At 52.9% G+C, this 84,386-nt stretch carries 85 protein-coding genes and 1 pseudogene (1 of these 86 cut by a window edge); 35 read left to right on the forward strand and 51 right to left on the reverse strand.

Annotated features, from left to right (window positions below; genetic code table 11):
* The 4 genes from P2G53_RS03490 to dinB all read right to left on the reverse strand — a co-directional run.
* A protein-coding gene (locus P2G53_RS03490; RefSeq protein ID WP_275813806.1) for a SulP family inorganic anion transporter crosses the window boundary here: on the reverse strand, positions 1 to 314 show its beginning. The gene continues 1,240 nt to the left of window position 1, outside the view; the window shows 314 of its 1,554 coding nt (coding positions 1-314); its start codon is at positions 312 to 314; its stop codon lies beyond the left edge, outside the window.
* 83 nt (positions 315 to 397) lie between these two features.
* Positions 398 to 976, reverse strand: a complete 579-nt coding sequence (locus P2G53_RS03495) for a deaminase (RefSeq protein WP_275813809.1) — start codon at positions 974 to 976, stop codon at positions 398 to 400.
* A gap of 13 nt (positions 977 to 989) precedes the next feature.
* The gene (locus P2G53_RS03500) at positions 990 to 1,703 is read right to left on the reverse strand and encodes an outer membrane protein OmpK (protein WP_275813812.1); all 714 of its coding nucleotides are present in this window, start codon (positions 1,701 to 1,703) and stop codon (positions 990 to 992) included.
* Between the two features lie 37 nt (positions 1,704 to 1,740).
* A complete protein-coding gene (dinB, locus tag P2G53_RS03505; RefSeq protein WP_275813815.1) occupies positions 1,741 to 2,826 on the reverse strand; it encodes a DNA polymerase IV in 1,086 nt (361 codons plus the stop codon).
* Positions 2,827 to 2,927: 101 nt separating this feature from the next.
* Here dinB and P2G53_RS03510 point away from each other — a divergent pair, with 101 nt between their 5' ends.
* From P2G53_RS03510 to P2G53_RS03525, 4 genes are all read left to right on the forward strand, one after another.
* Positions 2,928 to 3,098, forward strand: a complete 171-nt coding sequence (locus tag P2G53_RS03510) for a hypothetical protein (protein ID WP_275813818.1) — start codon at positions 2,928 to 2,930, stop codon at positions 3,096 to 3,098.
* 114 nt (positions 3,099 to 3,212) lie between these two features.
* Positions 3,213 to 4,970, forward strand: a complete 1,758-nt coding sequence (locus P2G53_RS03515) for a lysophospholipid acyltransferase family protein (RefSeq protein ID WP_275813821.1) — start codon at positions 3,213 to 3,215, stop codon at positions 4,968 to 4,970.
* Between the two features lie 78 nt (positions 4,971 to 5,048).
* The gene (locus P2G53_RS03520) at positions 5,049 to 5,750 is read left to right on the forward strand and encodes a VWA domain-containing protein (protein ID WP_275813824.1); all 702 of its coding nucleotides are present in this window, start codon (positions 5,049 to 5,051) and stop codon (positions 5,748 to 5,750) included.
* A 10-nt stretch (positions 5,751 to 5,760) separates the two neighbouring features.
* The gene (locus tag P2G53_RS03525) at positions 5,761 to 6,492 is read left to right on the forward strand and encodes a DnaJ domain-containing protein (protein ID WP_275813827.1); all 732 of its coding nucleotides are present in this window, start codon (positions 5,761 to 5,763) and stop codon (positions 6,490 to 6,492) included.
* Here the strand turns inward: P2G53_RS03525 and P2G53_RS03530 are convergent.
* The gene (locus P2G53_RS03530) at positions 6,478 to 7,503 is read right to left on the reverse strand and encodes a hypothetical protein (RefSeq protein ID WP_275813830.1); all 1,026 of its coding nucleotides are present in this window, start codon (positions 7,501 to 7,503) and stop codon (positions 6,478 to 6,480) included. The genes P2G53_RS03525 and P2G53_RS03530 overlap by 15 nt on opposite strands.
* A gap of 363 nt (positions 7,504 to 7,866) precedes the next feature.
* On the opposite strand from P2G53_RS03530, the gene P2G53_RS03535 reads away from it, so the two are divergent.
* The 4 genes from P2G53_RS03535 (at position 7,867) to P2G53_RS03550 (ending at position 11,673) form a co-directional block, all read left to right on the forward strand.
* Entirely contained in the window at positions 7,867 to 8,208 is a 342-nt protein-coding gene (locus P2G53_RS03535; protein WP_275813833.1) for a hypothetical protein, read from the forward strand.
* Positions 8,209 to 8,468: 260 nt separating this feature from the next.
* A complete protein-coding gene (locus P2G53_RS03540; protein ID WP_275813836.1) occupies positions 8,469 to 9,869 on the forward strand; it encodes a HAMP domain-containing sensor histidine kinase in 1,401 nt (466 codons plus the stop codon).
* Positions 9,869 to 10,357, forward strand: a complete 489-nt coding sequence (locus tag P2G53_RS03545) for a hypothetical protein (RefSeq protein WP_275813839.1) — start codon at positions 9,869 to 9,871, stop codon at positions 10,355 to 10,357. The genes P2G53_RS03540 and P2G53_RS03545 overlap by 1 nt, the downstream gene beginning before the upstream one ends.
* Positions 10,354 to 11,673, forward strand: a complete 1,320-nt coding sequence (locus P2G53_RS03550) for a sigma 54-interacting transcriptional regulator (RefSeq protein ID WP_275813842.1) — start codon at positions 10,354 to 10,356, stop codon at positions 11,671 to 11,673. Before P2G53_RS03545 ends, P2G53_RS03550 begins: the two co-directional genes overlap by 4 nt.
* Positions 11,674 to 11,706: 33 nt before the next feature.
* Here P2G53_RS03550 and ybaK read toward each other — a convergent pair whose 3' ends face one another.
* The 4 genes from ybaK to P2G53_RS03570 form a co-directional block, all read right to left on the reverse strand.
* Complete coding sequence (ybaK, locus tag P2G53_RS03555) at positions 11,707 to 12,183, reverse strand: Cys-tRNA(Pro) deacylase (protein ID WP_275813845.1); 477 nt, start codon at positions 12,181 to 12,183, stop codon at positions 11,707 to 11,709.
* On the reverse strand, positions 12,180 to 12,773 hold the full coding sequence (locus P2G53_RS03560) for a hypothetical protein (RefSeq protein WP_275813849.1): 594 nt from the start codon (positions 12,771 to 12,773) through the stop codon (positions 12,180 to 12,182). Before P2G53_RS03560 ends, ybaK begins: the two co-directional genes overlap by 4 nt.
* Positions 12,774 to 12,782: 9 nt before the next feature.
* A complete protein-coding gene (locus tag P2G53_RS03565) occupies positions 12,783 to 13,310 on the reverse strand; it encodes a YSC84-related protein (protein WP_345799195.1) in 528 nt (175 codons plus the stop codon).
* 79 nt (positions 13,311 to 13,389) lie between these two features.
* Positions 13,390 to 13,611 carry a DUF3820 family protein gene (locus P2G53_RS03570; protein WP_275813855.1) on the reverse strand — a complete coding sequence of 74 codons (222 nt, stop codon included), beginning with the start codon at positions 13,609 to 13,611 and terminating at the stop codon, positions 13,390 to 13,392.
* Positions 13,612 to 13,720: 109 nt separating this feature from the next.
* On the opposite strand from P2G53_RS03570, the gene P2G53_RS03575 reads away from it, so the two are divergent.
* The 3 genes from P2G53_RS03575 to P2G53_RS03585 are packed head-to-tail and all read left to right on the forward strand — an operon-like array spanning position 13,721 to position 17,250.
* Complete coding sequence (locus tag P2G53_RS03575; protein ID WP_275813858.1) at positions 13,721 to 15,097, forward strand: methyltransferase domain-containing protein; 1,377 nt, start codon at positions 13,721 to 13,723, stop codon at positions 15,095 to 15,097.
* Position 15,098: 1 nt separating this feature from the next.
* Complete coding sequence (locus tag P2G53_RS03580) at positions 15,099 to 15,341, forward strand: Rho-binding antiterminator (RefSeq protein ID WP_275813861.1); 243 nt, start codon at positions 15,099 to 15,101, stop codon at positions 15,339 to 15,341.
* Between the two features lie 16 nt (positions 15,342 to 15,357).
* Complete coding sequence (locus tag P2G53_RS03585; RefSeq protein WP_275813864.1) at positions 15,358 to 17,250, forward strand: hybrid-cluster NAD(P)-dependent oxidoreductase; 1,893 nt, start codon at positions 15,358 to 15,360, stop codon at positions 17,248 to 17,250.
* Positions 17,251 to 17,313: 63 nt separating this feature from the next.
* Here P2G53_RS03585 and P2G53_RS03590 read toward each other — a convergent pair whose 3' ends face one another.
* Positions 17,314 to 17,712: a phasin family protein gene (locus tag P2G53_RS03590; protein ID WP_275813867.1), complete on the reverse strand. Its 399-nt coding sequence runs from the start codon at positions 17,710 to 17,712 to the stop codon at positions 17,314 to 17,316.
* A 692-nt stretch (positions 17,713 to 18,404) separates the two neighbouring features.
* On the opposite strand from P2G53_RS03590, the gene P2G53_RS03595 reads away from it, so the two are divergent.
* The 4 genes from P2G53_RS03595 to P2G53_RS03610 all read left to right on the forward strand — a co-directional run bounded on the left by P2G53_RS03595 (position 18,405) and on the right by P2G53_RS03610 (position 21,471).
* Positions 18,405 to 19,562 (forward strand): methyl-accepting chemotaxis protein, encoded by a 1,158-nt coding sequence (locus tag P2G53_RS03595; protein WP_275813869.1) that lies wholly within the window; start codon positions 18,405 to 18,407, stop codon positions 19,560 to 19,562.
* Positions 19,559 to 20,305: a hypothetical protein gene (locus P2G53_RS03600; protein WP_275813872.1), complete on the forward strand. Its 747-nt coding sequence runs from the start codon at positions 19,559 to 19,561 to the stop codon at positions 20,303 to 20,305. The genes P2G53_RS03595 and P2G53_RS03600 overlap by 4 nt, the downstream gene beginning before the upstream one ends.
* Before the next feature lie 96 nt (positions 20,306 to 20,401).
* On the forward strand, positions 20,402 to 20,968 hold the full coding sequence (gene yeiP / locus P2G53_RS03605; protein WP_275813875.1) for an elongation factor P-like protein YeiP: 567 nt from the start codon (positions 20,402 to 20,404) through the stop codon (positions 20,966 to 20,968).
* A 2-nt stretch (positions 20,969 to 20,970) separates the two neighbouring features.
* Positions 20,971 to 21,471 carry a TIGR02281 family clan AA aspartic protease gene (locus P2G53_RS03610; protein WP_275813878.1) on the forward strand — a complete coding sequence of 167 codons (501 nt, stop codon included), beginning with the start codon at positions 20,971 to 20,973 and terminating at the stop codon, positions 21,469 to 21,471.
* On the opposite strand, the gene P2G53_RS03615 is transcribed toward P2G53_RS03610, so the two are convergent.
* From P2G53_RS03615 to P2G53_RS03640, 6 genes are all read right to left on the reverse strand, one after another.
* Positions 21,465 to 23,624: a GNAT family N-acetyltransferase gene (locus tag P2G53_RS03615; protein WP_275813881.1), complete on the reverse strand. Its 2,160-nt coding sequence runs from the start codon at positions 23,622 to 23,624 to the stop codon at positions 21,465 to 21,467. The two genes, P2G53_RS03610 and P2G53_RS03615, sit on opposite strands and share 7 nt — an antisense overlap.
* Positions 23,625 to 23,647: 23 nt before the next feature.
* Positions 23,648 to 25,048, reverse strand: a complete 1,401-nt coding sequence (locus tag P2G53_RS03620) for a diguanylate cyclase (RefSeq protein ID WP_275813884.1) — start codon at positions 25,046 to 25,048, stop codon at positions 23,648 to 23,650.
* Positions 25,049 to 25,123: 75 nt separating this feature from the next.
* The gene (locus P2G53_RS03625; RefSeq protein WP_275813887.1) at positions 25,124 to 26,401 is read right to left on the reverse strand and encodes an HD domain-containing phosphohydrolase; all 1,278 of its coding nucleotides are present in this window, start codon (positions 26,399 to 26,401) and stop codon (positions 25,124 to 25,126) included.
* Positions 26,388 to 28,055: an ATP-binding protein gene (locus P2G53_RS03630; protein WP_275813890.1), complete on the reverse strand. Its 1,668-nt coding sequence runs from the start codon at positions 28,053 to 28,055 to the stop codon at positions 26,388 to 26,390. The genes P2G53_RS03625 and P2G53_RS03630 overlap by 14 nt, the downstream gene beginning before the upstream one ends.
* Positions 28,055 to 29,233 carry an HDOD domain-containing protein gene (locus tag P2G53_RS03635; RefSeq protein WP_275813892.1) on the reverse strand — a complete coding sequence of 393 codons (1,179 nt, stop codon included), beginning with the start codon at positions 29,231 to 29,233 and terminating at the stop codon, positions 28,055 to 28,057. Before P2G53_RS03635 ends, P2G53_RS03630 begins: the two co-directional genes overlap by 1 nt.
* A gap of 15 nt (positions 29,234 to 29,248) precedes the next feature.
* Entirely contained in the window at positions 29,249 to 29,803 is a 555-nt protein-coding gene (locus P2G53_RS03640) for a response regulator (protein ID WP_275813895.1), read from the reverse strand.
* Between the two features lie 242 nt (positions 29,804 to 30,045).
* On the opposite strand from P2G53_RS03640, the gene folE reads away from it, so the two are divergent.
* Together folE and folX are read left to right on the forward strand one after the other, a co-directional pair.
* On the forward strand, positions 30,046 to 30,600 hold the full coding sequence (folE, locus tag P2G53_RS03645) for a GTP cyclohydrolase I FolE (protein WP_275813898.1): 555 nt from the start codon (positions 30,046 to 30,048) through the stop codon (positions 30,598 to 30,600).
* A gap of 17 nt (positions 30,601 to 30,617) precedes the next feature.
* Positions 30,618 to 30,986, forward strand: a complete 369-nt coding sequence (folX, locus tag P2G53_RS03650; RefSeq protein WP_275813901.1) for a dihydroneopterin triphosphate 2'-epimerase — start codon at positions 30,618 to 30,620, stop codon at positions 30,984 to 30,986.
* Here the strand turns inward: folX and P2G53_RS03655 are convergent.
* The 4 genes from P2G53_RS03655 to smrA are packed head-to-tail and all read right to left on the reverse strand — an operon-like array spanning position 30,983 to position 34,355.
* Complete coding sequence (locus P2G53_RS03655; protein WP_275813905.1) at positions 30,983 to 32,905, reverse strand: M48 family metallopeptidase; 1,923 nt, start codon at positions 32,903 to 32,905, stop codon at positions 30,983 to 30,985. The two genes, folX and P2G53_RS03655, sit on opposite strands and share 4 nt — an antisense overlap.
* Positions 32,906 to 32,916: 11 nt before the next feature.
* Complete coding sequence (locus P2G53_RS03660) at positions 32,917 to 33,510, reverse strand: LemA family protein (protein WP_275813908.1); 594 nt, start codon at positions 33,508 to 33,510, stop codon at positions 32,917 to 32,919.
* A 36-nt stretch (positions 33,511 to 33,546) separates the two neighbouring features.
* On the reverse strand, positions 33,547 to 33,750 hold the full coding sequence (locus P2G53_RS03665) for a 4-oxalocrotonate tautomerase family protein (RefSeq protein WP_275813910.1): 204 nt from the start codon (positions 33,748 to 33,750) through the stop codon (positions 33,547 to 33,549).
* 26 nt (positions 33,751 to 33,776) lie between these two features.
* Positions 33,777 to 34,355, reverse strand: a complete 579-nt coding sequence (gene smrA / locus P2G53_RS03670) for a DNA endonuclease SmrA (RefSeq protein WP_275813913.1) — start codon at positions 34,353 to 34,355, stop codon at positions 33,777 to 33,779.
* 140 nt (positions 34,356 to 34,495) lie between these two features.
* Between smrA and P2G53_RS03675 the strand changes: the two genes are divergently transcribed.
* From P2G53_RS03675 to P2G53_RS03695, 5 genes and pseudogenes are all read left to right on the forward strand, one after another.
* Positions 34,496 to 35,272 (forward strand): hypothetical protein, encoded by a 777-nt coding sequence (locus tag P2G53_RS03675; protein WP_275813916.1) that lies wholly within the window; start codon positions 34,496 to 34,498, stop codon positions 35,270 to 35,272.
* Positions 35,273 to 35,283: 11 nt separating this feature from the next.
* Positions 35,284 to 35,901: a glutathione binding-like protein gene (locus P2G53_RS03680; RefSeq protein ID WP_275813921.1), complete on the forward strand. Its 618-nt coding sequence runs from the start codon at positions 35,284 to 35,286 to the stop codon at positions 35,899 to 35,901.
* Positions 35,902 to 35,906: 5 nt separating this feature from the next.
* The gene (locus P2G53_RS03685; RefSeq protein ID WP_275813924.1) at positions 35,907 to 36,686 is read left to right on the forward strand and encodes a glycerophosphoryl diester phosphodiesterase; all 780 of its coding nucleotides are present in this window, start codon (positions 35,907 to 35,909) and stop codon (positions 36,684 to 36,686) included.
* Positions 36,687 to 36,862: 176 nt separating this feature from the next.
* Positions 36,863 to 37,057 (forward strand): annotated as a pseudogene (locus P2G53_RS03690) (transposase); the annotation flags it as partial.
* A gap of 84 nt (positions 37,058 to 37,141) precedes the next feature.
* Complete coding sequence (locus P2G53_RS03695; RefSeq protein ID WP_275814094.1) at positions 37,142 to 39,928, forward strand: GNAT family N-acetyltransferase; 2,787 nt, start codon at positions 37,142 to 37,144, stop codon at positions 39,926 to 39,928.
* 87 nt (positions 39,929 to 40,015) lie between these two features.
* Here P2G53_RS03695 and P2G53_RS03700 read toward each other — a convergent pair whose 3' ends face one another.
* Genes P2G53_RS03700 through P2G53_RS03710 form a run of 3 tightly spaced genes read right to left on the reverse strand, consistent with a single transcriptional unit; the run spans position 40,016 to position 42,200 of the window.
* Positions 40,016 to 40,435, reverse strand: coding sequence for a YqaA family protein (locus P2G53_RS03700; RefSeq protein ID WP_275813927.1), 420 nt, complete (start codon positions 40,433 to 40,435; stop codon positions 40,016 to 40,018).
* A 23-nt stretch (positions 40,436 to 40,458) separates the two neighbouring features.
* On the reverse strand, positions 40,459 to 41,181 hold the full coding sequence (locus P2G53_RS03705) for a type 1 glutamine amidotransferase (protein WP_275813930.1): 723 nt from the start codon (positions 41,179 to 41,181) through the stop codon (positions 40,459 to 40,461).
* Positions 41,181 to 42,200, reverse strand: a complete 1,020-nt coding sequence (locus P2G53_RS03710) for an amidoligase family protein (RefSeq protein ID WP_275813932.1) — start codon at positions 42,198 to 42,200, stop codon at positions 41,181 to 41,183. The genes P2G53_RS03705 and P2G53_RS03710 overlap by 1 nt, the downstream gene beginning before the upstream one ends.
* A gap of 570 nt (positions 42,201 to 42,770) precedes the next feature.
* On the opposite strand from P2G53_RS03710, the gene P2G53_RS03715 reads away from it, so the two are divergent.
* Positions 42,771 to 43,379, forward strand: a complete 609-nt coding sequence (locus P2G53_RS03715; RefSeq protein WP_275813933.1) for a hypothetical protein — start codon at positions 42,771 to 42,773, stop codon at positions 43,377 to 43,379.
* A gap of 567 nt (positions 43,380 to 43,946) precedes the next feature.
* Positions 43,947 to 45,005, forward strand: coding sequence for a hypothetical protein (locus P2G53_RS03720; RefSeq protein WP_275813935.1), 1,059 nt, complete (start codon positions 43,947 to 43,949; stop codon positions 45,003 to 45,005).
* Between the two features lie 159 nt (positions 45,006 to 45,164).
* On the opposite strand, the gene P2G53_RS03725 is transcribed toward P2G53_RS03720, so the two are convergent.
* From P2G53_RS03725 to P2G53_RS03740, 4 genes are all read right to left on the reverse strand, one after another.
* Positions 45,165 to 45,881, reverse strand: a complete 717-nt coding sequence (locus P2G53_RS03725; protein ID WP_275813937.1) for a DJ-1/PfpI family protein — start codon at positions 45,879 to 45,881, stop codon at positions 45,165 to 45,167.
* Positions 45,882 to 45,968: 87 nt separating this feature from the next.
* Positions 45,969 to 46,940, reverse strand: a complete 972-nt coding sequence (locus P2G53_RS03730; protein ID WP_275813939.1) for a GlxA family transcriptional regulator — start codon at positions 46,938 to 46,940, stop codon at positions 45,969 to 45,971.
* A gap of 114 nt (positions 46,941 to 47,054) precedes the next feature.
* On the reverse strand, positions 47,055 to 47,906 hold the full coding sequence (locus P2G53_RS03735) for a pirin family protein (RefSeq protein ID WP_275813942.1): 852 nt from the start codon (positions 47,904 to 47,906) through the stop codon (positions 47,055 to 47,057).
* A 33-nt stretch (positions 47,907 to 47,939) separates the two neighbouring features.
* Positions 47,940 to 48,533, reverse strand: a complete 594-nt coding sequence (locus P2G53_RS03740) for an NAD(P)H-dependent oxidoreductase (RefSeq protein ID WP_275813945.1) — start codon at positions 48,531 to 48,533, stop codon at positions 47,940 to 47,942.
* A gap of 107 nt (positions 48,534 to 48,640) precedes the next feature.
* Between P2G53_RS03740 and P2G53_RS03745 the strand changes: the two genes are divergently transcribed.
* Positions 48,641 to 49,537 carry a LysR family transcriptional regulator gene (locus tag P2G53_RS03745; protein WP_275813948.1) on the forward strand — a complete coding sequence of 299 codons (897 nt, stop codon included), beginning with the start codon at positions 48,641 to 48,643 and terminating at the stop codon, positions 49,535 to 49,537.
* 36 nt (positions 49,538 to 49,573) lie between these two features.
* The gene (locus P2G53_RS03750) at positions 49,574 to 52,759 is read left to right on the forward strand and encodes a mechanosensitive ion channel domain-containing protein (RefSeq protein WP_275813951.1); all 3,186 of its coding nucleotides are present in this window, start codon (positions 49,574 to 49,576) and stop codon (positions 52,757 to 52,759) included.
* A gap of 15 nt (positions 52,760 to 52,774) precedes the next feature.
* Here P2G53_RS03750 and P2G53_RS03755 read toward each other — a convergent pair whose 3' ends face one another.
* A complete protein-coding gene (locus tag P2G53_RS03755; RefSeq protein ID WP_275813954.1) occupies positions 52,775 to 53,611 on the reverse strand; it encodes a hypothetical protein in 837 nt (278 codons plus the stop codon).
* Positions 53,612 to 53,723: 112 nt separating this feature from the next.
* On the opposite strand from P2G53_RS03755, the gene P2G53_RS03760 reads away from it, so the two are divergent.
* Positions 53,724 to 55,268: a cryptochrome/photolyase family protein gene (locus P2G53_RS03760; protein ID WP_275813957.1), complete on the forward strand. Its 1,545-nt coding sequence runs from the start codon at positions 53,724 to 53,726 to the stop codon at positions 55,266 to 55,268.
* Here the strand turns inward: P2G53_RS03760 and P2G53_RS03765 are convergent.
* Both P2G53_RS03765 and P2G53_RS03770 read right to left on the reverse strand, forming a co-directional pair.
* Positions 55,263 to 55,664, reverse strand: coding sequence for a phnA protein (locus P2G53_RS03765; RefSeq protein WP_275813960.1), 402 nt, complete (start codon positions 55,662 to 55,664; stop codon positions 55,263 to 55,265). The two genes, P2G53_RS03760 and P2G53_RS03765, sit on opposite strands and share 6 nt — an antisense overlap.
* Before the next feature lie 194 nt (positions 55,665 to 55,858).
* Positions 55,859 to 56,383, reverse strand: a complete 525-nt coding sequence (locus tag P2G53_RS03770) for a hypothetical protein (RefSeq protein ID WP_275813963.1) — start codon at positions 56,381 to 56,383, stop codon at positions 55,859 to 55,861.
* Positions 56,384 to 56,501: 118 nt separating this feature from the next.
* Here P2G53_RS03770 and purT point away from each other — a divergent pair, with 118 nt between their 5' ends.
* Positions 56,502 to 57,683, forward strand: a complete 1,182-nt coding sequence (gene purT, locus P2G53_RS03775; protein WP_275813966.1) for a formate-dependent phosphoribosylglycinamide formyltransferase — start codon at positions 56,502 to 56,504, stop codon at positions 57,681 to 57,683.
* A gap of 66 nt (positions 57,684 to 57,749) precedes the next feature.
* Here purT and P2G53_RS03780 read toward each other — a convergent pair whose 3' ends face one another.
* From P2G53_RS03780 to nth, 6 genes are all read right to left on the reverse strand, one after another.
* Complete coding sequence (locus P2G53_RS03780; protein WP_275813968.1) at positions 57,750 to 58,712, reverse strand: glycosyltransferase family A protein; 963 nt, start codon at positions 58,710 to 58,712, stop codon at positions 57,750 to 57,752.
* Positions 58,713 to 58,823: 111 nt separating this feature from the next.
* Entirely contained in the window at positions 58,824 to 59,510 is a 687-nt protein-coding gene (locus P2G53_RS03785) for a YrbL family protein (protein WP_275813970.1), read from the reverse strand.
* Positions 59,510 to 60,532: a glycosyltransferase gene (locus P2G53_RS03790; RefSeq protein ID WP_275813973.1), complete on the reverse strand. Its 1,023-nt coding sequence runs from the start codon at positions 60,530 to 60,532 to the stop codon at positions 59,510 to 59,512. Before P2G53_RS03790 ends, P2G53_RS03785 begins: the two co-directional genes overlap by 1 nt.
* A gap of 206 nt (positions 60,533 to 60,738) precedes the next feature.
* The gene (locus tag P2G53_RS03795) at positions 60,739 to 61,677 is read right to left on the reverse strand and encodes a nucleoside recognition family protein (RefSeq protein WP_275813976.1); all 939 of its coding nucleotides are present in this window, start codon (positions 61,675 to 61,677) and stop codon (positions 60,739 to 60,741) included.
* A 99-nt stretch (positions 61,678 to 61,776) separates the two neighbouring features.
* Entirely contained in the window at positions 61,777 to 62,052 is a 276-nt protein-coding gene (locus tag P2G53_RS03800; RefSeq protein WP_275813979.1) for a GIY-YIG nuclease family protein, read from the reverse strand.
* Positions 62,053 to 62,343: 291 nt separating this feature from the next.
* Positions 62,344 to 62,979: an endonuclease III gene (gene nth / locus P2G53_RS03805; RefSeq protein ID WP_275813985.1), complete on the reverse strand. Its 636-nt coding sequence runs from the start codon at positions 62,977 to 62,979 to the stop codon at positions 62,344 to 62,346.
* Between the two features lie 173 nt (positions 62,980 to 63,152).
* On the opposite strand from nth, the gene P2G53_RS03810 reads away from it, so the two are divergent.
* Complete coding sequence (locus P2G53_RS03810) at positions 63,153 to 64,547, forward strand: DEAD/DEAH box helicase (RefSeq protein ID WP_275813988.1); 1,395 nt, start codon at positions 63,153 to 63,155, stop codon at positions 64,545 to 64,547.
* A 50-nt stretch (positions 64,548 to 64,597) separates the two neighbouring features.
* Here the strand turns inward: P2G53_RS03810 and P2G53_RS03815 are convergent, their stop codons facing one another.
* The 10 genes from P2G53_RS03815 to cysD all read right to left on the reverse strand — a co-directional run bounded on the left by P2G53_RS03815 (position 64,598) and on the right by cysD (position 74,792).
* Positions 64,598 to 64,786 carry a DUF2892 domain-containing protein gene (locus tag P2G53_RS03815; protein ID WP_275813991.1) on the reverse strand — a complete coding sequence of 63 codons (189 nt, stop codon included), beginning with the start codon at positions 64,784 to 64,786 and terminating at the stop codon, positions 64,598 to 64,600.
* 67 nt (positions 64,787 to 64,853) lie between these two features.
* Positions 64,854 to 65,519 carry a Crp/Fnr family transcriptional regulator gene (locus P2G53_RS03820; protein WP_275813994.1) on the reverse strand — a complete coding sequence of 222 codons (666 nt, stop codon included), beginning with the start codon at positions 65,517 to 65,519 and terminating at the stop codon, positions 64,854 to 64,856.
* A 71-nt stretch (positions 65,520 to 65,590) separates the two neighbouring features.
* Positions 65,591 to 66,292, reverse strand: coding sequence for an electron transport complex subunit E (locus P2G53_RS03825; protein ID WP_275814097.1), 702 nt, complete (start codon positions 66,290 to 66,292; stop codon positions 65,591 to 65,593).
* Complete coding sequence (gene rsxG / locus P2G53_RS03830; protein WP_275813997.1) at positions 66,289 to 66,945, reverse strand: electron transport complex subunit RsxG; 657 nt, start codon at positions 66,943 to 66,945, stop codon at positions 66,289 to 66,291. The genes P2G53_RS03825 and rsxG overlap by 4 nt, the downstream gene beginning before the upstream one ends.
* Positions 66,945 to 68,006: an electron transport complex subunit RsxD gene (gene rsxD / locus P2G53_RS03835; RefSeq protein WP_275814000.1), complete on the reverse strand. Its 1,062-nt coding sequence runs from the start codon at positions 68,004 to 68,006 to the stop codon at positions 66,945 to 66,947. Before rsxD ends, rsxG begins: the two co-directional genes overlap by 1 nt.
* A 12-nt stretch (positions 68,007 to 68,018) precedes the next feature.
* Positions 68,019 to 70,739: an electron transport complex subunit RsxC gene (rsxC, locus tag P2G53_RS03840; protein ID WP_275814003.1), complete on the reverse strand. Its 2,721-nt coding sequence runs from the start codon at positions 70,737 to 70,739 to the stop codon at positions 68,019 to 68,021.
* On the reverse strand, positions 70,739 to 71,335 hold the full coding sequence (rsxB, locus tag P2G53_RS03845; RefSeq protein WP_275814006.1) for an electron transport complex subunit RsxB: 597 nt from the start codon (positions 71,333 to 71,335) through the stop codon (positions 70,739 to 70,741). The genes rsxC and rsxB overlap by 1 nt, the downstream gene beginning before the upstream one ends.
* A 10-nt stretch (positions 71,336 to 71,345) precedes the next feature.
* Complete coding sequence (rsxA, locus tag P2G53_RS03850) at positions 71,346 to 71,927, reverse strand: electron transport complex subunit RsxA (RefSeq protein WP_275814009.1); 582 nt, start codon at positions 71,925 to 71,927, stop codon at positions 71,346 to 71,348.
* Between the two features lie 124 nt (positions 71,928 to 72,051).
* Positions 72,052 to 73,767, reverse strand: coding sequence for a sulfate adenylyltransferase subunit CysN (cysN, locus tag P2G53_RS03855; protein ID WP_275814012.1), 1,716 nt, complete (start codon positions 73,765 to 73,767; stop codon positions 72,052 to 72,054).
* Positions 73,768 to 73,874: 107 nt separating this feature from the next.
* Positions 73,875 to 74,792: a sulfate adenylyltransferase subunit CysD gene (cysD, locus tag P2G53_RS03860; RefSeq protein ID WP_275814015.1), complete on the reverse strand. Its 918-nt coding sequence runs from the start codon at positions 74,790 to 74,792 to the stop codon at positions 73,875 to 73,877.
* Positions 74,793 to 75,080: 288 nt separating this feature from the next.
* On the opposite strand from cysD, the gene P2G53_RS03865 reads away from it, so the two are divergent.
* The 4 genes from P2G53_RS03865 to P2G53_RS03880 are packed head-to-tail and all read left to right on the forward strand — an operon-like array spanning position 75,081 to position 78,772.
* Positions 75,081 to 75,866 (forward strand): sulfite exporter TauE/SafE family protein, encoded by a 786-nt coding sequence (locus P2G53_RS03865; protein WP_275814018.1) that lies wholly within the window; start codon positions 75,081 to 75,083, stop codon positions 75,864 to 75,866.
* A gap of 56 nt (positions 75,867 to 75,922) precedes the next feature.
* A complete protein-coding gene (locus tag P2G53_RS03870; protein ID WP_275814021.1) occupies positions 75,923 to 77,581 on the forward strand; it encodes a nitrite/sulfite reductase in 1,659 nt (552 codons plus the stop codon).
* Positions 77,565 to 78,038, forward strand: a complete 474-nt coding sequence (locus P2G53_RS03875; RefSeq protein ID WP_275814024.1) for a DUF934 domain-containing protein — start codon at positions 77,565 to 77,567, stop codon at positions 78,036 to 78,038. Before P2G53_RS03870 ends, P2G53_RS03875 begins: the two co-directional genes overlap by 17 nt.
* Positions 78,039 to 78,052: 14 nt before the next feature.
* Positions 78,053 to 78,772, forward strand: coding sequence for a phosphoadenylyl-sulfate reductase (locus tag P2G53_RS03880; RefSeq protein WP_275814027.1), 720 nt, complete (start codon positions 78,053 to 78,055; stop codon positions 78,770 to 78,772).
* Between the two features lie 71 nt (positions 78,773 to 78,843).
* On the opposite strand, the gene P2G53_RS03885 is transcribed toward P2G53_RS03880, so the two are convergent.
* From P2G53_RS03885 to P2G53_RS03905, 5 genes are all read right to left on the reverse strand, one after another.
* Positions 78,844 to 79,935 (reverse strand): ELM1/GtrOC1 family putative glycosyltransferase, encoded by a 1,092-nt coding sequence (locus P2G53_RS03885; protein ID WP_275814030.1) that lies wholly within the window; start codon positions 79,933 to 79,935, stop codon positions 78,844 to 78,846.
* A gap of 158 nt (positions 79,936 to 80,093) precedes the next feature.
* Positions 80,094 to 81,131, reverse strand: a complete 1,038-nt coding sequence (locus P2G53_RS03890; RefSeq protein ID WP_275814033.1) for an acyltransferase — start codon at positions 81,129 to 81,131, stop codon at positions 80,094 to 80,096.
* Positions 81,132 to 81,290: 159 nt separating this feature from the next.
* Positions 81,291 to 81,698 carry an SRPBCC family protein gene (locus P2G53_RS03895; RefSeq protein WP_275814036.1) on the reverse strand — a complete coding sequence of 136 codons (408 nt, stop codon included), beginning with the start codon at positions 81,696 to 81,698 and terminating at the stop codon, positions 81,291 to 81,293.
* A gap of 16 nt (positions 81,699 to 81,714) precedes the next feature.
* On the reverse strand, positions 81,715 to 82,293 hold the full coding sequence (locus P2G53_RS03900) for a GNAT family N-acetyltransferase (protein ID WP_275814039.1): 579 nt from the start codon (positions 82,291 to 82,293) through the stop codon (positions 81,715 to 81,717).
* A 33-nt stretch (positions 82,294 to 82,326) separates the two neighbouring features.
* A complete protein-coding gene (locus P2G53_RS03905; RefSeq protein WP_275814042.1) occupies positions 82,327 to 82,527 on the reverse strand; it encodes a hypothetical protein in 201 nt (66 codons plus the stop codon).
* Between the two features lie 398 nt (positions 82,528 to 82,925).
* On the opposite strand from P2G53_RS03905, the gene P2G53_RS03910 reads away from it, so the two are divergent.
* Both P2G53_RS03910 and P2G53_RS03915 read left to right on the forward strand, forming a co-directional pair.
* Positions 82,926 to 83,720, forward strand: coding sequence for a hypothetical protein (locus P2G53_RS03910; protein ID WP_275814045.1), 795 nt, complete (start codon positions 82,926 to 82,928; stop codon positions 83,718 to 83,720).
* A gap of 82 nt (positions 83,721 to 83,802) precedes the next feature.
* The gene (locus P2G53_RS03915) at positions 83,803 to 84,204 is read left to right on the forward strand and encodes a hypothetical protein (protein ID WP_275814047.1); all 402 of its coding nucleotides are present in this window, start codon (positions 83,803 to 83,805) and stop codon (positions 84,202 to 84,204) included.
* The last annotated feature ends 182 nt before the right edge of the window (positions 84,205 to 84,386 follow it).

Genomic DNA, 84,386 nt, shown 5'->3' on the forward strand with positions numbered 1-84,386 from the left:
AAAGCCCCCGCCAGAATCTGGAATACCCCCATCAGCACTACGGTTGCGAACAGGTACTGAACCCCATGCTGCGCCACCAGACTGACCATCACCACCGCCAGTGCACCGGTAGCACCAGAAATCATACCGGGACGACCGCCGATCGCCGCCGTGATCAACCCCACCATAAAGGCAGCGTACAATCCCACCAGTGGTTCCACACCCGCCACAAACGCAAACGCAACGGCTTCAGGCACCAGCGCCAGCGCAACGGTCAAGCCTGAAAGCAGATCGTTCTTCAAATTTTGCGGTCGCGTTAAAAGATTCTGAAACATGGACAGGATTCCGGTTATCTAGGGGGATTTGAACGGCTTCTTCAAAACGAAAAGCCGACTATTATACCAGATAAAACCGTGTATTACAGAATAGCGGGGCGAATCGCGCATAGCAGCTTACGCCTTAATTCCTGCTGGTGTGCAAACGCAATATTACTGGCTAACTGAAATAGAGGATCAGGCAACTTAACCTGTTCAACTGAACATAACCCGGAAAGATTCTGCCAAGCAGGCGGCAGTCGTGAGGGGTGTGCTGCACAACCCCCCTCGGGATCCGCTACCAGATACTTCACGCGCCCTATGCCCGTCAGCAAAATCCGACTGAAGCACATCGGGCAGGGTTCGAGCAGGGTCAACAGTGTCAACTGTTCAGGAGTGACGGTTGTTGGCTGCGCGGCCTGATATTGATCCAGCAGACGCATTTCAGCATGGGCCGCTGGCGTAAAGCCCTGACTGAAAACACGATTCTCCGCCTCAAACAGGCACTCACCCTCTGCATCCAGCAACAGGGCAGAAACACCATAATTACCGGCCTGCAGTGTCAACAGTGCACGTTCACAACAACGCAAGGCCTGCTGCATCTGCAGGTTTGCGTCACTGAACTGAATCCGGCACAGCGCCAGTTGCTGCTCCAGTGTCAGGGGAGACGCGTCATCACTCATCACATAACCACGCTCAGAAATGCCACTTGATTAACAGTGACGGGTTACGTTCATCAATGCCATGGACACCAAACTTATTGTTCCAATGGGCATACTCAAGTCCCAGATACAAACGCTCACCCCACCCTTTACTGACAGGTACCTGCCACTTTAGCTGAGAAGTGAAATTCATCTCAGCCGCATGCATTCCACTGGCCGAGGACCAGTCCAGAAAACCATCATACAAAAATGACTGTCCGGCAATCGAAAATGGATAGGCCCAGGTCAGCGTCATCTGCTCATCATTATCCCAGCGCGCATTTTCGACCTTATACAGGTTGATATTGGCATAGATAAAACCAGGCAGGTTAAAACCGATACCCACCCCATACAGCAGGTTGTTAAAACGTTTACCCAGAGCACGACCCGATTCCACCATGCCAGCCAGATACACCGCATTGACAAAGCCTGATGCTTCACCTGTTGCCGCATACAACTTGTAACGTGGGGCCCACTCTCCGTAGGTTTCATAACTGCCGTCAGCTGATTTAAGCCGGTCAACAAACAGAAACCAGTCTCCCCAGCCAAAGACAGAGGCCTGTTCAAACGTCACGACTTCACGCTGATCATCGCCCAGCTGATAGTGACTGCCGTTCAGATAGGTCAGGCTTGAAGTGGAAAATAACCGTTCTGCTTGCGCCACAGACGGTAAGAGGATCAGGCAACACAACAACACGCGAGACAGCATGCGCTCTACCTTTAAAAGAATTGATAAGTGGCGGCGTTCACTCTGAAATTGAAGTAACGCCGGGCCAGAGGCTGAGCTGCTCTACTTTGGTCTGCTCAGGATGCAGCAGCTTGAACCCTACTCCAAGCAAGCGCACCGGTTTCTGCCCCCGCGAATAGGCCTCGAGCAACAACGCCTCATACAGTGACTGTGTCGGCAGGCTGATCTGATGCTCCACGGTGGTTTGACTGAAATCGGCAAATTTAACCTTTACAACGATAGCGCTGATGCCACGATTCTCCAGATGTTTCTGACTCCGCAGGTACAGCCGCTCAATCAACAGCGGGAGTTGTTCCAGACAGGCAGCGTAATCTGGCAGGTCATGGGCAAAGGTATGTTCAACGCTGACGGATTTGCGGATCCGTGTCAGGCCCACCGGGCGCTCATCAATACCCCGCGCCAGTTCATACAGCCGCTGCCCAAATTTGCCAAACCGGTCAATAAGATCATCCTGCGCCTGCTGTCTCAGCTCCAGGCCATTGGTAATACCCCATTGCGCCAGTTTCTGAGCGGTTTTCTCACCCACACCCGGCAGTTTTCCAACCGGCAAGTCTGACAGAAAATCCACCACCTGACCGGGTTTGATCACAAACAGACCATCAGGTTTACGCCAGTCACTGGCGATTTTGGCCAGAAACCGGTTGGGCGCGACACCGGCCGAAACCGTGATCCCCAGTTGCTGCTTTACGGTCTCTCTGATGGCGTTTGCAATACGGGTGGCACTGCCCTGCATCAGGCGTGATCCGGTCACATCCAGATAGGCTTCATCAATCGAGATCGGCTCTACTGCGGCGGAAAACTGTTGCAGTATTGTCATCACCTGAGATGAGACCTGGCGGTATTTTTCCATATTGCCAGGCAGAAGCGTCAATTGCGGACAACGTCTCAGGGCTTCAGCTGTGGCCATCGCCGAACGCACACCATACTGACGGGCAGGATAGTTGCATGTGGAAATTACCCCGCGGCGATCTACACTTCCACCTATAGCCAACGGAATTTCTGACAAAGCCGGATTGTCCCGCATCTCAACAGCGGCAAAAAAACAATCACAGTCGATATGAATGATTTTGCGTTGGGTCAACATAATTAATACTGTAAATATATACAGCATTATAAAACAGAATAAAAACAACACAAGACACATTCAGTGCCCTTTCAGGTCGGCTGAATGGCTGGAGACAGGCTATGAAAGAAGGCGAAGAGTGGGACGGTCAGAACCGACGTCACGGGCACGAAAGACGAACGCATCACGACCGTCGGGAAGAGGTCCGTTTTGAACCGGGCAAACCTGACCGCCGCAAAAATCACGGCCGTCGGCGCGAAGATAAAGATATCTGGTTCCATCGCGAAGATTAACGCCGCCTGATAAACACCAAACGCAGTCTCAGTCATGCTAGCTGACTGAGTCTGTCATCATTCAGTCACCAAATTATCAATTTACTGTCACGGCACTGGCATAGAGTGCCTGACATGAATACAGAGAATCTATACCCCGTCCCCGTTACACCGGTCATCAACGTCGAAAAAGCGTTGCTGGCAAAATATCCTGCATTTGAACAGAAACCACCTTTGATGCAACGCTCTGCGCTCTACTTGCTGCGCAAGCTGGTGCGTGAGCAGGAGATCAATGGTTTTCTGAATGAACATCAGGACCTGAAGGGTTTTGAATTTGTTGATAAAGTGCTGGAGCACTTCAATTTCAGTTATAACCTGAGTCACACCGACCGGGCCAATATCCCCTCTTCCGGCCGCGTGGTGATTATTGCCAATCACCCCCTGGGTGCACTGGACGGACTGGCCTTATTGAAAATGGTTGGCGAGATCCGCAGGGATGTAAAAATCATCGCCAATGATCTGCTGATGAGCCTTGCACCGCTGAAAAGCCTGCTTTTACCGGTGGACAACATCGGCAAGAGCACACGCAAAGCTGATATCAACCGCATTGTCGATAGTCTGCATCAGGAAGAGGCGGTGATTGTTTTCCCCGCCGGAGAGGTATCTCGCGCCGGTCTGACCGGAATTCGCGACGGCAGCTGGCACAGTGGTTTCCTGTTATTTGCCCGTAAAGCCAACGCCCCGATTCTGCCGGTGTATGTCGGAGGCAAAAACTCCTCACTGTTTTACGGCATATCCAGCCTAAACCGTCAGCTTTCCACCCTGCTGTTGGCACGGGAGATGTTCCAGAAGCATGATCAGTCACTGAAAATGCGTGTGGGTGAAGCCATACCGTTCAGTCAGATTGACGCCGTTCCTGTCTCTTCCAGAGAGAAAGCCAAACTGCTGAAGCGGCATCTGTATCGGATCGCCAAGGGCAAAAAACCGCTGTTCATCACGGAAAAAACCATCGCTCACCCTCAGAGTCGGCAGATTCTGAAACAGGAACTGCGACAGGCACAGCGTCTGGGTGAAACCGCCGATGGTAAAAAAATCTACCTGTTTGACTACAAACCGGATTCAGCGGTAATGCAGGAGATTGGCCGATTGCGGGAAATTTCTTTCCGTCAGGTGGGCGAAGGCACAGGTCAAAAGCGGGATCTGGACCGTTATGACAGTTATTACCGCCATCTCATTTTATGGGATGAGGAAGAGCTGGAAATTGCCGGCGCCTATCGACTGGCTGAAACAGCCCGTTTGATTGCGGACCCTGCCACACCGATCTACAGCAGCTCCCTGTTTCGTTACAGTGAAGCCATGCAGCCTTATTTTGCTCAGGGCATTGAACTGGGCCGCAGTTTTGTCCAACCCAAATACTGGGGCAAACGCAGTCTGGATTACCTCTGGTATGGCATTGGCGCATACCTGAAGCAGCACCCTGAGGTCCGGTACATGTTTGGCCCGGTCAGTCTGAGCAACAGTTACCCCAAAATTGCCCGGGATCTGTTGGTGTGGTTCTACCGCCACTACTTTGGTGATACCGAAGGGCTGGCCCGTTCCAACACCCCCTATCAGCTGGATACGGACACTGAGGAGCAATTCAGCAACCTGTTCAGCGGGAACGATTACAAAGCGGATTTCCGCTACCTTAAAGAACAGCTGGACTATCTGGGGGTCAGTGTGCCAACCCTCTACAAACAATACAGTGAAGTATGTCAGGAGGGCGGTGTACGCTTTCTGGACTTTGGCATTGATGCCGACTTCGGTTATTGCGTTGACGGCCTGGTGATGGTGGACATGCACTACCTCAAAGACAACAAACGTGCCCGTTATCTGGGTAACTCAACTGATTAACGCGAAACACGCAACAGCCTGAACTTTGCCCCAGACAAAAACACTATACTGATAACAGTTCTGTTTTTGGGGCAAAGCATGGGCCGACTTCCCACCACTACACACCGTTCTAACCGGCAGGAGATCGATCAATTTATCGATGAACTGCGACAAACACCGGCACTGGTCACTGGCAACAGCGGTCGCCTGCTGTTTGCACTGGATGCAACCGCCAGCCGACAACCCACCTGGGATCAAGCCAGCCACCTGCAAAGCGAAATGTTCTCAACCGCGTCAACGGTAGGCAATCTGCAGATTCAACTCTGCTACTTCAGAGGCTATCGGGAATTTCAGCACAGCCGCTGGCTGAACGATAGCCGCCAGCTGTTGCAGCAGATGAATCAGGTCCGCTGCGCCGCCGGTCACACCCAGATCGCCCGGGTAATGCAGCATGCGATCCATGAAACCCGGCAAAAGCCAGTTCAGGCTGTGGTGTTTATCGGTGATAGTATGGAAGAGACACTGGACCACCTCTGCCAACTGGCGGGTCAATTAGGCCTGCTCAACACACCGGTATTCCTGTTTCAGGAAGGCACTGATCCGGTGACTTATCATGCAATGCAACAGATAGCCCGTCTTTCCGGCGGCGCGCATCTGCAGTTTGATCAGCGCAGTGCCGATCAGCTCAAAGCATTACTCAACGCGGTTGCGATCTACGCTACGGGTGGTAAAAAGGCACTTGAACACTACGCCCAAAATCACGAAAAATCCGTATTACGTCTGACACAACAACTCAAATAAGGAAGCCCGTTTGAACCCGATCAGTCTGTTGCTTATAGCCGGTATTTGCGCCCTGGTGGTGTTCTGGATACGTTCACTGCCAGCCAACAAACGGGGGGGAGCCGTTATCATGCTGGTGCTGGTGCTGATCTCACTGGCACTGTTGCTGCTCGCCATCACCGGAAGACTGCATTGGATTGGGGCTATCTTCGCTGCGATGCTCCCCTTTGCCCGGCAGATTTTCCCCTGGCTGGTACGGTTGTTTCCGTTTTTAAAACTGCTGTATCGCCGTCGAAACCAACAGCGCACATCGGCCGGCAATGTATCTGAGGTGCAAACCCGGATTCTGAAGATGCAACTCGACCATGATGCCGGGGTGATGTATGGCCAGATTTTACAGGGTCCGATGGCAGGTCGTGAGCTGGGCACCCTGACTGAGCAGGAGTTTATTGAACTGCTGCAATATTGCAGACAACAGGATGAAGAATCCGCACGGCTGCTTGAGGCCTACCTGAATAAACGTTTTGGCGATCGCTGGCAGGCGGATGACCCGGGCCACTCTGATTCGAATGCCAGCCCTCAAAGCGGCCATATGACGCGCCAGGAAGCTTATCAGATTCTGGGGATCACCCCGGGCTGCAGCAAAGAGGAGATCGTCGCTGCGCATCGACGCCTGATGCAGAAATATCACCCGGATCGGGGTGGCAGTGATTATCTTGCGGCAAAAATTAATCAGGCAAAGGACTGTTTACTGAACCCCTAGATTCCACAGCTGCTCAGGGTCTGGCGCTACCAACGGGAGCCGTAACAGGTTTTCACCATAACTGGAGCTGTAGCCTTCCAGTGCCAGCCGGCCCTGAGCGTCGCGCACAAACAGCATCAATTCAGTATCCGGTCGGCCATTGGTTTGCTGTACCTCAACCAGCAATTTTCCGGTTTTTAATAAAGACCACTGACCCTGCTGAAACAGCAGCGATCGCTGTTGAGTATCGGTCTGTTTCAGTTCCATGCGCCCTGAGCCGAGCAATGAAAGCTCAATCCTGCGCCCGGGACCCTGCCCCATTCTCAAGTCTGCCGCATAAACACCGGGCAGAGTGCGCTGCTCCAGATTACCGGAGCGGGCACAGCCGGAGAGCGTACGCTTACCCAGCTTCAATTTGGCGCTGAACTCATACTCCCCACCGTAAGGATCGCTGCAAGCCGTTTGAGAGAGAGTCAGCTCCATCTGAATCTTTTCGCCATTGCGCTGCTTAAGGTCACTGCGCCATTGCAGATCATCCGGTCTGGCGCCGGAAGCCATAGCAAATGTCATACGACTGACCCGGGCATAATCCTGAACCACTATGGTGTCAGCCAGCACATCAGCCACCCATTCACGGCCATTTGCGGCGCGGTAATTGATCTCATTCAGGGAAAAACGACAGGTTGCCTCACCACCACCCAGCAGATGCACCTGCTGCACTTGCCAGTGTTTCAAGTCCTCGCCGGGGGCAAGGGAAAATTCACCATATACAGTGGGGGCCAGCTGTTCACTAAAACGTCGCGACAAACGTTCTGTTGGGTCTGACAAGATCCATTCGTAGTGGGCGAAACAGGGACGGAAGCGCCATTGGCCATCACCGACCGCGCTCACCAGGCCGCGCTGAAACAGACCGGGACTTGCCGGGCGCACTATTTGTGGCGGAGTTTCATGTGAAGTCAGTGGAACCTGACAACCCGACACCACTGCCAGCACCAGAGCCACTATGACAGTGTTTCGAACAGAGTATGACACCTACGACGTCCTGTAATCAGATGCGTTAGCCTGTGGATGATAGGCCGCCAGAGCACACTTAAACAACTTAGAAGCCAAGATTTACACTGCCAAAATCTGACCATCAAGCGATGTATCCAAACAGAGACAGTTTAACTGTCTGTTTTAAAAACAAATCTCTTAAACCCATTCAGGAGTGTCGCTATTTGACAACACAATTTCTATTCACAACCCGCCCTCGCTGGAAAACAGCCTGAAGCAACACCTATAAAAACATAATAAACATCTGTTTTTATTAACAAAAAATAAGGTGGCACAACTCTTGTTATGGAGTAATCAAAGTATCTATCTGCGCTCTATTACACTGCAAGGAGACTGTGCCCCATGAAAGTATCTGCTCTGTTACTGGCTTCATTGCTATCAATTACCAGCTTAACGATTCAGGCAGAAGAGGTCACACAAGGCCAACATCAGGCGGCTGAAAAAACCGATAAAGCCGCACCAAAACTGGAAACCTATGAAGAGATTTTTGCCAAGCTGGATATCGACGGCGATCAGAAAATCAGTATGAAAGAAGCAGAAGTGTCTCCAGCGCTGACCAAAGGATTTTCGGCCATTGACACCAATAAAGATGGTTTTCTGACAAAACAAGAATTTGCCAACCTGTGGGCTCGCGCAGCAAAAAAGCGTGACCGACTGGCCATGGCAAATAACGCTTCTCTGTGAGGGAGAGCATATGCTACCCAGGGTATCGACCTCCCGACGACTGCTTCCGAGACAGCTGCAGCCCGTCACCCTCCCCGATACTCCGGGAGCAGGTTGAATCAGGCACCGTCCGTTCTCCAAGTTAGCCCATTAGCCTGATTCAACTGGCCGGTTCAGCAAGTGAATCGGCCTTTTTCTTTAACCGGGGGCAGAACTGTCCGGTACAATCTGTAAAAGATGATAGATAATAGATTGATATTGTTGTGATCTCTTTTTTGCCCATGTCAAAACAACCCGGCCATTTCTGGCGTCTCAGCTCTCTGAAGCAGCTGGTCATTCTGGCCTTTCTCGCTGTGGTTGCGCCTTTCGGTATTTTGATTTACTACGCCACCGATCAACTGGTTGATCAGTCGAGTCAGGGCCGTGTATTGGCTCAACAGTCGCTGGAAGTCACCCGTCGGGGACAACAACTCCGACTACTGGCTGAAGCGATTACCCGTGCATCGAAACAGTTTGAAATCCTGCAGCGCGAGGATATTCGCCAGCGCCTGCTGCAGCTGGTAGATGAGTACGAATCACAATTTTATCTGCATGCCCCCCTAAGTGATCAGGCACAGGAGAACGCGCTGATCACTGAGGTGCTCAACCATTATCGTCAGCAGACGACCCCCGCACCCGCCGACCTGCAGCAACTAACACTAGTGATGAACAAGGCAGTCGATCAATACCTGGATACCACACTGCAAAACCTGAATCAGTTTGCTCAGGACACACAGATCAGGCTTGAGGTCGTCACGTTGTTGCTGCTGGCACTCTCAGCAATTTTGATGGCGTTTTTCAGCTACACCATTATCCAGCCGGTAAAGCGGATTGCCCGACGGATACGTGCGATGGGCACGGGAGAATCCTATGAGGTTAAATCCGTTGGCGGGCCACAGGAGCTGGTATCTCTGGAGCAACAGCTCAACTGGTTGGGTGAACAGCTGTCAGCCGCCGATGAAGAAAAACAGCGTTTTCTGCGACACATGTCCCATGAACTGAAAACCCCGCTGACCACCCTGCGTGAAGGCTCTGATCTGCTGGCCGAGCAGGTCACAGGTTCCCTGAATGAGAACCAGCTGGAGATAGCCGCATTGCTACAGAGCAATGCCCGACAGCTGCAACAGCTGATTGAGCAACTGCTGGATTACAATCGCCTCTCCCAACTAGAACCAGTCAAACCGCGACCTGTTTCTATACGGACGTTGTTACAGCAGGCATGCGAACCTCATCGTCTGCTGCTTGAGCAGAAACAGGTCAGCCTGCATCTGCCCCGACATGATCTGACCTGGCATACCGATTCCGATATGTTACAACGCATTCTCACCAACCTGGTCAGCAATGCGGCACAATACGGTGCCAGAGAGGGAGAGTTGCGACTCAACATGTTTGTTGAGAATCAACAGCTTTTTATCGACATTCAGAACAGCGGTCCTATTATCCCAGAAGAGGATATTCCGCATCTGTTTGAACCTTTTTATCAGGGCAAGAACCGCAGACAGGGGCCGGTACGTGGCTCCGGAATTGGCCTGAGCATTGTAAAAGACGCGGCACGGGTGCTGGGCGGCACAGTCACGCTGCAACATAATCAAGACAACACCGTGTGTTTTCGGGTCTGTCTTTCTCAAATGGAATCCATCTGATGCCTATACGCTGCGGACACTCTCTGCTTCTCTTTTTACCCCTGCTGCTGTCGGGCTGCCAGTTACAGAATCTGGTGCCGGATATGGAAACCGGGCGTACCTGCCATATGAGTCGGTCTTCTCTGGCGCAGGTTCAACAGACGGAGTTCAGCCTGTTCCATCAACCTGAGCTGAAACAGAAACTCTTTAAACAAGCCAAAGCAGACGGGGATATCGCCCTGCAGGCTCTGCTGCTGTCACAACCCGATGCGACGCTGGAACAGTTACAACAGGCCAACCGGCTCTACGGACGTCTTGTTCTCTACCCCAGCGCCGTCTGCCCCGGTGACACCTATCTGAATCTGCGCCACCGCATGGCTGAAAGCATGTTCACCCTGCGCCAGGAACAGTCAACACTGCGCCAGCAGCACCAGGAGATGCAGGCCAAGATCAATGCACTGACCGAGCTTGAAAATGAATTAACACGCGAGCGGGAGTCCAATCCATGAGTGCCCATATCCTTCTGGTGGACGATGATCCGGCCCTGCTGAAACTGCTCAAAGTCAGGCTCGATTCTGAAGGTTACCGGGTCACCTGCGCCGAGAGCGGGGAAGAAGCACTCCAAAAACTGGATGAATCGGTGCAACTGGTGCTGACCGATCTGCGCATGGAAGGCATGGACGGTCTAACGCTGTTTCACCATATCCAGAAACGGATGCCACAGTTACCGGTGGTTATCCTGACCGCGCACGGCTCCATTCCGGAAGCGGTCAGTGCGACGCAACAGGGTGTGTTTGGTTTTCTGACCAAACCGATCAACCGCGATCAGCTGCTCGATACCCTCACCTCGGCTCTGGCGGAAACACCCGTCAATCAGGGTGACTGGCGGGCCGACATCATCACCCGCAGTCCGCTGATGGAACAGGTGCTTCAGGAAGCAGAACAGGTCGCCAGTGCGGATGTCAGCATCTTGATCACCGGCGCCAGCGGCAGTGGTAAAGAGATGCTGGCCAAAGCGATACACAAAGCCAGCCCGCGACGTAAAAAGCCCTTTGTCGCTATCAACTGCGGCGCACTGCCGGAACAGTTACTGGAGTCAGAACTGTTCGGCCACTGCAAAGGCGCGTTTACCGGCGCCATCAGCAGTCATGAGGGCCTGTTCCGCGCCGCCAATGGCGGCACTCTGTTTCTGGATGAGATCGGTGATATGCCGATGCCGCTGCAGGTAAAACTGTTACGCGTTTTACAAGAGCGTCAGATCCGACCAGTAGGCAGCACCGAGAGTATTCCGGTTGATGTCCGGGTTCTGTCTGCCACTCACCGTGATCTGGAAGAAGCGATGAGCCAGCAGGAGTTCCGTGAAGACCTGTTCTACCGTCTCAATGTGGTGAATCTGCATCTGCCATCGTTATCAGAACGGGCTGAAGATATCCCACCGCTGGCACGGTTCTTTCTTCACCGCTCCGCGCAACGCCATAACCCAAAGGTAAAAAATATCTCCAGTGGTGCGCTGCAATTATTGGCTCAGGCTGCATGGCCCGGCAATGTTCGCCAACTGGAAAACATCATTGAGAAAGTCACCGCGCTCAGCACCACCCCCGTAATCAGTGACAGTGCTGTATCCAGGGCTCTGGCCAATCAGGATCTGGTGATGCCCGGTTTTAATGAGGCCAGGGCAGAGTTTGAAAAACGTTATCTGAAAAAGGTCCTGCAGATTGCCGAGGGCAACGTCAGTCAGGCCGCCCGGATTGCCGGACGCAACCGCACCGATTTCTATAAACTGCTAAACCGCCACGGCATGGACCCGTCCAGTTTTAAGGAATAGCTCATCCAGGCAGATGAGCATTCCGGATAGGATTTAGCCTCGGCCAATGTCTGCCAGAATCGCTGTGGTCAAGCGCACCAGATCAGCCGCCGCCATCTCAATTTCGAGACCACGGCGACCGGCGCTCATAAAGATGGTCGCAAACTGAGTGGCGCTGTTATCCAGCACCAGTGGCAAACGTTTTTTCTGCCCCAACGGACTGATGCCGCCTACCACATAGCCCGTGGCACGCTCCGCATCCTGCGGATTGGCCATCGCCACTTTTTTTACCTTCAGGGCGGCAGCCATGGCTTTAAGATCCAGTTTGCCAATCACCGGCACCACGGCAACCGCCAGTTGTTTGTTGTCGCCGTTGCAGGCGACCAGCAGGGTTTTAAACACCTGCGCCGGGTTCAGACCCAGCGCCTGAGCCGCCTCTTCGCCATAGGACTCAGCCGCAGGGTCATGCCTGTATTCATGCACCCGGTGTTCTAGTTTGGCTTTTTTAGCCGCATTTATCGCGGGTGTCATTCCCGGCGCATCCCCCGACCCGCCATCACATCTGCCAGGTCAATGATGTCGATAATGGTACCGTCACCCTTACTGACGCGGACAACCTTATCCTGAATGCGCATAATTTCATCCGCTACGACATCCGCATCGTGGTGAATCCGGCCCAGCAGATCACGAGGCAGTGGCTCCGCATAACCCCGCAATGAGGGATCCAGCACCTCTCCACGGGCCAGCTTTTTCTGCCAGCCCGGAGGCAGTTCACCGCCCCGCTCCAGTTTTTTCTGCAGCCCTTTTGGCAGCTCTTTCTGTTGACCGTAGGTCTGACCGGTGCCTGAATTGGCATGGTCGTTGTAATAACGCCGAATCTCATCCCGTTCATCATCGTTAAAAACCCGGTATTCCAGACGACCATAACGATCAGATTTATCGCCTTTTTCGTCCTTCTCGTCGCGATCTTCAGAGCGCTCTTTGTATGTTTTTGACTCACTTTTTACCTGTTCATGTTTGGTATTTTTATTACCACCCTTCTGACCGGCATGCTCCGGTTTTTCAGCGTATGCTGGCATCGCAAGCAATGCGGCAGTCAGCATCATGACTAACTTCTTCATGGGATATCCTTATTTTCGGGTTATTTTCGAGCCTTCAAGGGAGAGGTTATACATCAGACCCTTGTTGGAAAAGATAAAACCTATGATGGGATCCTGGATTGTGGAGGTATCGATCGTTCCGCCCACGCCCAGTGTGACCAGGGCAACACTACCATCTACTCCGGCTTCCCAGCCCTGACTATTCTTGAACTGCTGCAGAGCCGCATCAGTCATAAACAGGATCATCTGCGACTTGATCTGAGCCCCCAGCTGCAAACCAATTGAGGCAGAAAAGATCGTATAGTAGCCATCTGTTTTACCACCGATAATCAGCTTACCTTCGCCGTATTCACCGCCAATACCAATACCGGCTTTATACACTTCAGGGAAAATCAGAACCCCTTTTGCCTGCTGAACCAGCGATTTACCTGCCGATGAGTGGCTATAGAATTTATTCAGCGCTTCTGTGGTTTTTGCATCGATCTCGACGGTGGATGCAGCCTGCACCGGATTGAAAAATTGAATCATCAGTACAAACACAGATAGGACGTAACGCATTCTCATTCTGGACTCCTTTTTTTATTCTGATAATAAGTCAGTGTGGCTGAATCTGGCCTGAAATATAAGACTGCTTGACTCAGGGCGAGTGCCTGAGAGGTTTGAGAATTGACTCCAGCCCGTGGATCCGAATTTCCAGCATCAGTGCCAACAGTTCGCCCAGCTCCCCTTTGGGAAAACCTTCTTTGGCAAACCACAGCAAATAGGGCTCAGGCAGATCCATTAACAGACGCCCCTGATAACGCCCAAACGGCATTTTCATGCGGGCCAGTTTCAGTAGTTGTGTTTTATCCATATTCATCCAGCGTAGACAGGCCTAGCAGATCGCCTTTTTTGCAGACTCATCCGCGCTGGACAGCATACAAAAAGGCTCATTATAGTAGCCTGTCTTTAAAACACTATTCACGTCCATGTCATCCGATCTACTGCTTAAAGCACTCCAGCTACTGCAAAAAAACAAACCGGGGCCGGCCACCGCACTGGTCAGGAAACAACTGCACCTGACGCCCAACAATTTTAACGCGCAGCACTTACTGGGCGTCCTGTTGTTACGGCAGCAGCGGCATGCTGAAGCCGTCAGCGCACTTTCGCAGGCAATAAAGCTACCTGCCCCTGAGCAGCAACGCGCCCAGGCATTGAATAACCTGTGCCTTGCCCTGCAGGGATCAGGACGCTTGGTTGAAGCCCGGTCGTTAATTGACCAGGCCATCGCCCTGTGTCCGACAGATCCGGCGTTTTACTGCAACAGGGCCAATCTGCACGCGGCAGTACATGATTACCCACAAATGGAAACTGACTTTGCCAAGGCCCTTAATCTGGATGCCAGCCTCTCTGCTGCAGCACTGGGTCTGGCCATCGCGCAACGCAAACAAAATAAACATAACCAGGCCCTGACAGCACTCAATCTTATTTCCGATGCTGATCAGGATTTTGACTGGTTGAGTGAATGGGCGCTAATACAGGGGGTCTTGACCTCTCCCAGAGCCCTTAGCCACACACTCAAGTCCTTTGCACTGGATTCTGATCAGCTTAGGGATCTGGCGGATTATCTGGCCGAAGAGGGTTACACCGAGCTGGCCACACCCCTCTATCAGTGCTGCCTTGATGGTAATCCGGATGATCTGACAGCTCAGCATATGCTGGCGGCGATACGTGGCGATCAATCTGCACGGGCACCCGCGGACTACATCGAATCACTCTACGACCGCTGTGCGTCTGAGTTTGAACAGCGTTTAGTCGAGACACTGGGCTATGATGCACCCGGCCGGGCAACTGGATGGCTGCAACAGCTGCATCTGATTCCCGCCGATAATGTACTGGATCTGGGCTGCGGCACCGGTCTGATGGGCCACGCCCTGAATCAGGTTGAAGGTTTCACATCTTTGACCGGCGTTGACCTGTCCCGGAACATGCTGGCCCTAGCTGCCGATAAACAGTGTTACAGTCAGCTGTTCCAGGCTGATATTCTGAGCTGGACCCCACCTCACCGTTTCGATCTTATCTGCGCCATGGATCTGCTGATCTATCTGGGTGACCTGCAACCGCTGTTCAACCGGATCAGCGACTGGCTTGAGCCCGGCGGGCATTTTATCTGCACGCTGGAACTGAATTCTGAGCAGACTCCCCGGCTTCAGCCCTCGGGGCGGTTTCAGCACAGCCTTGATTATCTGCGCCAGATAACCGCTGGGGTTGGCCTGACAATATCAGATCAGCAAACCTTTCCGCTGCGCCGTGAGGGCAGTAGCACCCTGATGGGTGCTATGCTGGTGCTGAACAAAGAGGGCTGATATGAGCGATCTAAAACCTTATAAACCGATCGATTGCGCGCACCATGATGGCTACGAGCTGGCCTGTATGCGCCGTGCGATCCATGCTTTCAGATGGCATGAGCAGGACCAGATACTGAGCGAAACCCTCCGCTGTCTAGACCTTGAATACAAAGATGGTGAGGAGTTTCTGCTAGCCGAAAACCGTGCCGGTAAAGCCTATCGCATCCGGCTGGACCAGATAATCTCTTCTCTACCCTATTAAGACCCCGGAATCTTGCATGCCAACAACTCAGCTGGACAGTATTTATATCTACCCCATCAAATCCTGCGCACCGATCAGGCTCTCTACTGCGCAGATTGATGAGTTTGGTTTGCCTTTTGATCGGCGACTGATTCTCAGCGATCCCGAGGGCAATATGCTCACTGCCCGCCAGATTCCGGAGCTACTTCTCTTCAGAGTTTTGTTACGACAGGATGGCGTCGAAATTATCGCGCCGGATGGTGAGCACATCACCCTGCGATATCCCGAATTGATGTACACCTATTTTCAGGTTGAAGTCTGGGGTGATGAAATTAATGCCCAGCACTGCGGTGAAACACTGGATACCTGGTTCAGTGAAAAACTCAAGCGCCCCTGCCGGCTCTTGTTTTTTGGCGAGCAGTCAGAACGGCATACCAGCCGCCGGCCTGACAAATCGGTGGCTTTTGCCGATGGTTACCCGCTGCTGGTGATATCTCAGGCATCTCTTGATGATCTGAACCGGCGCAGTAGCACGCCCCTGAAAATGGCGAATTTTCGGCCTAATCTGGTAATCAAAAATACCTCACCCTTTGCCGAGGACAGCTGGAAACGGATTCGTATTGGTGAAGTGGAGTTTGAAGTAGTCAAACCCTGCTCCCGCTGTGTAATGACCACCTATGATCCACAAACCGCGACCGCCCTCCCCACCGCAGAACCCCTGAAGACGCTGTTAAATTTCCGCCGCGGGCAGGATGGTGAGGTCTATTTCGGCCAGAATCTGGTGGCCCTGAATCAGGGAGCCATTCGTGAAAATGATCCGGTAGAGGTTCTGGAAACTCAGACCCCAGAAGTTTACCCAGATCACGCACCCTATCTCTGGCCAGATCAGATGCGCTTGCGATCAGAAGCCCAGCCAACATGGACACCTGACACCCTGAGTCCTCTGACCTGCACCGCCCGCATCCAGGAAACACCGGATGTAGTCACCTTTCGTTTTACTCCGCCAGCCGAAGTACAGTGTGAATATCAGGCCGGTCAGCATATAACGCTTTCTGTGCCGCTGCCTGTTGTCACTGAACGTTGTTATACCCTTTCATCCTCACCCTCACGCCCTACAGATCTGGCGATTACCGTAAAAAGGGTGAGAGAAAACAGCGTATCAGCCTGGCTCCATGATCATCTCCAGCCAGGCATGCAGTTAATGGCTCGCGGACCGGCAGGGCAGTTTCACGCCCACAGCAGTGGACATGCAAAACGGCTGATGCTCTCGGCTGGCAGTGGTATTACACCACTGTTGTCTATGGTGCGATATCTCACCGATATCCAAAGCGATATCGATATTGTTTTCCTGTATCAGGCACGTACCCGGGCAGATCTGATCTGCATTGATGAACTACGATGGCTGGCTCGCCAGAACCGGAACCTTCAACTGCACTTCTGCCTGACTCAGCCGGACCCGCAGTGGCTGGAACTCAGTGGCCGTCTTGATCGCGACCAGCTTCTGGCTGCGGTGCCTGACCTGATGGAACGTGCAGTCTATTGCTGTGGGCCTCAGGGATTTATGACGCAGGCGAAGGATATCTGCCGCCAGTTAGGGATGGCGGAGCAAAACTGGTTTCAGGAAAGTTTCACCCTGACCACTGCTGATCCCACACAGCCTGATAAACAAGAGGTACAGATCTGTTTTGATGGCAATCACTGTTTTACCGGTGACAATCAGCAGCCCTTGCTGCAGCAAGCTGAATCCCACGGGCTGAAGCTTGCTTATGGTTGCAGGGCGGGTATCTGTGGAAGTTGCAAAGTACGTCTTAAACAGGGCGACGTGGAGCGTTTATCAGAGCTGCCCCTGTCTGACGCGGAAAAATCGGAAGGCATTATTTTGGCCTGCAGCTGTATTCCTCGTTCGGACCTGAACATCGAAATACTCTGACCGTCTCACGCGGGCACAAAAAAACCCGGCGGTGCCGGGTTTTTTTAAGAAAGGATGCTTAGATTAAGCAGCTTTCAGAGTAGGAACTTTCTTGGCTACTTCTTCAGCCATTTCAGTAACTTTCTTGGTAGATTCTTCGAAAGAAGCTACGTAAGCATCTTTAGCTTCAGACAGGCAAGCCAGAGACTTTTCAGTAGCTTCAGTCATTTTAGCTTCTACCAGCTTGTAGAATTTAACCTGCAGATCCAGAGCAGCTTTAGGATCTTTGCACTCGCACAGAGCTTTGAACTGTTCTACGCTAGCGCTGGACAGAGTTTCGAAAGATTCTTTAGACAGTGCAGACAGAGTCTCAGCAGTCTTTTTGTTTACTTCAACCAGACCTTCAACAGGCTTGAAGAAGTCAGCGAATTCTTTAGGCATTTCAGCTTTGAACATATCAGCGAATTTAGACATATCGTACATGGTGAGTCCCCTTATCTTTTAATGTTGCGTCGCAACAAATCATTTGTACCTAAGATAGTGGTTGGTTGAAATTCAGTCAAGCTGTTTTTGCACTGCACAAAAGATTTTTTATCATACTTTAGTCTATTTTTTGACCTTAGTATAAAAATGGCTATCAACTGAGCCAGATGCGGGCAAAACCCTTATAAAAGCGCATAGAGTTACTTATTTCAGCTTCACCAATCAGCGCAAAAATCACTGTAATATTACTTATATAGTATTGAAATATATAATCAATATATTAAAAAAAGACCGCAAGACAAACACCAGCAAACGCCAGACATACTCTTAAGAACCCCTTAACACTGCCCCCTTTAGAACACCTTATACACCAAACTCTCTGGATTAAACTGACTACTCCGGCCTGCCAGATAAGCAGCCACCCCAGTCTCTTTTTTGTGCGCAGCAAATACCATTCAAGAATCATTATGCTTTCATTTGCGCCTGCACACAGTGTTTTCTATGCTGCCTGAGTATCATTAGATCCGGAATATAGTGCACCAGAAAAGTGCAGACCAAAACATTTAATGCACCACAAATACACCTTTTAATTTCTCTGTCAGATTAGACGACAACCCAGGCTGGGCTTTTCGAACTAATGGCACAGTCTTTGCTCAACTCATCATCAGTTAAGACCTTGTTGGGAGAGCGTTATGATGATCTGGTCTGCTGGTTTTACGCTGCTAAACCGGCTCACTCTGACTGCGTCAGGTTTATTATTGTTGAGCGGCTGGCTGGCGCTGGCAGCAGCGGCATGGTTTCAATTCATGCACCTGCTGTGGCTGGCAATTCCGCTTACCTATCTGCAGTTAAGCTTTACTCAGCTTTGCAGCCAGCGCTGGCAGAAGATGAATCAGGTGATCCAGGCATTCAATGACGGCAACCTTCAGTTCCGTACTGAATACAACGGCCATGACAAACCTTTGTCTGAAAGTACCCAACACCTTTACAGCTTCGCCCGAGATTATGCTGTCAAAACACAACTGGCTGAGCAGCTCTGCAGCGAGATGCAATTCTCTACCAAAGAACTTGAGTCTCTGGCCAATCACACGGCACATGCTGCCGGAGAACAACAGAACCAGTTGCTTACTATTGCCAGTGCTTCCGAGGAGATGAGCCAGACGGTTCAGCAGATTCGCGAACATCTGTCACGCACCCACGCCAGTGCACAGGTCTCACAGCAGAATGCACACAAGGGTACGGTTCAGGCCGAACAACTGCACCATACGCTTCAGGAGCTCCGGGCACAGTTTACAGATACCAGCAACAAGATCAGTTGGCTTAACACACAGGCCGAATCAATCCAGTCCTTCGTGACTACCATCGAAACGGTGGCCGCCCAGACCAACCTGCTGGCGCTGAATGCTGCAATTGAAGCCGCCCGCGCTGGTGAAGCTGGCCGTGGATTCGCTGTAGTGGCTGATGAGGTCCGTCTGCTGGCCGCCAGCACAGAAAAGGCAACTACCGATATCACTCAGTTAGTTGAAGGCATGCAACAGGGTGTTGGCCAGCTGATTGACAGTATGAAAATCAGTGAAAACCGCCTGACCACTGGCGCCGATGACTGTGAAGAGATGCGTCAGTTACTGCAGCAGGTTGAAGATGGCAGCAGTGAAAGCCTGACCCTGATTGAAGAAGTTCACCGGGCGATTGATGAACATGCCATGGCCAGCGGCGAGCTGAGTGAAAAACTCACGGTGATCAGCAGCCTGCTTGAACAGCACTCAGAACAGGCACAATCGCTCACCGAATTGACCCATTATCTTGAAAACCTGGCCGTTAAAGCCAATCTGAGGGAGGCAAATGCATGATTGAGATCATCATTTTCAGCTTGCTCTGCAGCCTGTTTCTCTGCCTGCATCTGATCAGTCGCTCCAAGGCACGTCAGAAACTGTTTGCCAAAACCGCACTGGGTATCAGTCAGCTGACATCCGTGCTGGATCTGATCCAACACCTGCAGCGCCACCGTGGGGTCTGCGCCTCACTGACCAGCGACACCCGGATGGAACAACAGCAACTGAGCCATCAGACCGACCGACTATGGGTTGCACTGCAAAGCGATGATTACTGTGGAAACCCCTCCCGTATCCGCCTGCAACTGCAAAACTGGCAGACGATTAAGCAGAAACCTGAAAACAGTTTTATGGCGCATTGTGAGCTGATTGAAAAACTGCTGCATGAGTTAACCGAGATCGCCGATCACTGTGCCCTCACTGCAGATAACAGTCCCTTTGATCAGGAGGCGCTGTGGCAGAACCTGATCCGCCGACCACATCATGCCGAGTCGCTGGCGCGGCTACGTGGCCTCGGTGCAAAAGCCGCCCGCGATGGTCGCTGTCAGGCCTCAGTAAGAGTGCAGTTGCAGTATCTGTTACAGCAGATGAAATCAGACCCCATTGCCAACGGCAAACAGCTTGAAACTGAGCAGCTGGTCAGTGAGCAGATTCTGCAACCGGCTCAGATCAGTATCGATCCCGGTTTCTATTTTGCCCAACTGACACGTTTGATTGATGAACAGATTCAGATGACCCGGCTGCACCTGCAACAGCTCTGATCAGGCCCTCTTCTCCTGCCGTCGGCACTCACATACAATGACCAGCATCGCGGGTATCATGCCCGCGATCTGATTCATTGTGAGAGCTGATTAGTTATGCCAAAAGCATCCGAAATAAAAAGAGGCATGGTCGTTGAGATCAACGGCAAATACTATGCTGTGCAGAATGTGGATGTCCGCAGCCCGTCTTCCCGGGGCGCCAACACCCTCTATAAGGTTCGCTTCAGTCAGTTGCCTCTGGGGGGCAAATATGAAGAAACCTTTACCGGCGACGACCAGGTCAAAGAAGCCACGCTGGAACACCGTCCCTGCAGCTTTCTCTACCGGGAAGAAGACATGTATATCTTCATGGACAATGAAGATTACGAACAGTACTACCTGAGCAGCTCATCCATTGAAGCTCAGATCCCCTACCTGAGCGACGGCATGAGCAATATCACCGCGCTGATGATCGATGGCGCGGTACTGACCATTCAACTACCCACCAACATCGTGCTTGAAGTCACCCAGTGCGTACCGGGCATGCAATCCGCCAGTGCCACTGGACGTACCAAACCCGCCACACTGGCGAACGGGCTTGAGGTGCAGGTACCGGAGTACATTCGGGAAGGCGAGCTGGTCAAGATCAGCACCGAAACCGGTAAATTCATGTCCCGTGCCTGACCATGACTGAGCAGACGCCCCAGCGTATTGGCAAAACCTTCTGGGTACTCACCTGGGTCAGCCTGCTGGGGCTGCTGTATCTGTATTTCTCCAGTTATCTGGATGAGCAGAATCGTCCTAACCGTCACCTGTCGACCACCGATTCAGATCAGGTGGTGCTTAAACGCAACCGGTCAGGTCATTACGTCGCGCCGGGTGCCATCAATGGGCACAAGGTAAAGTTTCTGCTGGATACCGGCGCCACCAGCGTCAGTATTCCGGAACAGATTGCGCAGCAGATTGGTTTGAATCCCGGCCCCCGATATCAGGTGACCACCGCCAGTGGCCGGGTCGATGTGTACAGTACGACTCTGGATCAGATCCAGCTGGGCAGCATTGTATTGCAGGATATCCGGGCGCATATCAACCCGCATATGCCGGGCGATACTGTGTTACTGGGCATGAGTTTTATGCAGCATCTGGAGCTGATTCAGAAAGGCGATACGCTGACATTGCGTTACTGATCAGCCTGCAGCAGATCCAGTAACAAACCCGCCGCACGACGCAGCTCCCTGACCAGACCACGACGCCCCTGCCCACCCTGTTCCAGCGTTTCCCAGGCCTGCTGCTGCAGTACCCGTTGCATCAGCAGCACCACCCCTTCATCCTGCATCAGATGCATGATCTGTTCAGCACTCAGGAGATGCAGCGCTTGCCGCAGCAGTTTATTCAGAGCATAAACACTGCTTTCATAACTCCGGTTATGACGGATAAAGCCACTCAAATCGGAAAGATCATCGTTATCCAGCCGATCCGGGTTATCCACCTGCGCCAGAATGCTGGCAAGCAGTGGGGTCTCAAGCGTTTTCCAGTCGTCGGTCAAACGCAAGCCAAACTGACGCGCAAAACGACCTTCAGCCACGGTAACACAGGCCTGACCCGCCTCAGATAGCGGCCTGAGCAACAGGGCGGCAAAGCAGCCGCTGACGGCGTCACGCTGATTACCCAGGCGCACCATTTCGTAACCACACGCCCGCCAGAAGCTATACAGATCATCGGTCAGCGCAAAACTGGTGCCCAGATAGTCCCAGCCTTTGTGCTGAGCCGCCTCGGCTACCGTTTGCAGTAACTGGCGTCCCAACCCCCGGCGTTGCAAAGACGGGTGGACCACCAGCCGCATCACCCGGCCACAGGTCAGGCCTGCCGCCATGCGATAACCCTCCTGATGCACCAGTGTCTGTGGCAGCAGGTGTCCTCTGGGACGCCGTTCACCTGACCAGATCGCTTCTACCAGATCGTCTGGCAGAGGCCCCTCTTCAGCCACCAGCACAGCGCCTGCAACCTCGCCTGCGGATTGCAGCAACCAGATATGTAAATTGGGGCTGTCGAGCAGAATTCTCAGATCGCCCGGCGTGGTACGGTAATGCGCCAGTACCAGCAGGCCAAATAACTGCTGCAGGGTTGTGTAATCCTCGTCAAGCTGGTCGCGGTCCAGCTCGGTAACACTGAAATCGCGAATGTCATGGGAGGAAGGTTCCAGCGTGCGCAGCGGTTCCGCATTCAGTAACAGCAGATTAAAAACCAGCTGTTCCAGCGGGTCATCGCTGGCCCAGCGAATGGGCGTGGTCAGGTGGCAGCTTTTCCACTGCGGGGCTAACTCATTCAGGCGCTGCGCAAAGCGGATCGTAAACCCCTGCCCAGTGCCTTCATAACCGTGCACAGTGGAGGCAAAAACAATACGGGGAAAACGTTTCAGCAATCGAACCAGCATCGGCACCGGGATGGCCGCAGCCTCATCCACCAACAGGATCTGTCCCTCACCCGGTTGTTCCAGCAACTGTTCCGGCAGCATGAACCGGATTGATCCCTCATCATGGATCACTCCTTCATCTGTCAGCCGGCCGCTGGGCAATAATTCAGCCGCAATGTTTAACGCAGCGGTTACCGCAGAACGTTCCGGGGCGGTGAGCAGAATATCCTGATAATCGAAACCGGCCAGTTGCGCAGCGGCAATGCCCAGCGCGGTCGTTTTACCCCGCCCCCGATCCGCAGTCAGCACTGTCGGGCGCCTGCCCCGCTGTAACTGCCGGATGATCAGCTCAACCGCCTGTTGCTGATCAGCAGTAGCGCAGGGTGGCGCCGCCAGTGCCAACTCATCCACCGGAGGCGTGCTCAGATCAGAAAACAGGGTTTCACTGTCCGGTAGAGGTTGTCCCTCCTGAATAATCAGGGTGTACGGATCATCCTCCAGCAGGCGGCAGACACGACTGATAAAACGCCGCCCCACGGACTGGGTTGTATAGGGTTCAACCACCAGCGCCTGATGTTCCGGATCATCAAATTCAGGCCAGTCGGAGAGTGGCGGACAGAGCAGAATCAGCAGGCCACCACCATTCAGCGTGCCACTGATCTGACCAAAACTGTTAGGATTAAAACCATCCCAGGCATCATAGATCACAGAGGAAAGGGTCTGCCCCAGCAGACGATGCGCATCCCTTGCGGGCAGAACCTGAACGTTATCAGGTGGATGCCGCCCCAGCCAGACACTCTCGGAAGTGACTTGAGCTGATGCCATCTGCCGGGCCCATTCAGGCGAGCCGCTAAACACCAACAGACGACGATGACGCTGCTGAACCGCCTGCTCTTTAAGACGATTGATCAGCGCCGATTCCATCATGTCACAACCACCCCTGAGCGAGATCAGATACCGAAACCAAGTTCGGGTTCATCAACGGCCTCAACATAAGCTTCGTATTGGCTGCCGCCTTTGGCTTCTGCCAATTGCAGTTGTTCGCCCGCCAGCGCCATCAGGCGATCAAAATTAAGTCGATCCGAGGGCTGCAGGGTAACCAGGCCAATACTGACAGTCACATACCCGCTGGGCTGAATGGCGGCATGAGGAATGGCAGCAGACAACACCCTCTCACAGCAACGCTCGGCCAGTGCCGGGGCATTTTCGTTGGTAGAGGGCAGCACAAAGGAAAAGGTGTCGACACTGAGATGCGCCAGCATATCCCCCGGCCGGGAGATACATCCGGCCAGCACAGTGCCCAGTTTGGACAGCAGCTTTTCCTGCTGTCCCTGACCAAACTCGTCGCGGTAATCCGACAAGCCATCGACTTTCACCAGCATCAGACTCAACGGGCTGAATTCACGCACGGCCCGACCGATTTCACTTTCCAGCACCTGTTCAAAGCGGGTGTGATTTGCCAGCCCGGTAATAGGGTCTGTGACCAGGCTGGCCTCCATCTGAATACTTAGCTGGTCGCGTTGCTGACGCAGAGAATTGAACACCTGAGACTGACGCTTCTGAAAAGCCGCGTAAAAAAACGCCAGCAGCAGACCAGTCAGGAGAATCATCGCCGGCAGCCAGCTACCGGTGTAGCCCAGATAACTCTGAGAGGCATAGAGCGTCAGTTGCAGGGTTTCATCCCGCAGAGGGATCTCAACCCGGGTAACCGCCACCGGTTCGGTGACGGGCGTCTCACTGGTCAGAAGGGAGGGCTGGTTGGACAGACCCAGTTCAAAACTGACTCCCTCCGGCAGATCCATCAACCCGCTCTGCTCCAGCAATATCTGTAAACGGCTGACGGTCACCAGAAAACCGCTCTTACGTTTTGCACTGTTGATCAGCAATACACCCTGACTGGATGTGACCAGATGTGACTCAGGCTGCTGACCGGATACACTCTGGTCCAGCAAGCCCAGCAGTTGGGATTGCAAAGCAGCGGCATCAGGCTGTAACCAGCGCACCACCGGATCGGTTTCGGTGCTGGCATAACTTGCCAGCATCAGTGCAGCGGGATATTGCTGAGCCAGTAACGGCAACACGGTGGCTAATGCCCCGGGTTCGGCATTCTGGGTCTGACTGACACTGCGCAGCATTCCCGCCAGCTCAAGCTCCTGCTGCAAACGCAGACTGAACTGCTGACTCTGAGGTGTAAACGTGCCAGCAAAATCTTTTACCGCCAGATCCTGTTCCTGCTTGCTCAACAGCAGGAACGCCAGTACCGCAAACAACACCCCACAGAGCGCAAACAGCCACGTCGGATCAAGCTTCCGTTTTGGTGAGTTAACGTTTATTAATTTTTCTGCGGTCATAACCACCATCCAGCCTGTTGATCAATGCCAAGGTAGACATACAGTATGCCACCAGAATTGAGTAATCTCAGTAGTTTAGCGTTGAATGAAGAACTGAAAGACCTCTTCAAGGTTGTATTCCATCTCCCGAATGCGCTCAATCAGGGTTTCATTCAGCACCTGCCCTGCGCCAAGCAGCAAAATACCGCTGGGGCTGAACAGATCCCGGCTCAGGGTCATGCCAGGTATCAGGTCGTTACTGGTTAATTCCGCGTCATTTAGCGCCTCGCCCAGTGATGACAGGGCTTCAAGCACCTCTTTCATCTGCGCCACCACATCCTGCGAGTAACGTGAGGCAGCCCTGTCACGCAGATAACGCAACGCTTCAATATGCCCCTGTGGTTTCACAGCATAATGACCACTGATCAGCTCCACATAATCATTAACCGCGCAGAGAATCTGTGCTGACAGGCTGATCTGATCAGCCTTCAGCCGACTGGGATACCCGGTACCGTCCAGATATTCCCGGTGCTGGCGCAGAATCTGACCGGCCGCATGCAATGGCTTAACTGGCAAACAGGAGGCCTGCGCCAACAAGGGGTGGGTATGAAACTGTTTTTGCTGTTCAGCGGTCATGCTCAGGTAGGGAACCTGCAACAGCGAATCGGAAAAACTGAGTTTCCCCAGGTGCCGGAACTGCCAGGCTGTCATCAGATCTTTCAGCGCTTCGCCCTCAATGCCACAGGCGACGGCGGTTTCCCGCATCAGAGGGGTGAATTGCTGGTTTTCTCTGGAGGTTTTCACCCCCATTCTGCGCATACTCAGGTTAGACAGCATATTCACCACCGCCCGGTAACTGGCCTGCAGGCTGGTGTTCATCTGGCGCAGTTGCTCAGTGCGCTGCTGCACGCGCTGTTCGAGGGTACGGTTAAGCTGTTGGAGCTGGGTATTTTTTTCCCGCGTCATACGCTGCAGGATCGAGGCCTTGCGTTTGCCCGCAGATAACAAAAAAGCATTTTCTATGGTGTTAAGCAGCTCGTCATCGTTCCAGGGTTTAAGCATGAATCGACTGACTTTACCCTGATTAATGGCCGCCATAATGGCCGATGAATCCGCAAACCCGGTCAGCGCCACCCGCTCAACATCTGGCCACTGCTCAGCCACCTGCTGCAGGAACTGCTCCCCTGCTATCACCGGCATCCGCATATCTGAGATCACAATATCGATGTGATGGGTCTTGAGAATATCCAACGCGACCGCTGCCGAATCTGCCATAAAGACTTTGCATTGCAACGGGCGAATCACACGGTTCAGGGCATAGAGCACCTGTTTTTCATCATCAACCAGCAACACACTGTTCTCAGTGAATTTCATCGGTTTCTCCAACTGAGAAGTAATGATGCGCCTGCGCCTCAGAGCCCGCTGGCAACCTCAGGGAGAAACAACTGCCTTTACCCACAGTGCTCTGCACTTTAATTTCACCGCCATGATCCTTGGCAATGCCGTAGGAAACCGCCAGACCAAGCCCCGTCCCCTTACCCACCGGTTTAGTGGTATAAAAAGGATCAAAGATTTTGCCGAGATCACCGGAGGGGATGCCACAGCCGGTATCGCAGATTTTGATTTCGATCCAGCCATCCGTAAACCGGCTGGTCACATTGATCTCACCCTGGCCCTCAATCGCCTGCCCGGCATTCAGTAAAAGATTGAGCAATACCTGCCGAATCTGCCCTTCCTTACACTTTATGGCGGGCAGCTGATCAAGTGACTGCTTCACTTCGCAGTGATATTTCAGCTCATTGTGAATCACTTTGAGCACCGACGTCAGGGTCGCATTGAGATCCGTCACCACCCAGTCATCATCCGCACCGCTGTGAGAGAAGTCCCGCAGCCCTCTGACAATGTCACTCACCCGGCGGGTACCATCAATGGCATCTTTCAGCAGTGCCGGCAAATCATCATTAATAAAGTTGAGGTCATAATCGGACGCCATCGCTTCAATTTTAAGACGCTGTACCCGTGCCTCCTCAGGATCAGTGATACTTCCCAGCTCCGCATAGGCATCCAGCAGATTCTGGTAGCATTTGCAGTACTGCTCCAGCGTTGTCAGATTACTCATGATAAAGCTGACCGGGTTATTGATCTCATGCGCCACACCCGCCGCCAGCACACCCAGAGAGGCCATTTTTTCAGAGTGCAGCAGTTTACTCTGCGCTTGGGAAAGGTACTGATGGCTTTCTGCCAGTTGCTGGTTTTTTTCCTGCAACTCCCGGGTCCGTTGTGCAACCCGATCTTCCAGAGTGAGATTCAGTTGCTGTAACGCCTGTTCATATTCATCCCGGCGCTGATTGGTGCGATCCAGCTCTTCGGTCATGGCGTTAAAGGCTTCTGCCACTTTTGACACTTCATCATGTCCGGTCACGGGCACTTTGAACGACAGATTCCCCCGGGCCACTAACCCGGCGGCCTCGGTGAGAGTGCGTAACTGGCGGGTCAAGAAACTACCTAAGATAAAGGAAAACAGCGCCACCAGACCCATTTCCCCCAGTGCAATCATGGAGCTGCGACTCAGCGCCTGACTCAGGGTGCTGTTGATTGCACTGAGATCAAGGCCAATTTCGACCCGGCCAAAGACGGAACCTGCCACGCGAATATCCGCGGCACTGTCAAAAATACCGTCCTCTACGAGTGAAGCATCACTGTCCTTACTGAACGGCCGGGCCAGAGCCTGTTCATGACCCGCCGAGGCAAACAACACCTTATCTGGACCAAACACCCGGACATACTTGATATCCGGGTCATTTACCAGATGACCGGTCATCGCCTGCACAGACGAGAGATCCGAGGCCAGCACCGCTTCCTGGACGGTTGCTGCAAATAAAATCGCCGAGGTCTGAGCACGTTTCTCTATCGCGTCATAATTGGTGGTCCGCAGGTAATCAAAGGTCATGGCCACCAGAATCAGCAGCAACATGGCCTGAATCAGCGCCACACCAATCATTGTTTTCAGACGCAGTGAAAAATGCATTACAGATCGCCTCCAGATGACTGGGTCGATATCCATTCAACAGCGGTTGGCCAGATTCCGGCAGCCTCCAGCAACGGTTGAGAGACCAACTCATCCCAGGGAGTACCCGTCTGTTTGGCACGCCAGACCATCAACGCCACATGCAAACGACACAGCAGAGGATCAGGGGATGGTGAATATTCAGGATGATGCTGGTAACTGACTGCTGCAACAAAAGCCGGATCAAACTGCCACAGACTGAGAAGAAAACCCGCCGAACTGTCTGCGATCCGGTCCCGCTCAGTCTCAGATTGATCCAGATACTCCGGCATCAGACAAAGTAGAAGCGCGCCGATGGTGTGCAGTAACCCCAACGTGACTGACTGTTCCACCGCTTCACGGGAACAACCGCACTGCTTACTGAACTGACCCGACAGAGATGCCACCTCAAGGGCCTGCTCCAGCAGATGTGCCCGTTCGGACTCGGGGATCTGCTCACATTGCCGGAACACCCCCACACACAACACCAGATTTTTAACCAGCAGCAGACCCAGACGCACAACCGCTTCCAGCGGCGTTTTCACCGGTCGGCTGTGCGAAATAAAAGGTGAATTCGCAACCTGCATCAGTTTCGCCAAAATGGTAGGGTCCTGAGACACAATATCGGCCACATGGGTCAGCTCAACATTGTCCTGGCTCAAGTACTGACTCAATTGTTGGTAGATATGAGGTAAAACCGGCATTGCGTCCAATGCACTGAGTCGGATACGTAAAGCATCAGGAATGGGAAGATGATGCAGGCAGGCGGCGCGCTTTAATGTTTCTGCCAACGCTTCAATATCAAACGGTTTTGCCAGCAACAGATGACTGGCCTCTGCAGCCTTCACCGCCACCTCTGCCGAAGCATATCCGGTCAGGATAATTCGCACGGTGGCCGGAGAGAGCTGACTCACCTGTTTCAGGAGTTCTGTACCACTCAGACCAGACATACGTTCATCCGAAACCACGATCCAGGGCATGAACTGAGTTACCAGCTCCGGCGCTTGCAAGGGGTCAGCACAAAATTTCAGCTCCCAGTCCGGCAGCAACGTACGCAGTCCGCGCCGTAACGCATTCAGCACACTTTGCTCATCGTCCACAAACAGCACCCGCGGTCGTTCATTAACGGCGGTTTGATGTTCAGTACAGGGTTTATGCATACCCAACCTTATGGCTTAAGCCAATAACTGTTCTGCCAGCAGAACCAATTCCTGATTATCGAAAGGCTTCTGCAGTACGGCGTCGGCCCCATCCAGCAGTGCCTTTTTCAGCAGCGGCTCACCCATCGCCGAGATCACCAGGATACGGGTATTGGCAATCTCCGGGTTTTCCCGAACAAACCGGATCACGGCAGAACCGTCCATGGTTGGCATATTCAGATCAAGCGTCAGCAGTGCGGGTTTATCCTGCAGCAGCCTCGCGCCGGCATGGAAACTGTCCCGGGCCACCACCGTGTCGAAACCGGCCGCCCTGAGAACCCGCTGAATAGCACTGGCCATCGGCGCTTCATCATCCACAATCAATACGCGGTTGCTAAGTGGTTTCAACTGGGTTGGCACTGGCATGCCATGGGTGTGCAAAAACGCTCGGAAATCATCTTCAGTTACACGGTTGTTGCCACGCCCCGGCAGCTTGTAGGCCTTGAGAGAACCCCGCTCAATCCAGCGGATTACGGTGCGCAAATTCACATCACACATACCTGCAATGTCGCCTGTACTGAATGTTTTCATTCCTTACCCCTGCCACTGAATGAGTACTTGCTTGTAAATCTAGTCTTTAAATGACATTTGTGACAATAAGGACTATCAAACCCCTGTTTAAATGATGGTTTTATGTGGTCTGAAAATCACCCCGCAGGCTCATCCAAACCAGCAGAATTTTCGTAAATTGAGTGAAGATTTGCCGAGAAAACACCTGCATCAGCAGGGAATCGGCGTTAATATTGGCGGTTCACTGAAATTGGATTACCTGAATGAGCAACCCACTACAAACGTCATACCGCAACATCATCGAGTTACTGGGCGAAGACCCGGAGCGTGAAGGACTGGTTGATACCCCAAGCCGTGCCGCAAAAGCGATGCAGTTTCTAACCGAAGGCTATCAGCAGGATCTGGCCACCGTCACCAACAATGCGGTGTTCTCTTCCGACACTGACGAGATGGTGCTGGTGCGCGACATCGAACTTTACTCCCTCTGTGAACACCATGTACTGCCCTTCATCGGCACCTGCCATATCGGTTACATCCCCAACGGCAAGGTACTGGGTTTGTCCAAATTCGCCCGGATTGTGAACATGTATGCACGTCGTTTGCAGATTCAGGAAAACCTGACCCGCGAAATCGCTGAAGCGATTCAGACCGTCACCGGTGCTAAAGGGGTAGGCGTAATCATTCAGGCGCAGCATATGTGCATGATGATGCGGGGCGTACAGAAGCAGAATTCCAATATGCGCACCTCGGTGATGCTCGGTAACTTCCGCGACAACGATAAAACCCGCAATGAATTCCTGCAGCTTCTGAGAGGCTAACGTCCCGGAGACTCTTCATGTCCATCAGCAATGCCATTATCCGCATTACCAACCTGCGCCTGCGTACTTTTATTGGTTTTAATCCGGACGAGATGCAAAAGCAGCAGGACGTGGTGATCAATATCGAGATCCACTACCCCGCGGATAAGGCGTATGCTGAGGATGATGTCGACAAGGCGCTGAACTACAAAACCATCACCAAAGAGGTGATCAGCCATGTCGAAGATGGACGTTTTTTGCTGCTGGAAAAACTGGTGGCCGATGTGCTCGACATTGCCTCGGCCCACCCCTGGACAGAGTATGCCAGTGTCACCATCGACAAACCTCACGCCCTGAGATTTGCCGACTCGGTCTCTCTCACCCTGCAGTGGCAGCGTGAGGCTTAAGCCAACTCAGCCAGATCAATAAACAGCGGTAGCGGGCTGCCCATAATGGCAGCTATAGCGCCGAGCATCTCCCGCTCAGCCACCGTGATCTGGCCATCCTGCTGGATACAACTGCGGATAGCACTGAACACCCGCGCTTTCTCCTTCGGTAATACCCGACCTAACCGACGAACGGCTGCGGTGAGCTGCTGAATATCAGCCGCGTCATCATCCAGAGGTGTCAGGGTATAGAGTCCGGCGGCATTTACCCCCCGGTAAAACGCCTTATCGGCATCGGCCGTATCAGTATGTCCATACCGGGCCAGCACGCTCAGCACCAGTTGCAACGCGTCTGCCACCGCCTGCAATTTCAGATGGGGTGCCAGCGGCGCTTCCTGCTGCTCATAGGTGGGTGCCAGATACTGATACACCAGCTGATACAAACACCACTCAAACAGATCGGTTTTCTGATCTGCCCGGATCAGCGTCATCAATGCCCGTTTGAACGCCTGATACTGCTCAGCGGACAGGGTCTTAAGCGCCGGCAGTAACAGCTCAATCAATGGCAATCGCAGGGCGGGATCAAGTCGTGAGCTTTGCGCATAGAGTTTCTCCGTCAGCGCCTGCACCCCGGCAAATCCGGTCTGCTGCACCCATGCCAACTGGCGCATACGGGTGTCTTCTTTATCATCCAGCAGCAAGGCAAAACAGAGTGCCACGGCCCCCAGGCTGTCATGGGCCTGTTCCACTAAAACGTCCGGCAAAGCATCCAACTGGATGCGAACCTGATCCAGCGGGGCATCCGCATCCGACAGCGTGCCCAGCAATACGCCCCCCAGCACCGCCGTACCCCGTGCCTGCCGTTCACGGGCCTGTTTTAACTGTTCGATTTCTGCACGCTTTTTCTGTAATCGGGAGGGTTCGCTGCGATAGATATAGTTGCCATCCCAGTCAGGCTGTACCCTGATAATGCGCTCCATCAACGGTGGATGGGTGGCAAAAGGTGCCGCCATTTTGCGGATCACCTGCCCAAAAAACAGATGGCTGACTTCGCTGCGCTGATCACTCTGCAACTCCGCGCCATACTGACTGCCACCGATCAGCTTGAGGGCATCGCTGATCCCTTTCGGGTCACGGGTAAACTGTACAGCACTGGCATCCGCCAGATATTCCCGTTGCCGACTCACTGCAGCCTTGATCAACTGCCCAAACAGTGTGCCCAGCCAGCCGATCACCATCAGCAGCAGTCCGACAACTGCCACCTGCCCATTGGATTTACGCCGATGCCGGCTACGACTGCCCCGCAGCAGCATCTCCCCTACCTTACCGATGAACACAATGCCATGCAGCAGCGCGATCAGACGCAGATTAAGGCCCATATCACCGTTGAGAATATGGCTGAATTCGTGCGCCACCACGCCCTGCAGTTCATTACGTTTAAAGGTTTCCACGCAGCCCCGGGTGAGGCCCACTACGGCATCTTCCGGCCGGTTACCGGCCGCAAAAGCATTGATGCCCAGTTCATGTTCCAGCAGATACACCGGCGGTACCGGCATACCGGAAGCAATCGCCATCTCCTCTACCACATTCAGTGCCTGTCGCTCGTTCGGATCAGCGGTATCCGGTAGTATCTGCCGCCCACCCAGAGACTCGGCCACTGCCCGGCCGCCCGACGAAAGCTGGAACCACTTATAGAGAATGGCTAGTCCCACCGCGCCACAAACCAGCAAACTGATCAGCAAAAACCCTTTCAGGCTGAACAGCTCCATCAGCCCGCGCTCAGATGCGGCCTGCAGGGTCTGCTGCTGGCTGAACATCCACCAGACTACAACCAGCGCGATATTGGTGATCATGATCAGGCAGAACACCGCCAGCACAAACAACAGCACCAGCCAGAGCGTATTACGTCTGGCTTTATCCTGATGGGCAAAAAAATCCATGAAGGGTCAGATCAGAAACTGATTTTAGGGGCCTGCTGAATCTCGGCACTGTCGGCAAATTCAAGCAGAGAAGCATCCTTGGGATGACCAAAGCTGGTACTCAACACATTGACCGGGAAGCTCTGGCGATAGGCATTGTAGGCTGTGACCGCATCATTAAAGGACTGACGGGCAAACGCCACGCGGTTTTCGGTGGTAGTCAGCTCTTCACTCAGCTGCATCATGTTTTCGTTGGCCTTCAGCTCGGGGTAGGCCTCCATCACCACATTCAGCTTGCTCAGGGCACCCTGCAGAACGCCTTCGGCACCCGCCAGTTGCTGCATGGCATCACCACTCAGGGTTGCCGCTGCACCTTTCAGCATGGTGGCGGCCTCATTACGGGCGGCAATCACTGCTTCCAGCGTTTCCCGTTCATGGGCCATATAACCCTTGGCGGTTTCCACCAGATTAGGGATCAGGTCATAACGTCGCTTAAGTTGCACCTCAATCTGAGAAAACGCATTCTCATGGCGGTTTTTCAGGGTCACCAGACGGTTATAGATGCTGATGGCATAAAACACACTGCCCACGATTAACAGGGTAAAAACAATCGCTCCAACACTCACGTTTTTTTGCTCCTTGGTAAAATGCCTGTCTGAAATTTACTGACCGCGCTTGCGTCGGTCGCTGACCAGTTCACCCGCAACACCCCAGTTATCCATGGGCACCTCGTCGATCACCACCACTGTGGTGGCCGGGTTTTTACCCAGCACATCCACCAGTAACTGTGTGGCTCCCTCAATCAGTTGCTGCTTCTGTTCCCGGGTCACCCCTTCGTCAGTAATACGGATATTTACATAAGGCATCGGTCTACTCCCGACCTGTTATGGCTTCAGCGTTTTTGATGTTTTTCCCAATTTTCCTGCCGTTTGCTCTCACTTTTGCGCAACAGAACATAGATTGCGCCATGCCCCCCCTGCTGAGGCTGCGCCCAGTGAAAAGCCATCACCTCCGGCAGCAAAGGCAACCAGTGGCTGAGGTAACTTTTCATCTTGTTGGCCGAGTCGGTGCGCTGATGGCTGCGGCCATGGGTGATCAGCACTGTGCGGATATCAAGCTTGATACATTCGCGGATAAAACTCAGCAGATCATCCAGTGCCTGCCCCGGTGTTTTACGCATCAGCTCCAGCCGCGCATCCACCTGATAGTGCCCCAAACGCAAATTTTTGTAGACCCCTTCCTGCACGCCATCGCGTTTCCAGGCCAGCGGATCGAGTGGATGCAGCCACTCAATTTCCGACGTGGTCAGTTCGCCCTCGGCCCCCGCCAGCGCCGCCCGACGCCGCGCCGCTGCATTCGGGTTAACACGATGGGGCCGCTGAGCCGAGAGGTCAGCACGGTTGCCGCTCTGCAACGGTTTTACACCTTCACCCTGTAACCACTGGGAGAAGCTGGTTTCAGATTTATTCATGGTCACCTGGTCTGCCTGTAATGCACTTTATTCCCCAGCCTTCGCAACAAAGGCTTGTGCTTAGTGTCTTTAATAATGCGCCGCATCAGGCTACATTGGTGCGGTTCAAGGCACACAAACATAAGAATAAGGGAACCCGCATGTTGAGAACACTCCTGATTACTCTGATTGTCATCATTGCGGCGGCTGCGTTCATGTTTTTCAACACCATGCCACAACCGGATGATGTGGCACAACAGATGGAACAGCCCGCCACCGCAACACCTGATACCGAGGCCAAAACCCATATTTCAAATCTCACCTCAGGCGCTGATCAGCCCATAGATATCAAGCAGGCCAACAACTTTGTCACGGCAGACCAGCTGATTCAGCTACCCGCCGCCAAAGTGCAGGGCGCCGCTGAGATAGAATCCGCCACCTCCAGCGGTTCTGATGCCACCTTCGCTGTCCCTTCTTCCCGACTAAACCTATCCGACAGTGATGCTGAACGTATTCGCCAACAAACCGACCCCATGAGTGCCGGTCAGGTTCGCCTGCGTGAACTGCTGGATGATCCGGAAGGCAGCGGCAAGATCTACTACATCCATGCCGTCAACGATGATGATAAAGAAGGGATCTGGGGCATCATGCAAAACGCCCTGATGCGCACCTTTACGCAGGGACTCGCCCTGCCCGGACAGAACAACACCGTCTATGCTGACATTCCAAAAGATGCGGATGAGCGTCTGGAAGACTCCAGCAGTTCTTTTTTAGGCCGCCTGTTGCAGGGCAAGGTGGATCGCACCTACATTTATAACTACGAGAAAGGGATTCTCGGTGACAACCCCAATCTGATCCAGCCGGGACAGCAACTGCTCATCATCACCTTTAGCGAAGATGAGCTGGTCAGTATCTACCGACACTTTGCGAAGCAGTAAGGGCCTTTTCGATGATCGATCTCTATACCTGGGGCACGCCCAACGGACGCAAAATTTCCATCATGCTGGAAGCGATCCGCATGCCCTATCAGGTGCATCCCGTTAACCTGCTTGAAGGCGAGCAGTTCAGCCCCTCTTTTCAGGCCATCAGTCCCAACAACCAGATTCCCGCCATAGTCGATGAAGAGGGCCCGGAAGGTGGTTCGATGCACCTCAGCGAAAGCGGCGCCATCCTGCTCTATCTGGCAGAAAAAACCGGTGAGTTCCTGCCGGATGACCCGGCAGAACGGCTGCAGTGCATGCAGTGGCTGATGTGGCAGATGGGCAGCTTCGGGCCATTTCTGGGTCAGGCGCACCACTTCAACCGCTTCTGCAAAGAGGAGGTGCCCTACGCCAAACAACGCTACATCGATCTAGCCAAACGCCTCTGGGGCACACTGGATCGTCAGCTTGACGGACGCAAATTCATTATTGGGGATGACCTGACCATTGCCGACTTCGCCATCTACCCCTGGGCGATGCGCCACGAATGGCAGGCGATTGATCTGGATGAGTTCCCCCATGTACGCGACTGGATGGCCCGCATGGGTGAGATCGAATTTGTAAAACGCGGTATGCAGGTACCCTGAAACCCATGATCGCCTGCCCCATCATCGGTCATCGCGGCGTCGCCAGTCTGGCGCCGGAAAACACCTTGTCGGGCATTCGCAAAGCCGCCGAAACCGGAGTGCAGTGGGTCGAGATCGACGCCACCCTGCTCGGCGATAAAACCCCCGTACTCTGTCACGATGACAATCTGGACCGTTGCAGTGACCGCAAAGGCCTGCTGCTCAATGCCCTCTCCGTGTTTGATCTGGACAATATTGATGTGGGCAGCTGGTTTCAGTTGGGCTGGGGCCGGGAAACCCTGCCCAAACTCGCTGATGCCCTCAGCCTCTGCCAGCAACTCAACCTTGGCTTGAATCTGGAGATCAAACCCTACCAGTGGCCACCGGAAACCATCGCCAAAACCCTGCATGCCTGTGTCAGTGTCTACTGGCAGGATAAAAGCCGCCTGATCATCAGCTGTTTTGATCTGGACGTACTCGCCGCCTACCGCGCACTCGACCCGGATATCCAGCTTGGCCTGTTGTTTGATGCCCTGCCCCCGGTCTGGCACCTGCAGGCGCAGGCCCTCAACGCCGTCAGCATCCACTGCGACTGGCGCCTGCTGACCGAGTCAGAAGCCCGGCAGGTCAAAGCCGCGGGCTACGACCTCTACTGTTATACCTGCAACTCCCCCGCCGATGCTGCGAGGCTATTCAGTTGGGGCGTCGACGGAATCTTTACTGACCGGCCGCAGGATTTCCTAACAACCAATACAGAAAACCCGGCTGAGTACTTAACTTCCCTCAGCCAGACTGATCAGCTATAAAGAGATAACTAAAGGAAACCACCACGCGGACAGGGATATGTTGCAGCGACTTCTCTCAATCTATTTCAAGCCATGCTTAAACGACTTTGCCAGCAGCCTAGTCAGTACTCTAGTGGCTCAATGATCTTGGACACCATTTAAGGTGGTAAAGGGACCACCATAGAAAGAGGTGAACAATGACAAAGCAACGTCGATCATATTCAACTGAGTACAAACTGGAAATTGCCAGCTTGGTTCTGGATCAAGAATATTCTGTTTCTGACGCTTCACGGTCTTCAGGCATCAACGAGAATGTGTTGCGCCGCTGGGTAAACCAGCTTCGAGATGAGCGTCAGAATACCGCCCCAAAAGACAAAGCGCTGACACCTGAAATACACTACCGTTGCGTCACCCCTCAGCAGGCTGACGCAGCGGCAGCCCTGATCTACGAAAGCTCGCATGAATTACTGGCTTTCATGTTCCCTGGACGCGAACCAGCGCTGTCTGCACTGAAAAAACTGATCTGCTTCCCAAAGGGGCATTTCGGAAGTGATTTTATCACTTTGCTGTGTGTGGACAGCAAAGTTGTCGGTGTCGAGTTAGGTTACAGTCACGAACAGCTCCAGGCCCAGACGCTGGTTGGCACACTCAATATGTTTCGGGTAACACCCGTATCAAAATGGATACACCTCACTGGTGATGTCAGGAAAGCACTTGACGGATATGTACCCCTTCCCTCGCAGGATGCCTATTACATCAACAATATTGCCGTTGATTACAACCTGCGTGGACAGGGGCTGGGAAAGCGCTTACTGCAACACACCATAGACAAGGCGAGAAGGCATGGTTTCAGTCGTATCGAGCTTGACGTAACCGAGTCAAATACCGCTGCGATCAGCTTTTACAAAAAACATGGTTTTGATCACACCAGCACATCGGGCACAGCCGATCTTGCGACCAACTATGGCTTGCCTCGGCTGTTCCGGATGCGGTTGGTTCTGGATACTCATCAATCCATGAGCACCAACAACCACGGCATCGAGGATAACAGCCGCCTGATCAACGATGTAACCCGCCTGAATCCAGTATTGGTCGACCAGGTGTATGTACCCGGCAATATCAAGCAACTGCAGGACATCTTGCGCCGTACCGAAGGCCCGGTCTCGATTGGCGGCGGCCGATTCAGCATGGGTGGCCAGGTGGCTCACGAGGGTAGCCTGCATATAGATATGCGTGGTATGGATCGTATTATCAAGCTGGATGTCGAGAACCGTTCAATCGTTGTAGAAGCTGGCACCCGATGGCGCACCATACAGTCGGTGATCACAAACCATGGTCTGGCTATTTCCGTTATGCAAACGTATTCGGATTTCACTGTTGGGGGTTCTGTCAGTGTCAATTGTCATGGCCGCTACATTGGTCTGGGTCCGATCATTCTCACAGTACTGTTCGTCAAGATAGTCACTCATGAAGGAGAGCTGATCTTCGCATCGCCCAATGAGAACCCCGAGATATTTTACGGCGTGGTCGGCGGTTATGGCGCGCTCGGCGTTATCGTCGAAGTGGGGCTGTCGCTTTCGGAGAATGCCCGGATTGAGCAGTTCAGCAAGAAGATGAAAACCGTTGAGTACCTTGACTACTTCCGGTGCGATATCCGTGAGAATAGCGACTGTATCTTCCATAACGCAGACTTGGCGCCTCCGGATTTCACATCCCTGCGCGCAATTACCTGGCAGTTGACTGATAAACCAGTCAATCGGGAAAGAGTGCGTGGCGGTAGAAAATTCTACATTGCCGAGATGTACATGTTGTGGGCGATCACGGAAACACCACTTGGCCACCTGAGGCGCAAATATATCTATGAGCCGCTCATGTATCTGCGCAAAAAGGTGACCTACCGTAACGATGAAGCCAATTACGATGTTACAGAGCTGGAACCTCTCTCAAGACACAACAAGACTTATGTGCTGCAGGAGTATTTCGTACCCCCTGAAACATTAACCCGGTTCATTTCCATGATGGCAGAAATCCTAAACAGATACGCTGTCCAGGTTGTTAATGTGTCTATACGCCATGCATTCAAAGATCCGGGATCACTGCTGGCATGGGCGCCGGATGAAGTGTTCGCACTGGTGCTCTACTACAAACAGGAGACCACACCGGCCAGCTGTGAACGCGTGGCGGTATGGACCCGAGAACTGATCGACAGTGTTATTAGTTTAGGCGGACGATACTACCTACCGTATCAACCTCATGCCCGATATGATCAGTTTCACCGTTGTTATCCCTCTGCAACGAAACTGTTCAGTCTGAAAAAAAAGCTAGATCCCAATTACCGTTTCAGAAACTGCCTGTGGGAAAAGTACTACCTGAAAAAGGGTGATGAAAAATTACTGAGTGAATTGGATACAGCAGCCTCTGAATTCAAATCTGTCTACAACGATCTCCGTACACGAGATGCTTTTTATCTATTCCTGCAGAACATATACCATCTCTATCCTGAACATGAGTTCCACCACCTCATTATTCAGGCCTGCAAAAATTTTGCTTCTGATGCAGAAATCTATAACGAGGTCAGAGAACGTCTGCCAGGGATCAAGCCCCTCCTGTCAGAGCTAACCTATGCTCTACCGGCACTCAAAAAACAGAAACAGGAAATGACGGCTCAGACGCTGAGCTTATTGGACGCCAACCAAAGGATCACAGGCTATCTCGAAATAGGTTCCACCGGCCGTTATGTGAATTCACTGAAAAAAGCGCTTCGAATCAATTCACCAATTTACCTCTGTAATGATAGCCAGCCAGATATGTCGCCACCTGAGATCATGGAGCGTGGCGGGCTCAGACAGGTAGGCACATTTTTCCCACTTGCAGATTACCAGCCAATCAGTGAAGCGGTCATACCAACAGAATCACTGGACTTGGTCACATGCTACATCGGCTTGCATCATTGCCCGCGCGAGAAGCTCAGCGCCTTTATCAATTCAATCAATCGTGTATTACGGCCAGGGGGTAGTTTTATCCTCAGGGATCATGATGCAGACAGTGAATCCATGCGAGTGTTCTGCTCGCTGGTACATACAGTGTTCAATGCAGGTATTGATGTCCCTTGGGAAGAAAACAAACAAGAACTCCGACTGTTCGACAGTGTTAATTTCTGGTCAGGCGAAATTTCTGAACGCGGTTTTACTGATACAGGCCAGCGGGTTTTACAGGATAACGACCCGTCACGAAACACCCTGATGCGTTTTATTAAAACGTAAGATCATCTAATGAAGCTGTCTTCACCGACCGGCCGCAGGATTTTCTGGCGGATCCATCGGGTACTCTGCTGACAGAGCGGATGAACATCACAGCAGATTAAAAAATATTGCGATGACCACCAGATAGCGCAGGCCTTTGCCAATAAAGGTCAGCAGCAGAAACAGATCCAGCCGAACCCGCATTACCCCGGCAATAAATGTCAGGGCATCCCCGCCTATCGGCAACCAGGCCAGCAACAGACTCCAGGCACCATAACGCTGAAACCAGTGTTGCGCCCGGTGCAATTTATCTGGCTTAAAGGGAAACCAGCGGCGGGACTCATAATGGGTCAGATAGCGGCCAATCCACCAATTGATGGCAGCTCCCGCCGTATTGCCGATCGTAGCCGACAACCATAACAGGGTTGCATTGCTCTCTGGCAAAAAGGCAATCAGGGCCACCTCTGAATAAAAAGGCAGCAACGATCCAGCCCCCAGCGCACTGACAAACATCAGAAAGTAATTCAATGGGAGATTCCGGTTAGTCTCGGTTAAACAGAGTCATGTGAGAGTCTGCTCGGGTTGTTTCTGACAGCTTGGGCAAACCACTTAAACAAACGGCGATGCCTGGGAAGATAAAACAGGTATTCCGGATGCCACTGGAGTCCCAGAATGAACGGTTCACCCTGACTTTCAAATGCCTGAATAAAGCCATCCCGGTCATGTGCTGCAACACGGAGCGGACGGGCAATCTTTTCTATGGCCTGGTTATGCAAGCTGTTTATCTTCAGTCTGTGCCGATCAAGTTTACGCACCAATAGAGATGCACGGTCAATCTCTACCCACTTAATAGGGAAGGCGCTGTTGCGGTTAGGCGTGAGTTTGCGTAACGGTCGGATATCGGTAAACAGACTGCCCCCCAGCACGACATTGATAAGTTGCGCCCCCCGGCATATGCCCATCAGAGGCACGCCCTCCTGCAACGCCCGCCGGACCAACGCCATTTCGAGCGCGTCACGACGGGCATCGTAATTCGCCCCTGCATCGCCGGTTAGCCCATAGTGCCGCGGATCAATATCATCCCCACCGGTAATCAGGACACCCTGAGCGGCCTTAGGCAATGTCGGGTGATCCGGTGTGACGTAGCAAGCCCGCAGGCCAGCCAGAGACAGGACCAGACGACTGGCCCACCAGCCCAGCTTTAATCGTTTGTCTGGTCCGGTCACAACCACCAGAGGTTTTGCTGCTGTCGTTTTTTTCCGCCGGATGCGCATCAAACCCTCCCGTTTGTTTGCTCATCTTCTAGCAGTTGTTCCGTTCTGAGTAGCCAGCGGGACTCAAAAGTATGTGTCAACCTGGACAACTCCTGCTGATATTCCTGCGACCATTGCAACAGGCGTTGCGGATTCTGGGCCAGGCTTTCAACGACCAGCCAGTGCTGCCAGGCGTTGTCGATATTCCAAAGCGGGTTATCAATATCGCAGTTGGGCAGACGGTAATGCAGCGTGGGTCGGGCATTGATACGCGGATCATCCACCGTCTGTCTGACCCTGTCTTCATCCAGATAAGCAAACAGGGGCAGCATATCCAGACTACGATTTCGGCTCGGATTAAATCGCAGATAATCATCAATCAGCGTGGTCTGGTCCGGGCGATAGTCCGGGTCAATCACCAGCGCGATATAACGTTTGTCAAAATGTTTGATATAGGTTGTCAGGCGCCGGGAAAGGTCTGTTTTGTCACACGCCACTATCCAGTCATATAAACACAGATAGGCTTTGAGATAGGCGGTGATGGTGGCGGCGTCCAGTGCAGGTAGCTCAGGGTTGAGATGAACACCAAAGGCGTAATGTATAGCATCGCGCGTTCCTTTAGCGCCCAGTTTGCGAAAGTCCGCAATCAGTGGATGCAGTGATTTAAGACGGCTCAGCGGTAACGGCGGCGTAACCAGCTCCCATGGCACCACCTGCTCTGCGGCGGATGTCAGCAGACTCATTGCAACATCCCCCAGCGAATCCTCGGGTTTAAGCAATTCCTGCTCTGCCAAAGCCTTCAGATAGGAGGCGTCCAGTTCCACCTTGAAGTCGCCCAGTTGCGTATCCCTGACAAACCACTCCAACGGGGTCTGCTCTGTAACCCGGCCACCCAAGTGTGAAGCAATCGCCTGACAGATCTGCTCGGGACCAAGGCCGGTCATCTCGATTTCTACCCCGACTCTGCGCTCACTGCCGTTCTCTGTGTGTTGCCTCTGGGGTAACCAGTTGATATCGGCCTGTTCTTCAGATTGGGTCATACTGTATAAGCCCTTTATTCTCCTCTAAAACAGATTCAGCATACCCACTCTACGCACAGAGTCCCACCGCGGATTCATCCATCAACTCGGTGAGTTACCCTCTCCACCAGGCAAACTAGCCCGATATTTTGAGCCGCCCGTTCCGCTATGCCGATAGATCTGGCAACCAGCAGCAAGGGTATGACCTTTCTTGTTACCTCTGTAAATGCTTCGCCGCTGCCACGAGGCTAATCAACCGGGGCAGAGCATCCGGTTAAAGACCTAACTTTCCTCATCCCGAATGATCCGCTATAAAGAGATAACTAAAGGGAACCACCACGCGGACAGGGATATGTTGCAGCGACTCATCTCCACCTATCTCAAGCCATATTTGAACGGCTTTGCCAGTAGCTTTGCTGAGAAACCAAAGACAGGGTTAGCTGTCGTAAAAGCGCAGCTAAACAACTCCCCAACAAAGGCAATAAAATTATTTAACTTCAGACTATTAGAAATCAATACCGTGCCATACCCGGCCGGAATAAGACGACATCGTGTCGTATATTTAGATGTTAGGCATCAGGCGAGGCAACTGTGAAAGAAAGGGAAATTATCGAGCTACTTGATAACTGCAAAGAGCAATACTGGGAACTTCCAGAAGATGACGTTGCTTCTTGCCTGAAGGAAACTTTTGAGTACTTATTAAAAAGCGCCAAAATACGCGACGACTGGGAGTTCAAATGGAGTGCTTTTGGTGAAGATATATCCATCTATGCTATATCGCAGAAGCAAAAACACGAATACGCATTAGGCTTTTTTAGGGGCGAGATTTATTTGGAGTCATTTATCTTTGAACCTAAAACTATCAAGTACATGCCTAGTGAATTCTGGGCAATACTTGCAGATCTTGATTTAAAGAAAAACTTTAATTTCCAAGAAAACGCTTGGCTTTCCAAGAAAGTTGATTTCGATACTAGAACAGGAGTATCCAGCATATACAAAATAGTGCGGAATTACATTTTACTTGAAGAGCACCAACCTGAGTCTACGTGCGACTTGGGAGCTTTTGAGGCTCGCTGGGGTATATCTGAATCGTCAGTTAAAATTTTGAGTTCAGCTACTGATCTCCTTAAAGGGCTCCATAAACTAAATTATTTGCTATATCGTCGAGATTATCAGAAACGTAAAGGTGCAAAAGCCTAACAAGTGGCGGCAGTTCGCACGCTACACGTGCCGGACTCAGCACTGCGTGCTTCGCCGTTGCGCTAAGCGTTATAAATAGAAGGGAATATCGTGCAAGTAACCGCTAATTTACATGAATGTAAACACTGCTCCGGTACTGGAACATGCTCCAATGGACAGGATGGAGCCTCATGCTTGGCGTGTGCTAAGCGAAATGAACTTAAGTTCTGGCAGCTACAAAACCAACATGGGCTAATGTGTGGATCATGTGGTGGCATAGGTAAAGCCGAACCACTGACTGAACGGCTCAATAAGCGCGCAGCTCCTCTTCTCGCACTTATGCTTACATTTGGAATATTGGCGTTAATCACGTTTGCCACTATTGCAAAGAGTCCCTATTTCTCGGAGCTTTTAGCATTTGGCAGTGCCATTATTGGTGCTGTAGCAGGCTATTATTTTTCTAGGGCTAGAAGTGATTTATAACAAAAAAATTAAAGTACACCTACAGGCGTACTTGGTACTCAAAAGCTACGCTTTTTCGGCCCCTTTATTGAGCGTAACATTTCTTTAAAGACAAAGGATATTACATTGAACCTTAGGGATATATTGTATTTTGACTTTGATAAAGCAGCCTCTCTTGTCAGTCAATTAGAAGGTGGTTTGGCTAAGCAAAGAGCTGAGACATCAGAAGAAACTCAAGATGAAAGAAACATCCGAAAGTATGAGTTATTAAAAGTATTCAAGTCTGAATTTGGTGGCATCCAAACAGATAAAAAAACTGTTTTAGAAACAAAAGTCCTACATCATGATCTTCTGGTAAGACTTGAGGAAACTTTGATTGAACTCGGTTTTGCTACCAATATAAACGGTACGGTATCGATTTCAGATAATTCTTCTCTTGAAATAATGCATTCAGAAATATCAAAATCCCCATATGTAAAAGTTGAGGGATGGTGTGCTTTTGAAGATTTTGAGAAACTTTATGAATCAACAAAAAACTTTAATGATTTGCTTGGTTTTATTAAACGCTGCGAATTGAATTCAGTGTTAAATATAGATCAACTAAAGCTACAGTTAAAATCTATAGAAGAAGAGTCCGGAAAGAATTCTAAGAGATATAAGGATGCGACAGCAGAGTTTAAAAAATACGATAAATTGATCACTGAGAACATTGATAAAGCCAAGCTTCCAGAGTGGCTATTTGAAGGTGTTAGAGAATGGATCGATACATATATTGATGGCCGTTTAAATCTACGAGTTTGTCCTTTTGAAGAATTTCCAGAAATTGAGATAATAGCCAATTTGAAAAGGACTTGTTTTATTGATGATGATTTAAAGCATCTCATGTATGGATATGGTTCAGAACCAAACCGAAAGCTGTGCGTTCTTGGACTTGTCACTTCAGTACCACCTAGAGATGAAACCACTCTATTCGATATGTATGAACCATATGTAAAGAAGAAGGATATTGAAGGGGAAACTGAAGTAGAAGCCATTGAGAGAGCATTTAGAGCAATATTTCCAGCATTGCGTAATATGGAAAAATTTACATCTTTCCATAGTTATCCAAGAATAGTGGTACACCCAATTGCTGTGTATCGAAATATTCAGCCGGTATCTAACAATATGAACAAGTCGGACTCGTAAACTCGCCACTTCTGGCAGGAGTTACCCAATAGGCCCGGAGATAACAAAGGCAGTTTAGGCTTTTGTAGAAGATCCAACAGAAGTAAGTATAGATTGCCGCCTATAACCCCAATCACGGATATTCACCCATACCCGTGATTGGGAAGACTCAATGCGCAGTTACACCAACCCCGCCATCCCGGCATAAGGGTCCCATGTTGCGTCGCGGTGGGGTTCATATTCGGTCCAGAGTTCGATCCAGGTACCTACATCTTCACCATAGAGGCGTGAGATCACCGCATGGGTCATATCGATTCCGGCAGCGATGCCGGAGGCGGTGATGATATTGCCCTGCTCTACCCAGCGGGCTTTTTTAACCCACTTCACTTCGGGACCCGGCGCGGTGGCCTCATTCCATAACAGTTTGTTGGTGGTGGCTTCCAGACCGTTCAGAATACCCGCCGCAGCCAGCAGTGAAGCACCGTTACAGACCGACATCAGAATTTCGACCTGTTGCGCCTGATGTCGCAGCCATTCCAGCGTTGGCTGATGTTCTACCAGCGGTACCGCGCCCCAGCCACCCGGCACAATCAGATAGTCCAGTGCCGGACAATCGTCATAATCAAATTCAGCCACGGTTTTAATACCACCATGCGAGGGGGTTTCACCCTTGTCCGCGGCCACAGTGACCAGCGACACACCCACCATGTCACTGGGGTGTTTCCAGAGCTGTGACGGCACCAGATTGATGTTGGACCAGAGGTCCATGGGGCCGTAGACATCCAGCAGTTCAAAGCCGGGAAAGATCAATACGCCCACGGTTTTCTGTATGGCAGGCTCCACCTGTTCACGGTCCAGCATATCCGGCCTCAGGCCAGCGATTTCCGATAATTCCATTGTGTTGCTCCTTTGTGTTTTATTGTTAACAGCACAGAACCCAGATGATTCTGCAGAGGAAAAATCGGTCAATATCCAGCCCCGGACTCAAAAGCGGACGCGGTATTCGTTGGGGGTTACACACAACTCCCGCTGGAACGCCCGGCGCATCTGTTCTTCACTTTTAAAACCACATTTATCGGCAATGGATTTCAGTACGGTGGTTTTGTTTTCCAGCAGCATGCGGGCCTGACACAAACGCAGGCGCTCAACAAATTTGGCCGGAGTTTCGCCAACATCAGATTTGAATTTGCGATTGAAATGGCGCGGGCTCATATTGGCGCGTTCTGCCAGTATTTCGATGGACAGGTCCGCTGACAGGTTATCCAGAATCCAGTCAATCAGGGCGCTGAAATGGCTGCTGGACTGCGACAGGATAAATTCACTGAACTGTTTCTGACCGCCCGGTCGTTTGTAAAACACCACCAGTTTCCGGGCGACGCTCATGGCAATCTTTTTGCCCGCATCCTCTTCCACCAGCGCCAGCGACAGGTCCATACCCGCCGTTACGCCCGCCGAGGTATAGGTGTTGCCCTGTTTGATAAAGATGGCGTCAGATTCGATGTTGAGTTGCGGAAACTGTTGCTGCATATCCGCACAATAGGCCCAGTGGGTCGTGATATTTTTACCGTTGAGCAAACCCAGCCGGGCGAGGAGAAAAGCACCGGTACAGATCGACACCAGCCGCCGCACACATCGGGACTGCTGTGCAATCCACGCCAGCAGTGCGGCATCATCCAGTGCCAGTTGAATGTTTTCTGCCCCCGGCACAATCAGCGTGTCCAGATCGGCTGGGCAATCGGTGAAGTCGTAATCAGGCATCAGTTGCATGCCCGATGACATGGTGACCGGCGTGCGTGTTTTTGCAATCAGAAACACCCGGTACTGTTCGGATAATCCGTATTGCTGCTGTAACACGCGGGCCGATGAAAACACCTCATGGGGCCCGGTGATATCAAGCACCTGCGCCTCATGGAAGATCACGACCCCAATGTTTAATGTTGTTGTTTGTTCAGTCATGGATATTCACCTTGATTTGAGGTTATCAATCCCGTTTTGTGTCCACAAAGACAGAATTGCAGCAAATAAGGACAAATGTAACCCTGACTGAACTAAGTTGGCCTCCCTGTTGGTTTAGCCGGTTAGCCGGCCATCCCGGTAATCCTGAATCGCCTGCTCCAGCTCATCCATGGTGTTCATGACAAAGGGGCCGTATTGCGCCACTTCTTCACCGATGGGTCGAGCGGCCAGCAACAGAGCACGGCCACCCTCTGCACCGCTGCTCAGCACCACGCTGTCGCCCTGCCCCAACACGGCGGCCTGATTAGCCTCCAGTTTTTTACCAGAGACTGTTAACAACCCCTCAAACGGGTAGAGCACAGCCTGGTGTCCGTCAGGTACAGGCAGTTGCAGGGTTTGCATTGGCTCAAGCTGAATATCCAGCATCAGCGGGTCGGCGCTAACGCCGGAGACCGGGCCGATATAGTGCTGGCCTTGTAGCTCAATATCACCGGCAATCAGTTTCAATGCGGCTTGCCCCGGCAGATCGATCTGCACCAGATCTTCCGGCTCGATATTCTGATAGGCCGCCGGTTTCATTTTTTCCGCCGCAGGCAGATTGACCCAGAGCTGGAAACCACGCATCAGCCCCTGCTCCTGCTGCGGACGCTCTTCATGGATTACACCCCGGCCAGCCGTCATCCACTGCACACCACCCGCGCGCAGCAGACCTTCATTGCCCATATGGTCTTTATGCAGCATCCGGCCATCCAGCATATAGGTTACGGTTTCAAAACCTCGATGCGGATGGGGCGGAAAACCAGCAATGTAGTCATCCGGATTATCTGATGAGAACGCATCCAGCATCAGAAACGGGTCGGCGCGGGTGGCCGGGTTTTGGCCCAGACTGCGCATCAGCCTGACTCCTGCCCCGTCACTGGTGGCGCGTCCCGGAATGATCCGGGTGATTTCGCGTAACTGTGTCATGTTTTACCTCCGGCTCTGTTGTCTGTTTGCCTTTTAAACCAGAGCGGCAATCTGGCGCTGGGCAGCGGCTTTGGCCGTTTCTGCCTGGCCCATGTTCAGCCCTTCAGCAAACACGGTTTCGGTCTGAGTCAGACCGATAAAGGCCAGGAACTGTTCCACATAGGGCATCTGATAATCCTGTCCATTGGCGTGGTAGATACCGCCACGGGTAGCAAACATGACCACCGGGGTATCTGGCAGCAGGCCCACAGGACCGGTTTCGGTGTATTTGAAAGTCACACCGGCGCGGGCCAGCAGGTCAAACCAGGCTTTTAGCTGTACTGGAATACCGAAGTTGTACATGGGGATACCAATCAGAATCTGATCCGCCGTACGGACTTCTTCGATCAGCTGATCAGACAACGCCACAACCACCTGCTGCTCGGCACTGCGTTCATCAGCCGCGGTCATCAGCGCGCCCAGGGTGGCGCTGTCCAGCACTGGCAGCGGCTCTGCCGCCAGATCGCGGACGATGATCTGACCCTCTGGAGTGCGCACTTTCCACGCCTCGGTGTAGGCATTCATCAGTGCATTAGACTGGCTGTTCTCGGCAATAATACTGCTACGAATCTGAAGAAGTGTTGGCATGGTGTAACCTCCTGAGTTGATGAATCCATTTTTTCACCTACTCAAACGATTAAAAACAGCTAAAATTAGTAAGATATGATCGAATAATTCGATAATGGAGCACTTCATTGACTCAGGTAACACTGGAACAGTGGCAATGTCTGTTGGCGGTTGTGGATGAAGGCGGTTATGCGGCCGCTGCAGAAGCCCTGCAGAAAAGCCAGTCCACCGTCAGTTACGCAGTACAGCAGATTGAAAGCCGGCTGAATGTGCGGGTGTTCCGGCTGGAAGGCCGACGTTCTGTGCTGACCCCGGCGGGACAGACCCTGTATCGCCGCGCCCGCTTACTGGTTGATGAAGCCACGCAGGTGGAGTCGCTCGCGGCCCAGCTTGCACAGGGCTGGGAACCGGCCCTGACGGTGGCGATGGATACCCTGTTCCCTATTTGGGTGATGCTGAAAGCGCTGTCCCGCTTCAGCGAACGCCAACCCTTGACCCGCATAACTCTGCAGGAGACCGTGCTCAGCGGCACCGATGAAGCCCTGCTGGAGCAACGGGCCGATCTGGTGATTGGTGGGCGCACACCACCCGGTTTTTTTGGTGAGCTGCTGTTTGATGTGGAGTTTATCGCTGTAGCCAGCCCCCAACATCCGTTACACCTGCTGGATCGTCCACTGCAGTATCAGGATCTGCGTCTGCACCGTCAGATTGTGGTGCGTGACTCGGGTCGGCGGAATCTGGATGCGGGCTGGTTAGGAGCAGAGCAGCGCCTGACCGTCAGCCATATTCAAACCTCGATCCAGAGTGTAGAAAAAGGCCTGGGTTATGCCTGGCTGCCGGAACTCCAGATCCGGCAGGCCCTCAAAGAGGGTTTACTCAAACCGCTGCCGCTTGAATCAGGCGGGCGGCGTAAAGTCCCGCTCTATCTTATCTACAGCGCGGGTGACAGTGCCGGTCCTGCTGCACGCTGTCTGGGCAGTATGCTGACCGAAACTTTGCAGGCAAGTGTCTTATCTCAGGAGTAGACTGAATTGATCAGGATTTCAGGACACCGTTCTTATATGCGTTTCATCATTACTTTTGTCACTCTGATACTGCTGAGCGTCAGTTTTAATCTTTATGCCGACGTGAATGCCCAGCTTAAGCAATACCAGCAAAGACTTGAGCAACTGCCGGCTGACGACGGCAGTAACGACACCCGAGTTCAGCGCGAGCGACTGCAAAAACTGATTACCCTGCTGCAGGAAACCCAGAGCGCCGACGCCAGAATTGCCGAGCTTAAACAGCAACTGAATGCCCTGCCTGAAGAGAAACGTGTACTGCAGCAGCAACTCAACAGCCCGCTGCCTGACAGCAAACCCGAACTGCCCAAAAACCTGCCGCTGGATAAACTGGAATCTCAGCTAACGCTGGCGCAAGCACAGCAACTGGAGTTACAGCAGAGTCAGGACAACCTGCTGAATCAGATCAATCAGAATGAACAGCGCCTGATCACCCTGCGCGAACAACTGGCCCAGCTGAAACAGAAAAACCCCAGTGTCACCCAGCAAGCCGATCCTGAGCTGTATTCCATCGAGTTTGCCCACCGTAATACCCAGATTCAGGCACTTGAGCTGGAACTTCTGATCCTGCCGGGTCAGAACGAGTTGAATCAGTTGCAACGGGAGCAAACAAAACGCCGCCTGACACAACAGCAGGCGTGGGTTAAGGCGCTGCAAGATCAGGTCCAGCAAAAGCGCCGAAATGAAACCGAAGCCGCACTGGAACAACTCGATGACGCTGAGCTGGATCAGCTCAGTCCGGCGGTAGAGGCACAGCAGTCACGCAACCTGAAACTGAGCGAACAGTTGCGCAGCACGCTGGCCAAAACAGAACAGGCCATCAGTAAACGGCGCCAACTGGAAGCCGAGCTGGCCATCATCACCCAGAGTTATCAGGCGATACAGCAGGAACTAGCCTTGAGCAGCTCGCCACTGGGCAGTGAACTGCGCCGTTATACCCGACGCCTGAGTAACAGCGCCCCGGACCGGGATACCCGGCAGCAACTGGACAAACTCCGGCTGACCAATCTGGAGGTATCCAGAAGCCTCTATTCACTGAATAACCAAACGCCACCGGCTACCGAACGCAGCGCAGCAGAACAGCAGCAAATGGACAAACTGCTGCGTAATGAAAACATCCTGCTGACACGCCTGAAAGAAGCCACCAGCCAGGCAATCAATGAGCTATCTCAACTGCTGGAAGTGCAGGACCAGATCACCACTCAGGTACAGCGTGGTCAGGCGCTGATCTACCAACACCTGCTGTGGATTCCCAGCGTCCCCGCGATCAACACAGCCTGGCCGGACGAAATCAGTGGCAGCTTTGCCATTCTGGCTCAGTCGCTCAGGCCGGATAGTCAGCAGCCATTCTGGAGCCCGCAACCCAACTGGGGGCGGCAACTGGCCGTCTGGCTGCTGATCAGCGGGCTGGGGCTGCTTGCCCTGCGCCGTCTGACACATTCAGCCAAACGCTGGCGGACACAACTGGGCAATGTGATCAGTGATCGGTTCAGCCGCACCTTTGCCATGCTGACCCTGCCCCTGATCATCAGCCTGCCCATTCCGCTGGGCATTGCGCTGGTCAGTCTTGAACTGGTCAATCTGGCGGCCTGGTGGGATCAGGGCCTGGTCCGTCTGCTCTGCCTGATCTTTACCTTCGGCCTGTTCTGTTATCAGACCCTGCTGCTGTGGCTGAGCGTGCCCAACGGACTGATGGCAGCGCACTTTGCCACACCAGAGCACCTCTGCCGCGGGTTGAGTAACCGGATTCATTATCTGTTCTGGCTAGGCATGCCGCTGGTATTGCTGATTGTGGCAGCGGATCGTTCGCTGGAACCCTCCCTGCAATCCGGTCTGGGACGCTTGGCGTTTATTCTGCTGACGGTGCTGATCACCCTGTTCTGGTCCTCTTTGCGGCGTTTGGCTCCGCAGATTAACCAGCTCACCCGTAGTCACCGCTGGTGGCAGCAGTCTCAGGTCTGGCTGCCCGGACTGGTCGGCGTGCATCTGCTGATGATTGCGGCGGCGTTACTGGGCTACGTGTACAGCGCGGCCATGCTGATGTTGCTGCTGCTGGTACTGGTGGGCATTTTCACCGCAACCCTGCTGTTTTTCCGTATGGGCAACCGCTGGCTGCTCATCTCTGAGCGTCAGTTGGCCTTTAAACGCGCCCGTGACCGCCGTACAGAAATTCTGGAAGCACGGGAGAAAAATGAAGAGCTACCGCAACTGGAAGAGAACTATCTGGATCTGCAGACCATCTCCGATCAGGCGCGGATTCTGCTGAAAACCGGCACCGTGATCCTGTTTTTCCTGCTGATCTGGCTCACCATCCGTAACGCCCTGCCCAATCTTGATCTGCTGGATCAGGTGGTGCTGTGGAGCAGTACCGTCACCGGCCCAGATGGTGCCCAGATCATCAGTCAGAGCATTACGCTTAAGAATCTGGCCTATGGCGCCATCGTGATTATCCTCAGTGCCCTGGCGGCCTATAACCTGCCCGGCCTGCTGGAGTTACTGATTCTCAAGCACATGACGCTGAACCCCGGCACCGGCTACGCCATCACCACCATCACCAAATATGTGCTGATTGTCACCGGTGTGATTGCTGCAGCCTCTTCGATGGGACTGGAGTGGTCAAAACTGCAGTGGCTGATTGCTGCGCTGGGTGTTGGGCTGGGGTTTGGTTTGCAGGAGATCGTTGCCAACTTTATCTCGGGCATTATCATCCTGTTTGAAAAGCCGATCCGGCTGGGCGACACCATCACCATCGGTAATTACACCGGCACGGTGACTAAAATCCAGATCCGCGCCACCACCATCTCTGACTGGGACCGGCGCGAGGTCATCATCCCCAATAAAACCTTTGTCACCGATCAACTGATCAACTGGTCACTCACCGATCCCGTCACCCGGGTGGTATTGAATGTGGGCGTTGCCTACGGCACTGATACGCAACTGACTCAGCAACTGTTGCTGGAGGTTGCGCGTAATCATCCCAAGGTGCTCAAAGACCCCGAACCTAACGCCTTTTTCATGGCCTTTGGCGCCAGCACACTGGATTTTGAACTGCGGGTTTTTGTCAGTGCCATGTCTGACCGCTTACCGGTGACCCATGAACTGAATCAGGCGATTGATGCCAGATTCAAAGAACACGGAATTGAGATTGCCTTCCCGCAGTTGGATGTGCACCTGAAGCGCAATTAAGACAGAGGGTGCAATTCAGACTTCGATATCAAATCGCAACAAGGCCCGGCGCAGGCTCTCATCCAGCTGCGCCAGATCTTCGGCCTGAATTTCAATACAGGGGAGCTGATGTTGCCGGTATAGTTCGCGCTTGCGCATCATCTGTTTCAGGGTGGCCGCATCCGCATCCGGCTGCCAATACTCAATAAGAATACCCTCCACAGACAGATAAAAGTCTGCGCTCAGGGTTTCATCCAGCGGCAGGGGCCAGTCAGTGGCATGCTGCAGTCCGGCCAGGAACAACCAGTCATCAATCTGTTTCAGCGCAGGCAGTCGCAGGCGATGTCCATCCAGCCCACCAAAGACACCCTGAGCATCCGCAGCCTGATCACTGTACCGCTGACACAGAGTCAGCAGGGCTGATGAAGTCTGAATGGCCGGCGCCCAGAGAATAAAAGGCACACCGGTCTGGGTGTTTTCACGCTGGCACCCGCCCATGGCGATTCCCCGTGGGGTCAGTACCCAGCCACGTCTTGCAGGCTGTTGCCAGCCCAGCAGCTGCAACAGCTGCCGTAATTGCCGGACCGGTAGCTCAAGTGCTTTTGCCAGTTGTAAGGAGGTCAGCAATTCAGCATCGGCGCTGACCAGCGCCGGATGTTTACAGACACTGACCGGCCAGGTGATATAGCGGCCAAACTTATCGCTGTCCCGATACTGGCCACCTTCAAATTCGCCTTTGGCGGTCAGCAACCAGCTCTCATCCTGGCGTTTGATCCAGCCCAGGGCTTCCAGCTCAGCAAACATCTGTCGCGTGGGTTTATCCAGCTCACGGGCCAGTGCAGAGGTTGAAATTGGTTTATCCTGTTCCGCCATCACGGCCTCTTAATCTGATTCAATCGGCATCATACCCAGCCCGGTTGCACCGGTGCAATCTGTTCATTGTGCTCTGCCGTATACAGAGTAGCTGCCTGCAAAAGAGACTCCCATGCCTAAAACCCTGCGCCTTATCCTTGGCGATCAACTCAACCCAAGACACTCATGGTTTCGTGAACAGAATGATCAGGTGATCTACCTGATCGCCGAGCTGCCGCAGGAAGTGGGGTACGTTAAACACCATGTGCAAAAGATCTGTGCTTTTTTTGCGGCCATGGCTCAGTTTGCAATGGCACTGGAACAGGCCGGCCATCGTGTCTGGCATCTGACACTGGATGACACCTCTCACCTGAAAGACCTGCCCGACCTGCTGAATCAGTTGATCGAGAAGCACGATATTAGCGCTGTCGAGTATCAGCGACCCGATGAATATCGCCTGCTGGAACAGTTACGTGCCTGGGCTGTTTCCCAGTCGATACCGGTTTTCGAGGCCGATACAGAGCACTTTCTGCTGCCCATTGAGGAGATCCCGGATCAGTTCAAAGCGGGTAAAGCGCACCGGATGGAGTTCTTCTACCGGCGCATGCGGCAGCGTTTTGATATCTTGATGCAGCAGGATACACCGGAAGGCGGCCGTTGGAACTTTGATACCGAAAACCGCCAGACCCTGAAACCTGAAGACCTGCGCCATCTGCCAGAACCCCTGACCTTTGTGAATGATGTGTCATCAATTCTGGATCGACTCAAACGGCACAACGTCAGCCACTTTGGCAGAGCTGAAAACACCCTGCTCTGGCCGGTCACGCGCCGGCAGGCAGAATCACTGCTGGCATTTTTCTGCACTCATCTACTACCCCGTTTCGGCCAGTTTCAGGATGCGATGACCCATCATCCCGACGGCTGGAGCCTGTATCACAGCCGGCTCTCCTTTGCTCTGAATGCCAAGATGCTGCATCCGATGCAGGTCATTGAAGCAGCGATGAGTGCCTATCGTACTGCGCCAGAGCAAATTCCACTGTCACAGATCGAAGGTTTTGTCAGACAGATTTTGGGGTGGCGTGAATTTGTCAGGGGAATTTACTGGGCCAATATGCCCGCCTATGCCGAACAAAACGCGCTGCAGGCTGAACGTACCCTGCCGGACTATTTCTGGCAGGGTGACACCCAGATGGCCTGTTTGCAGAAAGCATTGGGACAGTCTCTGGAGTTTGCCTATGCCCATCATATTCAGCGGCTGATGGTGATCGGCAATTTCTGCCTGTTGACCGGGATCGATCCGAATCAGGTGGATGCCTGGTATCTGGGGGTGTATGTGGATGCCATCGAGTGGGTTGAGATGCCCAATACCCGAGGGATGAGCCAGTTTGCCGATGGCGGCCTGGTCGCCAGCAAACCCTATATTGGCGGCGGAAATTACATCAACAAGATGAGTGATTACTGCACTGTCTGTGCCTACGACGTGAAAGAAACAGTGGGGGAAAAGGCTTGCCCGTTTAACAGCTTTTACTGGCACTTTATCGATTTGCACCAGTCCCGGTTTGAATCAAATCCACGCATGGCGCTGGTGATCAAAAACTGGCAGAAACGTGATCCGGCAAAAAAACAGGCGGTATTGGAGCAGGCCAGAACCTATCTCAAACAACTGAACCACTTATAGCGTTAATTCTTCCAGCCAGCGTTCCTCTTCCGGCTCAAGATAAACCTGCTCAAGCAGTTCCGCGGCCCAGCTCTGATCAGCACTCAGGGCTTTAAGCATCGCCACCGCGGTGACTTTGACAGTAGGCACCTGACTCCACATGGAATGGTTCAGACAGCGCCAGTGGTTAGGGTCACGACGTTTTGGTTTTTCCAACTGCTCCTGACAGGTTTCACAGATCATGATGCACTGCTCGAAGCTGGGCTCAGGCCCAACAGGCGGCACCTCAAAAATGCCGAGTTTGACCCCCTGCGCATCACACAGCTCACAATGCGATCCGCAGCGCCGCACCAGATCCTTACCATAGAGAGACAAACCATGGTGCCGTTCCTGATGTCGGTCATGCCCTTTAGACATAGCTCAATTCCTGTACTTATTTAATCGGTCTACGATAAACCTAATACGGCAGATCAAGCGAGAGCTTGACTGTTTTTGACAGCCCATCAGGCAAGTTTTGATAAGACTGGCACCCAAAAACAGGGGGCAGCTCTAGAGCTGCCCCCGGATGCCGGAGGAATACTCCGGCTAATCGGCCCAAATGGGCAAGGGAATTACGCTGCCTGCTGGTGATCCCAGTGGGGATAGAACACTTCGATCAGCGCCTGTGGACAGTGTTCGCGGATAGTGAAATGCACCTTGGGCATCTGCTCTGTCGGCGTGTCTATCACCATTAAAAATCCACCTTGTTGCAGGGCATGTTCATACTTTTGCAAAAACGTAGCCGGTGTTTCGGCACCAACCAGCCGTCCCAACCAGCCACCTACGCCAATCCCTAGCAAACTGGCAGCAAGCAGTGCGCCACCACCCAGCACAATGCTGGGGGGACCCAAAACGGTACCTGCGGCAAGCCCGGCAATTAAGCCAAAACTCCCGCCAGCTACCATGCCCCAGTCCATGTCATTTTCCACTTCTGTTGTTTCAGTGCGTGAGGCCGGTGTCAGACCGAATTTCTCGAGCTGAGAAGCGTCTTTTGCAATCACGTGGATGCACTCTTCATCGATACCCAGAGCCTGTATTGCCTGTACCACGGTTTTTGCCTGTTGCAATCGCTGGGCTAGAAACACCAGTCGTCTCACCTGGAAACCTCCCGTTGAAACAGCTCTAACAGTATAGTTGAGCATCAACCGTATGCTGGCCGATGGGCCATTACGGGCTTTATAATGCGTGAAATATTTTCAAGCAGAGGAATGACAGATGCGTCAACTGGGCACACCACTCTCCCCATCAGCCACTAAGGTCCTGTTCTGTGGCGGTGGAGAACTCGGCAAAGAAGTGGTTATTGAGTTGCAGCGCCTGGGCGCAGAAGTCATTGTGCTGGACCGCTATGCCAACGCGCCGGGCATGCAGGTCGCCCACCGCAGTCATGTGGTCTCCATGCTGGACGGAGCGGCATTGCGCCAGATTATTGAGCAGGAAAAGCCGGACCTGATCGTGCCGGAGATTGAAGCCATCGCCACGGATACCCTGGTTGAGCTGGAACAGGAAGGCTACAACGTGGTCCCCACTGCCCGTGCTGCACGCCTGACCATGAACCGCGAGGGGATTCGCCGCCTGGCCGCCGAAGAACTCGAACTGCCTACCTCCCCCTATGGCTTTGCCGACAATCAGGCCGATTATGAAGCTCTGGTGGCGCAGATCGGCCTGCCCTGTGTAGTGAAACCGATTATGAGTTCATCCGGTAAAGGGCAGAGCACCCTGCGCACAGCAGATCAGATTCTGCCCGCCTGGAAATACGCTCAGGAAGGTGGTCGTGCCGGTCAGGGTAAGGTGATCGTTGAAGGGTTTGTCGATTTCGATTACGAAATTACCCTGCTCACTGTTCGTCACAACGGCCAGACCAGCTTCTGCGAGCCGATTGGCCATGTACAGGTGGACGGCGACTACCGTCAGTCCTGGCAACCGCAGGCAATGAGTGAACTGGCGCTGGAACGCTCCCGTGATATTGCCGGCAAGGTCACTGCGGCACTGGGCGGTTCAGGAATTTTTGGTGTTGAGCTGTTTATCAAAGGGGATAACGTGTACTTCAGTGAAGTGTCACCCCGTCCACACGATACCGGCATGGTCACCATGATCTCTCAGGATCTGTCTGAGTTTGCCCTGCATGCTCGCGCCATTCTTGGATTACCGATTCCCAATATCCACTTCCATGGCCCCTCTGCATCGAGCGTAATTCTGGTAGAAGGTGAATCCACGCAGGTACGGTTTGGTAATCTGGAACAGGCACTGGCGGAACCCAACACCCAGTTGCGCCTGTTTGGTAAACCGGAAGTCTCCGGTCAGCGTCGCATGGGGGTTGCCCTTGCGCGCGATCTGACCCTGGACGCTGCGCTGGAAAAAGCAAAACGTGCCTCAGCGGCGGTCAAAGCAGCGCTCTGATCTTGCAAAACCAGAAGCCCGGTTCCAGTAACCGGGCTTCGTTTATCAGCTGTTGCGAAATGCTCGTTAGCGGGTATTCAGGACGGCCTGTACATCCGGCTGATGATTTCGCGAAGCGCTGCCAGGGGCTGGCTGCTGTAGCTTTTCATGCAGTTTGAAGTGCTCAAATACCGCTTTAAGTTTGACGTCATTGCCATCTGAGCGGGATTTATTCATCCTCTTTAAGCAATGTTTCTGACTGCCGGGAATGACCGGAAATCTGAGACCAAAATCTCGCTCATCCTTCACTTTCTGACACTTGATGCCTTTTTTCAGGCTCATCGCTTTGAGCCAGACATCATCGGCATTGGGGCACAGGGTCATAAACAGTGATTGATCCATTACCTGTTCATCAAAACAACCCGGAAAGTACAACACGCCACCGATGCCCGTAGGAAATGTCAGTAGAGAAGGCTGCGATTCACGGCAAGGACGATCCCAACGTTTATAAGGTAAAACCTCACCATAACTGGAAAGTTGCATACCGTGTGCACGGGTGCAATGAATCACATTCGGTGAGCGTTTGTAGTTTCGATAAAGCATATCCACAAGATCATGGGGATACAGAATGTCATCGTCTACAGTCAGTATAAGGCTCCGGGGATACGCTTTCAGGGTGTAAAAATACTTTTTATAGGGCCCCAGATTTTCAGGACAGAAACGCACTTCCAGACCGCGTTTTTCCTGAAGTCTCAGCACATGAGGGATATCGTTGGCTGAAAACTCCTGCTCTGAAACCCAGAGGATAATCCGGTCAGGCTTCAGCGACTGCTGCAAGAGGCTTTCAATGGTGAGATAGACGTCATCGATACGTTTATCGAAGGTGGTCAGCGAAACAATGATGTCGTCGGCAAGATCATTGCCAACACCGGTGGAAGTGGAGTTGATCGCACTCCACTGATACTGCGCAGACAGCCGTGCACTTCTTTGTGCAATCAGTAATTCCCTTTGATTTTTCAGGCGCCTTTTTTTACTGCTAAGCGTCCACATTCAGGCCGAGTCCTGTTTTTGTTTTAGTCGGTAATCCGTACAGAATGCCTGACAAATATTAAACAGAACTTAAATAAATTCAAAGAAGTGAATATAAGGAGCGTAATGCACTTAAGGCTTGTCGTTGTGTAACAGCTCGCCGTGATAACCGGGAAACTGTTCCTGACCGCGCTGGCCCAAAAGCGTTTCAATGCGCTTGTAAAGGTTAGCCACTTTTTTGGTCGCTTTTTTAACCTGAAGCTCTTTGGGCATCCAGTGCGTGGGGATCAAACCCTGACTGCCCAGGCCATCAATAACCACCAGGCGAGCGATATCACCCTGTTCGTCTCGCTGCACCACGATGTTGTGCAACAACAGATCCCTTGATGGAATTGAGTAGGATTGCCAGAACTGTGCAAACACCGCCACGGCCTGCTGGCACTGTTCACTGAAGCCCTCATCCCAGATCACTTTTTTCAGAGTTTGTGACACCGCACCGTCAGCATCACGAATCAATTCCGATGCCAGACCTTTACCCATATCGGTTTCCACAAAACCAAAACAACGGCTTACGTGTCGGTAAAGCGGCTCACCATACAACCGGTCCAGCAACGCCATCACCTGAAACTCTTCTCGATTGTCATCGAAGTGAGACAGCGGCAGCAGGTTTTTAGGAAAACCTTTTTTGCGACGTCGATCTTCCAGAGTAAAGTCCGGCCGACGCACTTTGATGCAACGCCCTCTGTCAGCGGGATACACGTAACACAAACGGTTCCCGCCCCGGGCAAAAGGCGCCAGATCAGCGAGCGTTATGCTCATTAAAACGCCTCACGGTGCCAGACGTAGTCATGTGACAACGGCATCTCGAGTGAACACTCCAGAATATACTGAGCGTAAAGTTTGGAATTCATATGCTCGTGGAAAAAGGTCCGGGCACGACTTGCCCAGGCCTGACGCTTGGCATCGTCATGGTGGAATTCACGGATTCTGTCGCGCAGCGACTCCATATCATCAAAATACACCAGCGTTTCGGCGGGAAGCAGTTCATCAAATTTAGGGGCACTGTGGGTGAACTGCAAAATACCGCTGCCAGCCAGCTGCGCCATCCGCGCTGATGAGTACCAGTAATCCCCTTCCTGACGATTCAGGTTAAGCCCCATACGGGTATCGGCCAGGGCGCGTTCATAATCCCGCCCCCAGACCGGAGACTGACCAAAGCTGCCGGGGGTGTTGAAGTTCAGCTCATCACCCAGCTGCTCTTTCAGATACACAACAATGTCACGGCGCTGGGTAAAATCATTACTGTTGCTGCAGAACAGCAGATCAACCGGCAGGTCAGTGCGCTGGCTGTTATCCAGCGTTTCAATGGAAGCATCCACCGGGTTCGGCATATGGTAGAAACGCGCTGGTGAAGTCTCGAATTGTTTCAGCTCAGGCATACCGGTAGAGACAAACACCGCATCCACCACTTCAGCGCGATGACGAATACGATCCACATTGGAAGGCACAAACAACGGGTCATTATTACAGTGTGCCATCACAATGGAGGGCCAACGCTGGCGTATCAGGGCCAGGGTTTCATTGGTGATCAGATCACAGTGGCCAACAATCATCAGGTCCGGTTCAACGGCTTCGACTGTTTCAATCAGGCGCTGATTGGCTTTCTTTTTACCGAGTTCCCGAATACCCAGAAAGGCTTCAAATGCCGCCACATCCCGATCGCTGAACACCTGAACAAAGTGATCATTGCGGATCAACCCCTGAGTCAGTTTGTTAGCCCAACTAACACGGGTTTTACCGTAACGGCGTAGCTGCTGATAGGCAACATGCAGCACTCTCATGGGGATACCTCCAAGCGGAAAATAGGGGTGACGCGCTGCTTTTTCACTGTTGCTGATACGGACAAAAAAACGGAAAAAAGGCAACCACACGCCATCTGGCTCAGCGCCAGAATATGGGCGCTAAACTTTGCATAAAGCCGCTGATATATCAACCTGATTGTTGCCTTTCGGTGACACAATCTCTGATCAGGCCACAGACCCGTGTATCAGAAGATCACCAGATGCAACACACCTCTGAGCAGCATGCCAAAAATCCCGCCATAAACGGCATAACGCATGATGGATGAGACGCGGGCACCGGCCGCCGCAAAAATGGCGACCCCCAGAACATCCATCGGGTTGGTGGCAAAACCCGCCATGCGGTTCAGATCCTGCACCGAGATCAATCCCTGATTCATCAGGTCGATGGTCACGCCCATAAACGCGGTACCCCCGGCAATAAATTTGGTCACAAGCGGCAATACTGTGGCTTCAGGTAAACCAATCAGTGCCAGGGCAGGGGCCAGTGCTGAACTCAGCAGTGCAATCGCACCGGTGGCTTTCAGAACATTCACCAGAAATAGGGCCAGAATCAGCATCGGCACCATGCCGACCACAATTTTCAGCCCCTCATTGCCACCCTCCGTCAGAATCTGCATGACGGTTTTGTTTTTCAGTTCTTCCGAAGCGCTGTGCACTTCTGTTTCAGACTGGTTTCCAGCATCCATGTTTCTGGTAAGCAGATAATAGGTAAATGCAGCCGCCGCCAGACCACCTACCAAGGAGGTAACAAGCGTGACGCCCAGATTGAGTCCGACAGCGGCCAGCGGAAAAGAGGCGTTGGCCTGAGACATGGCCAGCACCATCGCCATGGTAGAAGCAATATACCGTTTTGAGGTGCCATTGCGATCCATCAGGGAGAGCGTGGCAATAGGTGCCGCAAAACTGACAAACAGCAGCTTCAGCATGGCAAAGATACCTAACCCCGGTACACCAAAAATACGTGTCACTGGCGCCAGTTTATTGGAGACCCAGCTGAGTACACCTTTGGCATCAAGCAGTTTCATCAAGGAGAGCATGATGACCATAATGGGGAGCAGGATATAGAGAGCCATATCCAGGCCACTGCGCCCCGATTCAAGAATCAAATCAATAATCTGCTGCACACGTCCCCCTTGATGCAGTGCAAAACGCTTAGTTTAAGGGTTGAAATGACCTGAATCTATAAGGGAAAACACCGACCCGGTCATCACCAGAGTAACCACTTACCTACCGGATTGTTCCTGCACCAGCAAAAGTTTTGCACCGCGTGGCAGTTGTTTGATCTGATACTCGCGACGACTGGCCTCAGCCCGACTGGTATGCGGCTCAGCCCATAGCAAGACCACAGGACGACGAGCAAGGGTATAGCGTGCGCCGCCTTTAATTTCGCCATTATGCTGGCGTAGCCGCCGGGGCACATCGGTAGTGATACCGGTATACAGCGTCTGATCAGCACACTGCATCAGGTAGACATACCAGTCAGAACTCTCTGTTTTCATAGGGATTTTATCTGTAAATACCGGCGTTTGACGCAGTTAATTCAGCCCAAAACCAGGAAATAACTCACACCAGAATTCTCATTAGAATAAGTTATATACAGCTAATTTTTATAGATAACCAAGCTAATTAAGTTAAAATAACCTACTGTTTTTAATAAAATTTTATCAAAGTTTATATTTTCGCCACTTTTTAAAAACCAACGCACTGGCTGGCCTGCAGCCATATGCCCAAAACTTATTCATAGAGTTATCCACAGATCATGGGGACAAGAAAGGGCTGGGACAGATCCTTCAGATCTCAGTTTTAGCCTTGTATTCACACAGGTCTTCAATCAGGCAGGCACCGCACCTTGGCTTACGTGCCGTGCAGACATAACGCCCATGCAAGATAAGCCAGTGGTGGGCATCCTGTAGAAACTCTTTAGGAATAAACCGCAGCAGTTTCTGCTCAACCTCGTTCACATTTTTACCGGGCGCAATACGCGTGCGGTTAGAGACCCGGAAGATATGGGTATCAACCGCCATGGTCGGCTGACCAAACGCCGTATTCAGAACCACATTTGCAGTTTTACGCCCCACACCGGGCAAAGCCTCTAACGCCTCGCGTTTATCCGGCACCACTGAACCGTGCAGATCGATCAGCGCCTTGCAGGTTTTGATCACATTTTCGGCTTTTGCATTAAACAGCCCGATGGTTTTGATGTATTCCTTCAGCCCATCAACACCCAGTGCATAGATCGCCTCCGGAGTATTGGCGACCGGGAACAGTTTGCGAGTTGCCTTGTTAACCCCCACATCGGTTGCCTGTGCTGACAGGATCACAGCGATCAGCAGCTCAAACGGTGAGTTATATTCCAGTTCGGTAGTGGGGTTGGGGTTCTCAGCACGCAGGCGGGCAAAAATTTCATGTCGTTTGGTTTTATTCATCTGACCGGGCATGTCCAAATAGAAGTCGCAAACATTGTAACCGCTGTGCATCTGGGCGAAAGGCCTGAAACCTGCTTAATTACCCTTTAAACATGGCGAATACGGCATGAATACTATATGCTGCGCACCCTGCTCCATCCCCTGGTGCAGCAACTCAACACACGAGATAAATTATGAGTTTTGCCGCACTCGAGCTGGCCGATACGCTGTTAAAAGCAATAGACACTCAGGGTTACACCGAACCCTCCCCGATTCAGGCTCAGGCGATCCCCGCCATTATCCAGGGCCACGATGTCATGGCCGCCGCTCAGACCGGTACCGGCAAAACCGCCGCTTTCACACTGCCGTTGCTGCAACGCCTGATGGACGGCAAACCCGCTGCCAGTAATCAGGTGCGTGCACTGGTGCTGACACCCACACGTGAGCTCGCGGCTCAGGTGGGAGAAAGTGTTCGCCTGTACGGGCAGAATACTTCTCTGCGTTCTGCGGTTGTGTATGGCGGCGTCAAGATCAATCCCCAGATGATGGCCCTGCGCAAGGGCGTAGATATTCTGGTAGCCACACCGGGGCGTTTGGTGGACCTGTATCAGCAGAATGCCGTGCGGTTTAACCAGCTGGAAATTCTGGTACTGGATGAAGCCGACCGGATGCTGGATATGGGTTTTATCCATGACATCCGCAAAATTCTGGCCCTGCTGCCAGCCAAACGTCAGAACCTGATGTTCTCTGCTACGTTCTCAGATGAGATCCGCAAGCTGGCACGCGGTCTGGTCAACAACCCGGTCGAGGTTTCAGTAGCGGCAGCTAACAGCACCGCTGATCGGGTGGAACAGTCGCTCACGCCGGTCGATAAAAAACAGAAATCCGCCCTGCTGATACACCTCATTAAACAGCATGGTTGGGGCCAGATTCTGATCTTTACCCGCACCAAACACGGCGCCAATAAGCTGACCCGCGAGCTGGAAGAGATCGGTCTGAAAGCCGCTGCCATTCATGGTAATAAAAGTCAGGGCGCGCGCACAAAAGCGCTGGAAGCATTTCGCAACGGAAAGATCAGCATTCTGGTAGCAACCGACATCGCCGCCCGGGGACTGGATATCGACCAGTTACCACTGGTGGTGAATTTTGACATGCCCAATGTGGCGGAAGATTACGTACACCGAATTGGACGTACGGGTCGTGCGGGGGCATCCGGACAGGCCGTTTCACTGGTCAGTGCCGATGAGTTTGATCAGTTGACTGCCATTGAGCGCCTGATTGGCAAAAAAGTACGTCGTGTTGAGGTAGAAGAATTCGAGCCTTTGCACCGGTTGCCGGACTCCAAGCTGAACGCCAAACCAGCGCGCCACAAGAAAAAACCCAAGGCGCATGCGCCAAAACCCGAACACCATGATGGTCAACGCCCGCCGACCCGCAAGAAAAGCCGGCCTCAGCGCAGTAGCAGTGCAAAACCTGCCACCAGTGGCAAGCCCGCTACCAGCGCCAAACCTGCTGCCTCTGCTGCGCCAAAGGCACAACAGAAGCGCAAGCCAAAACCAAAGCCTACACCAAATCCATGGCAAAGATAGTCACAGGGCACGTGTAACAAACCCGTACCCTGTGCTGCCTGATCAGTGGATCAGCTGCTCTTTTTAGTACAGATCCCTAACAGTGAGTACAGCGGACAAAGGCTGAACACGCCGGTTGCCAGCGGGATAATACCGATCAGGCCCCACAGTGGCAGCATGCCTGCTGCAGTGGCGCCCAGCAACACCAGACCGACAATGATCCGCAAAATCCGGTCAATACCACCTACATTCTGTTTCATAACCTGTTCTCCTTATCTATCGATAACACTAATCTAGTGCTTCAACAGGCAGAACACAGTGACAAAATCACATAACCGCAATTTTTTCCAAACCGGGCCGGTCACAGATCTGTATCAATCCACGTTGCAGATTGACCAGTCCCTGCCTCTCAAACTCTTTCAGTAACCGGCTGATCACCTCACGGGCACTGCCCAGCTCCCGAGCCAGTTGCTGATGGGTCAGGCGTAACCCTCCCATAGACTCGGTCTGCAGCAGCAGGTAATTAGCCAGTCGGCTATCCATACGACTGAATGCAATCTGATCGATCAGCAGCATCAGTTCTGATAACCGCTGCACATAGCCAGCAAACACAAACTCGCGCAAAACCGAGCTTTCATCCATCGCAGCCCGAAACAGCGCCACTGGAAACGCCACTGCCCGGGTTTCTGACTCAGTAAAGGCTTCCGCCTGATAAGGTTGATTACCCAGCATGCAGGCAGTGGTCAGAATACAGCTCTGCCCGGATTCAACCCGGTACAGCACAATCTCGCGACCATTCGCCGAGAGTTTCTGGACCCGGATGGCGCCCTGCAGCACCAGCACGAAATACTGGCACAGATCACCCTGGTGAAACACCGGGGTATCAGCGGGCAGGGTCATGAGCTGGCATTGATCCAATGCCTGAGACCAGTGAGGGCTTTGACTGATTTTTTTGAGGGCTGGAAACTGATCCAGCCATTCCGGCCGGTTCATATCAGGTCCTGTGGCAGGGGCAGATCAGAGAATCATACCCGTGCCACCACAGAAACCCTAGTGGAATAGATTTACCCGGTTACACGGGCCCGTTCACGTGGCGCGGAAGAGACCGGCTCGGCAGCCTTACGTTTCTCTTCCAGTCGTTTATCAATGATATTTTTCAGGGCGATCAGCAGGCCCATGCCGACAAAGGCACCCGGCGGCAAAATCGCAAACAGGAAGCCCGGATAGTCTTCAAACAGCACCAGTTTCCAGTGCGCGGCAGCAGGACCAAACAGCAACTGCATATCAGAGAACAGAGTCCCCAGACCCAGAATTTCGCGCATTGCACCCAGCGTCATCAGCACCAGAGTGAAACCCACCCCCATCATCAGACCATCCAGCACCGACGCTGCCACCGGGTTTTTACAGGCAAAGGCATCCGCACGGCCCATGATGGCGCAGTTGGTCACGATCAGCGGGATAAAAATACCCAGAATCAGATACAGATCGTAGGTAAACGCTTTCATCAACAGCTCAATCGCGGTTACAAAAGAGGCGATGATGATGACGAAAATCGGCAAGCGTACCGTATCCGGCACAAAATGCCGGAAGGCGGACACAGTAAAGTTCGACCCCACCAGCACCAGCGTGCTGGCCAGCCCCAGACCAATAGCATTCACTACCGTACCGGTGACCGCCAATAACGGACACAGGCCGAGCAACTGAACCAGTGCGGGGTTGTTATCCCACAGACCGTTCAGGGTAATTTTTTTGTAATCTGCCATCAGTGTGACTCCTGCCCATCATTGTTGGGCGTTTTCGTCTCGGCAAGCTGCAACAGCTTAGCCCGATTAAAGGCAAAATAATCCTGCACCAGACCGACTGCTTTCACCACCGCTCTGGGGGTAATTGTGGCACCGGTAAACTGATCAAACCGGCCACCGTCTTTTTTTACTGCCCAGCTATTTGGATTTTCGGCTTTACTGGTACCGTCGAAGCTCAGAATCCAGTTGGACTTCTTGAGCTCAATCTTATCACCCAGTCCCGGTGTTTCCTGATGCCCTAACACCCGCACACCGGCCACCCGGCCATCTGCATAAATACCCACAATCAGGTTGATACGACCATTGTAACCATCGGGTGCAACTACGGGCAAAATCACCGCCGTCACCTGATCACCCTGCATCGCACGGTAGCCCGTGGCAGGCAGAGCGCTGCCGGTCAGCTCGTACGATACAAACTCGAAGCCGCTCTCCAGCAGATCATTGCTCACCTGATCTTTGGGGATAATTTCATATAACGCGCGCGCCTGCTGCTCGCGTTCGTTTTTGTCGATCCGCTCGGCCGTGCCTACCTGTGTCACAGCAATCACCGCTGCGGTCACGATGGCAAACAGGGTCAGGGCAAAACTGCTTCTACTCAGCGAGGTCAGGAGTTGCATCATTGACCTCCCTTCATACCGCGATTGGCCTTGGCATGGCCATAGGTACGCGGTTGAGTGTACTGATCGATAAAGGGTGCGGCGAGGTTCATCAATAACACCGCGAACGCAACTGCATCCGGATAACCACCCCAGCCACGAATCACATAGATCAGCAGACCAATACCGATACCAAACCAGATTTTACCGCGGTTACTGGTAGCACAGGTCACCGGATCGGTGGCGATAAAGAAAGCGCCCAGCATGGTCCCGCCCACGGTAATGTGGAAATACGGGTCCGCAAAGTCATAAGGGTCGAAGGCATAAAACACAGAAGCGATGACCGCCAGCGCACCCAGCATTGCCATCGGCACATGATAGGTAATGACCTTACGGTAGATCAGGAAGATACCACCCATAAAGTAGGCCGCACTTACCGCGTGCCAGGCACCAATGCCATCGGCAAGCACCGGTTTTGACAGCCAGGCTTCTTCCGTGGTCATACCACCACGATGACGCATCGCATCCAGAGGTGTGGCACCGGTGTAATTATCCAGCCAGACCGGTTCAAAGCCGGTAAAAATCACGCGCAAGGTATCGGTGAACGGCAGGATATTCCAACTGTCGGCATCCCCCAGCAGTACAAAAGGTTGGGTCCAGCGGGTCATCTCAACCGGAAACGACACAAGCAACAGAGCGTATGCCACCATCGCCGGATTAAACGGGTTCTGTCCCAGACCACCATAAAGGTGTTTGGCAATCACCACCGCAACCAGAATGCCCACCAGCGTAATCCACCAGGGGGCATAAGGCGGCAGGGACAGGCCCAGCAGCAGCGCGGTAACCACCACACTGTAATCTTTCAGATAAAAACTGACCGGACGTTTGCGAATCAGCACGATGGCCGCTTCAAGACCCACCGCCAGCAGGATCGCCCAGCAGACATTGATCAGCGTGCCCCAGCCAAAAAACAGGGTCATGGCTGCCAGACCCGGCATACAGGCCAGAATCACCAGACGCATCACATCGCCGGTACTGCTTGCCTTGTGCAAATGGGGTGAACTGGTTCGTATCAACGCCATGGGTAGTGTTCCTTAATCGGTGAAACGACTCAGCGTCTGGTTGAGTTGTTCAGCTTTCTGGCGTGCCGCCAGCAAAGCCTCTTCCATACCATCCAGATCATCTGGCTGGGTTTCCCGTGCTTTGTCCAGTGCGCGCTCCGCTTTGGTCACGGCTGCCCGCGCCAGCGCTGCATCTATTTTCAGCTGTTTCAGATCGATACCCTGCGCGGCAGCTTTATCATTCTGCTCTGCCTCGTAGGCATCCCACGCCTGCTTGGCGTCTTCGTACAGTGCTGTCAGCCGCTCAAACTCAGACGCTGCCAGATCCAGATCGCCCTCACCGGCTTCCGCTGCTTCAACCGCAGTCTGGGCTTTTTTCAGCTTGGTGCGCATGATGGAGACCTGCTGCTTCAGCGCCTTTGGGTCTACCTCAACCTTGGCTTCAGCTACGGCCTCGACACCACCAGCCGCCAGCCAGGCTTGCCGTGCCTCTTCATATTTGCCTTTAAGCTTATCGACACCTGCGGCCATTTTGTCTGCGGCCGGACTGCCGTTCTCCCGGGCGGTTTGTAGCGCAGCTTCGGCTTTTTTCACCTTATCTGAAGCCTGCTCCATATCTGCTTTCAGGGCTTCAAGATCCACACCATTTGACTGACCTTGCTGATTTGCCACTTCAAAATCAGATTTTGCAGACTGGTATTTCTGTTCCAGCTTCTCAACGCCGGCACGCATTTTTTCTACCGCCGGACTGCCATTGGCTTCCGAATCCGCCAGTGCCTGACGTGCTTTTTCAACCTTGACTGCCGCACTGTCCATCGCCTCTTTCAGTCCGGCGATATCCACAGCAGCTGGCGCAACACCGGATTCAGCCGCTTCAAACGCGGTCTGAGCCTGCGCAGCTTTTGCTGTCAGTTCAGTCACTTTAGCCTGCAGTTCGGTCAGATCACCCTCACCGCTGTCCTGCGCCTGCTGCAGGGCTTTTTCCGCCTGCTTCAGTTTGGTACGGGCCACTGCCGCAGCGGTTTTAAGCTGTTTGCTGTCCAACTGAGCCGCAGGCTGAGCACCTTTTTCTGCCTGTTCCAGCGCAGCTTGGGCCGCTGCGGCTTTCTGTTCCAGTTCAGTCACAGTCGCCTGCAGGGCCTCAATGCCCTCCAGACCTTTATCCTGCGCAGATTTCAGTGCCTGCTGGGCTTTTTTCAGTTTGGTACGGGCAACGGCGGCCGCTGTTTTCAGGGCCTTGGCATCAGGCTCGGCTGCGGTCTCAGAGACTTCAGCATGACGCTGCAGTTTATCCTGCTTAACTGCCTGCATTTTGGCGGCTTCTTCAGCACGCTGTTTGCGACGCAGCTCTTTCTCCGCCTGCTCCCGTTCCAGTCGTTCCTGACGGGCTTCAAAACGTTTACGGGCATGATCTGCCTTGCGCTGCTCGGCTTCTTCAGCCCGGATCTCGGCCTTGGCAAAGCGGTAATACTGCACCAGTGGAATATTGCTCGGGCAGACATAGGAGCAGGCACCACATTCGATACAGTCGAACAGGTTGTGGTTTTTCGCCTTTTCAAACTCTTTGCCCTTGGCAAACCAGTGCAGCTGCTGTGGCAGCAGCTCAGCCGGACATACCTGCTCACACATACCACAGCGGATACAGGGGTTGGCCGGTGGCGCTGGCGGCATCTCTTCAATAGTCGCCGCCAGAATGCAGTTGGTGGTTTTAATCACCGGAATCTGATCATGGGGTACGGTAAAACCCATCATCGGCCCGCCCATCACCAGGCGATAAAGCGCAGACTCAATCACCTCGGCCGCACCCAGCAGGGTTTCAAACGGGGTACCAATGCGCGCTTCCATATTATGCGGATGCTGCAGAGCCAGGCCGGTCAGGGTCACCACCCGGGAGATCAGTGGAATGCCGTGGTGAACGGCATCATGTATCGCTTTAGCGGTACCGACGTTCTGACAGACAATACCAATATCCGCCGGAATGCGACCGCTGGGGACTTCGATGCCGGTCATCAGCTTGATCAGCTGTTTCTCACCACCTGAGGGGTATACCGTCGGCACCGAAATAATGTCGATATCGAGTTGGCTGGCACGGACCGCTTTTTCCAGCGCCCGCAGTGCCTGCGGCTTGTTGTCTTCGGTACCGATAATAATGTGATGCGGCTTGAGCAGATGCGCCATGATCTCGATGCCGCTGACAATCTCTTCGGCACGTTCACGGATCAACATGTCATCCGCCGTGATATACGGCTCGCACTCCATGGCGTTCAGAATCAGGGTATTGACGATATGGTCATCACCCAAGTGCAGCTTCACATCGGTCGGGAAGCCTGCGCCGCCCATGCCGGCAATGCCGTGCTCACGGATATAATCAATCAGATCCGCTTTTTTCAGGCGGCGGTAATCGTCCAGCCCTTTATGATCGATCCACTCGTCCAGACCATCGGTCCGGATCACCACGCAGGGCGCCTCCATACCGGAGGTGTGCGGGATCGGACGAGGTTCAATCGCTTCGACCACACCAGAGCTGGAGGCATGCACATTCACGCTGATACGCCCTACGGCTTCAGCAATAATCTGCCCCTTCAGGACACGGTCGCCGACACGCACCACCGGTTCAGCAGGCGCACCAATGTGCTGGGACAGAGGAATCACCAGTGTTTCCGGCACCGGCGCGATCTGAATCGCCAGACCCGTCGATTGTTTTTTGTTTTCCGGTGGGTGAACGCCGCCGTGGAAGGCAAAGTGGGTACGCATCAGACGGCCCCTCCCTGCAACTGTCCACGACGATCAGTAACGATAAGCTGCTGAACACCGGGGGCTGGCAGCTCCCATTTCCAGTCACTGAGACCACTTTGTACAGGCAGCATATCAATACAGTCCACCGGACAGGGTTCTACACACAGATCACAGCCGGTACATTCAGATTCAATCACGGTGTGCATCTGTTTGGCTGCACCGAGAATCGCATCCACCGGGCAGGCCTGGATACACTTGGTACAGCCGATACATTCATCTTCGCGGATGTAGGCGACCATTTTGACCGGCTCAGCTTCAGCCCCGGCCTCAAGCGGAACGGCTTCTACATCCAGCAGATCCGCCAGCGCTTCAACGGTACTCTGACCACCCGGCGGGCATTTATTGATCGCATCGCCGCCCGCAATCGCTTCGGCGTAAGGACGGCAGCCGGGGTAACCACACTGTCCACACTGAGTCTGTGGTAGCAGACCATCAATCTGGTCCACCAGTGGATTGCCTTCTACCCTGAATTTAACCGCGGCAAAACCCAGCAGTAGCCCAAAAGCAACGGCAAGTCCGGCCAGCGCGAGAATCGCAATCAGAATAATATTCACTGCTGCCCCCTCAGAACTGAACCAGACCGGTAAAGCCCATGAAGGCCAGTGACATCAGACCCGCGGTCACCATGCCGATGGCAGCGCCACGAAACGGCATCGGCACATCGGCCACAGCAATACGCTCGCGGATTGAGGAGAACAGCACCAGTGCCAGTGAGAAGCCCACCGCTGCACCGAAGCCGTAAAAGATCGATTCAACAAAACCGTTCATCTTCTTGATGTTCAGCAGCGCTACGCCAAGCACTGCACAGTTGGTGGTGATCAGCGGCAGAAAAATACCCAGTACCCGATACAGCAACGGGCTGGTTTTACGGACCACCATCTCGGTGAACTGCACTACCACCGCAATCACCAGAATAAAGGTGATGGTTTTGAGGTATTCCAGTGCCAGAGGTTCCAGCAGATAGGTGTAGGCCAGATAGCTGCAAACAGAAGAGAGCGTCAGCACAAAGGTGGTGGCAGCAGACATCCCCATAGCAGTTTCGAGCTTGTTGGACACACCCATAAACGGGCACAGTCCAAGAAACTGAACCAACACGAAGTTGTTCACCAGCACAGTGCTGATAATGATCAGAAGATATTCCGTCATACTCGATCTGTTTCCAGGTCCGGGCACAGTGCCCGGACGCTATATTAGCAATCCCTGAAGTGTATCAACTCAGGGGGCTGAGCGGTATGGCAGCCCTTTGATCTGCCTCAAAAACAGAGATCGCTTAGAGCAGCGATTTCTGTTTCAGCAGAGTCAGCACGGCTTTCACCTGTTCCGCCGGGGTCTGCTCGGACTGCAGTTCAAGATCTGCAGCACCCGAGAAGGACACGTTGATCAGACCGGCCACCGGCGCATCAGTTTCCAGCACAGATATCAGACCTGCCTGATTCAGTACCGCTGCCAGCTCAGGCAGCGCAGCATTGAACGCCGCATTCTGTGCCTGATCGTAGGCAACTACGGTACGCCCCTGATCAAACAGGGCCGCTTCCAGGCTGAACAACAGGGTACGACGCTGTTCTGCATCACCACCGGAGATAGCCAGAGCAACCGGTGTCTGACCCAGACGCAGGCTACGCTCACCCGCGGTGATACGGCTGTCACTGACGATGCTCAGTTCTGAATCCAGTACCGCAGACGGATCATTTTCAATGATCATGCCCGCCGCCACTGTGGCGTTGGTCAGACGATCAACAATGATAAATGAACCGGTGCCGTGGTGATGACGATAATCATCGGCCACAACTGAACGTTCCAGGGTAATTTCACAACGTGCAATTTCGTTCAGCGCCAGAGAATCCGCCGGGGACTGCTCCAGTGTATTCACATCAACACGGTGACGGATATTGCTGATGCCGCCGGCAACACGGGTGGTCGCCAGTTTCACTTCGTACTGACGGCTCTTCTGCAGAGGCTGCTCGGCCATCCAGACGACCATGGCATCAAAGCGTTTAGTGGTTTCAGGCACCGACGCAGAATGCACCAGCAGGTCGCCACGGGAGATATCAATTTCATCTTCCAGCGTCAGAGTCACGGCCATTGGCGGGAAGGCTTCAGCAATTTCACCTTCGTAAGTCACAATGGATTTAACCTTGCTGGACTTGCCGGACGGCAGCACGGTGACTTCATCACCGGGACGCACAATACCGGAGGTCAGCGTACCGCAGTAACCACGGAAATCCAGGTTAGGACGGTTCACATACTGCACCGGGAAACGCAGATCATCAAAATTCTGGTCATTGGCAATCTCAACGTGTTCCAGAATCTGCATCAGCGGTTCGCCCTTATACCAGGACATCGGCTCAGACAGGGTCACCACGTTATCGCCTTTCAGGGCAGAGATCGGCACAAACTGAATGTCTGGCAGGTCCAGCTGCTGAGAAAAAGCCAGATAATCGGCTTTGATCTGTTCGTAACGCTCTTCGCTGAAGTCCACCAGATCCATCTTGTTGATGGCAACGATGGTGTGTTTGATGCCCAGCAGTGACACGATAAAGCTGTGACGTTTGGTCTGCACCTGAACGCCGTAACGGGCATCGATCAGGATGATCGCCAGATCACAGGTAGATGCACCTGTCGCCATATTGCGGGTGTACTGCTCATGCCCCGGGGTGTCAGCGATGATGAATTTACGCTTGGCCGTCGAGAAGTAGCGATACGCCACATCAATGGTAATACCCTGCTCGCGTTCCGCCTGCAGACCATCCACCAGCAACGCCAGATCCAGTTCTTCACCGGCATTACCCACGCGCTCATTATCGCGCTGCAGTGCAGCCAGCTGATCTTCATAGATCATCTTTGAATCGTGCAACAAACGACCAATCAGGGTGGATTTACCGTCATCCACGCTGCCGCAGGTCAGAAAACGCAGCAGTTCTTTGTTCTCGTGCTGTTTCAGATACGCTTCGATATCGGTGGCGATCAGATCACTCTGGTGACTCATAATTCACGTGCTCTTTGCGCTAGGCTGCCGTCCATAAACAACAGCTAAAATTCTTTAAATTCGTCAAATGTGCCAGCATGTGGCGGCCATTTCGGCAAATCCTGGATTTAGAAATAACCTTCCATCTTTTTCTTTTCCATCGACCCGGCACTGTCGTGGTCGATGACACGACCCTGACGTTCAGAGGTCGTCGTCAGCAGCATCTCCTGAATAATTTCAGGCAGGGTCGCCGCTTCGGATTCCACCGCACCGGTCAGCGGGTAGCAGCCCAGGGTACGGAAGCGGACATGTTTCATGGCCGGCTTTTCGCCCTCTTTCAGCGGCATACGGTCGTCATCCACCATGATCAGCACACCATCGCGCTCAACCACCGGACGCACTGCGGAGTAGTACAGCGGCACAATCGGAATGGATTCCAGATAGATGTACTGCCAGATATCCAGCTCAGTCCAGTTAGACAGCGGGAAGACACGGATACTTTCACCCTGATCTACCCGGGTATTAAACACATTCCACAGCTCAGGACGCTGGTTTTTCGGGTCCCAGCGGTGGTTTTTATCGCGGAAGGAGAACACGCGCTCTTTGGCACGGGACTTCTCTTCATCACGACGTGCGCCGCCAAAGGCCGCATCAAACTTGTACTTGTCGAGTGCCTGTTTCAGAGACTGGGTTTTCATGATGTCAGTGTGCTTGGCAGAGCCGTGCACAAACGGGCTGATGCCCATCTCAACACCTTCCTGATTGATGTGCACAATCAGTTCCATGCCCGCTTCTTTCGCCATCTTGTCACGGAAGGCGATCATCTCCTTGAACTTCCAGGTGGTATCAACGTGCATCAGCGGGAACGGTGGTGTGCCCGGCGCAAACGCTTTGCGCGCCAGGTGCAGCATAACCGCAGAATCTTTACCGATGGAGTACAGCATAACCGGGTTTTCAAACTCGGCCGCGACTTCGCGGATGATATGCATACTCTCAGCTTCAAGCTGTTTCAGGTGGGTCAGGCGATGTTCAGGTAAGACACTCATCTGGATAACACTCTATTGCAAATTTATAGCTGGCAGCATTCTGCACCTTTTCCGGATACAGATATAGCTATCCGATTTTGCGGCGCATTATGGCAGTTAGCAGAATAAAACACAAAAGAATAAATATTCACTTTTTAATTACTAAATAGAATAAAAAATCGATATACTGCACCGCAGTTGCGAGAAGCCCTCCTCTTAACAAAAAGTTATAATAAAATTTCTAACTAGTATTTTGAGTTATATTAAAACGGCGTTAGCATAGCCGCTCTTATCTTCGGACAGATCCCTATGGAATTTGCATACAGTTTTGCCGGTTTGGTAGTGGGCTTTATTGTAGGCCTTACCGGTATTGGTGGCGGGGCACTCATGACCCCGATTCTGATTGTGCTGTTCGGCATTCCGCCGGTCACCGCCGTCAGCACCGACCTTCTATATGCAGCCATCACCAAATGTGGTGGCACCTTTTCCTACGCCCGCAAGAAACTGATCGAATGGAAAGTAGTGATTTTATTGCTGGGCGGCAGCCTGCCCGGCTCACTGCTCACGCTGCATTACCTGAGCGGCCTGGGCGGCTTGGAGAAAGTTGAGTACCTGATGAACCTCACGTTGGGTGTCTCTCTGGTACTGACCTCGATTGCCGTATTCCTGCGTTCACGCATCCGGGATCTGGCGATGAGCCTGCAGCATACCGCGTTTGCTCAAAAGGTACGGTTCTGCCGCCCTTATATCACCGTGATTATGGGCGTGGCGCTGGGTGCGATGGTAACGCTGTCTTCCGTGGGTGCCGGTGCCCTGGGTACCGCCCTGCTGATTCTGCTCTACCCGCGCATGAGCATGCCAACCATTGTGGGTACTGATCTGGTACATGCGGTTGTCCTGACCGGTGTAGCGGGTGCAGGCCACTACCATATGGGCGGCGTAGATCTGAATCTGCTGCTGTTCCTGCTGATCGGTTCCCTGCCGGGGGTGTTCTTCGGCAGCCACCTGGGGACACGCCTGTCACCCAAGGTGATGCAACCGATTATGGGTTCCATTTTGTTAGCCATCGGCTTGCGCTTCGTTCTCGCAGGCTAATTCTAAACAGTGTAAGGTGCGGGGCCGGAAAAGCCCCCGTGAAAGGTATTTGAACTATGTATCAGTACAACGAAGTCGACCAGGCCCTGGTAGACCAGCGAGTTGAACAATTCAGGGATCAGACCCGCCGTTTTCTGGCCGGTGAACTGCCTGAAGATGAGTTCCTAGCCCTGCGTCTGATGAACGGGCTCTACGTTCAGCGCCATGCACCGATGCTGCGTGTGGCTGGCCCGTACGGCATGTACAACTCCGAACAGCTGCGTAAACTGGCCCACATTGCCCGCACCTATGACCGCGGTTATGGCCACTTTACCACCCGTACCAACATCCAGTTTAACTGGCCGGAACTGGCGCAGGTGCCGGATATTCTGGCGGAACTGGCTTCGGTACAGATGCATGCGATTCAGACCTCCGGTAACTGTATCCGTAATACCACTACCGATCAGTTTGCCGGTGTGATTGCCGACGAGATTGAAGATCCACGCCCTTACTGCGAGATCATCCGTCAGTGGTCCTCTCTGCATCCGGAATTTGCATACCTGCCACGTAAGTTCAAAATCGCCATCTCTGCCGGTCCAAATGACCGTGCCGCGACGCAGGTCCACGACATCGGCCTGCACATCGTGCGTAACGACGCTGGCGAAGTAGGCTTTGAAGTTCTGGTGGGTGGTGGCCTGGGCCGTACTCCGGTGATCGGCCAGCAGATTCGTCCGTTCCTTCAGAAAGAAGACCTGCTCTCCTATCTGGAAGCGATCATTCGTGTCTATAACCTGAATGGCCGTCGCGACAACAAATACAAAGCCCGTATCAAAATTCTGGTACAGGCCATGGGTATCGATGCGTTCCGTGAACTGGTCGACGCCGAGTGGGAACAGATCCGCGATACCGATCTGAAACTGCCGCTGTCTGAAATCGAACGCGTTAAAGCCTTCTTTAAACCGTTTGATTACGACACCAGCGCTGCCGCTGATACCAGCCTTGAGCAGCATCTGGCCGAAGACAATGATTTCCGCGTCTGGTTTGAGCGTAACACCGTTGAGCACAAGGTTCCGGGTTACCGCATCACCTACGTCTGCCTGAAGCCATACCTGAAACCGGCCGGTGATATCACCGCTGAACAGCTGGATCTGGTGGCTGATCTGGCCGACCGTTACAGCTTTGGTGAAGTGCGTGCCACCCACAACCAGAACCTGGTACTGGCTGACGTTAAACAGTCTGAGCTTTACGCTGTCTGGCAGATTCTGGCCGCCAACAATCTGGCCCGCCCGAACATCGGCACCCTGACTGACATGACGGTCTGCCCCGGCGGTGACTTCTGTGCCCTGGCTAACGCCAAGACACTGGGTATCGCTGATCAGATCAACATGAAGTTCGAAAACATGGACTACGTACACGATCTGGGCGAAATCAAACTGAACATGTCCGGCTGTATCAATGCCTGCTCCCACCACCACGTTGGCCATATCGGCATTCTGGGCGTGGATAAGAAAGGTGAAGACTGGTACCAGATCACCCTGGGCGGTGATGACGGCTCCGAAGCCGCGCTGGGCAAGGTCATTGGTAAATCTGTGGCAGCGGATGACGTTGCCGACACGCTGGAAAAAGTACTGCAGGTGTATGTTGATCAGCGCATCGAAGGTGAGCGTTTTATTGATACCTTCCGCCGCATCGGCATCGAACCGTTTAAGGAGCATGTGTATGCCGTTGCTAATTAATAACGAAGTGGTCGCAGACAACTGGACCCTGATCGATGCTGAAACACTGGACCAGTCCGGCGATGTGATTGTCCCGCTGGCCCTGTATCTGGAACACCGCGCACAGTTTGATGCCCGCGAATCCGGCGTAGCTCTGCAACTGAACGGCGACGATGATCTGAGCAGCATTCTGTCTGAAGTGGATCAGTTCCCGCTGATCGCCATCGACTTCCCGGCCTTCCGTGACGGTCGTGGTTTCAGCATCGCCCGTTTGCTGAAACGTCAGGGCTATCGTGGCCAGTTGCGCGCCACCGGTGACTTCGGTCGTGATCAGCTTGATCATCTGGCCCGCTGCGGTTTTGATGCTTTCCAGCTGAAAGATGAAAAGTTCTCACCGGACGTGTTTAAATCCTTTGGCGAAGTCAGTGTTCGCTATCAGGGTGCGGCCGATGATGCCAAGCCGGTCTACCTGCAGTAAACGAGGAACAGATGATGAGCGAAGCACTCTCTCCCGAACTTCAGGCCAAAGCAGAGGCGGTTGCCGCGCTGCTGAAAAAAGGCGCCGAAACCTATAACGGTGCACTGGTATTTGCCAACAGTCTGGGCGCTGAGGATGTGGTCATTGCTGACCTGATCAGCAAAGCCTGCCCTGAGATTGTTAACTTTGTGCTGGATACCGGTCGCCTGCCGGAAGAAACCCTGACCCTGCTGGCGCAGGTCCGCGAGACCTACCCTAACCTGCAGGTGAAAGTGTATTACCCGGAATCAGCCGATGTAGAAGCCTATGTGGCTGAAAACGGCATCAATGCGTTTTATGAATCGCAGGATCTGCGTAAAGGCTGCTGTTTTGTCCGTAAGATCAAACCGCTGAAACGCGCCCTGTCCGGCCAGAAAGCCTGGATTACCGGCCTGCGTCGCGAACAGTCCGTCACCCGTGACGAGATTCAGTTTGAAGAGTGGGATGAAGGCAACAACATGCACAAGCTCAACCCACTGGCTGACTGGTCAGAAAAAGAGGTCTGGGCCTATATCCGTGCTGAAAACGTGCCTTACAACGCCCTGCATGACAAACACTACCCAAGCATTGGCTGCGCACCCTGCACCCGTTCCGTAACACTGGGTGAAGATGTCCGCTCCGGTCGTTGGTGGTGGGAGAACCCGGAAAGCAAGGAGTGCGGCCTGCACCCTGCAACACCGCTAAAGTTCAAGTAAGCGCTATCCACAAAAACGCCGGGCACTGCCCGGCGTTTTTATCTCTGCCCGAAAACACCGCAATCAGGCTCTTAACCTTGCAACACAACTGCCGAATGCTCCAGATGGCGCACACCCTGCGTAGCAACACTCTGCCATTGCAGGGTTTTCAGCACCTGCAATGCCGCCGCATCCGCCAGCATGCTGTAGCTGGTAAACGGCGCTGAAGACTCCGCCTCTTCTCCAAGCATCTGCGCAACACGCTGCTCGATCTCACTGATTTGTGTTTCAGACAACAGCTTATAGTCCCGGTAACAGCCCAGTGTCTGCTGATGCACTTTGCTTGCCGCCTTGTCCAGATGTGACGGAGCGACACTGACAACAGGTCGGTCACAGGAGATCGCTTCAGTAAGCATGCTTAAACTGTCCGCCGTCACAAACAGTCGCTGCCCCGCCAGCAACAGTGGTTTAATGCTCTCCGGCTGCCGGTTAAACAGAATCACTTTCTCGGCCCTCTTTTGCACGTCAGAAGTTTCCAGCAACTGCTCCACCCACTGCGGGGTGCGCCTTGAGGTGCTGACCAGCCAGCGAATATTGTGGGTATCAGCCAGCTGCACCATGGATGCCACCAGCGCCTGCCAGTCCTGCTCGGTATAGCTATAACCGGAACCATCACCACCAATTAACAGGGTCCAGCACGCTGCATCGTTGAATCTCAGGGCTTGCAAGTCGAGTTGTTCACGCGCATTCAGCTGACGGCTCATCTGACGACAGAACGGCACCTGGGTCACCACCTGATTGGCCAGCCCCTCACTGCGGGCATTCACCAGCACGTTAAACAGCGCCGGACTCAGACCATAACGATTACCAATCAGAATATTGGCACAGCTAAAACGGTGGGCCAGCGCCGCATTCAACGGAACCACCTTGCCACCAAACGAGATAACCAGATCCGGTGCCTGTTTTGGCAGGCTCATACGATACAGCGCCGCAATCAGCCGGGCGGGCATAAGCGGCAAGCGGCACAGTCCCAGCGCCAGGCGGCGCAGGGGACCGGCAACTTTGGCTTTGATGGTATGAATATCAGCATCCAGATGCCGGGAAAGCTGTTGCGCCAGCCCCAGGGACTGGGACAGGTGCCCCGGCTTACCGTCATATAAAACCCAAACTTGCAGCTTGCTCATGCGCTTACCCTGTGTCGACCGGAACGCACGCTCAGTCGTTGGCTGCGCGCGGTTCAGGCACCGTGAAAGATGGTGATGACACTCAAGGTATGGCGAAACTATTGCGGTTTATTGACCTTTATTTGACCGACCGATGACGAATGGTTGAATGGGCGTTCTCAATAACCGACCAGGTAACGGCTGTAGCGCGGGAACAGTCGCCGACAGAGTGTGGCCAGCAACACACAGAACAGGGTGAGCCCAGCAACAAACAGCACAAACACCCACCAGGCATTCTGCTGAAAAACCGTAATCTCATTTACCTGCAACCACCAGAGCAGCAATGGGTGGATAAAAAACACGGTAAAACTGGTGGCCGCCAGCGTATGCGCTGCACCGGAATGATAACCTTCAAAGCGGGTTAAAAACTGCATAAAGAAGAAACACAGACCCACCTTCTGGACAAACATCAGGTCCAGCCCGGCATACTCAAATGCGGGCTTATGGTAGTTACTGATATGACCCAGTTCGACCTGCAACACCGCAATCCCCACAACCGCCAACAGCAGATACAGCTCCCGCCCTGCCAGCGCCTGATGCACAGACGCACGGTGCACCGACGCAACAATGCCCATCAGGTAGATCGGGCTGTAATAAAGCACACTCTGCCATACCGCAATATTATCGACCGGACGGTGCAGCAACATGGCCACCACCGACAACAGCAGGACCAACCCCAACTGCACGCGGATCGTTAAACGAATAAACAGCAAGTGCAGGGGCGACAGCAAAAAGGTCACCATAATAAAGGGGATATACCAGTAGGCATCCAGAAAACGGCCGGTCAGGTAATATTTCAGCCCCGGCACCAGATACTGCGCCAGCACCCCCTCACCGTCCGCCGGAAAATACCCGGCCCCAGCCTGTTGCGCCAACACGGCCACCGTCACCGGCAGCAGCCCAAGCAACAGATAGGGCAAGAACACGGCTTTCACCTTTTTCATCACAAAAGACCGATAGGCAAATTTCGGGTAAAAGACGTGATGAAACAAAAAGCCGGAGATAAACACAAACAACGCGGTGCCACCCTTAAGCAGGTTCACCAGCACCAGATCGATATAACGGTCCAGCTCCATGCCGGTCATATCAAACGAATGGCCTGCAACAATAAACAGGATGGCGACCGCCCGAAAGTGGTTAAAGGCATTCAGATGCACAGAGAGATCCTGCAGAAAAAAGGAGTCGCCCGTCACAGAGCAAAGCCGATATATAAGGCATTCAGATACTGCTGACTATGGGGCCAGAACCGCTTTTACGCCAGCAGGATTTAACAACAGACAGAGGTTTAAACAGAAAACGCAGAATCTGTTGAGAAATCAGGACTGCTGACCGACATAACGGGCAAAATTATCCAGAATCGCCTGCCAGCCCGCCTGCTGCTCTTCGGGTGAATAAGTGGTTTCTGCATCAAACACCACTGTCACCGTGACGCCTTCAGCCGTTTCAGCAAACAATACTTCAGCCATCCGGTCGCCAAAGGCATACACCAGACGCTGGCAGGGCACCACCTCGGTGTAGGTGCCGGCAAAATCAAACCCCATGCTGCCATCTTTCGCTTCCATACGGGAGCAGAACGCACCGCCCACACGCAAATCGACGCTGGCATGCGGGGTATGCCAGTCATCGGAGGCCGCATTCCAGCAAACAATCGCCTCAGGTGTGGTGTAGGCCTGCCACACCTGCTCAACAGGTGCCGCCACCGTGGTCGAAACGGTCAGTTTCATCAGTCTTGCCTCCGGATTAGTTCAGGGGTTTCAGCAGCAGTTGCCACTCGCCACCATGCAGGGCACCGGGGTAGTCCACCACCGGGCGTGACGCCTTACATTCATAGCCCAGCTTTGCGTACAACGCACGGGCCGGTTGGTTTTCAGACGCCACAATCAGGCTTAAGGTTTGCGCACCTGCTGCTGCCGCATCCTGCTCTGCCTGCTGCATCAGCTTGCGTGCCAGCCCCCGGCCACGGGCAGCCGGGTCAGTGGCAATTGCATTGATATACCAGCTACCGGGGGCCAGTGCCTCCAGTTCAATCAGCGGCCGCACGATGGGTGGCAGCTCTGCCAGATCACCAGTGTCGTAAGGATCATCCAGTTGATAGGCAATCAGCATCGCCACCGCCCGACCCTGATCCCGAATCACTTTGGCATTACGGTAACTGAAACCACCTGTATCCCGCGCCGCCCGCTGGACACCTACATCAAGCGACGTCTGTCCCGGCTCAGCCATCTGCGACCAGAGATACGCAGGAATCCCCTCCCCGGCCAGATTGATCAGCTCAGCAAGTTCGCCCGCATCACTTACCTGTGCAGCCTCTACATCCATTGAACACCTCCTATTCAATCTGCTCAGCCCTACCTAAACCTGCCCCTGATACCAGACCATCAGCAGACACAGCAGCAATACACCACCTGCACCCAGCAAAGAAACCGACAACGAAAAACCCTGCACCGCTCTGAACTGTGGCCGCCGGGAAGCGGGGTAACGCAGCAAAATAAAGGTCGCCAGCGCACAAAACCCGCCGACCACCACAATCAACCACTGCGCTGCATCCAGCATATTTGTGCTTCTCCTATTAAAGCGGCCTCTCAAACCTCTGATCCACACGACGCATCAAGCATAAACCCGTGTGGATAACCCAAAACGAAAAGGGTGATATTTATACAGCATATTGCGAACACCCAGAGCCTGATGCGCGTTTTGCCCAAAACTGATGCGCAGATTTACCCTTGCACTGAGGTGATAACCGTTACATATTAGCCACTTAAAGGATTGGCTGTGCAGAAAATTGAGCACAGCCCTGCATCAAAACGCGCATGCTCATTTTTTACGGAGGAAAAGGACAGTGCTATCTGTAAATACCTTCATTATCAAAATATTACGCTTGAGATGCTGTTTTTTGTTTGCAGAAAAACACGCATGCGCAGTATTAAAATGTTAGGTGATAAGAGAGTCGTATGCCAAAACGAGCCAAAGGTAAAAGATATGATTTCGAGGTCTCGTGTGTTGCATGGGGAGACTTGCTCGGCTACGGGTCAATGATCGAATCTGCGAAGTTCCACCCAAAAGACAAAACAACAATACAAGCAATAAGAAGGCTAAAGACTTTTCAACAAGTAGCTATGGGTGAAGCCTCTCGAACATTTAGAGCAATGCCTATAAATGACGGTGTGGCATTTTTTTGCGACCTTAGTCCGAGAAGCAGCTCAGTGACAGCAGACTTTCTGCAAAGATCAATTACAGCGTTTAACAAGATTAATACAGAGGATAAAAAGGCAGGTCACCCTGGCATGAGAATGGTTATTTCAGTTGGACCCAGAGCAAGAATAGCTCGTCCAAAACGTTCGAGCGCCCATCTTCGAAATATACTGTCTCGCCTCACTGAAAGGCTTATATCTCCCGAACATGCTGTTAATGAAGCTTTTACAGCTAGTCCCGTTGCTGGTTTTGTTCCAGCGCTGCAAGCAAACTTTGGATTTACAAGAGCATATTTGGCTGAGTCTGGTGGAAGCAGAAAAGGTTTCAAAGGGGCAAATTGCTTTATAGATATGTCTTTATTCGAAACTCCTCACCCAAATTGGATCAGCTTCAATAAATTCATCGAATGGAGCGACAGAGGTTTTGATGCAGTTTTTGGTGAGTTATTGTCCGCTGACTGGACTGAAGCAGGTAGCAGATCCTATTCCGGGATAACGAACACCATTGATTTAGCAAACAATCTGGGCATGGGAAACTCGTATGAAATCACCTAACAATGCGCTCGTGTGGGACGGCTTGCTTCGCTGCGCCACCCCACAGCTTAAACGTTATAACCACTTAATGGAGTAATAATCAATGAAATGGATCGTCCTAACTTTCTGGTTGCTAATGAGTTCTTTTTATCTCTATTACATTGGTTTTGCAGTACCGAAAGAATTTTCATTTGACGGATTCATACTATTTACTCTTCTGCTCGCAGGCGGCGGCCTTTCATACGACATAGCATCCAAAATGTTCGCTATTCCAAGTTATCGCGGACACTGGCGTGAATTATTAACAAGGATGGGACTAATCTTGATTGGCCACGGTTTAGTAATTTCTGGCATTTATTTGGCAGGGCTTTTCAGTGCTAAATGGGGCGAAACCTTATCAATATCCTTTGGCTCATTTGTCGCAGTTTTAGGCATGCTTTTAGCATGCGTCCAAGCTTACAAAGCAGAAGCAACGTTTAAAAAACTTCGTAGTATGTTTGCGTAGTTATAACAAAAACAGGCAGTTGACGCGCAATGCGCTCAACTGCTGTAAGCGTTAGCTGCCCGAGTTACCCACGAAGAGTAGACACCTTCTATAGTTAGGTTTACGCCTGACGGGGAGGTGTAAGATGTCCAGGAAAAAGTATCAACACTATACCGAGGAATTCCGACGCGAAGCGGTCAATC

Source organism: Neptuniibacter sp. CAU 1671 (genome assembly GCF_029222905.1).
In the GTDB taxonomy this organism is placed as follows: Bacteria; Pseudomonadota; Gammaproteobacteria; order Pseudomonadales; family Balneatricaceae; genus Neptuniibacter.

What these genes read in the sequence shown, in the direction of transcription:
- P2G53_RS03495 (WP_275813809.1), bottom strand. Translation starts at nt 976, where the DNA reads ATGAGTGATGACGCGTCTCCCCTGACACTGGAGCAGCAACTGGCGCTG.
- P2G53_RS03500 (WP_275813812.1), bottom strand. Translation starts at nt 1,703, where the DNA reads ATGCTGTCTCGCGTGTTGTTGTGTTGCCTGATCCTCTTACCGTCTGTG.
- dinB (WP_275813815.1), bottom strand. Translation starts at nt 2,826, where the DNA reads ATGTTGACCCAACGCAAAATCATTCATATCGACTGTGATTGTTTTTTT.
- P2G53_RS03510 (WP_275813818.1), top strand. Translation starts at nt 2,928, where the DNA reads ATGAAAGAAGGCGAAGAGTGGGACGGTCAGAACCGACGTCACGGGCAC.
- P2G53_RS03515 (WP_275813821.1), top strand. Translation starts at nt 3,213, where the DNA reads ATGAATACAGAGAATCTATACCCCGTCCCCGTTACACCGGTCATCAAC.
- P2G53_RS03520 (WP_275813824.1), top strand. Translation starts at nt 5,049, where the DNA reads ATGGGCCGACTTCCCACCACTACACACCGTTCTAACCGGCAGGAGATC.
- P2G53_RS03535 (WP_275813833.1), top strand. Translation starts at nt 7,867, where the DNA reads ATGAAAGTATCTGCTCTGTTACTGGCTTCATTGCTATCAATTACCAGC.
- P2G53_RS03540 (WP_275813836.1), top strand. Translation starts at nt 8,469, where the DNA reads ATGTCAAAACAACCCGGCCATTTCTGGCGTCTCAGCTCTCTGAAGCAG.
- P2G53_RS03545 (WP_275813839.1), top strand. Translation starts at nt 9,869, where the DNA reads ATGCCTATACGCTGCGGACACTCTCTGCTTCTCTTTTTACCCCTGCTG.
- P2G53_RS03550 (WP_275813842.1), top strand. Translation starts at nt 10,354, where the DNA reads ATGAGTGCCCATATCCTTCTGGTGGACGATGATCCGGCCCTGCTGAAA.
- ybaK (WP_275813845.1), bottom strand. Translation starts at nt 12,183, where the DNA reads ATGACACCCGCGATAAATGCGGCTAAAAAAGCCAAACTAGAACACCGG.
- P2G53_RS03560 (WP_275813849.1), bottom strand. Translation starts at nt 12,773, where the DNA reads ATGAAGAAGTTAGTCATGATGCTGACTGCCGCATTGCTTGCGATGCCA.
- P2G53_RS03565 (WP_345799195.1), bottom strand. Translation starts at nt 13,310, where the DNA reads ATGCGTTACGTCCTATCTGTGTTTGTACTGATGATTCAATTTTTCAAT.
- P2G53_RS03570 (WP_275813855.1), bottom strand. Translation starts at nt 13,611, where the DNA reads ATGAATATGGATAAAACACAACTACTGAAACTGGCCCGCATGAAAATG.
- P2G53_RS03575 (WP_275813858.1), top strand. Translation starts at nt 13,721, where the DNA reads ATGTCATCCGATCTACTGCTTAAAGCACTCCAGCTACTGCAAAAAAAC.
- P2G53_RS03580 (WP_275813861.1), top strand. Translation starts at nt 15,099, where the DNA reads ATGAGCGATCTAAAACCTTATAAACCGATCGATTGCGCGCACCATGAT.
- P2G53_RS03585 (WP_275813864.1), top strand. Translation starts at nt 15,358, where the DNA reads ATGCCAACAACTCAGCTGGACAGTATTTATATCTACCCCATCAAATCC.
- P2G53_RS03590 (WP_275813867.1), bottom strand. Translation starts at nt 17,712, where the DNA reads ATGTACGATATGTCTAAATTCGCTGATATGTTCAAAGCTGAAATGCCT.
- P2G53_RS03595 (WP_275813869.1), top strand. Translation starts at nt 18,405, where the DNA reads ATGATGATCTGGTCTGCTGGTTTTACGCTGCTAAACCGGCTCACTCTG.
- P2G53_RS03600 (WP_275813872.1), top strand. Translation starts at nt 19,559, where the DNA reads ATGATTGAGATCATCATTTTCAGCTTGCTCTGCAGCCTGTTTCTCTGC.
- yeiP (WP_275813875.1), top strand. Translation starts at nt 20,402, where the DNA reads ATGCCAAAAGCATCCGAAATAAAAAGAGGCATGGTCGTTGAGATCAAC.
- P2G53_RS03610 (WP_275813878.1), top strand. Translation starts at nt 20,971, where the DNA reads ATGACTGAGCAGACGCCCCAGCGTATTGGCAAAACCTTCTGGGTACTC.
- P2G53_RS03615 (WP_275813881.1), bottom strand. Translation starts at nt 23,624, where the DNA reads ATGATGGAATCGGCGCTGATCAATCGTCTTAAAGAGCAGGCGGTTCAG.
- P2G53_RS03620 (WP_275813884.1), bottom strand. Translation starts at nt 25,048, where the DNA reads ATGACCGCAGAAAAATTAATAAACGTTAACTCACCAAAACGGAAGCTT.
- P2G53_RS03625 (WP_275813887.1), bottom strand. Translation starts at nt 26,401, where the DNA reads ATGAAATTCACTGAGAACAGTGTGTTGCTGGTTGATGATGAAAAACAG.
- P2G53_RS03630 (WP_275813890.1), bottom strand. Translation starts at nt 28,055, where the DNA reads ATGCATTTTTCACTGCGTCTGAAAACAATGATTGGTGTGGCGCTGATT.
- P2G53_RS03635 (WP_275813892.1), bottom strand. Translation starts at nt 29,233, where the DNA reads ATGCATAAACCCTGTACTGAACATCAAACCGCCGTTAATGAACGACCG.
- P2G53_RS03640 (WP_275813895.1), bottom strand. Translation starts at nt 29,803, where the DNA reads ATGAAAACATTCAGTACAGGCGACATTGCAGGTATGTGTGATGTGAAT.
- folE (WP_275813898.1), top strand. Translation starts at nt 30,046, where the DNA reads ATGAGCAACCCACTACAAACGTCATACCGCAACATCATCGAGTTACTG.
- folX (WP_275813901.1), top strand. Translation starts at nt 30,618, where the DNA reads ATGTCCATCAGCAATGCCATTATCCGCATTACCAACCTGCGCCTGCGT.
- P2G53_RS03655 (WP_275813905.1), bottom strand. Translation starts at nt 32,905, where the DNA reads ATGGATTTTTTTGCCCATCAGGATAAAGCCAGACGTAATACGCTCTGG.
- P2G53_RS03665 (WP_275813910.1), bottom strand. Translation starts at nt 33,750, where the DNA reads ATGCCTTATGTAAATATCCGTATTACTGACGAAGGGGTGACCCGGGAA.
- smrA (WP_275813913.1), bottom strand. Translation starts at nt 34,355, where the DNA reads ATGAATAAATCTGAAACCAGCTTCTCCCAGTGGTTACAGGGTGAAGGT.
- P2G53_RS03675 (WP_275813916.1), top strand. Translation starts at nt 34,496, where the DNA reads ATGTTGAGAACACTCCTGATTACTCTGATTGTCATCATTGCGGCGGCT.
- P2G53_RS03680 (WP_275813921.1), top strand. Translation starts at nt 35,284, where the DNA reads ATGATCGATCTCTATACCTGGGGCACGCCCAACGGACGCAAAATTTCC.
- P2G53_RS03685 (WP_275813924.1), top strand. Translation starts at nt 35,907, where the DNA reads ATGATCGCCTGCCCCATCATCGGTCATCGCGGCGTCGCCAGTCTGGCG.
- P2G53_RS03695 (WP_275814094.1), top strand. Translation starts at nt 37,142, where the DNA reads ATGTTCCCTGGACGCGAACCAGCGCTGTCTGCACTGAAAAAACTGATC.
- P2G53_RS03705 (WP_275813930.1), bottom strand. Translation starts at nt 41,181, where the DNA reads ATGCGCATCCGGCGGAAAAAAACGACAGCAGCAAAACCTCTGGTGGTT.
- P2G53_RS03710 (WP_275813932.1), bottom strand. Translation starts at nt 42,200, where the DNA reads ATGACCCAATCTGAAGAACAGGCCGATATCAACTGGTTACCCCAGAGG.
- P2G53_RS03725 (WP_275813937.1), bottom strand. Translation starts at nt 45,881, where the DNA reads ATGGAATTATCGGAAATCGCTGGCCTGAGGCCGGATATGCTGGACCGT.
- P2G53_RS03730 (WP_275813939.1), bottom strand. Translation starts at nt 46,940, where the DNA reads ATGACTGAACAAACAACAACATTAAACATTGGGGTCGTGATCTTCCAT.
- P2G53_RS03735 (WP_275813942.1), bottom strand. Translation starts at nt 47,906, where the DNA reads ATGACACAGTTACGCGAAATCACCCGGATCATTCCGGGACGCGCCACC.
- P2G53_RS03740 (WP_275813945.1), bottom strand. Translation starts at nt 48,533, where the DNA reads ATGCCAACACTTCTTCAGATTCGTAGCAGTATTATTGCCGAGAACAGC.
- P2G53_RS03750 (WP_275813951.1), top strand. Translation starts at nt 49,574, where the DNA reads ATGCGTTTCATCATTACTTTTGTCACTCTGATACTGCTGAGCGTCAGT.
- P2G53_RS03755 (WP_275813954.1), bottom strand. Translation starts at nt 53,611, where the DNA reads ATGGCGGAACAGGATAAACCAATTTCAACCTCTGCACTGGCCCGTGAG.
- P2G53_RS03760 (WP_275813957.1), top strand. Translation starts at nt 53,724, where the DNA reads ATGCCTAAAACCCTGCGCCTTATCCTTGGCGATCAACTCAACCCAAGA.
- P2G53_RS03765 (WP_275813960.1), bottom strand. Translation starts at nt 55,664, where the DNA reads ATGTCTAAAGGGCATGACCGACATCAGGAACGGCACCATGGTTTGTCT.
- purT (WP_275813966.1), top strand. Translation starts at nt 56,502, where the DNA reads ATGCGTCAACTGGGCACACCACTCTCCCCATCAGCCACTAAGGTCCTG.
- P2G53_RS03780 (WP_275813968.1), bottom strand. Translation starts at nt 58,712, where the DNA reads ATGTGGACGCTTAGCAGTAAAAAAAGGCGCCTGAAAAATCAAAGGGAA.
- P2G53_RS03785 (WP_275813970.1), bottom strand. Translation starts at nt 59,510, where the DNA reads ATGAGCATAACGCTCGCTGATCTGGCGCCTTTTGCCCGGGGCGGGAAC.
- P2G53_RS03790 (WP_275813973.1), bottom strand. Translation starts at nt 60,532, where the DNA reads ATGAGAGTGCTGCATGTTGCCTATCAGCAGCTACGCCGTTACGGTAAA.
- P2G53_RS03800 (WP_275813979.1), bottom strand. Translation starts at nt 62,052, where the DNA reads ATGAAAACAGAGAGTTCTGACTGGTATGTCTACCTGATGCAGTGTGCT.
- nth (WP_275813985.1), bottom strand. Translation starts at nt 62,979, where the DNA reads ATGAATAAAACCAAACGACATGAAATTTTTGCCCGCCTGCGTGCTGAG.
- P2G53_RS03810 (WP_275813988.1), top strand. Translation starts at nt 63,153, where the DNA reads ATGAGTTTTGCCGCACTCGAGCTGGCCGATACGCTGTTAAAAGCAATA.
- P2G53_RS03815 (WP_275813991.1), bottom strand. Translation starts at nt 64,786, where the DNA reads ATGAAACAGAATGTAGGTGGTATTGACCGGATTTTGCGGATCATTGTC.
- P2G53_RS03820 (WP_275813994.1), bottom strand. Translation starts at nt 65,519, where the DNA reads ATGAACCGGCCGGAATGGCTGGATCAGTTTCCAGCCCTCAAAAAAATC.
- rsxG (WP_275813997.1), bottom strand. Translation starts at nt 66,945, where the DNA reads ATGCAACTCCTGACCTCGCTGAGTAGAAGCAGTTTTGCCCTGACCCTG.
- rsxD (WP_275814000.1), bottom strand. Translation starts at nt 68,006, where the DNA reads ATGGCGTTGATACGAACCAGTTCACCCCATTTGCACAAGGCAAGCAGT.
- rsxC (WP_275814003.1), bottom strand. Translation starts at nt 70,739, where the DNA reads ATGCGTACCCACTTTGCCTTCCACGGCGGCGTTCACCCACCGGAAAAC.
- rsxA (WP_275814009.1), bottom strand. Translation starts at nt 71,927, where the DNA reads ATGACGGAATATCTTCTGATCATTATCAGCACTGTGCTGGTGAACAAC.
- cysN (WP_275814012.1), bottom strand. Translation starts at nt 73,767, where the DNA reads ATGAGTCACCAGAGTGATCTGATCGCCACCGATATCGAAGCGTATCTG.
- cysD (WP_275814015.1), bottom strand. Translation starts at nt 74,792, where the DNA reads ATGAGTGTCTTACCTGAACATCGCCTGACCCACCTGAAACAGCTTGAA.
- P2G53_RS03865 (WP_275814018.1), top strand. Translation starts at nt 75,081, where the DNA reads ATGGAATTTGCATACAGTTTTGCCGGTTTGGTAGTGGGCTTTATTGTA.
- P2G53_RS03870 (WP_275814021.1), top strand. Translation starts at nt 75,923, where the DNA reads ATGTATCAGTACAACGAAGTCGACCAGGCCCTGGTAGACCAGCGAGTT.
- P2G53_RS03875 (WP_275814024.1), top strand. Translation starts at nt 77,565, where the DNA reads ATGCCGTTGCTAATTAATAACGAAGTGGTCGCAGACAACTGGACCCTG.
- P2G53_RS03880 (WP_275814027.1), top strand. Translation starts at nt 78,053, where the DNA reads ATGAGCGAAGCACTCTCTCCCGAACTTCAGGCCAAAGCAGAGGCGGTT.
- P2G53_RS03885 (WP_275814030.1), bottom strand. Translation starts at nt 79,935, where the DNA reads ATGAGCAAGCTGCAAGTTTGGGTTTTATATGACGGTAAGCCGGGGCAC.
- P2G53_RS03895 (WP_275814036.1), bottom strand. Translation starts at nt 81,698, where the DNA reads ATGAAACTGACCGTTTCGACCACGGTGGCGGCACCTGTTGAGCAGGTG.
- P2G53_RS03900 (WP_275814039.1), bottom strand. Translation starts at nt 82,293, where the DNA reads ATGGATGTAGAGGCTGCACAGGTAAGTGATGCGGGCGAACTTGCTGAG.
- P2G53_RS03905 (WP_275814042.1), bottom strand. Translation starts at nt 82,527, where the DNA reads ATGCTGGATGCAGCGCAGTGGTTGATTGTGGTGGTCGGCGGGTTTTGT.
- P2G53_RS03910 (WP_275814045.1), top strand. Translation starts at nt 82,926, where the DNA reads ATGCCAAAACGAGCCAAAGGTAAAAGATATGATTTCGAGGTCTCGTGT.
- P2G53_RS03915 (WP_275814047.1), top strand. Translation starts at nt 83,803, where the DNA reads ATGAAATGGATCGTCCTAACTTTCTGGTTGCTAATGAGTTCTTTTTAT.